Here is a 114,413-nt window from a genome sequence, read left to right as displayed (position 1 = left end):
TGATCGATGATCAAGTGCAGAACGGGAATGAGATGGATTACTTTCAGCAATTTGAGTTAAAGGCCACTGAGGATGGTCAGCATGTTGTGCATAGCCAAGAAGAACCTAAATGGAGCCAGGAGACACTTCTGAAGGTGCCCAATGATTGCTGCATCACTAAAACCATCTGGGTGATCGACAACGAAGACTACCAAACGATGCTTTTTCCAGAAGACTATTAAAAAGGGGAGTTTTGAAATGAAAAACCAATACACCAATCAATCAAAACAACATACAGATGATGAATTAGCTAATACAGCAGCCAAACGTGTGGACATTGTGAAAATTCAGATGGTGAAAGACAAATCCTTACTGTACAAGTACCGTGCCATCAGCTGCCCGAACGATGCCTACCAATTGATGCGCCAGTTTTTGGGGGATGTCGATCGGGAATACCTGATCGTGCTGTGTTTGAATACTAAAAATGAGCCTACAAACATTAATTGCTGTCACATCGGTAGCATCAACTCATCCATTGCGCATCCACGCGAAATATTTAAGACTGCTATACTCTCCAATTCAGCCCGCATCATGGTTGGTCACACGCACCCAAGCGGGAACCCTGAACCATCTGAAGCGGATCTTGTGATGACAGCAAGATTGACTGAAGCAGGTGAAATCTTGGGCATCGATGTGCTGGACCACATCATATTAGGCGATGATGATTTCGTTTCACTTAAAACGGGCGGATACATGTAAAAAGTGGTCGGGGATAAAAATTCCGATAGATACAATCTGGTTTTTTTAAAGACACTGTGTGCCGTTTTGGGGTCCAGCGTGTCTGATGGCAAGCAAAAAGGAGGATAACGAATGGACAAATTACAGTATGTAATGGATCTGATGCACAGGGATTTCGGTTGTTCCACAAACAGTGCTGACTACGCTACTGAAAGCATTTTGCTGTTCAGAAATGAGCTGGATAGGAATCTTTTGCCGGATTTTTTCGATGAAATCAATATCGAAAAGGAAGTTCTCGTACATTACTACGCCGTCGACGAATATATTGTATACATCATTACTGATGCAACTAACAGAGAATGGAAGCTACTGGGTGTGCTCAAAGACAATAAGCTTACTTTTCATAAAGCGTTTGTTTAAAGGAGGAGAAGACGACGGGCTTTCCGCTTTTTTTTACCTTCCAATTAACCTACGGAACTAAGACGCTAATCCTGTAAGAAAGGGTTAGCATCTTAGTTTTTTAAGCTTATCGCGTTCGTAACTTAAGAAATTTGCTATTCCTTACGGGTCTGTCATAGTCTTTTAGAATAGTTACAAAATGAGGAATAATCTGCAGTGGGAACAAGCCATTTACGCAAAATTGTTAATGCTGTCAACGAAGTCTATCCAGTGTTTGCGTATAGAGTTCAATAACCTCTTTACGACTAATTTGACTTTTCTTATCTTTGTACCAAAAAACAGATTGAATCGTGATGCCCATAATAATCTGTCCTTTATAACTTAGTTGCAGAGGCAGTTCCTTGTCAGTGTCCTCTTTTTTTACGTAATTGTTTAACATACTCTTTCCGTATTCCCGTACACTTTCAAGTTCAAAGATGCTGTTCCCATTCGTTTGAATACTGAAAATGAGGTGTAAGAGATTGTCGAATTGATCCAAAAGCTGCTCGAAAACAACAATGAAAAAATCAACACCTTCATCGTTTGACTTTTGAATGGCAAAATCAAATATTTTATTCATCTTGTGTTTAATGAAAAAAGTTATGAAGTCATATTTATCCAAGAAATGCTTGTAGAAAGTGGGGCGACGAATCATGGCAGCATCACATATTTCGGTTACGGATATACTCTCAAATTCTTTTTCTAGTAGTAAGCGTTCAAATGCTTCAACTAGGGCTTTATACGTCTTTTGAACCCTTAAATCTAATTGCTCCATCCTGGGTTTCCTCCTTAAGGAAAACTATCAATTATCAAAAGAATGTAAGTTAAGTATCAAATACCAATTATATGTATCTTGTTCTGCTTTTCGATATTAGTATAATAGAAATTGTAACAAATGTAAATAAAGAAACGAATGTAATTTATCTTACATAAGCAAATTAAAAGAAAGGCAGTGACACTATGTCAGTTATCGAAGTAAGACACGTAACCAAAGATTATGGGCATGGACGGGGAATATTCGATGTTTCCTTTGAGATAGCAGAAGGAGAAGTCTTTGGCTTTCTTGGGCCTAACGGTGCCGGGAAGACCACTACTATCCGCCACTTGATGGGATTTTCCAAGCCTCAAGAAGGGGAACTATATATCAATGGTAAAGACTGTTGGAAATCAGCAGCTATCATTAAACATGATGTTGGGTACTTACCTGGAGAGTTGGCCTTTCCGAAGGGGATGACCGGAGAGGGCTTTATCAAATTCATGGCTGAAGAAAGACAAATCAGCGATATGTCCCGAACAGATTATCTGAAGGAAATGTTTGAATTGGATTCAGCAATGGAAATTGAAGCAATGAGTCTTGGCTCTAAACGAAAGCTGGCATTAGTGACAGCCTTCATGCATAATCCCAAGGTATTAATTCTGGATGAGCCAACCTCAGGATTGGACCCGGTCATGCAAGAACGTTTCATTCAATTTATTTTGGAAGAAAAAAAAGAAGGAAAGACCATTCTGCTCTCTAGCCACATCTTCAGTGAAGTGGATGCAACGTGTGACCGGATTGCCATCATCAAGGATGGAGTGGTTGTCTCAACTATTGAAGCAGCCAAACTTAAACATAATACAAACAAAACTTTCAAAATAGAGTTTGCGACAGAAAAAGATTACCAACAGTTCCTAGCCCGAACGAAATTTAAAATTCCGGTCGAACGGCCCGATCAGAATCAAGTTAAGTTAAATCTGACAGATGAGACGATGCAACGGTTGTTTACTGAACTAAGTGAAGTAAGTATTCGTTTTATCTCAGAAATTAAATTTACACTGGAAGATTACTTTATGGACTTCTATGATCGTAAGAAATCTATAGCAGCCGGAGAGGAGAACCTAGAACATGGCGTACATTGAAATTAAGCATCTGACAAAGGACTATGGAAAGAAACGCGGTATTTTCGATATGTCATTAGAAGTTGAAAAAGGTGAGATATATGGTTTTGTTGGTGTAAACGGTGCAGGCAAGACCACGACGATCCGACACATGATGGGCTTTTTAACACCGGATGAAGGAACGGTCACCATTAATGGGCTTGATGCGAACAAAAGTAGTGCAGAGGTAAAGCGCTATGTATCGTATATACCTGGTGAAATTAATTTTCCAGGTAATTCGACCGGAGAGGATTTTATCAAAAATCAGATTTATTTATCAGGTCGAGGTGATTGGGAATATGCAGAGAATGTTATTGACCAGCTCCAATTAGACGCGAAAGCGAATGTCCGAGCCATGAGCAAAGGAATGAAGCAGAAAACCGCTATCGTCTCAGCTTTTGCCTCTGATGCCGATATTTTGATAATGGACGAGCCAACGACAGGACTGGATCCTTTGATGCGGGATATCTTTATCGAGCTATTGAAAGAAGAAAAAGCCAAAGGGAAAACCATTTTTATGTCCAGTCATATTTTCCAAGAAGTGGAAGAGGTCTGTGACCGCGTCGCAATCATTCGTGATGGGATGATCATTGATGTGATTGATATGAAGGACATCCGCTATAACAAGATGAAAACTTATAAAATGGAGTTTAAATCGATTGAAGATTTCGAGCACTTCCGCAGTCTCGGTTATGACCTACATCGGGTTAAGGTGGACGACCTGCAATTAAACATCATGATTCATGATCAAGATATTAATCGTTTGATCCAAGATTTAAAGAATTTTAACTTAGTGTATTTCAAGGAAATTAAAGTCACATTCGAAGATTATGTCACGCAAGTGTTCAAGGGGGAAAAATAACATGTTCTCAAAACCAATTTTTAAGCAAAGTATTCAAGCCAATTGGAAGCTCTGGGTTATTATTACTTTCGTTGCAGCGATGATCCTATCGGCCTTTACGGTAACTTTTGATGCAGAAGGCTTTGCGGCAATCGCATCTGCTGCTGAAGGGACAAGATTTTCTAATATCTTATCAACGATGACAAGCTTATTGGGAAGTCTGGAAAACTTCTATAAACTGATTGCCGTTATCCTGGGAATTGTCTACGTCGTGTTCACCGCAAACAACCTGGTGGTTAATGAAGTGGATTCTGGCTCAATGGCCTATACCTTATCCACTCCGATTAAACGGTCCAGTGTTATTTTTACTAAATCGATCTTTTTGGTCCTTTCCATTGTTTTGATGTATGGAATCATTGGATCCACCGGTCTGGTTGCAGCCCAACTTAAGTATCAAAACGTCACCGGCTATACCATTACCGATGATGTGCGGGCAGCCGCTGAGGCATTGAATCAAGATGAGGGCTATATATCCGAGCGTATGTATCTAATTTTGGAAAACGATCATGCCATGCGGGAAGCAGCTGCAGTCAGAAATATGGATACCGAAGCCTATACGATCTATCTTGAGAGTGTCATCAATGACCGCTCCTATGAGGAAGCCGCAGCAGTCATCACCGATGAACGCTGGGATATCTACAAAGATGATGAAGACATGGAAGACGAAGATATTGAAATCACTGCGGAGGAATTGGCCGCCGACCCCACCATGCTTCTGTTAAGTAACGATGCCCTTGTTACTGGCGCAAAAGTAACAGGCTTGTCAGTGAATGAATACCAACAATTTATCAATAATGAAATAGTTTCACTTGAACAGGAAACTGAAGTCGCCGTTAAAGAGGAAAAAACACCAAATGAAGAGGGTACAGAAGCGACTGCACAACCGGCTACACAACCGACTGTCATGGTATCCGAAGATAATGCCGATATCTTAATGCAATTAGTGATTGAGTCTTCAGCGAAAGCTTTGAATATGGAGACTGATCAAGTTGCGGATAAGATTGCCTTGATTAAAGATCCAGTGGCACTAGAAGCGGCGATGGTAGCAACGGATTTAACCGAGCAACAAATCATTACAATGGCTAATAATGGCATGGTCAGCTCTGCCAAAGCGGTCGATGAAGCGTTGGAATTTGATGCTGAAGCGTATATTTGGTTAAGTGTCGGACTTTTGTTGTTGATATTGGCTCTTAGTTCGATTTCCTTTTTTGCATCAACGCTATTCAACCGTACAGGTTTAGCTTTAGCTATTGGTGGCGGAATTCCATTTACATTCTTTATTATTACCATGGTACAACAATTGATGGATACATCAGAAAATCTCGAGTATCTGACTATAACGACTCTATTTGATACTGAAGCAATTCTAACAGGTGGAGATTTTGGTTGGGGATTGGTGGCTTTAGGAGGCATTACCTTCGTCTTGTATGCAGCCTCTAATGTCATTTTTACCAAGAAAGATTTGCCACTATAGAAAGACTGGTCATGTACATAATTATGAAAATAAAATCAAGTTATTAAGTATGAGATTAAATGAATGCAGAGATATTTTGAGTATTCAGAGCATTATTCGTGAAGTGGTTCGGGGCTGCCTTTTGGAGCACGCCTGCGAAGCAAACATTCGTATATATCAGAGAGGCTGGGACGTTTGTCCCAGCCTCTTGGCTATTTAATGATTGTTATCCCAGTCATCGATTTATAGCAGTAGTCATAAAAAATACAAATTTCGGTAAAGTTTTGAGTAACAGATCATTTTTGTATTGGTATGAACTATTCAGGGATAAATAGATAGTTTTAAATATATTTTGCTAATATAGAAACAATAAAAAAGAGTGCTTTTATGATAATTGGTCAACTACTCACGTCGGAAGGAACAAGAGCGGGGTGGCGCTACTCCGAGAACATAAAAAAAGGCCCTAGAAAATGTAATGTGTCCGTACATTCTCTAGGAATTTTCACTTTATTTTTTTCTAACAGAACAACCGTGAACACGAAATAATTGTTCACCTAGATATTTGGGTCTTCTACGTTGGCCATTTACTTCTTTCCGACATAAATTCCATAACCAAAATATTTAAATGCAGCGAAAATATTGCGGGGCATACTAAGTGTCTTCCTGGCCCATCGCCTGCACTCCGGGCTTGTGAACAGCAATCTCACAAATCTGTACCAGGCACCAAAATACTCCCTGAGTTCCAGCCCCCTGAATTCGTAGCCCCACTGTTCCAAAGCCCGCACCTTATAGCTCTTCATTGTAACTTCTTTCAACCCCGTTCTTTTCCATATGCCATGCCATTCATCCGGAGTCAAGAAAACAGCTCCCAACACGTCGAAGATATACTTGGCCAAACTAGACGGGGGCGTCTTGATCCAAGAGCATTCATTGAATCCGACATAGCCCTGCGATTTCGTCACCCGCACTAGCTCACTTAAGGCACGTGACTTATCCTCAATGAAGGCCAGTACGGATTCCCCAATTACAGCATCGAAAGTGGATTCTTCAAAGGGCAGTTCCAGCGCATCCGCTATTTGAAACGCGACTTTCTCCTCTAGGCCTTCTTCAATCGCCCTTTCCCTCGCCTGTTCCACCATCTATCTGATTTCTGCTTTTTTTATATTTCGGGCTACCTTGAAAAAAATAGTCAACGATCTATACTTATATTAATAGACTAACCGATTTGGTCAATGGGAGGAAGTATGAATAATAAATTTTATCAGTTAGAATCACAAAAGCAGATGGATATAATTAATGCAGGCATTGAATATTTTGCAAGATTTGAATACAAAAAAGCATCTACAGAAGATATAGCGAAAAGCGCGGGGACACCCAATATATAAATTGAGTTAAATTGTATTCGTTTTTCCTCCTATAGGCGTATACTAAAGAAAACACTTGAGGAGTGGGGAACATGGAAACAGAACGCCAAATCCGTGAATTGGAAAAAGCGATGAATACGACAGACAACCGCCGGTTGTACGAGCGTTTCCTGGCAGTCAAGTTGGTTCTTGAAGGCCACACCCGGAAAGAAGCCGGGCACACCATCGGCCGCGACGAGCATACTGTCAGCCACTATGTGAAAAATTACTGCCATAATGGAATCCAAGGTTTAGTCTCCAAAAAACAAAGCGGACGACCTTCACGGCTGACAGATGAACAGGAAGCGGGACTGGTCCAAATCGTCGCCTACCACACTCCGGAGGAAGTAGGTTTCAAATCCCGTGCCAATTGGACATTGGCGATTGTGTGTGACCTGATTCTCCGGGAATGGAGTTATGGATATACGCAAAAAGGCGTGGCGGACCTCCTTCACCGGCTAGGACTAAGCTGGACCCGTCCGACGTATACCCTCAAAAAAGCGGATTCCAAGAAACAACAGGTATTTTTGGAAGAAACCTTCCCGAGCCTAAAAAAAAATTGCTGAATAGCGATATTGACCACCTCCTATTCGAGGACGAAACCATGATCCGGGATTACCAAGCCATTGGCTGCACCTGGTTTCTCCGCGGCCACCAGCGGAAAATCCCCACTTACGGACAACACAAAGGGGTGAAATTGATCGGCACCTTGGATTATGAAACCGGTCGGATCATTTGTACGGAAGAAGGGGCATACGACGCAGCGGCCTTCCTCCGTTTTTTGGAGCGGACGTTGCGGGAATACCCCACCGGAAAAATCGTGATGGTATTGGATAATGCCCGTATCCACCACGCCAAGCTGATCCAGCCTTTTCTTAAAGAAAACGCTGGATCAGCTTGGCACTCATCTTCCTCCCTCCCTACAGCCCTCAGTTGAACCTAATGGAAGGCGTATGGAAGTGGCTCAAGGAATCGGTCATCAACAATGTTTTTTTGACCACGTCCAGAAAATCAAACAGGCGGTCCGCGGTTTCTTAGCCGATGTAAACGAGCGTCCCCTTGAGGTGATTGACCGACTGTGCGTGCGGATGTAAAGTATTTAATTCAACCTATATATAATAATTTTAATTATAACATAAACTTCCGGTTGTTTATAAAGCGCTATCAGCATCAAGTAGAATTGGCTCTTACGCAAATTTGGTGGAGAGTACTTGAATCCTTTTCGCAGTATAATAAAAGTAATAAAAGTAATAAAAGTGAAAAGGGGGCGTTTGTGATGAAATTGGGATTATGGTCATCTCCCGAAGATGCTTTTTTGGAATTTGTTTATGCTAACGAAAGTGTGTCCCATAGGAAGATTTTATTATTGAATTGTACTTTGATGGAGTCATCTAATATAGAGAAGATTATAACGAAAAAAAACAAGCTATTCAAACGCACCATGCATTTTGATAGCTTGTTTTTTTCATGTCTCCTTTTATTCCATTATTGTGCCGACAGCATATACGCATCGGTTATCAGCGTGGCTTCGGTCATGTAGATGTCCATCAGTTTCCCTGCCCATACTTCGTATTCCTCGTAGACGCCGGAGCCACTCTTGAAGTAAACGTTGGCCATCTCGCCGACTCCATCATTTGAAATTTTCGCCAGTTCACCAATCTTATCGTTCGACAGTTGGGCCAACCCTTCCAGCCCACCCGTGTTGGAAGGGTATTCCGCGTTGTACTCCTCTGTCAAGCGGAGCGCGGCTTCCTGCATCAGGACCGTGTACTCATCCAAGATAGCCTGGTATTGCTCGTCGGGCGTCAGGGTAGCGATGGCCGGAGCGGCCGCCTCAACCGGTTTGGTCGATTCTACGGATTCTATGGATTCGGCAGCCTCGGCTGGCTTGGAAACTACTTGCTCCGTAGCTACGGCCGGGTTCGCAGTTTCCGGAGTGGCCTCATCCTCGCCTCCCATGGTGCTTAAGGTATACAAAAGAAACAGGATGACCCAGAACCATACCTTCTTGTAAAAGGGTTTCTTCAGCTTTGCCCACTTCACCTCGTTGCCTTGCTCGTCAAATAATCTCTTCTTTGCCATGTGTCTTGCTCCTTTCTCCTATTGTTCTCTATCATTATAACCAAGTGGTTCCTGTGAGCAGTATTCTCGTCCGCGGAGATAGCGGGTTCGCTACTCCGGAACTTTACAATCTCTGCGAAGCTTATGATAGTTTCTTTGTGATCCGTTTAAAAGCAAACCGCAATCTTTCGAAACTGGCGGAGAGCTTTATTCAGATTGACGACAACCATCCTTGGGATAAAAAAGAAGACGTTTATTCTTCAACATCCTACCAAGAAAAAAACGCCGTGTTTGAATCAAATTGACACGCGAAGCAAATGAGTTTCTAATCCGACATGAATACATCATCATCAACTACTCAAATAATATCTCTGCGAAAACAGTCTTTCGGACTTACTGCAAATGCGGCCCAATGGAAAATTTCATCATAGAGGCGAAGAATGGCTTCTATTTGGATAAGACCGATAGCTTCTCATTTTTAGAAATCCGCGCCCGCATGATGGGTTGCCTGTTGCTTACAAGATGGTTATCTTTATGCATACACTTTGTTTTACAAGCAGATTGCCCAACATACAGGTGGACACAATCCGATTGCACCTCTTTAAGGTCGCAGACAAACTAATTCGAACAGGACTTAGACTACTGCTGAAACTCAGCTCTTATAATGTCCATCTAGAACTGTTTTATAAAGTCCTTGGAAATATCCAGCAACTCTACTGGCAAATGAAATGGCCCGAATTTAAAATCGGATTTCTTTTCAAGGATTGATTGCGTCCAAATTTGGCTGAATGGCCATGCTTAAACTAAGCACTTAAGATTTCTAAAGCAGATGGAATGTGAAACGTAAAAAAAGTACTGATTTCATTAAAATTTTCAACAATGGATCATTTTTTGTATAGTTATTAATTATTCAGGTAGCTATAATAATTTTAATTATAACATAAATTTTCGATATTTATAAAGCGCTTTCACAAAAATGTGGTCATGTCCATGTACCATTGGGCTATTCTTTTTGGCAAAATCACAACAAGTTGATTAAATTCACCGGTGTTGAGATAATGAAGCGAAATGAACTTACTTCAACGTACTGATAAAAAAGATTGGGTAAAAGTTTGAGGGGGTGGTGGGCTATGTCTAACATAATCGAACAGGTAAGGCAGGAACTAATCAACAATTCAGACGAAACGACAAAGGAAAGTGGCAAAAGATTTTTTAAAGAAGAAGTAAGGTTCTATGGCGTAAAAACGATGACAGTCTCGAAAATTTCCAAAGAGGCATTTAAAAGCATCAAGAAGCTTTCCAAAAAAGAAATATTTGGTTTATGCGAACAACTGTGGATTTCCGGAATGATGGAGGAAGCTTTCATTGCCTGCAATTGGGCATATGCAATAAAAAAGCAGTACACTGAAGATGATTTTCCTCTGTTTGAAAAATGGGTAAATGAATATGTGACCAACTGGGCAACTTGTGATACTTTCTGTAACCACACTGTTGGAACATTTTTGGAAATGTATCCGTTGTATATAGAAAAATTAAAAGATTGGACGAGATCCCCAAATAGATGGCTTAGGCGGGCGTCAGCTGTATCGCTTATCATACCAGCCAAAAAGGATTTATTTAAAGATGATATATTTGAAATTGCCGACAGCTTATTGTTGGATAAGGATGATTTAGTGCAAAAAGGGTATGGCTGGATGCTGAAGTCTTTATGCACCAAATATGAAGATGAGGTATACCAGTATGTATTAAGCAAGCGGGACACAATGCCTAGAACTGCATTAAGGTATGCTATTGAAAAAATGCCAAAGCCAATGAAGCAAGAGGCCATGAAAAGAGAGAAGAAAAAGTGAGTAAGAGTCAGCATTCTCACTTTCAAAGCTTTTGTAATCTACATTTATGTGCTGCAAAAAGCAGGGGCTTTTTGAGGAGCAGAGTATCATTATAGTTCAGTTGGCGGTTCAATAATTAAGAGGTGAAATAAGATGGATAACCAATTCGATCCCAACAACAAAATCATTCAACTGCTTCTTCAGGGGATGGGCATGGAAGACAGCGGCAAACCTGAAGAGGCAAGCCTGCTGTTTTCTAAGGCCTGGAGTGAAGCGACAGCCGATTTTGAAAAATTCATTGCAGCTTATTATGTGGCCCGGCATCAAAAAAATGTATCAGACAAATTAAAATGGTTCGAAACCTCTTTGCAGTTTGCGCTAAAAGTGAATGACGAGGCGGTTAAGAGCGCTTTCCCATCGTTGTATTTGAACATCGCGAAATGCTATGAGGCGTTATCCGATCCGGACAAGGCAAAAAAGTATGTTGCATTATCGCATTCGTATAAGGGTACGCCTTCTGATCCAGGTCCTTTTTTTCATGGGACAAGAGCAGATCTGCAGGTCGGCGAGCTGCTGACAGCAAAAGGAGAATCGAATTACAAATCCGGACTTAAAATGAACCACATTTATTTCACGGCTGTGATCAGTGGGGCGGGACTTGCGGCCGCATTGGCGAAAGGTGATGGATCGGAACGGATTTATATTGTGGAGCCGACAGGGGATTTCGAAAATGACCCAAATGTTACAGACAAGAAATTTCCAGGGAATCTGACCCGTTCCTACCGTTCGCAAGCACCTTTAAAGATTGTCGGCGAAGCAACGGAGTGGTTGCGACAGACGCCTGAGGACCTTCGTCGGTGGCAAGAAAAATTGGCCGATAATAAAGGCGAAATCATTAATTGAGTACGCAACTTTTGCCGCGTAAATATGGAGCGTTTTCCGCCATGTCCTGATTTAGGGAGGGCCCCTGATAGTTTTTTGTGGGCAGAAATGTTAAAATCTGATTAGTAGTAAGTGTTTGTGCATGAAAATACGGGAGGGATTTTGGAATGGAAAACGAAAAGAACAAAAAAGATTTACGCATCAACAGCTTCGTTTATGATGGAGTCGTGAAATCGCCGAACCGTGCGATGTTGCGTGCGACAGGCATGCATGACGAAGACTTTAAAAAGCCGATGGTAGGGGTAATCAGCACTTGGGCTGAGAACACGCCTTGTAATATACATTTGAACGACTTGGCTGCAATCGCAAAAGACGGCATCAAGAAGCAACGCGGTTGGCCGATCCAGTTTACGACAGTGACCGTTTCAGATGGTATCGCCATGGGTACGCCGGGTATGAACTATTCATTGCCTTCGCGCGATCTGATTGCCGATTCGATCGAAGTTGCGGTGGGCGGCCAGAATCTGGACGCATTCATCAGCATCGGTGGCTGTGACAAGAATATGCCGGGCTCGGTCATCGCGATGGCAAATGCGAACATTCCATCCATTTTTGTTTATGGGGGTACAATCGCACCGGGGCAAGATGAAGATGGCAACGACATCGATCTCGTATCCGTTTTTGAAGCCATCGGAAAGTGGAACAACGGTGAAATGACGGAAGAAGAAGTTCGGGCAATCGAATGCAACGCCTGTCCTGGACCAGGGGCTTGCGGAGGGATGTATACAGCCAACACGATGGCATCGGCAATCGAAACGATGGGGCTGAGTTTGCCGGGATCATCGTCAAATCCTGCAGCAACCGGTGATAAATTGAAGGATGTTTTCGAAGCAGGCGAAGCCATCATCGGCTTGATCGAAAAAAATATCCGACCGCGCGACATCATCACGCGCAAAGCTCTGGAAAATGCCGTAGTGATCACGATGGCATTGGGCGGATCGACGAACGCCATTTTGCATCTGTTGGCGATCGCCCATGCCGCTGAGGTGGACTTTGCGATCGAAGACTTCAATGAAATCCAAAAACGGGTACCGCATTTGGCTGACCTGAAACCTTCGGGAAAATATGTCTTCCAAGATCTATACAATGTCGGCGGGGTGCCTGCCGTTCAAAAATACCTGCTTGACAACGGTTTGCTACACGGCGATTGTTTGACCGTAACCGGAAAGACACTGGCGGAAAATCTTGAAAATGTGGCACCTTTGGCAGAAGGCCAGGACGTGATCATGTCGCTTGAGAATCCGAAACGCAAAGATGGTCCGCTGATTGTCCTGAAAGGCAATCTTGCCCCGGATGGCGCTGTTGTAAAAGTTTCCGGACTGAAGCAACGACGCCATGAAGGACCTGCGAAGGTGTTCAACACCGAAGAAGCAGCCATCGAAGCGACCCTGAACGGAGAAATCGTGGACGGCGATGTGGTGGTTGTCCGCTTTGTCGGGCCGAAGGGTGGACCGGGAATGCCGGAAATGCTCTCCTTATCAAGCATCATTTCAGGAAAAGGCATCAAAGTATGTCTGATTACCGATGGTCGTTTTTCCGGCGGTTCCCACGGTTTCGTGGTGGGACATATCGCACCGGAGGCACAAGACGGTGGACCGATCGCGTTATTGGAAACGGATGATACGGTCATCATCGATCAGGATACGCGTGAGTTGACGATGAAAGTATCTGATGAAGAATTGGCTAAACGACGCGAAAAACTGGTGTTGCCGCCTTTGAAGTCGCGCGGTGTCCTGGGCAAATACGCACACATCGTATCCTCTGCATCGAAAGGTGCCGTAACCGACTTCTTCAACCGCAACCCATTTGAGGAAAAATAAAGGAGGGTGCCGAATAGTGGAAAAGGGCATCATGTATACGGGTCTGGCGAGCCAGTATAAGGAAGAACTGGAAGAAAAACTGATGAACGTTATGGATACCGAAATCGGTCTTGATATCGTCAATCTCGGATTGATTTATGGCATCGATTTAGATGATGAAGGGGTTTGCAACATCCGCCTAACATTCACGGGCGCCGGCTGTTCTTGCTCGGAGCATATTTTGAAGGGGGTCCATGAGCAGCTGGATCCGCTGGGGTTCATCACAGAGGTCAAAATCAAAATCGTCTGGAGTCCGGCCTGGGTTCTGGATCGCATCACCCGCTACGGCCGCATTTCGCTTGGAATCAATCCAGGCAGATAAGCAAAAGGATCGAAACAAAGTGTATCAAAAACACTTTGTTCCGATCCTTTTTTTGAATGAACGCAAGCATGGAAAAAATGAGGAATGAAAGGAGATATGCTACAATTTAAGTAAGCATATACAACGATCAGAACCAAATGAAGTTGAACAGATTTCCAGGAACAAAAGTGAACACTTTCAAGCACAGCAAAAAATATGCCAGGCAAAGGAGTAAGGGTCATGCTAAAACTTATGAGAAGAGTTCCCGGAGGAACTTTATTGATCCCGATGTTTTTAAGTGCGCTGTTGAACACGGCTTTTCCGGAAGGGCTTTATGTAGGTTCGATTAGCCAAGCTTTTTTCTCCGCTCAGGGAACCAACTATATTGTAGGATTTTTATGTTTTGTCTCAGCTATGGGTTTGGATGTTAAAAGCTTGGCTCAAATAATGAAAAAACAAGGCATGTTACTGGTGATCAAATTTATGATAGCGTATGTCTTGGGATTCCTGATGATCAAGTATTTGGGTGGGGGAACGATTCTCGGACTTTCGTCTTTGGCGATCATTGTCGTTCTTACCAGTACAAATCCAGCGTTGTATATGGCTCTGGTTAAAGACTTGTCAGAAAAAGACGATGCATTGGCATTTGGTTTAGCGGGTGTGTTTTGTGTGCCTGCTGTCCCTCTGTTGGTTTATTCCTTATCAAGCGGTACTGATATAGTCTGGACGCCGATTATCTCAGTTGTGATTCCTCTGTTGGCGGGGATGATCATCGGGAATTTGGATCATGAATTCAGAGATTTTTGCTTGCCGGCTATCGGCATCATCATGCCCTTTTTTGGATGGGTTTTAGGAGACAGCATCAATCTGTTTCAGGCGGCAAAAGCTGGGCTGGCGGGGATTATCTTAAGCGTCCTATTTTATATCATCCTCTTGCCGACTTTATATTTTACGGAAACGAAGCTGTTGAAAGCGAATGGACTATCCGCGATTGCGTTGACCTCTGTAGCCGGCGTGTCTTTAGCGGCCCCAAGTGTTATTGCACAAGCCTACCCTGAACTTGAACCGATTGTACCCTTGGTCGTATCTCAAATCGCGATGGCAGTGGTAATCACAAGTGTTCTGACACCGATGATCGCAAATAAAATTGCAAAGAAAAAGAATCTCGTCAAGCATTAGAAAGGGGCAGGAAGCATGAATAAATACTATGAAAGAGCCTATGCGCTGGAAGAGCAACTTGTAAAGGACAGAAGGACACTTCACCAAAACCCAGAAATAGGCATGGAGTTGCCCAATACAAGAGCCTACGTCAGGAACAGATTGGAAGAGATCGGGTTGGAAGTCAAAGAAGTGGGGAAGATGGGGCTGAGTGCCGTCATAGAAGGGGAGAAACCTGGCAAAACGATTCTTCTTCGTGCTGACATGGATGCCCTTCCGATGAAGGAAATGAATGAGCTGGAGTACAAAGCGACGAACAATATGGCGCACACGTGCGGACATGATTTGCACACCGCTATGCTGGTGACTGCTGCACAAATATTGCTTGAAAATAAAGCGGACATTCACGGTAGGGTCAAGCTTATGTTCCAACCAGGCGAGGAGATATTTGCTGGAGCGAAAGATATGATTGAAGCCGGCATTTTAGAAAATCCCAAGCCGGATGTGGCGTTTGCTATGCATACGGGATTAAATCAAGGTGTCGGAAGTTTTGAGTATTATAAGGGACATACAAGCACCTCTTGTGACAATTTTAAGATCACAATTACGGGAAAGGGTGCCCACGGAGCGTATCCACATACTTCCATAGACCCTATCAATGCAGGCGTGATCATTTATCAAGAGTTTGGTGAACTGATCTCAAGAGAAGTGAGTCCGTTGTCTGTAGCTACCTTAACATTCGGAATGTTCTCGGGAGGATCGAACAGCAACATCATTCCTGAAGTTGTAGAGATGCAAGGAACATTACGCACCTACGATGATGAAGTGCGGGAGTATGTAAAAGGGAGAATAACGGATATTCTGGCGGGAATAGAGAAAACGACAAGGACAAAAATAGACTTTGAAATATTTGCGAGTGTGCCATCTTTATACAATGATCCTGACTTGACCGAAGAAATTGCGGAAATTTTGGAAACCGGGAATCCTGCCTTTAAAGGCTATCCGGATTTGAGGATCATGGCTTCTGAAGATATGGCTGTTGTGTCCAGGCATTTGCCGACAACCTATATCATGCTTAATTGTAAAGTTGAAGGAAATAACTTCTCGCACCATAATCCGGGTGTGTTATTTGATGAAGCGGCTCTTCCGATCGGAGCGAGTTCTTTTGCGACTGTGGCTATCGAGTGGTTAAAAAAGCACAGTGACTAACGATGCTGTCAGTAACTTAAGGCTAGTGACAAATATGCGGCAGGAGGAATAATGCTCAGCGTGGTGGCCAAAAATGTCGAATAGGTGAGGTGGATTCGATAGTTTGACACCAGATTGGACCGAAATTGTCGAATGCTGAGAAACTTTCGACAATTTGACATCCTGCTGGATCGAAATTGTCGAATATCTGAGGAACATTCAACAATTTGGCCCCGCAGTCAAAAAAAAGCGAGAATGCATCAGGCATCCTCGCTTTTTTTACAGTTGTCAACTTGCTTAAGTGAATGGCATCGCTTGGTATCAAAAATGAAACAAGCGATCGATAGGTCATGTTTTTTTACCGGAGAACGGGCGCCATCAAAACTTTGCCTGTTCCACGATAGACATTGACCAAACCTTCGCCGGATGCGGCTGAACCCAGAAGTGTCTGGCCTGATCTTGATACTGTAAATTCCAGGCTGCCGGACCAAGCAATCGCCATATTCCCATCAATCTTCAATTCATCATTTTCCAATTCTATTTCTATCAGTTCTTCTCTCGGTACATACGATTCAAGTGCGACAATCCCGCCGCCAGAAAGACCCAGGTTAAAAAGACCTTCTCCGCCCATCGCAGCAGAAGAAAGGTTGGACTTCATAACTGCTTTGTGGTTCAATTCCGAATCGCAAGCCAAAAACAATCCGTCCTCGATCACGATTGAGCCATTCCAGTCATCGACATCGATCAGTAAAATATGCTTGTAAGTTGGCTCCAATACGAGTTTTCCCGTTCCGGTGTACTCGGGCTTGATTGCCGATTCATTCGTGACTTTCCCTCGAAGCGCTTTTCCCAAAAAATCGCCCACGCCTTTAAGCCCGGTTGTAGCACTGACATTTCCCACCATCCACTGCATCGCTCCTGACTGAACGTTGATGTCGGAAAGGCTGACATCGCAAACCAGCTGTCTTCTTCTGACGTTCATTTCAGAAGCGTAGTAGGCAGCTTGAGCCGTCAGATGATCGACACTCAAATCTTTCAAGTATTCCACTACCTTAAATGCGCCCATCTCTTCGACAATTTTCACATCATTGTTATCTTCGAAATTTTTTATTCTGAACATATCCATTTTCCTTCTTTCTTTTGCAGAGGCAACAGCTGTGTCTGGTCAATAAAGGCTTATTCAAATTTGGTGTATCATTGTCTATCATTATAACACTATTTTGATTGTCGACCAATATTTAGATGGAAACGGCAACCGGATGGAAGAGAAACGCTTGTGTTGTCAACCGTAGAAGCAGAAAAGTCCTGACTCTCAGAGCCAAGACTTTTCATTTATTATTGCGGATAAAAGGTGATTGGTGTCACCGGTACGATTTAATATTCCAATGCCTTCAATTCTTCGATCGTAACGTCTTGCTCAACATAGCCATCAACCATGAACCCACTTAAAATTGAAAACTCTTTATAAAGGATGTCATATGCTGCTATTTCAGTATTGAAATTTTCTTCGTTCAATTGCTGGATCAATTCTTTCGTTTTGGCTTGGGTGTCGCTGTCAAGTTCCCAGCTATCCGGTCTCAGGCGGCCAACTTCGTCATACTCAGCCTTGGTACCATAAACCATATCGCGATAAATGCGGTCGATGTGCATGATCGGTGTTTCGTGGGTGCCTTTTTCGGTCATGACTTTGTAGAGACCGATACAATAAACAGGGAAGAACGGAATCACGGAGCTGGCTTTAGTGGTCACGGCAGTAGCTACCACAATCTGGGCTTTTCCGTTGATGTCAGCCAATAATCCATTGATGGTCTTCGCTTTTTCATCACAATCTGCTTTGGCAAGACCAAGGGTACCGCCACCGTAGTAAGGACGGTTCAGCTCTGTTCCCAAATAAGAATAATTGGTCGTCAGAACCCCGTCAGCCAATACATCTGCTTCCTTCAGTGCTTCCATCCATAGCTGCCAGTCTTCGCCACCCATGACTTTTACGGTGCCGGCGATTTCTTCCTCTGTTGCAGGTTCCAGCGTTTCGATGTAGAAATCCTGATTTTGCATATTGATGTTCGGACCGACCACTGGCTCACCAAGCGATTTGATTGCGGATGTGTACGTCTCTCCGGTATCGGGATCGGTTCTTCGGCCGCTTGCCAGGCTATAGACGACCAGGTCCACTTTGCCGCCAAACTCGTTCTTGATGTATGCGATGACTTCTTGCTTGCTTTCGTGGCTGAAGGCGTCCTGCACAAAGTTCTTGGCGATCAGGCCTTCTTTTTCGGCAGCCTCACGGAACGCGATATTGTTGTACCAGCCGGCTGTGCCGAGATTCCGTTCATTCTTCGGTCCTTTTTCGAAAGAAACGCCAATCGTATCTGCTCCCGCACCGAAAGCCAGGCTGATTCGGGTAGCTAAACCGTAGCTTGATGACGCACCAATGATCAAGACCTTTTTCGGACCTGCAAAGGTCCCTTTGTTTTTGACATAGTCGATTTCATTCAATACTTCCTGCTTGCATCCAAGCGGGTTTACACCAAGGGCCACATTACCCCGTATATTTTGTTTAAATTCCAACATGTTTGATTTTCCTCCATTAAAATGTCATAAGAATATAATACCAGAAAATGCTACTCAAGAATAAATTATCTGCCGAAATTTTGGGAATAAGTTAGCGACTTGTGTTTAGCAGTTAATCGCAAAAATATTAGAACCACTAAATTTAGTTAGTGGTTCTAATATTTTACTTACTGCACAAGTCCCCCCTCAAGTTACCCCTCAAGTTATATATATATTATGTTCGGGGAAATACCACTTATTGAAATTAGAGATATATTCAAAGTACATGTACCAAAAAAACAAGATAATGTAGGGAAAACAAACGATGTGAGCGAGGAATTGCCTGTTAAGGTTTCATTGAGTGAAAATCAAAAAATTGTATTAGAAAGTTTGAATACAGCAATGTCTGCAAGAGAACTGATGGAAATTTTGAATTTATCAGATATTAGTCATTTTAGAAGGAATATATTGAATCCATTGCTTTTAGAAGGGCTTATTGTTCGAACGAAGCCTGATAAACCAAAAAGTTCTAAGCAAAAATACATTAAAGCCAATTTTAGGTAAGATGTTGTTAAACAAAAGAAGGAATACACAAAAAAACTGACCTTGCACAAATCACTATCGGAAAATAAAAAAAGCCGGACACCAGCGAAAAATCTCATGGCATCCGGCTTTTTAGGTTACCAAATTCATCAAGCCTATGGTTTCACCATTCTTTGGGCTCATAGTTTAACTCTTGGAATAACTGCGCTTTTTCTTTTTTTGACAGGTAGCGCCATTGTCCCACTGGAAGGTTGTCCAACTGGATATTCATGATGCGGATTCTTTGCAATCGGTAGACGTTGTATCCCAATTCTTCGCACATGCGGCGGATTTGACGGTTGAGTCCTTGGGTTAATATGATTTTAAAATCATATTTTGATAGCTGTTCCACTTTGCAAGGCAGGGTGATCGTATCCAATATTTTGACCCCTTCTGACATCTGCTTCAAGAATTCAGGCGTGATCGGGCGGTCTACGGAAACAACGTATTCCTTCTCATGCTGGTTCTCAGAACGTAAGATTTCATTGACGATATCGCCGTCATTCGTTAGCAGGATCAAGCCCTCTGAATCTTTATCGAGGCGCCCGATATGGAAAACCCGGAAAGGGTGGTTGACCAAATCGACAATATTCCCCTTGACGCCTTTTTCGGTCGTGCTCGTGATGCCGACCGGTTTGTTCAAGGCAATGTAGACATTGTTACGGGCTACGAAAAGTTGGTTACCGTTTACGCGGACATCATCCCCCGGCTCGACTTGGCTGCCGATTGTTGCCCGCTTTCCATTGATCGTTACGCGCCCCTCAGTAATCAGCTTGTCGGCCCCTCGTCGGGAGGCTGTGCCTGCCTCACTTATAAATTTATTGATACGCATGTGGACACTTCCTTCATCCAAAATTTTTTAGATTTTGCGCCTATCGTCAATCGTAGTAAACGGCATCCAGGAACAGTCCATGGGAAGGAACGGTCATCCCAGCCTCGCTGCGGATTCCGCTCTTGAAGATGGCGTCAATGTATTCCGGTTCCATCGTCCCGGCTCCGATTTCGAGGATCGTCCCCATCATGATCCGCACCATGTTGTAGAGGAAGCCTTCCCCTGTGAACGAAAAGTGCAGCAGATTGCCTTCCTGCTGGATCGTGATGTCATTGATGATCCGGACCGTCGATTTTTTCGATTTCTTAAGTGAAGAGAACCCGAGGAAATCATGCTTCCCGACAAGCTTTTGGCAAGCCTCGTTCATTCTATCGACATCAAGCTGGCCAGGGTAATGGTAGCTGTAATGGCGCTCAAATGCGGAAGGCACGACATTGTTCCAGACATGGTAGCTGTATGTCTTTCCGGCTGCATGATAGCGGGCATGGAACCTTTCCGGAACTTCTTCCAGCTCTTTGACGACAATGTCGCGCGGAAGATAACGGATCAGATGATCCTGCATCGCCTTCAAATCCATTTTGGATGTCGTCTTGAAATTGGCGACTTGCCCCCGTGCGTGGGTGCCGGCATCGGTGCGGCCCGAGCCGATGATTTCGATCTCTTCTCCTGTCATTGCTGACAGGATATTCTCTATTTTACCTTGAATGGTTTTGTCCGAATCCCCGAGCCTTTGCCAGCCTAGGTATCTGCCGCCATCATACTCGATCGTCATTTTTATATTTCTCATTTTATCTCCCTTAAACATCGGATTCTGGGCATCGTTGCATGCCGTGTACTCCTGTATTATACCGAATATGATCCCGAATTGGCGTTTTTTCGTGGAATATTTAGATTTTTCAATCATATCCTATTAGCACGGCTTTTTTATCAGTCCAATATTTTTGTTCCGTATTGTTAACGTTTTTACTATTAACGACAGAACTAGTTTAAACTAAAATCAGTGACAGTCGCTTTTTTCATTGAATCAATTTTTTGTTGCTGTGTGAATTCAAAATATTAGAAAAAAGGAGGTAGGCAAGGAGCAAACGTCCATTTTCAATAGGATGGTACTATCTTCTCCGACTACGCTTTGCGTAAAAACGGAGGTCTCCTTACCGAAACGGAATATAATCTGAGCGATACAGGAGACCTGCTGCCTCAGATCACAGAGTAAGGTGAGCCTTCGATGTAATCTGCAATATGAAATCTGGAGTTGGATTGTTATGATCACCTTCTATTCAGCAGCCTAAATTCTGTTTAAAATTTTCCGAGAATCCAGTAAGAAAACCTTGTAAAAGAAAAGCAAGCAACCTGCGAAAAGGCATCGCACGTTGCTTGCTTTTCATTCTGATTTACGTTTCTGCGTAAAAATTTCTCCAAGAGAAATACCTAAAGTTACCCAAACACCAATGTTTCCTAAACCTATACCCGAAGCGGATTTCCCGCCTAAAGCGGTCAGCAAGAGCATTACGAAGAACAAATAGATTATTGACAGTATCTGCCCATTTATATTGTCTGTATTTTTGGGACGGCGGAATCGTTTTGATAGAATATATAAAAGGTACAAACTTAAGATGATCCATAAATTTAACTTTATGGGAATTAAATTAAATAGGAACGAATCAGGAAAATAGTCATTAATCATCAAAAGTGTTAAAGAAAAATAAAAAATGAAATCAATGCATTTCCAAAAATTCATAATATATTACCTCCTATCCCTACTTCCTATTTGTTTACATATTTAGTGTAAACTAGTTATACTGTTAATAGTATAAATGTTAATAATACGGAACAAAAAGGTGGGGTGTTGATGCAAATCGGAGAAGTACTAGGTGAGATTCGGAAGAACAAGAATCTGAAATCGAAAGAAGTTTACAAAGGTATACTGAGCAGGCCTGCCATATCGCGATTTGAAAAAGGTCACAGCGATACGACTGCCGAGAAATTTCTTCAGATCCTTGAGAATTTAAATCTGTCTTTGGAGGAATTCCATTTCCTGTATGATGGAAACAAAGCGAATACGGATACTATGATGATCAGCGCTTATTCAGAAGCCTACTACGCAAAGGATATACCAAGGTTGGCGGCTTTAGAGGAAGCGTCCAGAAATCATTTTGATGAAACTTCCCAAATCAAATATTTGCACCATGCGAGCATTATCCATCTGCTGAGGTGTAACCTCAGCGAGCTGCCATTCCCGCATAAAGAGTTGGCGGTCATAAAAAACTACCTTTTTCATTGTGAGACATGGCATTATTATGAATTGGTTTTGTTCACCAACGCCTTGGATTTCTTTCCGGAGGATGCAGTGGATGCTGTGTACGCTAGAGCCAAGGAGAAGATGACAGAGTTCAATCAGATGAAACGGTATAAAAACGAACTATTCTCCCTCATTTCAAATATCCTGGTGTTGCAACTGGAGAAAAATAATCTGGAGAAGAGCTTGTTCTACTATGATGATTTGGAAAAGACTGTTTCTACATCGGACAACAGGATGTATGAACATGCCATGTTGCTTTTCTTCAAGGAGTTGATCGGCATCATGCAGCAACAGGAGGATACCCAAAAGCTGACGGATATCATTCAGACATTCAAGCTTCTGGATATGGAGCGCGTGGCTAAACAGTGCGCGGGCTTACTGGAAACTGTAAGAAATAATAATGCGTGATCTGCATAGGCTCCGATTGAGGGGCACATGCAGATCACGCATTTTTCCATTCATTCATAACGTCCAAGCAACCATAGGCAATTTGTGCACTTCAGCTAAATCTATCCGATTTTTCTTATGATATTGTAATCTTATAAAATGGTAGCGCTTTATGGTGAGGCGTGGGCAGATTATTTAGTGAATACCAACATATAAGCCTAGATATCATTAGTGAACATTAAAGGAGGAATCATTCATGTCGGAAGAAAAATTGATCAAAGTGACTCCGGATGAGTTGCATGTATTGATCAAAAACAAACTCCAAGCAGCGGGTTTGCTGGAAGTCCAAGCTGCCGAGACCGCGAACCATTTGGTTTATGCGGATTTATGCGGTGTCCATTCCCACGGCGCCGTCCGGGTGGAGTATTATTCAGAACGTATCAATAAAGGCGGCATCACTCTAGAGCCTGAAATCAGATTCGAAAAAACCGGGGAAAGCTCCGGCGTATTCCATGGGGACAATGCACAAGGACAGTACGTGGCGAATTTAGCCTTGGAACCAGCCATCCAAATGGCGAAAGAATCCGGTGTGGCGGTAGTTGGCGTGTCGAGATGCGGGCATACGGGTACCTTATCCTACTATTTGCGCAAAATCGCCGAAGCAGGTTTAGCCGGCATAGCGATGACGCAGTCCGACCCGATGGCAGTGCCTTTTGGCGGTGCAGAAGTCTACTACGGGACCAATCCAATCGGTTTTGGTGCGCCAAGTGCAACCGATACGCCGCTGATTTTTGATATGGCGACCACCGTGCAAGCCTGGGGAAAAATATTGGATGCGCGCTCAAAAGGCCGTGAAATTCCAGCAGATTGGGCTGTTGATGAAAATGGAAAAGCAACAACCGATCCGCATGCGGTGAGGGGATTGATGCCCATCGCCGGTCCTAAAGGTTATGGACTGATGATGATGGTCGACATTTTTTCGGGTGTCCTGATGAACTTGCCTTTCGGAAAACACGTCAGTTCCATGTACCATGACCTGCATACCGGCCGCAATCTGGGACAACTCTACATTATCCTCGATCCAGCCCGTTTCGGGGATGCTGATACTTTCAGACAACAAATCAGCCAAACGATGGAAGAATTGAACGCCATCAAACCAACAGAAGGCTTTTCAAATGTCCGTTACCCTGGTCAAGGATCCAACGAGCGCTATGAGAGAAACAAGTCTCAAGGCGTGGAAATTCCGGAATCAATCATCGATTACTTGAAATCCGATCTGATCCATAACAACAGCTATGAAGGGTTAAGCGCCTTTGCAAATTGAGTTTTGCTTATAAAATAACATTTTTGCGCAAATATAAATCGCATGAAAGCAACGTTTGATTGTTGCGTTTCATGCGATTTTTTTCGTGTTAAGTATTGAATTTTTATTCAGTAGAACTCGATGTACACTTCATAGCCATGGGAGTTCAAAACGGAAGTGAAAAATGACTGAGCGTTCGCGTCTGCTTCTTCCAATAACCCCTGACTGACTTTTTCTTCTTCAAGTTGTTTTTTATGGGTGTTGATTTCGTCAATAACGGTCTGAGTGGGGTAGTCAGAAAAGATAGTTCCTTTGACGTCTTCGACAGTCATATGTTCAGTCTCGATGACATTATCCAGAATTTGGGATTTTGAGAGTTTGACCGACACTTTATTGGATGCTTCATCAATGTCTAGTTCCATTTTTGCTAGATCGGTCCCAGCCTTCAGATAGCCGGAATATTCAATGAGCCGGATGGCCTCTGCATATTTGAAATCAGGCAGGTCAAAAAAAGAAAAATTTTTGTCTGTCCGGCTGATGATCACATTGCTGTACTCATACTTCAATGTTGTCAATTCCGACATTTCCACCAATTGCTCCCGCAGTAGAGCCGTTTCGGAGGATTTGTTCGTTGTGGTTTCGAATAAGGGACTGGCATCAATTAAGGGAGGAACAACTATTGTAGCTATTATGACAGAAACAATCCATAAAAATACGTGTACTAGTTTTTTCTTCATGAAATTCTCCTCATTTCTACTAAACGGATAGGGAAGGCTCTTGAATTTAAAGTGATAATAAAATTCAAACATCATTTTCTGATTGGGTTTATTATCAATATTTTAACACAAATAAGACAGCCTAGGATATGATATCAGGCTGCCTTGAAAAAAGTATGGATATTTAAAACTATACTGGTTACATCGGGAAGCAGCTTCTATAGAAAAGTAATGATTTTAGAGTTGTTCAGCTTGCTATAGTTTCAATTTAATCTTGGTAGGCTTTGTCCGCTTCCGCCAACATCTGATAGACGGCTTCGTAACTTTCGCAGACATCATCCGGGACGGTGTAGTCATTCGAAACGGCGCGCAATTGGGTGAATTCTTCGTTCAAGTCGAGTTTTTCTGATCCGGCTGCTTGGGTCTTCTCGATGATTGCGTTGAACAGCCTGTGGACCTCATGGAATTCCGGGTGATTTTCTCCGTGGACGCGGGCTACGATCGGCACATATTGCTCTAGTGTTGGAAAGATGCTTTCCTTTACCTGGCTAAAGGTTGATTGATTGGACATACGGACTCCTGCTTTCTGAAGTTTGATGGTTTTATTATAGTATGGATTCACAAAAATAGACTTGATCTAAATCAACAATAACGATTATTTCAGCACCGCTTTTGTAGGGGGATCAGGCAGCACTATTTCGCCGTTTCAACCTAAATTCCGTAAAAGCTGACGTCCATGAGCAGAATTACTCTCATGCCGAAGTGATTTATTCGGGAAAAGTCTCAAAACGGGGTGCTCGACAAAATCACCTGATCAGCAAATTCCCACTTTTTCTGAAATTCCCCATTTTATTGATAGAATCAGCTATAAAGGTTGATATGAAAAGGTTTTTGACCTGTTGTTCCTGCCGGTAAGTGACAAACAATGTGAGCTTGTTCACAAAGCAGAAACCGCACGAATAAGGGGATGCAGTGTAAGAAAGCTATCGTTATAGTGTCTGTTCCGCAAGCGGAGAAGCTTTTCTGAAAGGTGCCGTTTATTTTCGGAAAATACCAACAGTATGTAACATATAGTCCCATCAGTTGTGAGTATCGGAATGACTATCTTCTTTTTTGACTATATAATTTGCTCCATAGTCAAGAACAAATCAGAAATATTCAAGCAAAGGAGATCAATTAAATGGAAATCAATATGGCGGACACGACTTTCATGTTCCTCGCAACGGTAATGGTCTTGCTGATGACCCCAGCTTTATCTTTATTTTACGGAGGGATGGTCAGGGCAAAAAATGTTCTGAGCACATCCATGCATAGTTATGCAGCTATTGTAGTTGTGGTTATATAATGGATACTTTTAGGTTATTCCTTGTCATTCGGAGGAGATAATTCAATCATCGGCGACTTTTCATTTGCGTTTCTTAAAAATGTTGGTTTCGCCCCTGTAGATTATGCTCCGACAATCCCACATCAGTTATTCATGATGTTCCAATTGGCTTTTGCAATCATTTCCGGAAGCGTTGCGGAAAGAATGAAATTCCCGGCGTACCTTGCCTTCGTGTTGCTCTGGTCAACCTTGGTCTATGACCCGATTGCGCATTGGGTATGGGGCAATGGCGGTTGGATTCGTGAAATGGGCGTTCTCGACTTCGCAGGCGGAACGGTTATTCATGTCAGCACTTGTGGCTGCGATTTTTTTCGAAAAAAGAACTAACAAAGACTCTGTCCGACCGCATAACATCCCGATGACGATGATTGGTGCCGGCTTGTTGCTGTTCGGCTGGTTCGGCTTCAATGCTGGCAGTGCGCTCAGCATGAACGGCATTGCGATGAATGCCTTCATCACAACGACTGTATCCGGAGCTGCGGCGGGATTCACCTGGCTCATGTGCGAATGGGTCCTGCACAAAAGACCGACTGCATTAGGCTTGGTCAGCGGAATCATCGCCGGGCTTGGCTCGATTACGCAAAGTGCCGGTTATGTCAGCCCCTTCTCAGCGCTGCTTATCGGGTTCGTCGGTGGGATCCTGTGTTTCTTCGCTGTCACTGAATTGAAAAAAAGATTCGGCTATGATGATGCACTCGATGCTTTTGGCTGTCATGGAGTCGGCGGAATTTGGGGTGGAATCTCAGCCGGGATTTTCGCGACATCCACAATCAATCCGGATATAACAGGCGGCTTGGTTGACGGAAATGCTGGATTGCTGATAGCTGAAATCGTCAGCATCCTTGCGGTCACTGCCTATTCAGCCGTCGTTTCTTTTGTCATTCATTCCTTGCACGGCGAAACGGCTTATGGTTCGGTCAGCGCTGCAGGTCTTGCAGTTGGTGCGCATGAACCTGTTGCCATTCCGGCCAGCCCATCCATTTCCCCGAAAAGCAGTTTGGTGCAGAAGTAGTCGCCATGGATGAAGCCGTTGTCGTGGAAAGTCACGCGACAGCAACTCTGGGCAACAAGGCGCATAAAACTGACAAAATGACCAAAGTGAAAATCTTGATCAATGAAAGCAAATTCGATCATCTGAAAAAAGCTTTGAATGGCATCGGCGTCACCGGCATGACGGTCGTGAATGTGTTCGGTTACGGTGTGCAAAAAGGGCATACAACTTATTATCGCGGCGTAGAAACCGATGCGGATCAGCTGCCTAAAGACCGGGTGGAAGTCGTGATCAGCAAAGTGCCGCTCCAAAAAGTGATTGAAGCTGCCAGAAAAGCTTTTTATACAGGGAATATCGGCGACGGGAAAATATTTATCTATGATATTGAAAATGTCATCCGCGTGAGCACCGGCGAAGAAGGCGCAAAAGCATTGGCGTACAATGGCGATGCAGAATTACTGCGTGCGACTTCCTGATTGAAGTGCCATAAAAGAATAAAGCTTTCAAAGTCAGGTCGTCTCGAAAAGAGGCGGCCTTCACTGTTCTCCGGACAAGCCGATGTGGTCGGAGCAAACGGCCTAAAACAGTAAGGCAACACCAATGGAGCGCTTACTCCCGGAGTTGATGATTAAAGTGTTGTTGTACAGAGAAGATGGTCAACAGGCACCGAATAAATTCCTGCTTTGCATATTCAGCATGCGAATTTTGCTATCAAACGTGTTCGGTTTTAGATATTATCCGATGATGTATCTTGGGTGTTAAACTATGTTTTAGCAACAATGAGATAATTTTTTGGAACACAGAAAATGTTGGAGGGATATAGATGATAAAAAAGCGAACACTTATGGCACTTTCAATGGTAAGTTTATTGACTTTAGCTGGATGCGGGAATACGGGCGTTGCAACTGATGACAACAGTTCAGCAGCGCAGACGGAATCCGAGGAAACAAAAGAAGATATTACTATTGGAACCTCACCTGGTCCTTATAGTGAATTGTTCATGGATGGTATTGTACCTATTTTGGAAGATCAAGGATACACAGTAACAGAAACGGTATTTACGGAGGTGCGCCAAGTAGATGTCGCGTTGCAAGAAGGGGCTATCGATGTGAATGTCGACCAGCATTTGGCATACATGAATAACTTCAATAAAGAGGCGAATGCTGAATTGGTTGCAATCACACCAATACCTACTGTTCCGACAGGGATACATTCTGCCACGAAAGGCTCAATTGATGAGGTTGTAGATGGAGATATAATCGCTATTCCGGATGATGCCTCCAACACGGCGAGAGCGCTCTTGGTTCTGCAAAAGGCAGGCTGGATCAAGCTTGATGAGAGTATTGAACCAATGGCTTCCACTAAAGATAACATCATTGAAAATCCATATAATCTAGAAATAGTTGAGATGAGTTCGGCACAAATCCCAAGATCATTATCGGATGTAAGTTATGGGGTAATTCCTGGCAGTATTTTATATGCAGCTGGATTGAGTTCAAATGACAGCCTATTGAATGAAGACATTTTGCCGCAGTTGGTTCTGCATGCCATTGTGGACAGCGGTAACGAAGAAACTGATTGGGCAGAAGCTATTGTTGAAGCTTATCGCTCAGATGAATTCAAAGCGCATTTGAATGAGGTCAATACAGATAACTATTGGTTCATTCCAGATGAATTGAAATAAAGCTATATATTTTGAAAATTTAAGACTTCCAGAATGTAAAGCATAGCGAGACTAAACATAAACTACTAGGAGGAAATAGAAAATGGCAAAAGTAGAAAGTTTTGAATTGGACCACAATTTGGTGAAGGCGCCTTATGTAAGAGCGGCAGGGGTTGAGCATAACGAGAAGGGCAGCACAGTACAAAAATATGATTTACGCTTCTTGCAACCAAATGAAGATGCGTTACCGACTGCTGCATTGCATACGTTAGAACACTTATTGGCAACGTACTTGCGCGATGAACTTGAAGGCATTATTGATATTTCACCGATGGGCTGTCGCACCGGATTTTACATGATCCTTTGGGATGAGCATGAAACTGAAAAAGTAGCGGCAGCGTTAGAGAAAACTTTGCAACGCGTCCTGGAAACAGAGGATGTGCCGGCAGTTTCCCCTATCTCTTGTGGAAATTATAAAGACCACTCGTTATTTTCCGCGAAAGAATATGCGAAAATCGTCTTGGAGAAAGGTATCAGCCGCGACCCATTTGAGCGAAAAGGGATCTCAGAGTTTGCTTTACAGCAGTAAAGAAATGTTTAGAGATTGAATGCATCTTGAGGAGGATTCTGCGTGATTTCGATAGATCTGTCAGGAAAAGTGGCTTTGGTTACGGGAGGGAAAACCGGAATAGGAGAAGGAATCGTCAGGCGCTTTCTGGAAGCCGGTGCTACCGTCGTTTCGGGCGATTTGGGGAACGAAAAGGAATTTGAAATTGTGTCTAATAGTTTGGCCGTTGCGCAATTGGATGTAGCGGATGAGAATTCTGTCGATCGTTGGATCAAGAATAGTCTGGAACACTTTTCAACTGTGGATATTTTAGTGAACTGCGCCGGAACTTCCACGATGGATTATGTTGTGAACAGCTCTGTTTCCGATTGGGAGAAGGTGATGGCGGTCAACGCAAAAGGGGTATTCCTCACTTCCAGACGAGTTGGGAAAATCATGCAGGAAGCTAAAAAAGGCGGCCGCATCATTCAAATTTCTTCCCAAGCGGGCAAAAATGGCTACACGGCAATGGGTGCCTACGTGGCTTCAAAACATGCTGTCCTTGGATTAACGAAAACCATGGCTAAAGAATTGGCGAGAGACAAAATCCTTGTGAATGCCGTCTGCCCGGGAATCGTGGAAACGGATATGAAGCACCGTGAAAGGGTCAAAGGTGGATTGATCAGGGGTATGACTGCCGATGAAATATATGCTGAAGATTGCTCGCAAGTACCGCTAGGGCGTACAGCACAGCCAGAAGATGTAGCGAATGTCGTTTTGTTCCTTGCGAGTCCCTTAGCCAGCTATATGACCGGCCAGGCTATCAACGTTACAGGCGGCATGACGATGAATTGAAAAGAAAAGGAGAGATATATTTGAATAATAAATGGAAAAGTTTACTGACGGCAGCGTCGCTGTTGACATTATTGGCGGGATGCGGCAGCACGGCGGATTCCGCCACGGGATCCTCAACAGAGGAGGCTGCTGCATCTGGATCCAAGGTAATCACGATCGGGTCGCAGTCATCGGATGCACAGATATGGGAATACATCGCAGAGTCTGAAGCCGCTCAAAAAGCAGGGCTAACGCTTGAGGTAAAGGACATTGATGGAGGTCCTCAACTGAACACGGCAACTGTCGATGAGGAAGTGGATGTGAATGCCTTCCAATCATGGGCTTATCTGCAATCCTTTAACGAGCAAACAGGAGCAGAATTAACGGCATTTGCGACTACTTATCTCGAACCGATGGGCGTCTATTCTGAAAAACACACGACTCTTGAAGAAATTCCTGATGGAGCCGTTGTTGCCATTGCGGACAACCCTTCAAATGCCTCGCGGGGGCTATTGTTATTGCAGGCAGCCGGTTTGCTGACGCTGACGGATGACTTTGACGCTTTGGGGACCACCGCTGATATTGTGGGAAATCCGAAAAATCTTGAGTTTGTGGAAATTGATGACACCACCGGACCACGTGTTTTGGCGGATGTCGATCTTGCTTTAATCAGTAATTCCGTTGCTCTCGAAGGCGGATTGAACGTATTGGAAGATTCATTATATTACGAGGAAGTCAGCGAGGACACCAAAAACAACATCAATATTCTGGTGACGCAAAAAGAAAATGCTGATGATTCTGATATTTTGAAATTGGCTGAGCTGTACCACAGTGAAGAAGTACAGGATTATATCGCGGAGGAGTTTGGCGGCACTAAAGTAGCCGTCCAAAAAGAAATTTCTTATTTGGAAGAATAGCATTCATAAAATGTTAGTGTTTTTCTTCTTTTTACAGAATAACATCGGGAAAAGCTAATTTTTTTCCATTCAAGAGTCAGCACCTATTGAAGGTGATGGCTCTTTTATTAATATGTAGGATAAAAAATAAAGTTCATCAAATACAAAGAAGAAATCAACTTTTCTTCAAAAAAAGAACCGAAGAAAAGTTGATTTCTTTTGACCGTTTTATTCAACAGCTATTGAAAAAACGTTAATCAGTGATAACCCAGTACTGCGAGCCATCGCTATTACGATCCATAAATCCATATTCGATAAAATAGCGACGCACGGTCACATAATCATCGTGAGCCGTTTTAATGATGTCGTTGACTTCCTTCTCAGAATATTTCTTAGTTTGATCAAAACGCTTCAAAATATGCTGCAGCACCATAATTTTGCGTTTTTCCTTGCTTGGAAAAATATCCACTGCCCCATCTAATCCGTTTTTAAAATAGGTTTGCAGTACTTTTTCCCGTTCATTTTCTTTAATGCCATAGCGTGAATCCACTATTATTTCCTCCTTGTGAATAGGGCTATCTTTCATGGGTACTCTGCCGCTGTCCAGGTTGGCCATCAGAGCAAGAAAAATTTTTGCCTGCCTTTCCTTTTCCTTCAGCTTGAATCGATGTTGCCGGATGGTCGAGATACTTCCCGATGAAGACCGCTCCAATATTTCCTTGTCGGACAGCCCTTTATGGAATAGCTGCAGCATTTCCCTTTGAATGTCAGATAATCCTGTATATTTTTTGTCTAATTGAATCAGTGTTTCGAAAACGGACCCATGCGATTGCTGTATGTGTAGGAGCATAGCCTTTTCCGCTTCATAAAGCACCTCTCCCATAGGGTAGATAATGCCCTGTTGGTAGGTTTGGCGGCAAAATAAGCAGGCGTAGCTTTTAGCATGCTGATCAAATCGATAACCGTTCTGTAATTCTGCTAGAGTGCTGTTGTCAATCATAAAACCCCATCCTCCTCCCTTTTTGTTATGTAAACGATTATACAATTCATCATCATAATTGTAAACAAAAACTAAAAACGTTTATAAAAAGGTTTCATGAGATGCGATTGATCATTTGGTGAGCACTTATTTCAAAGACTGCATAATTTTTTGTAATATCCTATATTTCTGGGATAATAAGGATGACGGAATGTTCTCTTTTTAGAAGGGGAGGAATAAGCTGATGGAATCCAAGATGCCCCCGAAGCTCAATAAACAATGGCTGAATTTTGCTGTGACAATTGCAATTTTTCTGATTGTGCTGAATTTTTTCGTTTTTCCCGGTCTTCAGGAAAATCCGGTAACGGAAGTGGATTATAAGACGTTTGTTACAATGCTTGAAGAAGGCAGTGTCGAGTCGGTTCTGGTGGAGGAAAACCGGATAGAATTCACAGCGCTGGACGATGAAGGTGAAGAGAGCACCTTCATCACCGGCAGAATGGAGGATCCACAGCTTACTGAACGACTGCTGCTTACTGAAGCAAAGTTTGAAAAAGAGATTGTTGAAGAAAGTTCGCCGATTGTTGATTTTTTCCTGATCTGGATGCTGCCATTGGCGTTATTGTATGTCTTCTGGGGATTCATGATGCGCAGGCTGCAGGGAAGAGTCGGAGGGCTCGGCGGCAGCGAAATGAAATTCGGCAAAAGCAATGTCATGGTTTATGCTGCATCTGAAACAGGAAAAACATTTGCGGACGTAGCAGGCCAGGACGAAGCGAAAGAAGCACTTTGGGAAGTGATCGATTTTCTGCACAATCCCCAAAAATACCGGGAAATCGGGGCGAAGATGCCAAAAGGGATTCTGCTTGTCGGACCTCCGGGGACCGGTAAAACGCTGCTTGCAAAAGCGGTCGCGGGAGAAGCCGGGGTTCCCTTCTTCTCTATTTCGGGATCAGAATTCATGGAGATGTTCGTCGGCGTGGGAGCTGCGAGGGTGCGGGATCTGTTCAATCAAGCGCAGGCAAAAGCCCCTTGCATCGTCTTCATTGATGAAATCGATACGATCGGCAAGAGCCGGAATGTGGCGGGCTTTACCGGAAATGATGAGCGGGACCAGACGCTCAACCAATTATTGAATGAGATGGATGGTTTTTCCTCGGAAAAAGGTGTGGTGATCCTGGCGGCAACGAACAAACCTGAAGTTCTGGACAAAGCGCTGCTGAGGCCCGGCCGGTTTGATCGGCGCATTCCGCTTGAGTTGCCGGATATTGCCGGGAGGCAAGCGATTCTGGAGGTTCATGCAAAATCCGTCAAAATGGATGGAGATGTCGATCTGAAGGAGATCGCCAGGGATACACCCGGCAGCTCCGGCGCCGATCTTGCCAATCTGATAAATGAAGGCGCTCTCCATGCCATAAAAGAAGAGCGCAGCAAGATCAATCAATCCGATTTGGAGTATGCGTTGGAAATCATATTGGCCGGATACCAGCGGAAAAATGCGATCCTCTCGAAAGAAGACAAATTGGCGATAGCGTACCATGAAATCGGCCATGCGATCGTTGCCGCAAAACAGACCGATTCCGCACCAGTCAATAAAATCAGCATCATCCCAAGGACATCCGGGGTCCTCGGCTATACGATGCAGTCGGAAGAGACAGACCAGATTCTTATGAGCCGGGAAAAGTTCCTGAACAAGATCGTCACCTACATGGGCGGACGATCTGCCGAGGAAGTCATTTTAAATACAATCACGTCCGGGGCGGAAAATGACATAGAGGCTTCAACGGCTATTGCACGGGCCATGGTCACGCGCTACGGTATGAGTGAAAAATTCGATATGATGGCCTTGGAAACGATCAATAATCCTTATCTGGGAACGGATGTAACCTCGCTCGTGTCGAATGAAACCTCCGCGAAAATTGATGATGAGGTTTTGCGCATCATCAAATTCGCCCATGAAAAAGCCAAGGAAATCATCCGGGGAAATTTACCGAAAATGCATGAACTTGCAAAATATCTGCTCGAAAAAGAAACCATGACCGGGGAGGAATTCATGGAAATGCTGATGCAAGAAGTGTGATTGATCTATGTTTGAAGCTGGTGCGCGCGTGGCTGTGAGTTGGAGCAGAAAAGGAGGACACTCATGAAAAAGAATATAGGTTTACTCATGATGATCATTTTGGGCGTGGCACTGCTGACTGGTTGTCGCTCATCAGAAACCGTGTCTATAGGTATGGTCAAACAGAGCGGGGACTGGATATACTACACAGACAATAACGAAGAAGCCCTGTATAAAATGAAAACTGACTGGACCGGAAAGACCAAGGTCGCTGATAATTTTGGGAGCGGCTATATGGTAATTCAGGGGGATACCATCTATTCCTCTGGCATGAATGGCGGTGTCAGCAAGATTCAAACAGATGGTACAGGGGCGGCTAATGTTGTGGATGTCGGCAAAGAAAGCTCGTACGGGTTCGAAGTGTCGGGAGACTGGATCTACTACAGCACTAAACCGGGAAGCATCTATAAGACAAAAACGGATGGCACTGAAAAGACCAAGATAGCTGACATCAGCTCTTTTGAGGGCGATATGAAGGTGTCAGGTGACAGCATCTATTATGTGGATGGAACAAGTTTATTCAAAATGAAGACTGACGGCACTGAGGTTATGAAACTATCAGAAAACGTAGTCATATACGCAGTCGAAGGAGACTGGATCTATTACGGCGAGAAAAATGAAAAAGGGGAATATGAGAACGTAAACAGGATGAGAACAGATGGTACCGCGCATACAAAGCTTGCGGAGGGTGTTTTTACAGCTATAGACGGTGATTCGCTCTATTACAGTAAAGACGGTTGGCTCTACAGGGCAAATCTGGATGGGACTGCAGCAGCCAAAATGAATAAAGTGAAAATGTGGAATATCTTGGACATTTACGGCGAATACATTTACTACGGCGAATATTCAGGGGCTGCTTACAGGGTCAACCTCGACGGCAGCAACAAGAAGCAGTTTGAATAGATATTCAGCGGCTATACTCTGTTGTTTCTGATAATTTCACAGGAATGACCCAAAAGAGTAAAGAGGATTGACTGAGCGGAAAACCTATAGTGACGGGTTTTCCGCTTTGACACTGACATTTCTTGTAGTTCGGAAATGAGGGAGAGGAAAATGCGGGTTTGTTTGCAATGGATGCGTAGATTGGCTGTCTCTGTGTTTTTTTCAGGGATGTTCCTTTTCGGCATGCTATCGCCAAATACCGTTGCAGTGGAATCACAAAATGCAACGCAAGAGAATTTCATTTATACAGTCAAAGCGGGCGATACCTTGTACAGAATTGCTCTCGAATACGGTGTGACCGTGCGGCAGCTTGTGGAGTTGAATGATATTGCCCAGCCGAGACTAATCCGGTTGGGTCAAAAAATCGTCATTCCGACAGCATCCGCTGTTGTTGCGGACTCCTCGCAATCACTCGGGATGAAGTATACGGTTGTATCAGGGGATACGCTCTCCGAAATCGCGCTCCGGTATGGCGTGACAGTTGATCAACTTGTAAAAACCAATCAAATCAATGATCCTAATCTGATTTACATCGGTCAGATGCTGACGCTTCCGCTTTCCTCAAGTTTTACACAACAGGAAATCCTTTCCGCGGGCGGGGGCTATGCGGTAGGACTGAAAAGGTATGGCACGGTCGTTGCTGCAGGCTGGAATGAAGCCGGGCAAGGTGATGTCGGAAATTGGACGGATATTGTTTCTGTATCAGCGGGAGCCTATCACACGGTAGGCCTGAAATCGGATGGTACAGTGTTGGCAACTGGGAGTAACCTCAGCGGAGAAAGCGCCGTTTCGGATTGGAAAGACATTGTGGCTATATCAGCCGGAATCGGCCATACGGTGGGCTTGAAGTCAGACGGAACGGTGATCGCAACCGGAAACAACGAAAATGGGGAAGGCAATGTCCAGGAGTGGACAGACATCGTTGCCGTATCCGCGGGAAATGGCTATACATTGGGGTTGAAATCGGATGGGAATATTGTCTCTACGGGAAGAAATGATCGCAACCAAATTGCGGTCTCCGGCTGGACGGATATCGTGGCTCTTTCTGCAGGGGATTCGCATGCTGTCGGTTTGAAGATGGATGGGACCGTCATTGTTGCGGGAGAAAACAGCTATGGAAAAGGGGACGTATCGGGATGGACGGATATCATCGCCGTAGCAGCAGGAGCTCATCATACAGTGGGCTTGAAGTCGGACGGCACGGTCGTTGCAACAGGATACAACCAAGAAGGGCAATGCGATGTGTCCGGTTGGAAGGATATGATAGCCATTTCCGCAGGCGGGAATACATTCGGACTGAGAAAAGACGGCACTGTCGCAGTGGCGGGAGAAAACGTTTGGAACCAGTATGATGTTTTGGAATGGACGAACATCGGGCATCATTAGATAAGGTTAAGTAGGCGGAGAAAAATTGAAATATACATTTTTGCCAAAAATAAAAATGGGCAAAGTTTCGGTAGGATCTTTCGTCACTTTATTATGCTTTTTGATCAGCGGCTTCATGTTGCTGTTTATGAGCGAGGGGTTCATTTCGTAAAATAAGCCAAAAGTGGTATATCAGAAAGTAAGCCGCAAACACATCCATTTGATGATGTGTTTGCGGCTTTTCTTATTGATAAATGATGAGCTTTTCTGCGATTTATGGCATAATGAAAATCATAAGTACCAAAAATAGCGTCAGGAAGATTCAGAAGGGAGCACCCATGAAAAATACGAAAATATTTGGAATGTCGTTTGCCAGCGTTTATCCGTTGTATATCAAGAAAGCCGAGAAAAAGGGCCGCACGAAAGAAGAAGTCGATGAAATCATTTTCTGGCTGACCGGATATGATGAGGCGACTCTGCAGCAACAGTTGGAAAACAAAGTTGATTTCGAAACTTTTTTTGCACAGGCACCCCAGTTGAACCCTAAAGTTTCGCTTATCACAGGTGTCATTTGCGGATACCGCGTCGAAGAGATCGAAGACAAGCTCATGCAAAAAATCCGTTACTTGGATAAACTCGTCGATGAGCTGGCTAAGGGGAAGGCCATGGAGAAGATACTGAGGAAATAGGTTACACGTGCAAGAAAAACATAAAATAATCAAGCAAATGGAGGAAATAGAATGGAGAATAGAATGGAATTCAAAAACGTTACAGTAATCAAGGAAGCAAATGTTTATTTTGATGGGAAAGTTACCAGCAGAACGGTTTTGTTCGAAAGCGGAGAGAAAAAGACACTTGGCTTCATGTTGGCAGGCGAGTACGAATTCAACACTGATGCAGAGGAAATAATGGAAGTCCTGGGTGGCGATATGTCGGTTATGTTGCCGGGTGAAGCGGAATACACGCTTTACAGCAAAGGCCAAAGCTATGTTGTTCCGGCAAACTCATCCTTCAAGATGATTGTCGAGAAATATGTGGACTATTGCTGTTCATACAAAAACGACTGAATCTGAAGTGCAAGTTTTTTAATAACTGCGCAACAGTGAAGGCAAATCAATTGATTTCAACAAAATAAACCAGCCGGAAAACGGAGTTCGTCTATCGAACTTCCGTTTTCCGGCTGTTTTTTTATAGTGTATAGACAGCGTTTGTTTCGGCTATCCGTTTTCAGCTATTAGACATATTCAACGATTCCGCGTTTGAGAAGCTCTTTCCTCAAAGCTTCATTTTCAGACCGCAGTCGTTTCACATCTGCTCTCAAAACAGAATCCTGTTTACGGATTGTATTTATGACTAACATCACTAAGATAAAAATCAGCACTATTGAAATGATAAATTGGATTGTTTGCATTATCTGAACCCTTCTTTCCGGATTGTTTTTTTCTACATTCACAGAATATCAGGTCATTATGTAGCTCATATGAAGACGCCCAATCTCTATCTAATCTACACATTCATTCGGTATATTAAGACTATCAATTTTTAGTTATTTTACTTTGAGGAGGAAACAAAAGTGAGCATGACTCATTACATGTCTTTATTAGCTTCAAATCAGCCCTGGAATCTGATCATCTTTATGGCAATCCCTGTAATCTGCGCGGAGACGCTGACGATTTCAGAATTTTTCATTATTTTTGACAGGGTAAAATCGGGTGGTTTGAGGACTTTGAACAAAATCGTCGGTATCTTTGCCGGCTTCTATTTCACGGGAATATTCTTCTACCTGTTGTTTAACGCAGTGATTCCATTGACCACCACAAATGGTTGGCACACGTGGGTCGACGTTGTGGCAGTGGGCTTCTATTTGAGCGGCGTACTGTTCCTATTGCCGATCGCACTCATGGAAATTGGTGTCCTGTTCCGGAATAAAACCGATGAAGAAAAAATGAAAATCCACTTTATGCTGGTCGGCGGCTTCCTTGTCGTTGCCCATATTGCCATGATTTTCGGCATGGTGAATCCTGAAATCATCGACAGCATGGCCGTAATGCCTGGTATGACGAATTAGTCATAACCCTGTTAATTTGTATCCAAATACAAGTATATACAACAAAAAATCCGCAATCAGCTGTTAAGTGATTGCGGATTTTAAAAAATGTATTCGATTATCTGATCGACTTTAGCGATATCCTGAACAGGCAATCTATCAGCAAATTCGATTTTTCTGGCGTGAAAATCCAAAGATTTGAGTTGGGAAATGACGATTTGACCTGTGACAACCATTTCTTTCGGCAACGTATATCGAGTAGGAATGTTTTTTATTGTCGAAGTGATGGGGCAAATAACCGCAAACAAGGTGGAACGATTAAATTCGTATCTTGAGACAACCAGTCCCGGCCGACGTTTCTTGATTTCATTTCCTGAAGATGGGTCAAAATTTACCCAGACGATATCGCCTTTCTTGGGGATGTACCTATCGGAAGCGTTCATCAGAATAGTTCTCTCCCTTCAGGAGATAAATTATTCCACTCATCTTTTTCGTAAAAAGCTCCAGCTTCGGACAAAACAAAGGGATCATCAATTTTTGGAACCAATGTGATTGTCCCATCTGGTGAATAGATTACGATATATTCTTTATTGGGTTCCAATTTTTCGCCATTGTGAAACGGCAGAGTTACAACTACGGAACTTCCTTGTAGCCTGGATTTTGTAATTAGCATTTTTCTCACCTCTTATGAATAATTATACTCGATAACACTCAGTCACGCAAAGTGCACTTCGGATGATACGATGATATTTTAGAGATGATTTTCGGAATGGTGAATCCTGTAATCATCGACAGCATCGCCTTTCTTGTCAGGAAAAGTACCTTGGATTTTTCAATTCTATAGGATATGGAGTATGATTATGGTGAAGAAGCTGGTTTGTCCATGCAAAAGGCTGTCCACAATAGGAGGTTTGAGTGATGACAGAACATACCCATGCCCATAGCTATCCGGACGGTCTGGGTGGCGTAAAAGGAAAAAATTTGCTCATAACCATGGTCCTGAAGATTGTGCTGACAATTGCCGAAGTTTTGGGCGGCTGGTTTTCCGGCAGCTTATCGCTACTTTCCGATGCACTCCACAATCTTAACGACGTATTGTCCATCGTCATCAGTTGGTTTGCCGTCAAGATGGCAGCAAAAGAACACGATAAGAAAAACACCTTCGGCTACAGAAGAGCCACCATCATAGCCGCGGTCATCAATGCCACCCTACTGATCATCATGTCCCTTTTCCTTTTCAGGGAAGCTTATTTTAAATTCATTCAGCCTGAAAAAATAAACGCACTGTTGGTCATCATAATCGCCTCCATCGGGATCGTCCTCAATGCAGTGGCTGTATACCTGCTGCATAAGAGTTCAGAAGCTGACTTGAATATGCGAGCGGTGTACCTGCATCTTCTGAGCGATGCCTTGTCCTCTGTCGGGGTAATGGTCGGCGGAGTTGTCATCTATTACTTCGATGCCTACTGGATTGATCCTTTGTTGACGGTGCTGATTGGTTTGTATATCCTCAAGGAAAGCTATGAAATATTGAAAGAGTCGGCGAACATCCTGATGCAGGGAACACCGAAAACGGTGGACATCGATGAAATCGCGGAGGAACTTGAAAAGATGGATGCGATAAAAAACATCCATCATGTCCACATTTGGGCATTGGACGAGTATACGCTCTTTTTTGAAGCCCATGTAAATCTGCAAAATGACATTTTGGTCAGTGAACTATCCGAAGTCTATGAGAAGTTGGAACAGGTATTGAAAGGGCGCTTCGGTGTGACCCACTTGACGATTCAGTTCGAATATAATTGTTGCGAGGATGTGGGCAGGGTACTCGATAAAGAATAAACAAGAACAAAGGAAAGCGGTGGGGGATATGACGAAAGTCGAGCAGCACAGGGAAATATGCGAAAGGCTGAATCAGCTGTATGCGGCAAAAAATAAAGACTACGGGGATAGTTTTGGCGACAGCTTCCAGGAGTACGGGCTGATAATGCCGGCCGTCCGATTGGATGATAAACTGCACCGTTTCAAACAACTGATTAAGCAAGAGGCCGAAGTGAAAGACGAGAGTATCACAGACACGCTGATGGATTTGGCGAATTACGCAATCATGACCATCATCGAAATCGAGAACAAAGCATAATACTGAGCACAATAGTATCAATTACCTCAACAAAAAAAGATAGGCGAGACCAAAGCTTGGATGCTTTGGTTTCGTCTATCTTTTTAAATCGTTATGCTGTTGATGAAGCGGGCAATCCTTGGCTCGGTTGTGCTTTCGAAGAAGTCCTTGGTCGGACCGTCGAAGCCGACTTTGCCGTCCTCCAGGAAGAGCATGCGGTCCGCTGCTTCCCGGGCGAAGTCAAGGTTGTGCGTCACGATGATCATGGACAGCTTCTCGGAAGCGAGTTCCTTCAAAACGCGCAGCACTTCCGCTTCCAACTCGGGATCGAGGGCGGAGGTGGGTTCATCAAAAAGGACGAAATCCGGTTCCATTGCCAAGGCGCGCGCGATGGCCACGCGTTGCTGTTGGCCGCCCGATAGTTGGTCCGGGTAATGGTCCAGTTTGTCGGCCAAGCCCACTTTGGTCAACAGGTTTTTGGCTCTGGCCGTCGCTTCTGTTTTCGAAAGTTTCAGAACCGTGATCGGGCCTTCGATAACATTTTCCAATACCGACAGATGCGGGAAGAGGTTGAAGCTCTGGAACACCATCGCCGTTTCTTTGCGGATTGCCATCATCGTTTCTTTTGATATTTTGGAGCTGAAATCGACCTCGAGATTGCCATTCTTCAAGATGCCGCTTTCGGGCACTTCCAACAGGTTCAAGGTGCGGAGCAGGGTGGACTTGCCCGAACCGGATGGGCCGACGATGACGGTCGTTTCACCGGTTTTGAAAGTCAACGAGATGTCCTTGAGGGCATGAAAGTCACCGTAGGATTTTTGGATATTTTTGATTTCGATCATGTCGTCACGCCTTTTTCAGATATTTGGAAGTTCTGATTTCCAATTTGCCTTGGATCCAAGTCAATACTGTACTGATAAGTAGATAAATCACAGCCACTTCCATATACAGAATCAGCGGTTCATAGGTAACGGAAGCGAACTGCTGCCCGACCATCGTCATTTCGATGATCGTGATGCTGGATGCCAACGAGGTCGATTTCACCAAAGAGATGAAGTCATTCATGACAGCCGGCAAGGCAATCCGGATGGTCTGCGGGAAGATGATCCTTTTCAGGACCTGTCCGTGCGTCATGCCCAAGGAGTCGGCCGCTTCCCATTGCCCTCTCGGGATGGACAGGATCGCGCCGCGGATGGATTCGGCCGAATAGGCGCCGCTGTTCAAGGCAAAAGTCAGGATAGCGGCGGTCCACGCATCCAAGGTGATGTTCAGCTTCGGCAAACCGAAGAAGACGATGAACAATTGGATCAAAAGCGGGGTTCCGCGGAATACCCAAACGTAGAACCAAGCCAGCCCTTTTAATATCTTGCTTTTCGAAATCCGCATGACTGCAGTAAGGACAGCCAGAACAAGTGACAAGGCAAATGAAATCAGCGCCAAGGGGATGGTGACGGTAAATCCTGCTTCCAGAATTGGCCATAGGGCGTTTTCGATTATGGATAATGTGTGTTGCAAAATTTACTCACCGTTCCTTTTTATATTAAAAATTAAAAAACTATTCAACGTCCAAAAGGGCACCGCCGCAAGTGGTTCACGAGATACCAAATTGTACCATGCATCCAACAATGATGGCTAGCTTCAAGGGTTAGCCATCCATAAATCAGATAAATCGTACCGATTGCGCCCCTTAGAGCGCACTCGGTACGATTTTCTGAATGTGGGTCTGAACGAGCCCGTTCAGCTTTTCTTAGTTATTGGCGCCGACGCTGATGTCTTCACCTAGGTATTTTTCGAAGATTGCTTTGAAAGTGCCGTCTTCTGTGCGGGCTGCGATGATTTCGTTCAGTTTAGTCTGGAATTCTGTGTTTTCTTTTTGCAGGATTATGCCGACTTCGTCATTTGTAGGCAGTTTTTCGTCGATCAGTCTCAAAGTGGAATCTGGATATTCCTCAAAGTAAGTCAAGAAAGTGATGTAATCATTGATTGTTCCGTCCGCGCGGCCTGAAGTGATTAATTCAACTGCTTGATTGAAGCCGTCGACAGGTACGATTTCAGCGCCAAGGTCACGAGCGTTCTGTGCGTAATTACTTGTAGTGGATTGGGCTGATTTTTTGCCGCTGTAGTCTTCCAAAGTTTGGATGTCAGAGTCTGCGCTGACAGCAAGTTGGCCGTAGGACTCGAAATAAGCATCGGTGAAGTCATAAGCTTCTTGTCGTTCTTCGGTAACGCCGACGTTGTTGATGACGATATCGTATTTATTGACGTCCAATCCGGCAATCAGGGAATCCCATTTCGTTTCGACGAAGACAGCTTCCACGCCCAAATCTTCAGCGATGACTTCTGCGATTTCCACTTCGAAACCGACCAAGTCGCCTGTTTCTGTGTCATGGTAGCTGAATGGCGGGTAAGTGCCTTCCACCCCGATGCGCAATTGTTTGTTTTCTTCGATCGTCTTTAAGACGTTTCCCGCCGTAGCGGTGCTGGTTGCTGTAGAGGCACTGTCCGAACTTGAATCAGTTGTTGTTGCGCCGCAAGCCGCCAAAACCAAACCTGCTGTACCCACGAATAAGATTTTTGATAATAGTTTCTTCATTTATATTCACTCCTGTTTTTGTTTTTTTTGATATGTTGTCGGTCCTTCGACCGGAAAAAAACTCCCCCACGCGGTTGATGCTAGTGATGAAAGCCTGCAAACCGACACTTTCTTACTTTTTGTCGCTCGAAGGCATGAGGAAATCTTATCACCAGTGCATGTAAGAAGCAAACAGTTATAATCGAACAAGGTTGATAGGTAAAAACGATCACCTATAGCTTCAAAAAGATCCGGATTTTATGATTGCAGAAAATCTTATAGAGGATAAGTTTGACCGCTGATAAGAAGCTTATCGGTCCCCAGGTGAATCGTGTATAATATAGGAAACAACAAGAGATTCGCTGACCAAGAGAGCGAATGGAACCAGGGGGAATTTGTATGACAGATGCATTGAAAAGATTGATCCAGGCAGCACAGCAACCGGAGGAAGCGGACCTGATTATCCAGAACGGAACAGTGGTGGATGTGTTTTCGCTGGAGACCTTTGAAGCGGACGTTGCGATCAAGGACGGGCACATCGTCGGCATCGGTACCTATCCGAACGGGAAGCAAGTGGTGGATGCTTCAGGCAAGTATGTCATGCCGGGCTTTATCGACGGGCATATCCATATCGAATCGACCATGGTTACGCCGTCGGAATTTTCGCGTGCCCTCATCAAACACGGCGTGACGACCGTTGTGACCGATCCGCATGAAATCGCAAACGTCGCAGGAACAATCGGGATTGAATTTATGTTGGAGGACGCCGCCAATGCCGACATGGACATCCTGATGAAGCTGCCTTCGTGTGTGCCGGCAACACCCTTCGAACAGAACGGCGCGACGCTGACCGCAGATGATCTCCGGCCTTATTTGACCCATCTGACCGTCATCGGCTTGGCTGAAGTGATGGATTATCCATCCGTTTTGAATGCAAATCCGGATATGCTTGAGAAAATCCGCATGACGATCGAAGCGGGAATGATGGTTGATGGCCATGCGGCTGGTTTGCCGGATACTGCGTTGAATGTGTACAGCACAGCCGGGATCCGCAACGATCATGAGGCGGTGACTGCGGAAGAGGCGATTGCGCGGGTACGCAGGGGCATCCATGTATTGGTGCGTGAAGGCTCGGCTGCGAAAGATCTGTTGGCGCTGCTGCCGGCCATCAACGAAAGGAACAGTCGCCGTTTTTCATTCTGTACGGACGATAAGCATCTGGACGAACTGGCGGAAGAAGGAACCGTCAATTATGCCGCTCAGCTGGCCATCCAACAGGGATTGGACCCGCTTATCGCCATCCAGATGGCTACGCTCAATAATGCGGTATGCCATGGAATCGAGGATAAAGGCGCTATTGCACCCGGATATCTTGCGGATATCCTGATCACGGACAGCCTGGAGACACTGCGCCCGGAAACGATCATCAAAGACGGCCGCTTGCTGAACCTGGATGTTTTAAGAAATGTCCGTGCAGTTGTGCCGCAGGCCGTCCGCTCCTCTCTTCATTTGAAGAAAGTGACTAAAGACGATTTGCAGATCCCGCTTCAGAAAGACCAGAAAGCTTGGGTCATCGGAGTTGTGCCGGGCCGGATCATTACCGAGAAAATCGCAGCGGATGTGAAGACAGAAGATGGCTTCTTTGTTGCGGATCCAGAAAATGATCAAGTGAAGATGGTGGTGTGCGAACGCCATCACCAAACCGGCAGCATCGGTGCTGGCATCGTCAGCGGACTCGGTCTGAAACGGGGCGCCATCGCCTCGACTGTAGCCCATGATTCGCATAATCTGGTCGTTGCCGGTACGAATGATGAAGATATGCTGCTGGCGATCGAAGAGGCGGAACGCATGCAAGGCGGACTCGTCATCGTGGATGGCGGCAAGGTGCTGGCGTCAGTCCCGCTGCGGGTCGGTGGCATCATGTCGGAAAAACCTTACGAAGAAGTAATCAAGGAATTGCATCAGTTGCACGAGCAGTTGGCTACGTTGGCGGAGGAATCGCAGAACATTTTCATGATCCTTTCGTTCCTGTGCTTGCCGGTCATTCCGCGTCTGAAACTTACAGATAAAGGCTTGTTTGATGTGGATTCCTTCCAGCATATCGAAGTCGGGATTCCGATGTAAAACCATTCATTTCACTGTGATCCGGAAAGGCGGTGGTTCTTTATGGCGATTTCATTCGGTGAATTCATTCAGTTGCTGCTGACGAGCCCGGCTATTGCGGTGACGGTGGCCTTGACGCTGGGAGTGGTTTTGGTGAACGGGTGGACGGATGCGCCGAATGCCATCGCCACCTGCGTCTCGACAAGAAGCATGACGCCTCGGAACGCCATCTTGATGGCGGCTGTGTTCAATTTTTTAGGCGTTTTTGCGATGACAGCGATCAATGCGAAAGTTGCCCAGACGATGGCGAAGATGGTTGATTTTGGCGGGAATACGGATGACGCGGTTGTGGCGCTGTGTGCGGCTCTCTTCGCAATTGTGGTATGGGCCACTGCGGCCTGGTATTTTGGCATTCCGACAAGCGAGAGCCATGCCTTGATCGCTGGGGTTTCGGGGGCTGCAATCGCGTTGCAGGGCGGCATCAGCGGTATCAATGGGGCGGAATGGATCAAGGTGCTGTACGGCTTGGTACTTTCCACCGTTCTTGGGTTGTCTCTGGGCTTCCTTGTCGTGAAACTGGTCGGCGCGTTGTTCAGGGACATTGAGCGGCAAAGCACGACAACCTTCTTCCGCAACAGCCAGATAGTCGGTGCGGCGGCGATGGCCTTCATGCATGGGGCCCAGGACGGCCAGAAGTTCATCGGGATTTTCCTGTTGGGTATCGCGTTGTCGCAAGGAAATGCCGCGACCGATTTCGCGATTCCGGTCTGGTTGATGTTGCTGTGTTCCACAGTTATGGCTTTGGGAACAGCGATCGGCGGCGGGAAGATCATCAAGACTGTCGGGGTCAACATGGTGAGATTGGAGACTTATCAAGGCTTCAGTGCTGATTTTGCCGGGGCCTTGAGCCTCTTGACGGCATCGCTCTTGGGGCTGCCGGTGAGCACGACCCACACGAAGACAACGGCTATCATGGGAGTGGGCGCGGGTAGGCATCTGTCGAGCGTAAACTGGCTGACGGTCAAGGAAATGGTTTATACGTGGGTGTTGACGTTTCCAGGTTGCGGTCTTGTCGGTTATCTGATGGCAAAGCTGTTCATTGGGATATTCTAGGGGGAGCCGGTTATGTTCAAAAAGAAGACGGAAAAGTTGGATTATTTCGATGAGTTCATCAAGCTTGCCGAATGGGGTGTCCAATCGGCGGAATTTCTGAAGCAGGTGCTGGCGGATTATCCGGTCGCTGATCTAAGTCAAAAATTGGACGAGATGCATGAAATCGAACACAATGCCGACCTCGCGAAATACAGGCTGATGCGCTATATGTACAACGATCTGTTGCCGCCTTTCGACAGGCAGGATGTGATTGCGCTGGTAACCAGTCTGGACCATGCCATCGACATGATAGAGGATGTCATGATCCATATTGAGATCTATCAACCGCAGAACATCACCCCGGAAATCAACCAATTCCTGGATCTGGTCGAAAAATCAGCCGAAGAACTGCTTACGGCGGTAAGGCTATTAAGAACCTATAAGAAATCGCAAAAAGAGATCCATGCAGTCATCGACCTGATCAATGCCTGTGAAAAAGAAGGCGATCTGCTGTATATCCAATCCATGCGCGATCTCTATCAGAACGATGTGGATGCGGTCAGCACCGTCATCCTAAGCAAAATCTATAAATCCCTGGAGGATTGTTGCGACGCCTTCAAGGACGTGACCAAATTCGTGGAAGAGATTGCGTTGAAGTACGCTTGATCTGTGGTGGTTGTCCGATAATGTGGAAGAATCGGACAAGTGTAGTGAGTTAGTCTTGCTGGTTGTCTGATAAGACGGAGGAATCGGACAAGTAGAGTGAGATTGTCTTTCTGGTTGTCCGATAATGTGGAAGAATCGGACAAGCGGAGTGAGATTGTCTTTCTGGTTGTCCGATAATGCGGAAGAATCGGACAAGTGGAGTGAGATTGTCTTTCTGGTTGTCCGATAATGTGGAAGAATCGGACAAGTAGAGTGAGATTGTCTTGCTGGTTGTCCGATAATGTGGAAGAATCGGACAAGCGGAGTCAGTTGGCATTGGTGGTTGTCCGATAACGTGGAGAAATCGGACAATCAGAGAGAGAGTTAGTAACGGGATTCCCCGCCATAACGGTTTTGAAAGGTTATTTCTGAGCGTAAAATCAAGTCCCATACAGAAATAAAGGGGCGGCATCAAAACTAGAAAGTATTATTCTAGTTTTGATGCTGCCCTATTTAGCTATATGATCCAAAAGATGTCATCAACTATAATCTATTGCCTATGCACCTAAATTATTGGTCCAAGGATGGATCCGTTTATTCAGTGGGACAAGAAATATTTTCATCCTTATCTCTGGCATGCATACTTACGCCGTTCATCTGATGGGCGTCTCCAGCGTGATGACGAAGATGAGTGGCATGGCTACGTACATACTGACCGTGATTTTCAAAAGTCACCGTATCCATCATCGCTGCTTCTACGGGAGTTGCAACAGCAAAGGTGGTCAATGCAGTAAAAGAAATCAGGCCAATCATCAAATATTTTTTCTTCATGGTAAGTTCTTCCTTCCTATGTATAAACTGGCTATGTTTTACGAGACTGTTTCCGTGTTGCTGATCGGACAAAAGAAATGATCTGCAACGCGGGATCGCTTGATCCTTCTTAAGGATACCAAGGAAGTGTGTAGAACAGATGTAGATGACAAAAATAGATTAAGCCAATTGGAAATCAGTTGAATTTTGCGCAATGCTATGACATAATATGTTTGAAAATTAAATAACTTCTTTATCAAGAGAGATCGAGGGACTGGCCCGATGACATCTCAGCAACCGACCCCTGCGCGAACGCAGCGGCACGGTGCTAAATCCTGCAGAGCAATCTGAGAGATAAGAAGAGCAAAGCGACATTCCCGACTCTTCTTGTTTAAAGAAGGGTTTTTTGTTTTCAAAAAAAACAATCTGGAGGGAAAGACGATGACAATGACAAAAGAACAATTCGAACATTGCGAAAGAATGGAAGCTGCAGGCGGCCCAAAAAGCCAAGCCGAGGCTATGCTCTATCATCAGTACAAACAGCAAAAGGCTGCCATTGCAGAAGCGCTTAAGATGGGTAAGGAGAACTATCAAACGGAACTGCTGGCCAAAGTAGTGGAAGTACATCGGCTTGAGGAAGAAATCGCCAAGTTGCAGCAGCACCTTTACCTGGAGCGGGTACAAGTGGATAAGATGATGGAACTGATGGACCAGTTTTAACGAAGCAATTGGGAGGAGGAATGGATTTGGAACTGAAGATGAAACGCATCTACGAAGCCCCCGCGGAAGCTGATGGCTTCCGGATCCTGGTTGATCGGCTGTGGCCGCGGGGTGTGAAAAAGGAAGCCGCGCAACTGGATGCATGGCTGAAAGACAGCGCGCCTTCGCCGGATTTGCGCAAATGGTTCGACCACGATCCCGAAAAATTCACCGCCTTCAAAGAACGCTATGAAGAGGAAATGTTGACGAACCCGCCGACAGCTGCTGCTGTAGCGGAGATCCTGAAACAGTTGGAAGCGACCGATGTCACATTGGTCTATGCCGCGCGGGATCCGGAAATCAATCATGTCGTCGTGTTATGGGATTTTGTGGAGAGCCAGTGGAAATAAGCGATCATAGAATGCGAGAGAAGACGCGCTTGGCCAAGGGCGTCTTCTTTCGGTTGGGGGTGCTGCCTCAGTTGGCTTTCGGAGAAGCGTCAGCGTCTGTTCAGTCGACAAAAGTGAGTTGTCTTGAGCTTCAGTAGCAATGGTCGTGTGGAATAGTCGACGCACCCCCATCAGGTCTCGTTCCTATTCCCGAACCGCTTCCGGTATTTCAAAGGTGACAGCCGGTAGCTGCGCCGAAATTGTTCCACAAAGTAACTGATCTGGTTGTAGCCGACCGCTTCGCTGATTGCGCTGATCGATAGGTCGGTGCCGATGATCAGGTTTTTGGCCAGGAAGAGCCGGTGCTTCGCGACGTATCTCATCGGGGATGTCTGGGTATATTTTTGGAACAGCGCTGTGCAGCGGTTTTTATTAATCAAGGCATGATTGGCCAAATCGGCGACCGTGATTTGGTGCTGGTAATTTTCTTCGACATATGCCAACAGGCGGTGGAATAGCTTTCTTTCCTCGAAATCGGCTGCTTTTCCGGATCCCCTGAGCGCGTAGAGCGTCTCCTCCAGACTATCCGAAAGCAGATTGATGACGGAGAAATAAGGGATGGTATGGTCGCTTGCCGCTAGAATTCGTTGCAGACGCGCCGTTTTCTCCGGAGACAGAGCCAACAGGTGGTAGCTGAAGGCTTCGTTTTCCAAAAGTGGCAGAATGTAGTCCTGAAGCACTTTTTGATGGAAGAAATCCGGCTCAAAATTGACGCAGATGGCCGCGGCATCTCCTGATATAGTCCGGGAACGGTGCAGCTGCCCGCGGTTGATGATCAGGAGCGTATCGCCCGATAACGGAAACGCATCCTCATTCACCGTGAATTCCAAAGTACCTGAATGGACCCAGACGGCCTGCAGTTCCTGATGCCAATGCAGCGGAATCGTATCTTGGCGCAGATGCTGAAAATGCTGGCGAAGCAGCGTCAGATTGAAGTCTTGGGAAGGGAAACGGACGTCCTCTTCCAGCTGATTCCTGAAATGGATCGGCATTGTTTTTCCGTCCACTTGGCTTGGGACGATGCGGTAGCTGCCGCTATCGGAATCTCTCGTTGCTGTCATCTGTACAGCTCCTTTCTCTGTCCGGCCCGTATTGTTTTCTGATACTATAATAGCAATTTTAATCCGAATCTGGCAAATCCGGCAATAAAATATACACAAATCTGATAAAAATAAGTAGCCCAGCGATAGAATCGGATCTTCCACCCGCCTATAATGAACGAATACAATGGATAATCATCGGAATGGGAGCGGACGGTATGAGTGATAAAGTGAAAGGAGTATTATTGGCGGCGGGTGGAGGCAGCTTGTGGGGGATTTCAGGGATTTTGGCGCAACTGCTTTTCGCTGTTTATACGGTCTCTTCAGAATGGCTGGTGAGCACGCGCCTTTTGATGGCAGGAATCTTGATCCTTTTCTACAGCCGTGCCGTAAAGCGGGAGGATATTTTCGGGATTTTTCGTGAAAGCGGGGATGTCATCCGCCTGCTGTTGTTCGCGGTGTTCGGCATGGTCTCCTGCCAGTATTTGTTTTTCAAGGCAATCGAAGTGAGCAGCGCGTCCTTGGCGGCCATCCTTCAATTCACAGCGCCGATTTTTGTCTATCTATATATGTTGATAAAAAAAGAGAAGCGCTTCAATCCGGCTGAAGGCGGACTGGTGCTGGCAACTTTTGCGGGAGTACTGCTGATCGTGACCAAAGGCGAATTCAGCCGAATCGCGGTTTTGCCGCTTGGACTTGTACTGGGAATCGGCTCTGCGATCGGCGTGGCCTTTTACACACTGCAACCGCGGCTGATCCTGAAGAAATACGGATCCTCGGTGGTTGTTGGCTGGGGCATGTTCATTGGTGGCGTGCTGTTCCAGTTCATCCATCCTTTTTGGGCTCCCGGATTCGCGATGACAGCGCAGAGCGTTCTGTTGACCGGCGCAATCATCCTCTTCGGAACGGCCGTCGCTTTCCTGGCGTATCTGGAAAGCGTAAAATACATCGAAGCCTCCTTGGCGAGCGTCATGACTGCACTGGAGCCACTGCTGGCGGCGATTCTTTCGGTACTCGTCTTCGGAACCGCATCCGGCTTTGTTGAATGGCTGGGCATTGCGATCGTCTTGGAATCCGTATTGCTGTTGTCGAATTTCAGTCGGTTCAAAGAAAAAATCCCTTCCCGAGAATGCGGCAAGGAAATTTTGTGAAAACAGAGCAAGCAGCCTGCGCTAAGGAGTCGCAGGCTGCTTGCTTTATATTTTAATGTCTATTTTTGTTCCAACACCACGCGGTAATAATCATCGTCACCCTTGAATATCAGTTTGATTTGCAGTTCCCTTTCAGAAAGTTCCGGATCGACAAAAGTATTCGTCTCGTCGGATACCTTTTCTTTTATTGCGTCAAGAGAATCGTAATAGGCTACAATGAAGGGCTCATGCTCCGCATCAAAATCCGCGAGTTGTTCCAAAAATGCAGTTTCGTTATCAATAACTTCAGTGCTGATGATTTCTGCGCTTTCACTGACTGATGTTTGAGTGACTTCGGTTTGGGTAGTTTCGTTTGATTCATTCGAACAGGCCATAAGCAATAATGCAACCGGAAGAGCTAAGTAGGCTTTCATTTTCAAGTTGATTCCTCCCATTTTCGAATTGTTTCAATATTAAGTATAAACTAGTTATACTGAGAATAGAAATAATGTTAATAATAAGAAACAAAAAAAGCGGGAGTAATTTTAGCGCTTCTTAGCGGTTATCGCTTGACTTAACCTTAACTTTAAGGAGTATGCTCTTTCTACAAGAGCGAGAATGCTGCTTTTGAATTAAAAGCATAATGGAGGAAAAATAGATGGTACTAGCGAGAGCAAGAGCAGTCGACGGGCCGGACAAACCGTTCCGATTTGCTGAAATCAAGAGACGGGAATTGGATAAGCAGGACGTTCTGATCGAAATCAAGTTTGCGGGTATTTGTCATTCGGATATCCATACAGCCCATGGTGAATGGGGACATGTGCACTATCCGCTCGTGCCTGGGCATGAAATCGCGGGATTGGTCACAGCGGTCGGTCCTGGTGTGACGAAGCATCAAATCGGGGATCGCGTCGGTGTCGGCTGCATGGTCGATTCCTGCGGAGAATGTGAAAATTGTTTGCGCGGCGAGGAGCAGTACTGCCTCAAAGGCAATGTTCCGACCTATGCCGGCGTCGACAAATACGGCGAACCGACACAGGGCGGCTACTCCACGCATATCGTCGTGACCGAAGATTTTGTTGTGCGCATTCCGGACAACATCGGACTGGATGCCGCAGCGCCGCTGTTGTGCGCCGGCATCACTACTTACTCGCCATTGAACCGCTGGCAGGCCGGCCCCGGCAAGAAAGTCGCCGTGATCGGACTGGGGGGATTGGGGCACATGGGCGTCAAAATCGCGCATGCGATGGGGGCTGAAGTCACCGTCCTTTCGCAAACGTTGAGCAAAAAAGAAGACGGTCTGAAGTTCGGAGCGCAGCATTATTACGCTACCAAGGATCCGGAAACATTCAAGGAATTGGCCGGCACTTTTGACCTGATCATCAATACGGTGAGCGCCGCTATCAACCTGGACGCTTACTTGGGCTTGTTGAAGCTCGATGGTACGCTGGTGAACGTCGGGGCTCCTGGAGAACCGCTGTCAGTGAATGTGATGTCCTTGATCGGTCATCGCCGTTCCTTCGCCGGTTCCATGATCGGCGGCATCCGCGAAACACAGGAAATGTTGGACTTCTGCGCCGAACACGGCATCGTTCCGAATATCGAAGTCATTTCAGCCGACCAGATCGACGAGGCCTATGAACGCGTATTGGCTTCCGACGTCAGATACCGTTTCGTGATCGACACCAGCACAATTTGATGAAAAATTAGTTCTCTGATGTTCAATATTTTTGGGCGCAAGGGTATATGGAAGCTACAGAATAAATAGGTTTGTGCAAACAGGCTAAAAAAGAATGAAAAAGAATGCAAAGTTTATGGCGACTTTGCATTCTTTTGCGTTATACTTTTTGCAAAACCTAATATTTTCAGAGAACTATCATCAGGGGGGACACATTGAATGGAATTCATTTCTATAGTTGAAATAATCGGAACGATCGCCTTTGCGATGTCAGGGGCATTGACCGCGATCGAGAAGGATCTTGATTATTACGGGATCGGGATATTTGCGATCACGACTTCGGTAGGCGGCGGGATCGTCAGGGATCTGCTGATTGATCGCCCTTTGCCGGCATCATTGGAAAACCCGCTCTATGCACTCATCAGCTTGCTTTCCGCCGGCTTTGTCATTCTTTTCTATACGCACATCAACAAATTGGCGAAGAAACTGCAATTTTTTGATGCGATCGGTCTTGGGGCATTTACTGCTATCGGAGCAGAGGTGGCTGTGCGGCTGGGCTTTCAACAGTGGTACGTGGTGGTGACGTTGGCGGTATTGACCGGAACCGGTGGCGGACTTATCAGGGATGTGTTCGCTCGGGAGATTCCTTATATATTCCGCAAAGAGGTGTATGCGATGGCGTCCATCCTTGGGGCCATCCTGTACATTATCGTGTTTCGCTTAGCCGGAAGTCAAATGGCGTTATACAGCTGTTTTTTTGCAACCACTTTGATCAGGCTCTACTGTATGGAGAATGACGTTCATCTGCTGAAAGTCGGGAAGGTCACACTTGAATAGTCATCCGTTCCAAAGCTGCGTGCATTATTTGATACAATTACCCAAATATTTTTTTACCTGGAAATAAGCTAAATGAATGTTAAACCGCAATGAAGGGCTTGACAATGCCTAACATTGCGGTTTTTTGTGTTAAATGAATCAAATTCCGCACGGGGTGAAAGCGCTCCAAAAACGCTTGACACTTCTTTGTTGTGGGGTTATAATTCATTTAGTTAATATTTAGTAAAAATAACAAGTAAACGTTTACCGGAAAACAAAAAGGAGCGGATGAAGATGGAATTGACAGGATTGAAGCAAAAATTTGAGGAATTATTCGGCAAAGAGGATTACACAGCATTTTTCGCACCGGGGCGCATCAATCTGATCGGCGAGCACACGGATTACAACGGCGGGAATGTTTTTCCTTGCGCCATCACACTGGGAACTTACGCTATTGCGGCAAAAAATGATCTGAAGCAAGTCCGTCTTTACTCGGAAAACTTTCCGGAAGCCGGCGTCATCAGCTTCGACTTGGCCGATCTTGAACACAAAAAAGCGGACAGCTGGGCCAACTACCCGAAAGGCATGCTGCGTTATCTGAAGGAAGCCGGGCATGCCATCCCTGAAGGCATGGATATGGTCATCTTCGGAAATATCCCGAATGGCTCGGGTCTGTCTTCTTCCGCGTCCCTTGAGTTGTTGATGGGCGTTGTTTTGGATAACCTGTTCGACCTGAATGCGGATCGGTTGGAGCTCATCAAAACCGGCAAGCGCGTGGAGAACGAGTTCATCGGCGTCAACAGCGGCATCATGGATCAATTCGCTGTAGGAATGGGCGAGGAGAACAAAGCGATCTTGCTGGACTGCAACACACTTGAATATGAAATGGTTCCCGTAGAATTGGGCAATCATGCTATCGTTATCATGAATACGAAAAAACGCCGCGAATTGGTCGACTCCAAGTACAACGAACGCCGCAGCGAATGCGAAGAAGCGTTGGCGAAGCTGCAGACGGTCGTATCGATCGGCAGCCTGGGTGAACTCGATGAAGAATTCTTCGAAAATGCGAAAGCAGTTTTGGAGAGCGATGTCCTGTATCGCCGCGCGCGTCATGCTGTCACAGAAAACCAGCGTACCCTGAAAGCCAAAGCGGCCTTGCAGGCAGGCGAATTGGAAGCATTCGGACAGTTGATGAACCAGTCGCATATTTCTTTGCGGGATGACTACGAAGTGACCGGGATCGAATTGGACACATTGGTTCAGGCTGCATGGAATCAACCTGGTGTCTTGGGGGCGCGTATGACTGGAGCAGGATTCGGTGGCTGCGCAATCGCCATCGTCGAAAAAGAGGCTATTCCGGCCTTCATCGAAAATGTCGGTAAAACCTATGAAGCAGCGATCGGTTATCCGGCAGAATTCTACATCGCCGAAATCAGCGATGGCGCAAAACGGTTATAAGGAGCGGTTGGCATGACGATAAATGAGACAGAGTATGCGATCGACCAAGCTGTTGTCGATTTCGTGGAAACGGGCATCATAAAAGGCGAAACGGATGCGATGGACAGGATTGCGCTGCGGAATCTGCTGTTGGTCATGATCGGAAAGGAAGACTTGGATACGCAACTTGTGCCATCGCAAAGTTTGCCGGATCGTTTGGATCTGCTGGATCGCTTGGTGGATTGGGCGGTCGCAAACGGAAAAATCGAGGACTACCAATACACGCGGGAGACGCTGGAGGCGCAGATCATGTCTTTGATCACGCCGATGCCTTCCGTCATCAACAAGCATTTCTGGGAAGTCTATGCAGAAAATCCGGAAACCGCAACTGACTATTTCTACGAGCTCAGCCAGAACAATGATTACATCAAAACCCGCAGCATCGCCAAAAATATCGCGTTTCAACACCGGACCGATTACGGTGAACTGGAAATCACAATAAACTTGTCCAAACCGGAAAAGGATCCGAAGCAGATCGCATTGGCGAAAAACGTGCCTGCTTCCGCTTATCCAGCTTGCCAGCTCTGCATGGAAAATGAAGGCTATTCCGGGCGCATCGACCATCCGGCCCGCGCCAACCACCGCATCGTCAGGATGCCATTAAACGGCGAGAAGTGGGGTCTGCAATATTCGCCTTATGCTTACTATGAGGAACACTGCATCTTTTTGGCCGAGGAGCACAAGCCGATGAAATTGGACAAGCATACTTTCGATAAGCTACTTGGGATCATCACGCAATTCCCGCACTATTTCGTCGGATCGAATGCGGACCTGCCGATTGTCGGTGGCTCGATCTTGTCGCATGACCATTATCAAGGCGGCCGGCATACCTTCGCGATGGCAGAAGCACCGGTCGAACGGCCATTTGAAATGAACCGATTCGCTTCGATTCAGGCAGGCATCGTCAAGTGGCCGATGTCCGTCATCCGGCTTGCCGGTAAGGATGCCCATGAATTGGCGGAGGCGGCGACCTTTATCCTGGATGCATGGCGAGGCTATTCGGATGAAGCGGCCGAAATCCTGCATGTCACGGAGGGTATTCCGCATAATACGATCACGCCGATTGCGCGCATGAAGGACGGTTTGTTCGAACTGGATCTGGTTCTGCGGAACAACCGGACTTCGCCGGAGTTCCCGGACGGCATTTTCCATCCACATCCGGACGTGCAGAACATCAAAAAAGAGAACATTGGCTTGATCGAAGTTATGGGGCTAGCCATTTTGCCTCCGCGTTTGAAGGATGAGTTGATTGAAATAGAAAATTATCTTAACGGAGAAACAGCTGAGATTGCTCCTTACCATCAGGAATGGGTGGCAGGCTTGGTGGACAAAAAGGACCGGACTGGCGCTGATGCGGCGGAAGTGGTGCAGGAAGCTGTAGGCGAAGCCTTTTTGCGGGTGCTGGAGGATGCTGGTGTGTTCAAACGCACCCCTGAAGGCCAGCAAGCGTTCCTTCGTTTCGTCGGACAGTTGCGTTGAACTTTTGAATGAAAGTGGAGGGGATAAAATGTCAGTATTAGTGACTGGAGGCGCCGGCTATATCGGCAGCCATACCGTAGTGGAATTATTGAAAGCCGGCCAGGAAGTGGTCATCGTCGACAATTACTCCAACAGCAAACCGGAAGTGTTGAACCGGATCAAAACGATCACCGGAAAAGCACCGACTTTCTATGAAGTGGATGTTCTGGACCGCGAAGCCTTGGACGCAGTCTTTTCAAAAGAGGATATCGACTCCGTCATCCATTTTGCTGGCTACAAAGCGGTGGGCGAATCCGTGGCGAAACCGATCGAATATTACCACAACAACATCACTAGCTCCTTGGTTTTGTGCGATGTGATGCGCAGCCATGGCGTGAAGAAGATCGTCTTCAGCTCATCGGCTACGGTCTACGGCATGAACAACGTGTCGCCGTTGACGGAGGACTTGCCGACGAGCGCAACGAACCCTTACGGCTATACGAAAGTGATGATCGAACAGATCCTGCAGGACGTGGCATTCGCCGATTCCGAGTGGAGCATCGCGTTGCTGCGCTACTTTAACCCAATCGGCGCGCATGAATCCGGTTTGATCGGCGAAGACCCGACCGGAATTCCGAACAACCTGATGCCGTACATCACGCAAGTGGCGGTCGGTAAATTGCCGCGCCTGAGCGTCTTCGGGGACGACTACGACACAACGGACGGCACAGGCGTCCGTGACTACATCCACGTCGTCGACTTGGCGCTGGGCCATATCAAGGCTTTGGACAAAATCAAGGAAACGGAAGGCGTCGGCATCTACAACCTAGGTACCGGCGTTGGCTACAGCGTACTGGACTTGGTGCATAACTTTGAGGAAGCGAATAGCGTCGAGATCCCTTACGTAATCGTCGACAGACGCCCTGGAGACGTAGCGACCTGTTATGCGGACGCTACCAAAGCCAAGGAAGAACTGGGTTGGACCGCCCAGAAGACATTGGCGGACATGTGCCGCGATTCCTGGAATTGGCAAAAGAATAATCCGAACGGCTACGAATGAAAAATTGTTAGTATGAAAAAGTGAAGGACAGCCCCCATTTTTCCGGGGCTGTCCTTCACTTTTTCAGTTAGTTCGGTAATAGAGGGTGTGAGCGCCTGGACGTTGTCCGATAAGTGCGAAGAATCGGACAAGCAGGCAGCATTAGCACTTGGCGTTGTCCGATAACCGGAAAGAATCGGACAACCAGACAACATATGCCCTTGTGGTTGTCCGATAAGTGCGAAGAATCGGACAAGCAGGCAGCATTAGCACTTGGCGTTGTCCGATAATCGGAAAGAATCGGACAACCAGACAACATATGCCCTTGTGGTTGTCCGATAACCACGAAGAATCGGACAACCAGCAATCGTAAATTATTTTTTTCGCACTTCCGATGGCAGACAGTGGAATCTGTTCTTATAGCACGTATAGAAATAGGTCTTGTTCGAAAAGCCGACTTCGGTCAGGATCGTCTGGATCGGAATTTCGGTGGATTCGATGAGCAGGTTGGCCTTCAGTAGCCGCTTTTCGTTCAGCAATTCCGTGAACGTCTGGCCGCTGCGCTTCTTGATCATGTTGCTCAAGTAGTTTTTGTTGAAGTTCAGCCGTTTGGATGCAGCGTCCAAGGTCAGCGTTGTGAACTCGGCATCGATCAGCTGAAGGACCTCGTAAAAGGGGTCCTTTTTGCTGAACGTTTCGCTGTACTCGTGCGGCAGGGAACGCGCCAATTCGTAAAGCAGAATCGGCAGGTAGCTGCTGATGATCTTTCCGGAAAAGACCTTCGGGAAGAAATATTCGTCGGCCATATTGTTGATGATCTGCTTGATGTGCTCATTCTGTTCGTTGCGGAACAGGATGAAATTGGCGGCGTTCGTGTCAAGCGGGTTGTTCGTCAGCAAAATTTTGTAGAGGATGCTGTCGTTGTGGTTCATGTTCATCAGCCAGTTGATCGAGATGCTTTTGTTGTTGAAGAGGATGTTCAAAAGCAGATCGTCCTTGCCGAGCGCTTCGATGGAATGCGCGCTGCCGGTGTCCATCAGCAGGATGTCGCCTTCCTTCAACAAGTAAGGGACGCCGTTGATGATCTGGCGGCATTCGCCCTTCACGATGTAGTTGAGTTCGAGGAATTGGTGCGAGTGCTCCGGGTAGGCGGCGTAGCGGTTGTGTTTGCTGATGTAGATGTCCTTGTTTTCGAAAAACAGATGTTCCTTGATTTTTGGCGCCCGGGTCGCCTCCCCCTCCAGTTCCGGCAGATCGGGCACAAATTTATGCCGCTTTTTCTGTTCCTTTTCGATGACAGATTCCTGCGATAACAGCGCAATCAGATCCATTCGAACACCTCCTGTATATTTGGTACTCACAACTCATTCAGTGACATTGTAGCATAAATCCAGAAGTTGTTTAATAGTAATGTAAACAATTACAAGGCGGAGGTGTGAAACAAGTAAATGAAGTACTATACGATGATAGATATCGGAGCCTCCAGCGGGCGGATCATGCTGGCGGAAATAGATAATAAACAATTGGCGTTGCAGGAAGTGCACCGTTTCAAAAATGGCTTCAGCCGCATCGACGGGTCCGACAGATGGGATATCGAAACCATTTTCGAAGAAATCCTGACTGGGTTATCCAAACTGAAGGCACTCGGCGTGACGGAATGCCATCTCGGGATCGATACATGGGCGGTCGACTACTGCCTGATCGGAATGGACGGCCAATTGCTGCAGCTGCCGATCAGTTACCGAGACGAACGCACGAAAGATACGATGGAAAAAGTGGCGCAAGAGATCGACAAAGAGACAATCTACGCCAAAACGGGCATCCAATTCCTGAACTTCAATACTTTGTACCAACTGTATGAAGAGGACAAGGACTTGTTGGCCAGGACGGACAAAATTTTGATGATACCGGATTATCTGGCGTACCGCTTGACCGGGGAAATGGTCGGTGAAGTGACGAATGTGTCCTCTTCGCAGATGCTCAATCTCGAAACCGGCGAGTTCGACAAGGACTTGCTTGAACTTGTCGGCATCCCGAGAGAGAAGTTCCCGGAACTGGTTGTGCCAGGAACGAAAATCGGCGATGTGAAGGCTGATCTGACGGAAACTTATGACCTGCCCAAAATCGAAGTGATCGCTGCGGCGACACACGATACAGCATCCGCCATCGTCGGCGTGCCGGCGCTGGGAGGGAAATGGGCCTACCTCAGCAGCGGAACCTGGTCATTGATCGGTGTCGAAAACGACTCACCGATCAATGACCGTCCCGCCTACGAAGCGAACTTCACGAATGAGTGGGGCGCTTACGGCACCTATCGTTTCCTGAAGAACATCACGGGCATGTGGTTCGTGCAGGAAATCGCGCGCAACCTGGATTACCGCCACTCCTACGGCGAAATGGCGCAGATGGCCTATGCAGTAGAACCATTCCTGCAGTATGTCGATCTGAACGATCCGCGCTTCCTCAATCCGGCAAATATGATTGAGGAAATCCAAGCCTATTGCCGCGAAAGGGGCGAAATCGTTCCGGAAACGACCGGCGAATTGGTGATGTGCGTGTACAGCAATCTGGCCTTGGCCTACGCGCATGAACTGAAGAAAGTCGAAGCACTAACGCAGGAAACGATTGACGTGCTGCACATCGTCGGCGGCGGAGCGAATGTTAAATTGCTGAATCAGCTGACTGCCGATGTCACCGGGAAGCTGGTCGTTGCCGGTCCTACCGAAGGCACCGCAATCGGAAACCTGCTCGTGCAGATGATTGCGGCTGGAGAATTTGCTGACCTGGCGGAAGCCAGAAAATGGCTGAGAAGTCAGATTCATGTGGAAGAATACCCACCAAACCCGATCGCAGACCGGGAGCACCTAAAAAAATACGAAGAAAAGATTGGAGTATAGACAAATGACTAAACCTATTGAAGAAGCATACGCTTTAGCGAAACAAAAATACGCCGCCATCGGTGTGGATACGGATGCAGTACTTGAAAAGTTGAGCCAAATCAAGGTTTCCTTGCAATGCTGGCAAGGGGACGACGTATTGGGATTCATGTTCCCTGATCAAGCCTTGACCGGCGGGATTTCTGTCAGCGGCAACTACCCAGGCAAAGCAACAACGCCAGCGCAATTGCGTGCCGATTTGGATAAAGCCTTGAGCCTGATCCCTGGTAATCATAAAGTGAATTTGCATGCCATCTACGTGGATACGGACGAAAAAATCGACTTGGATCAGATCGAACCGAAGCACTACGAAAAATGGGTGCAATGGGCAAAAGAAAAAGGTCTTGGCCTGGATTTCAATCCTACTTGTTTCTCTCATCCGAAATCAACTGATGGTACGTTGTCCAGTAATGATCCTGAAACACAAGCATTTTGGATCGAACACGTAAAACGCAGCCGCAAAGTGGCCGCTTACTTCGGCGAAGAACTGAACCAAACTTGCGTGAATAACATCTGGATCCCGGATGGCTACAAAGACAACCCGATCGACAAAATGTCGCCGCGTGTACGCCTACGTGATGCTTTGGATCAATGTTTGGAAGAAAAATTCGATGATGCGTACATGCTGGACGCAGTCGAAGGCAAACTCTTCGGCATCGGTGCAGAAAGCTTCACGACCGGTTCCAACGATTTCTACCTGTCCTACGCTTTGACAAGGGATATCCTGTGGACAATCGATGCGGGACATTTCCATCCAACCGAGGATGTATCCGATAAATTCACGGCCTTCCTGCCTTTCGGTAAAGGCTTGATGCTGCACGTGAGCCGTCCGATCCGTTGGGATTCCGATCACGTGGTCATCCTTGATGAAGCGACTACCCGCATCGGCGAAACATTGGTGCGCAACGACTTGTTGGACAAAACTTTCATCGGCATGGACTTCTTCGATGCAACAATCAACCGTGTCGCAGCCATGGTCATCGGCGCGCGCAGCACGTTGAAATCATTGTTGTTGGGTATGTTGAGCCCAATCGAAACATTGAAGGATGCCGAAAGCACAGGCGACTTCACAACCCGTTTGGCTGTTACGGAAGAAATGAAATCTTATCCATTCGGGGCTGTCTGGGAATTCTATTGCCAACAACAAAATGTACCGGCTGGTACGGAATGGCTGACTGAAGTAAAAGACTACGAACAAAAAATTCTTACGGAACGCAAATAAGGGGGAAATCATAAAAATGAAAAACATTTTAGAAGCACCATTTATCAAAGAAGTTATGCTGTTGACGGACGTCATGTACAAATTCGGCTGGCACGAAAGAAACAGCGGCAACTTGTCCTACTTGCTGAAAGAAGAGGAAATTACGGAATATTTGGATCTGAACGAAGTGAAACGCAATATTCCGATCGCTTTCGACGGCAAAGCATTGGCTGGGAAATATTTCCTAGTCACAGGAACAGGGAAATTCTTCAAAAACGTCATCCATGATCCGGCTGATGTCTTGGGTATCCTGAAAGTAACTGCGGAAGGCAACAGTGTAGACCTGTTATGGGGCTACGAAAACGGAGCGGCTCCTACAAGCGAATTGCCTGCTCATTTGATGTCACACATTTCGCGCTTGTCGGTCGATCCTGAAAACCGTGTCGTTTACCACTGCCACGCCACCAACCTGTTGGCGATGTCCTTCTCTTGCGAGTTGGATGAAAGAAGCTTCACGCGCATCCTTTGGAAAATGTGCACCGAGTCATTGGTCGTGTTCCCAGAAGGTGTGGGCATCTTGCCTTGGCTGATGCCTGGAACGAACGAAATCGGCGAAGCGACTGCTGAAAAAATGAAGGAATACCGTCTGATCGTATGGCCGCACCACGGTTTGTACGCAGCCGGAAAAGATTTGGAAGAGTGTTTCGGTTTGGTCGAAACGGCTGAAAAATCAGCGACTGTCTACACACTTGTTCAATCGCAAGGCGGCATCAGACAGGAAATCACTGACGAACAACTGAGCAATCTTGGCAAACGTTTCTCGGTAACCCCAAGAGCGGGCTACTTGAACATCTAATTATATCAAAAGGGGATAATTGAAAATGGCAACTTTTTATGTACCGGCAATAAACCTGATCGGAATAGGCTGCATCAAGGAATTGGGCAGCAATGTGAAGGAACTTGGCTACAAGAAAGCTTTGTTCGTAACGGATAACTTTTTGGCCAAAAGCGAAATGATCGACGTTGTTTTGGCAGAGTTGGACAATGCGGCAATCGACTATGTGATCTATGCGGATGTCGATCCGAACCCGACATGCAAAAACGTCAATGAAGGCGTGGCGATGGCACAAGCAGAAAACTGCGACTTCATCATTTCCTTCGGTGGCGGCTCTCCGCAGGATGCAGCGAGCGCCATCAGCATCATCCTGACGAACGGCGGCAAACCGCAGGACTACGAAGGTTTGCACAAATCCGCTAAAGCCGGCTTGCCGGTTGTGGCGATCAACACGACTGCCGGAACATCCGCTGAAATCACGATCAACTACGTCATCACCGATGAAGACCGCAAAGTGAAGATGGTTATGGTCGACAAAAACAGCTTGGCGAAGATTTCCGTGAACGATCCTGAATTGATGTTGACGATGCCGAAATCATTGACAGCCGCAACTGGGATGGACGCGTTGACACATGCGATCGAATCGATGGTAACACCGGGCGCATACGCTGTGACGGAAGTATTGGCAGCCGGAGCAATCGAATTGATCCGCGAATACTTGCCGAAAGCTGTCGAAAACGGAACGGACTTGGATGCGCGCGATAAAATGGTCAATGCCATTTTCTTGGGCGGAATGGCCTTCAACAATGCCGGCCTGGGCTATGTGCATTCGATGGCTCACCAATTGGGTGCCGTCTACCACTTGCCGCACGGCGTCTGCTGCGCAATGCTGTTGCCAATCGTGGAAGCCGAAAATGCCAAATTCGCGCCTGAACGTTTCCGCAAAGTAGCGAAAGCTTTAGGATTGGCAGTGACAGCTGACGTATCCGATCAAGCCTGCGCGGATTACACGGTCGAAGAAATCAAACGCTTGTCCAAAGTCGTCGGTATTCCAACATCATTGAATGAGCTGGGTATCAAGGAAGAGGAATTCGATTATGACTACCTGTCCAAAAATGCCATGATCGATGCCTGCGCACCAGGAAACCCATTCACTCCAACATTGGAAGAAACGATTGCGATGTACAAAAAATTGTTCCAATAATCCAAACCTGAGCTAAAAAAACAACTTTTCAAAAAAATGCAGATAATCCGAATTTGTCCAAAAATAAGGTTATCCAAACTAAAACCCTGCCCGCAAACTGGGCACTCGAAAAAACGAGTGCCTCAGTTTGCGGGCAGGGTTTCTTGGTTTTACAGATCCGGGGCATCAGTCTTCCAGAAACAGATTCAGCTGCTGGCAGGCATAATAGATGCCATCCCGCCACACTTCCCTGGTGACAAAATCGGCTTTTTCTTTCAGCTGATCGATGGCATTACCCATGGCAACGGCGGTTCCCACCGCATCGAACATTTCCAGATCATTTTGCTCATCCCCAAAAGCTAAGGAGGATTCCACAGGCAAATCCAGAATGTTCAGGAGCTGCTGGATCCCGCTGGCTTTCGATATGCCATGGGGCAGGATATCCAAGGTTCGCGGTGTGGATTTGACGACTTTCAATTCCGTCAACCAACTGCTGATGCCCTCGACGTCAGCGCTGTCGACCAGTATCTGCAGCACTTTCGACGGGTATTCTCCAGGCTTGAGGAAGCGGATACCAACGCCACGGTCCAAGAGATTCTTCCGATCAGCGGAACTGAAGATTCCGTGAACAGTGTCGTAGAATACATCAATCCCGCGCTGGTTGAAGCTGGTGTAGATTTCCTCCACCACATCTTGTTCGATCCAATTCTGGTAGATGCTCTTGCCATTCAGGGTGATTTCCTGTCCATTGGAGGTGATCATGCTGTCGATGCCGAGAATGGAAGCCAAATCCAATACAGCTTCCTTGTGACGCCCGGAAGCGATCACAGGAATGATTCCTGCCTGCCGGATCTTATGGATGGCGTCTTTTGTGGATTCGGGTATGCCATCATTCATGTTGACTTTGTGATTGCTGGAATCGATCAAGGTGCCATCGATATCAAAAAAAGCGATCTGATACTTTGTCATAACCATTCTCCTTTGCCTGAATCTTATTATTCATAGGCAGTATGTGTACTTTTATTATAGGCTGATTTTCGATTTTGAAAAGGTTTTCGTTGGAGATGGGAAAAAAGTACCATTGATTTCGTGCGAAAACAAGCTTATTCCGGACATAATGTTCAACCCAGATAATTTTCTGGTGCATCCAGCATTCGGATCTGTTTGTGAACGGAGGCTTCGCCGGAGTTTGGAGCACATATAGTATTAATCTATAACTGCGTATATTTATTAAGTGTTATCCTATATCCGTTTTCCATGGCATACTGGAGCAACCTTCTGATAGAAGCTGATCAGCAACTATCGGGACAGTGGTAAGACATCATGTTCGCAGTTTTCCCTGATGACTGGGAAGGGACTTGAAATAGCAGGAACCAAAAAAATGAAATGGAGGAATTCAAAATGAACAGTTCACTAATCGGTTTTCCAAGAGTAGGCAAAGGGCGCGAATTGAAGTTCGCATCCGAAAAATATTTCAGAAAAGAAATTTCAGTAGAAGAGTTGGAGAAAGTCGCAAAGGGTCTTAAGATAATGCACTGGAATCTGCAGCAAGCAGCCGGCATCAGCCACATCCCTTCGAATGATTTTTCATATTACGACAACTTGTTGGATCTGACGGTCTTGTTGAACGCGTTGCCCAATGGTTACAGACAGCTGGGCTTGAATGAGCGCGACACTTATTTTGCGGCTGCGCGCGGCTACCAGGGCGAAGCGGGCGACGTCAAAGCGTTGGCGATGAAAAAATGGTTCAACACCAATTACCATTATTTGGTTCCGGAACTGTTCGACGATACCGAAATTAAATTGGTGGGCGATAAGCCTTTTGCTGAGTACGAAGAAGCCAAAGAAATCGGCGTGCTGACGAAACCGGTCCTCATCGGCGGATTCACTTTCCTGAAACTGGCCAAATACAAGGGCTCCAAAACAATAAATGATTTTGCCGACCAAGTGGCAAATGCCTATATCGCAATACTCAATAGGTTCAATGAGCAAGGTGTAGCGTGGGTGCAGTTTGATGAACCGAGTCTGGTAACCGATCTGTCCGAAGAAGATGTCGCGCTGTTCACTGCCATATACGAAAAAGTCTTGGCGCATAAAGGCAACGTAAAAGTATTGCTGCAGACATACTTCGGGGATATCAGGGACAGCTACGAAGAAGTGATCGGGCTCGACTTTGATGGCATCGGCCTTGACTTCATCGAAGGCAAACAAACCGTGGAACTTTTGGAAAGACATGTTTTTCCGGCTGATAAAACTTTGTTTGCCGGCGTTCTGAACGGAAAAAATATCTGGAAGAGCGACTACAAAAAGGTCATCGACTTGGTCAATGGGCTGGAAAAGTACAGCAACGACATCGTCATCAGCACTTCCTGCTCGTTGCTGCATGTTCCTTACACGTTGGAAAGTGAGACGAGCTTGCCGGCAGATGTATCCCGCTATTTCGCATTTGCGAAGGAGAAACTGCAGGAAATCAAGGAACTGACGGAATTGATCGGCACTTCCGGATACGAAGAGCAAGAAGCTTATCTTGCGAATCTACAAGTCTTTTCAGCGGACCGGGTATACGAAGACAAGCACGTGCAAGCGTCCGTGGCAAGCTTGACCGAAAGAGATTTTGTCAGAAACTTTCCGAGAAAAAAACGGAGAGCGATCCAAAAGGAGAAACTGCAACTGGGTCTGTTGCCGACAACGACGATCGGTTCCTTCCCGCAGACGAGGGAAGTCAAGCAGAACCGCAGCAAATACCGCAAAGGCGACATCGGCAGAGCCGAATACGATGAAAACATCAAAGGCTTCATCAAAGAATGCATCGATCTGCAGGAGGAACTGGGGCTGGATGTGCTGGTCCACGGTGAATCTGAGCGCAACGACATGGTTGAATTCTTCGGCGAAAACCTGGCGGGATACGTATTTACCGAAAAAGCCTGGGTACAGTCCTACGGAACAAGATGCGTCAAGCCACCGATCATCTTCGGTGATATCCGCCGCGAAAACCCGATCACTGTGTTCTATTCGGAATATGCGCAGAGTCTTTCCGACAAACCGGTCAAAGGAATGCTCACTGGTCCAGTGACAATCTTGAATTGGTCGTTCCCGCGTGAGGACATTTCGCTGAGGGAGATGGCTTTCCAGATCGGTCTGGCGATCCGCGAAGAGGTTCAGGACTTGGAAGCGGCGGGCATCAAGATCATCCAAATCGATGAAGCGGCTTTGAAAGAGAAGTTGCCGATCCGCAGGGAAGAATGGGCCAGCGAGTACCTTGATTGGGCGATTCCGGCATTCCGCCTTTGCCACAGCGGCGTGCGGCCGGAGACGCAGGTGCATACGCATATGTGCTACAGCGAATTCGAGGAGATCGTACAGGATATCGATAACATGGATGCGGACGTCATTTCATTCGAAGCTTCCCGTTCCAAACTGACGATCATCGATGCCTTGAAGGCGAACCAATTCGAAACGGAAGTCGGACCTGGTGTTTACGACATCCACTCACCGCGCGTACCGAGTGTCGAAGAGATGGTAGCGGTATTGAAGAACGCGTTGACGAAGATAGACGAAGAAAACCTATGGATCAATCCGGACTGCGGACTGAAAACCAGAGGCATCAAAGAAACGAGAGAAAGCCTGGCCAATCTTGTGGCGGCGGCGAAAATCATCAAAGACGCAGTTTCGGTCTAAAAAAAGAGGTGAAGGCTGATGAAAATAGAATCCAAATTCCAAAAGAAAAAACCGGTGCTTTCCTTCGAAATTTTTCCGCCGAAGCGCGATAAAGCGATCCAGAACATCGATGAGACACTGGCGATCCTGAGCGAACTGAACCCTGATTTCATCAGCGTCACTTTTGGCGCCGGCGGAAGCCATACGAATAACCAAACCGTTGAATTGGCGAAACGCATCAAACATCAATATGGGATCGATCCGCTGGTGCATTTGACTTGCCTGAATCATTCGAAATTCGAAATCTGTGAATTGTTGGAGGAATTGAGGGCTGCTGACATCGACAGCATCCTTGCCTTGCGCGGGGATGCAAACCCGGCAGTGGAGGCAAAAGAGGACTTCCGGTATGCCAGCGATCTGGTCAAATTCATCAGGCAATACGGTGATTTTTCCATCAGCGGCGCTTGTTATCCGGAATGCCACACGGAATCGAAAAACAAAGTCGAGGATATCGCCCATCTGAAAGAGAAGGTGGATAGCGGGGTGCAGCACCTGATTTCCCAGCTTTTTTTCGACAACAATGCCTTCTATTCCTTTCAAGAACATATCCAAATCGCTGGCATGCACGTGCCGGTCGAGGCGGGCATCATGCCGGTCATCAATAAAGCCCAGATCGAAAGGATGGTTACGCTCTGCGGTGCCTCCTTGCCGGAAAAGTTTTCCAGAGTGATGCACAAATACGAAGACAACAAAGAGGCGCTTTTCGATGCCGGCATGGCATATGCGATCAACCAGATTGTCGATCTGCTGGCACATGACGTCGACGGCATCCATATCTACACGATGAACAATCCGATCGTTGCTAAAAGAATCTGCGATGGCATCAAGAATCTGATTTGATAAAATATACGCCAAAAGTACCGTTTTCCTTTAGTGAGGGAGGAAAACGGTACTTTTGCTTATATTGGAAATGCTAAAGAAATAAGTATTTCTAAAGGTTCTGAATGCGATACAAAGTAAAGAAGACTCTTGTGAACGGCAAAAGAATTTTTCCGTTCTTTTCGACTGGATATGCCTCAACGACTTTTTCTAGATAGTCATTACAGAATTCGGCTTGTAATGCTTCGTCTGGAAGCATATTCAGGAAAGGCCTCAGCGCGGTCCCCTTGTACCATTCCACGATACCTTCATGCGAATCCAAAATGGTGATATAGTCTGTCTGCCATGCCTTAAGACTCTCTGATAGCGGCGAAATGATGGCATAAAAATGAGGGAATGCGAAATGTTTAGGGTATTCGGGTGGCGCTTGAAAGTATGCGGACCATTTTTCATTTTTTGTCAGGTTCAGAATTTCAGCAAAAATTGGTAAATGTTTGACATATGGAACCTGAATTGCGATGGCGCCGCCTTCATTCAGCATATCAAACAATTTTGGGATCAATACCTCGTGACCGGGCATCCACTGAAGTGCCGCATTGGAAAAAATGATATCGAATTTTCCGAATGAGGATAAATCAGCGTTGGAATCCATTAATACCCAATCAATATCGGGATCAGTGGTTTGTGCTTTCTCTATCATTGCTGCCGAATTATCAAGACCGATTATTTCAGCTTCGGGCCATCTATCCTTCAAAATTTTTGTGCTGTTCCCTGGGCCGCAGCCAATGTCGATTATTCTTTTCGGGGAATCTACCTCAATGCGGTTAACGAGGTCTATGGAGGGCTGCGTTCGATCATCCTTGAATTTCAAATATTGATTTGGTTGCCAATCAGACATATGCTACACTCCTCACTTGAAATGAAATATGAAAGAAGGCGGAGCCTTCCTCGTATTCATTGTAAATTATGCCAACATAAGTTACAAAGCTAATTGGTGAGTGTAATGGTCTTTTGGTGTTCTTACAGCAGAGATGACGCTTCATTTTTTTCCACGCAACTTCGGCGAAGCAACGCTCGCAATAGTAAAATCAGAAACAAAAGAGAGCTCCCGTCGTTTCCGGCGGGAGCTCTCTTGTCGATCAATTACTTTGCGTATTTTTTTTGGTTTGTACACGCGGTCTTTGTGCGGCTTTTTGGCCGCCTCTTGGACCTTGCTGGTTTTTAACGCGAGTTCCGTTATTGCGAGCGGCAACCGGTTTTTTCGGCTGTGGTGCAGCTGCCTTAGTGCCTTCTTTCAACAGAAACGGCTGATCTGTTACGACCGGAACTTTTCTCTGGATAAGTTTTTCGATGTCTCGCAACAAGGATGCTTCTGTTTCATCACAGAAGGAGATGGCTTTTCCGCCGCGTCCTGCGCGTCCCGTCCGTCCGATACGGTGAACATAGGTTTCCGGAACTTCAGGCAGATCAAACAAGATGACATGCGAAAGCTCAGGCACATCGATACCACGGGCTGCGATATCTGTCGCTACAAGAACGCTGGTTTTTTTGGTCTTGAAGTTTTCCAAAGCACGCTGACGCGCAGTCTGGGATTTGTTGCCGTGGATCGCTTCAGCTGAAAGTCCAGCTTGCAAAAGCTTTTTGACGATCTTGTTGGCGCCGTGCTTCGTTCTTGAGAAGACAAGCGAGCGTTCCACTGTATCTTCCTTCAACAGGTGGATAAGCAAGTCAGTTTTGTCGGTCTTGGCTACAGGATAAACGCTTTGGTGGATGATTTCCACAGTCGAGGAAACCGGAGTGACTTCCACTTTAACCGGATTTGACAAAATGGTCCCCGCAAGTTTTTCGATCTCAGTCGGCATAGTCGCTGAAAAGAACATGCTTTGGCGTTTCTTAGGCAATTCACGGATGATGCGGCGTACATCATGCAGCATCCCCATATCCAACATCATGTCGGCTTCGTCCAGGACAAAGAAATCTACCTGGTTCAGTTTGATGTATCCTTGTCCGATAAGGTCCAACAGTCTGCCTGGCGTCGCCACAAGGATATCTGTTCCGCGTTTCAGCGCGGTTGTCTGAGGATTCTGGGAAACACCGCCAAAAATGACTTGGATCTTCAATGGAAGGTATTTTGCGTAAATTTGGAAGCTTTCGCCGATCTGTAGGGCAAGTTCACGGGTAGGGGCAAGGATCAGGGCTTTGATGTTACCTTTTCCAGCTGTTCCTGCTTCTGTTAGGTTCTGCAGAATCGGTAGGGCAAAAGCAGCGGTCTTACCGGTACCAGTTTGGGCGCAACCCAACAAATCCTTATTGTTCATCAGATGCGGAATGGCATCTTCTTGGATGGGCGTAGCTTTCGTGTAGCCTGCCTCTTTCAGTGCGCGCAGCAGGTTTTGATTCAATTCTAGTTCTTTAAATAACAAATGGTTCTCCTTCAGCATGTTCTACATGCATTTGATTTTAGTGGGTTTGTTTCGGGTCAGGTCAGTTTGGGAAAGAGAGTTGGACTCCCGTTTGCCAAATTCCTCTCCGCGAAACGTTATATAGGTTCTCAGAGCAACAGCGTGACTGGCCTACTATATCACAAATGGAAGCAAAAGTCATAGCATTCCGCTTTTGGGTGGAATAATGAGTGGGTTAACAAGGCGAGGAAGCGTTGAGGCATCCGAAATAGCCCGCAAAAAAAACCGCACCGAAATGGATTCGTTCATCCATTTCGGTGCGGTCTTGTTTTTGTTGTAATTTGTTCTTCGAACATCGTGCAGTCAATTCATGACTGACTAGTCCTGGATTTCATCCAATTTCTTCAGATGCTTTTCGGCAATCTTTTTCACTTTGTCGACGCGGTTCGTGTATTTTTCGATATCGCTGAGGTAATCGGTCGTCATCCAAGCCGTCACGATTTCAAGCGCCAATGCCGAACCAATGATTTTTCCGCCAAGGCAGAGTACATTCGTGTCGGAGTGTGAACGCGCCAGTTTCGCGCAGAAAGGATCCTGGCAAACCGCTGCATAGACGCCGTAGATTTTGTTAGCGATCATGGCACTGCCGTAACCGACGCCATCCACAAAGATACCGCGGTCGGCTTTTCCTTCCGCCACAGCCAGTGAGGCAGGGTAAACATAATCGGACAGGTCACAAGGCTCTTCGTTGTAAGGTCCAAAGTCGAGCACTTCATGGCCTTCCTTTTCGAGTAAAGCTTTGACTTCTTCTTTCAATGCGAAGCCGGCATGGTCGCTGGAAACGGCAATTTTCATCTAAATCCCTCCATTATCTGTCATTAATCAAAAGTATAAGCCAAATGGCGAGAGTAGTACAGACTGAGTTTACAGATCAAAACAGAACAAACCTGTGATTTGAACAGTAGCCACTTTGATTCTGCCATTGTTCGGGATGCCTCAATTATGTAAGATGAAGATGTAAACTAGGATTCTTCGAATGGAGTAGACAAATGGGCGAAATAAAAGGACTGGTATTTGATTTGGACGGTGTCATCACTGATACAGCTGAACGGCATTACTTGGCATGGAAAAGGATAGCGCATCGATTGGGCATCGCGATCGACCGCGAATGGAACGAACGCCTCAAAGGCATTAGCAGAACGGAATATTTGGAACTTATTTTGGCTGAGAATCCGACACTTCTCCTTGATTCGGAAGAAAAAGCACAGCTTTTGAAAGAAAAAAATGCGCATTACTTGGAGTTGATCGCGGAAATCACAGCAGCGGACATCCTGCCGGGTATTCCGGAACTCCTGGAAGAGGCAAAGAATGCAGGCTACCGCATGGCGATCGCCTCCGCCAGCAAAAATGCGCCGCTCATTCTGGAAAGACTGGGTCTATCGGCTATGTTCGATGCCGTCGTCGATCCGGAATCGCTGAAACAGAACAAACCGCATCCAGAGATTTTTGAAAAGGCTGCTCAGGCTTTGGGTCTGGAAACACAAGAATGCATCGGTTTCGAAGACTCATTGGCTGGTATTGAAGGGATCAAAAGGGCGGGTATGCCCGCTGTAGCCATCGCCATCCCTATCTTTGCTGAGTGGCTTCCAGATATCGAAGTGGCGGCTACAAAAGATTTGAAATTGGAAGAAATTGTACGCAAAGTGACTACGATGAAGGAGCGTGTTGAAGGATGATCGATTTGAAGGGGAATCCTTTTTATCTGAAGGATGAGCAAATAGCATGGGTAAACCGGATGTTGGCAAGCTTGACGTTGGATGAAAAAGTGGGGCAGCTGTTCTGCCCAATCGGCATGTCCACGGACGAAAAGGCACTGTTTGACTTGGCTGTGAACAAAAAAATTGGAGGCTTGCTGTTCCGTCCCGGAAAAGGCAAAGAAGTGCAGCAGGCCCACCGCTATCTGCAACAACAGGCTAAGGTTCCGATGCTGATCGCAGCCAACCTGGAAGCGGGCGGTACGGGAAGCGCTATTGACGGTACGCGCATTGGCAATCCGATGTTGTTGGCGGCTGGTCAGGATGCCGAATTTGGGCACCATCTTGGTGAAGTATGCGCCAAAGAAGGTTCGGCGGTAGGCGTGAACTGGGCCTTCGCGCCGGTCGTGGATATCGACTACAATTTTCATAATCCGATCACGAATGTGCGCACGTACGGCAGTGATCCCGAAACCGTCCTCAACTATGCAAAAGGCTTTGTTGAAGCCGTGCAGCAAAACGGAGTAGCGGCTTCGATCAAGCATTTTCCCGGGGATGGCATCGATTTCCGTGATCAGCATCTGGTGACGACAGTCAACACTTTGCTGCTTGAAGAATGGCGGAGTACCTATGGTAAAGTCTATTCGGGCCTCATCGAAGCAGGCTCATTATCGGTGATGATCGGCCATATCGCTTTGCCGGCGGTCCAGAAATCAGAAGAAGATGCTTTTCTGCCGGCCACCTTATCTCCTGTTATCATGCAGGAACTGTTGCGCGAGGAACTCGGATTCAATGGCGTCATCACAAGTGATGCGACGCCGATGGTCGGTTTTTGCGCGGCGATGGAGCGGCGTTTGGCCGTTCCGACAGCAATCGCTGCCGGTTGTGATATCTTCCTGTTCAACAAAGACTTGGAGGAGGATATCCGCTTCATGAAGGAAGGGATTGAAAATGGCATCCTGAAGTTGGAACGCATCGATGAAGCCGTCACCCGCATTCTGGCGATGAAAGCAGCATTGAAGTTGCCTGAAAAACAGGCGGATGCATTGTTGGTTCCGGCAAAGGAAGAACTGGCCGTCCTGCAGGCGGAACAACACGTCCAATGGGCTACTGAAGCCGCCGACAAAGGCATCACCCTCGTCAAAGATACAGCCGGTAACCTACCGCTACGGCCGGACGCGACGCCTCGTCTGTTACTGCAACTGCTCGGGCCTTACGAGGAATCGAATACCCAAATCTTTTCCAAGGTGCTGCCGCTGTTGGAGAAGGAAGGCTTCCAGGTGACGTTGTATCAGCCGGAAGATTTCACGACCGGATTCGAATCCGTTTCCCAGTTCCGTTCCAAATATGATGCTGTCCTCTATCTGGCCAATGTCGAAAACCGCAGTAATGCTACAACGACAAGAATCAATTGGTATACGTTCTTCGGCCAGGGGAACAATATCCCGTGGTTCGTCGATGAAGTGCCGACCGTATTTGCGAGTCTGGGGAATCCGTACCATCTCATGGATGTTCCAATGGTGAAGACCTACATCAATACCTACGACAATCACCAAGCAGTCATCGAAGCGCTTGTAGCTAAAATTCTTGGCAAGAGCGATTTCAAGGGCGTGAGTCCGATTGATCCTTATTGTGGGTTGATGGATGCACGCAGATAGATTTTATGCACCCAACCCGATGAGTCCGGTTGGGTTTTTCTGTATAATGGTGGAGGAGACAATGAGAGAGGGTGAGCCGCAAAATGTTTGAACTGGACCGTATTTTAAAGGAAGAAACCAAAGTTGAAAAAGAGCAACGGAAATCCGGGTTTAATGTGACGGATCCGGACATTCTCGATGAATTAATTTTGAGTGGGAATAAGTTCCGCTTGAATGGCAATTTCCTACTGAGTGAGGAAATGTTCTTCAAAAAAGGGGACGTCCATATCCGTAAGCACAACCGCTATTCGGATATGCCCTTGCACCACCATCAGTTTTTGGAATTGAACTATATGTATTCCGGTTCCTGCACCCAAGAAGTGAGCGGTGAAAAAATTGTCCTCAATGAAGGTGACATCATCATGCTGGACCGGGGCAGTTCGCATTCCTTCCAGGCGTTGGGCGAAAACGACATCCTCATCAATGTTCTGTTGAAAGTGGAGACGATCAATACCAAAATACTTCAGCAACTCGTGCGCAAACGCGGAGTATTGACTGAATTTCTGGTATTGGCAAGCCAACGCATCCACGAAGAAGACCAGTTTTTGGTATTCCGGACGGGAGAAAATGCAAAAGTACAAACTTTCATGCATTACATCCTGGAGGAATATTACGGCGAAGTTGAACCGAATATCGAAGTAATCCACCTCTATCTTCCATTGCTGTTTATGGAACTGGCGCGCACGTTCGAAGAAGAGACGAAAGAGAAGCAACGCCACCAGAATCAGGTCGTCACGGAAGCGTTGGCGATCATCGAAAAAGATTACCGCATGCTTTCTTTGGAAATGCTGGCGCAACAATTGGGATTCAACAAAAATTATCTGGGGAATCTGATCAAAAAAGAGACGGGTGACACTTTCAAGCAATTGCTGCAGCGCCAACGCATGCTGCACGCGCGCCATCTTCTGGTCTTTTCAAATTATTCGATGGAGGAAATATCCGAGGAAATCGGTTACTTGGACACGAGCTATTTCTTCCGCTCATTTAAAAAAATGCATGGCAAGACGCCGGGGCAGATCCGCGAGGAAGCGTGGCAGAGGGACCTGTAGTTTGACCACTTTGTTCTGTTTGCACGACATTGTAAGCCTTTGCCGAAAGCGGTTTAATAAGAGAGTAAACAAAACAGAACAAAGGAGAGAATAATTATGGCAACTGAAACAAGAATTTTGGATCAAACAGACGAAAACAAGCTGCCGATTAGCGAGAAGTTGACGTTCGGCTTCGGGAATCTGGCGGCCAACCTGATGCTGACAACGGCCAGTTCCTTCATCACTTATTACTATACCGATGTGGTCGGGTTGAGCGCAGTCATCGTCGGCAACATCCTCTTGTGGGCACGACTTTTTGATGGCGCTTCCGACTTGGCAATGGGTGCGATCGTCGACAAGACCCGTTCGAAACACGGAAAGGCCAGACCTTGGATTTTATGGATGGCGATCCCTTATGCATTGGCAATGATACTCTTATTCACTTCTCCGGATTTCCTGGGATCGACTGGCAAAGCCGTCTATGCTTTCGTGACTTATGTGATTGCTTTGGCTGGTGTATACACAGCGACGATGGTTCCCTATAACGCAATGATCGGTACTACGACATCGAACCCAGTCGATCGCGGCAACCTATCGACATCACGCACCTTAGCTGGATTCGTGGGGGCGATGGGAGTGACTGCAGCGGTTTTGCCGATCGTAAACTTCTTCGGTGGCGATAAACAGGCTTGGACATGGATGGCCGCTCTATTCGGGGGTATCTCGACAGTGCTGTTGCTGATTCTGTTCAAAAATTCTAAGGAACGCGTCATCGAGTCTGCTGTTGCTGTCGAAAAGGTTCCTTTGAAAAAGAATCTTAAGGCGCTGTTGCAGAATAAATACTGGGTCATCATGATTCTATATATGCTAATCAGTTTAATCAGCTCTGGTTTGGGTGGCATCAACATTTTTTATGCCCAATGGATTTTGGGAGATCCTGCAAAAGTGGCAGTAATCGGTATTCTTTCTTTTATGCCGATTGCGGTAGGTGCAGTGTTTATGCCTGTTCTGTTGAGCAAATTCAGCAAAAAAACGATCACCTTGATCGGAGGCATCGTAATGATGATAGGTCTGCTGATCATCGCGGTGTTCCCGGAAAACTTTACGATGATTATGGTCGGTTTGATCATCCGCGGACTCGGTATCGCGCCGGGAGCTGTCGCAGGCTTCGCTATGTTGGGTGACGTTGCAGATTACGGTGAATGGAAAACGGGCATCCGCAGCGAAGGTTTGATTTTCTCGGCAGGAACTTTTGCCGAAAAAGTCGGCTCCGGAGTGGGCGGGCTGATTCTGGGTGTCGTTTTAGGACTTGGCGGCTATGTGTCGCAAGGGGCAAGGCAATCAACAGAAGCTTTATTCGCGATCAAGGCAATCTTCGCCTATCTGCCACTCGCTTTCACAGCAATCTGCATTTTGTTGATTCTGTTCTATGACTTGGACAAAAAACTTCCTGAAATTGCGGAAGACTTGAAAGCGAAACGAGTGAACGGATAATGTTACAGGCTGGGACAAAAACCCAGCCTGAAATTATATATCCGAATATTATTTGCGCAAACGTGCGGCAAAAGGCAGGCCCTGGTTCCACTTCACGAAAAATGCTCAGATGGTCTGCGACAATCTTGCGCTTATTCGCTCCAGTGGTCCGGGCCTAAATGCCTTTTGTCCCACTCTCATTTTTTAAGACAGGAGCACACACAATGAATATATATAATCTGAAAACCAATTACCTAATGAATCCTATCGGCTTTTTGATGGACACGGTGGCTTTATCGTGGATAATCGAGGCGCCGTTTGAGGAGGAATTGCAGGGAATCCGTGTCCTCATCGCACTGGATGAGAACTTTGAAGAGGTCATCCATGACAGCAGGATGCAAGCCGATTTGGATTCGCTGTGCTATCAGCCGGAAATCAAGCTGCAGCCGCGCACGCGCTACTTCTGGAAAGTGATTGCGAAGAATGTTAGTGGAGACGAGTCTTCTTCCGAAATCCACTACTTCGAGACGGCGAAGGAAGAGGAACTGTGGACCGGAAAATGGATCGAACCTGCCCGACAATTGCAAAGGATGCCGCTTGCGCGCAAACTGTTCCGCCTGCCTGCAAAACCTATCCGTAAGGCACGCGTTTATGCGACAGGACTGGGTATTTATGAACTGTATCTGAACGGAGAAAAAATCGGTGACGAATATTTGGCTCCCGGCTTCCATTCTTATGATTTTTGGCAGCAATACCAGACGTACGATGTCACAGAAGCCCTTCAAGCAGGTGGAAATGCGATCGGCTTCATGCTGGGGGACGGCTGGTTCAAAGGCCGCTTCGGATTCGACGGTGGATATGAAGATCTGTACGGGGATCAGTTCCGCCTGATCGCGGAATGCATCGTTACTTATGAGGACGGAACGGAAGAAATCATCGCCAGCGATGATACGTGGGAAGTCGCTGAGGGGCCGCTCGTCTCCAGTAGCATATACGACGGGGAAGTGTATGACGCGAACCTGGAAATCGACGGTTGGAACAAATACAGCGAATCAGAATCAGCTGTTTGCTGGGAACGGATGCAACTGAGCGATACGGATACCGAAGAACTTCAGGCACGGTTGAGTGTTCCGGTTAAAATCGTGGATGCCTTCGTGCCAGAACTGATTATTACCCCTGCAGGAGAGCAAGTATTGGACTTCAAACAGAACATGACCGGATGGATCACGTTCTCCGCGGATGTGCCGGATGGAACCGTCATCACCTATGAAGTCGGCGAAGTGCTGCAGGAAGACAACTTCTACCGCGATAATCTACGCACGGCGGAAGCGAAATTCACCTACATCAGCAATGGTAAAGCGGCCGAAGTGCGTCCGTACTTTACATTTTACGGCTTCCGCTACGCCAAAATAACCGGTGTCGATCTCCTGGAACAGGATCTAGGCTTCAAAGGATACGTGCTCCAGAGCGAACTGGAAGAGACGAGCGGCATGATCACAGCCAATCCGGATGTGAACCAATTGCTGAAGAATGCGCTTTGGGGGCAAAAAGGTAATTTCCTGGATGTGCCGACGGATTGTCCTCAAAGGGATGAGCGCATGGGCTGGACTGGTGATGCGCAGATTTTTGCCCGCACAGCGAGCTATAATATGTACACTCCGGCTTTCTACAAAAAATTCATGCACGATCTCCGTTTGGAGCAAAAAGCGCTCAATGGATCCGTTCCATTTGTTGTTCCACAGATCAAGCCGGAAGGAGATGCCGGATTCGTTACCGGATCCGGCGCAGCCGCCTGGTCGGATGCGGCGACAGTCATTCCCTGGGTGCTTTACGAACAATACGGCGATCGTTCGTTGCTGAAGGAACACTATCCGACCATGAAAGATTGGGTGGACTATATCGTTCGCGAAGATACGAAATCCGGAGACAAACGCCTCTGGACAAGCGGGTTCCAGTTCGGCGATTGGTTGGCGTTGGACGGGGATAATCCGCACTCACCGATGGGCGGCACCGACACTGCTCTGGTTGCATCCGTGTACTACTATCATTCGGCTTCCTTGCTGGCACGAGCCGCGGAGGTTTTGGGCAATACGCATGATGCGTTGGCGTACACCCAATTGGCCTTGGAAGTGAAACAAGCCATCCAAAATGAATACCTGACTACTACGGGACGCTTGGCGGTAACGACCCAGACAGCCTACATCCTCTTCCACTATTTCGATCTTTGCCCAGAACCATTCAAAGAGCGGATGACGAAAGACTTCTATGACAAAGTCATTTCCAGCGGCGTCCACCTTCAGACCGGGTTCGTCGGGACACCGTATTTTGCGGAAGCTTTGAGTAAGAACGGCATGAACGAACTGGCGTATGGTTTATTGCTGAATGAGGACTATCCGAGCTGGTTGTTTGCGGTGAAAATGGGTGCGACCACCATTTGGGAACGCTGGAATTCAATTTTGCCGGACGGGAAAATCTCCGGGACGGACATGAACTCCTTGAACCACTATGCTTATGGCTCGATCGTGGAGTGGCTGTACCGTTGCGTGCTGGGCATCCAGGCGGACAGCAACCAGCCAGGATACAAACACTTCTTCTTGGCACCGCAACCGAGTGCGCAGTTGGGCAAAGCGGAAGGGTACTATCAATCGGTGTCCGGACGCATCGAAAGCGCGTGGGAAATTTTAGCGGACGGACAATTGGATTTCGCTTTCCGCGTGCCTTTCGGGACGATCGCAACCATCACCCTGCCGGATCTGACGCTTGAAGAAGCACAGAAAACAGAGTGGCTGCAGTCTGCGGTCGCTTTAGAGGATAGCGCAAAAGTCACAGTCAAAGCAGGTGAATACCGCGTCACGTACATGCCGACACGGAACTATTGCCCTGAAGTCACAACCGAGATGTCCTACCGGGAACTATTGGAATATACACCAGCCCGAAAAGTAATCTTCGAACAATTGCCTATGATGCGCAACAATGATGTGGCCTTGCAGTATCTGGATAAGCCGATGGAAAACTTCAAGGACCTGCCGATTGTTTCCAATTTTGTCAGCGAACAAGTCCTGGAGCAGATGAATGCATCGTTTACCTGATGGAGATAATGACTTAAGAATGAGGCGGCATCCGTCGCGAAAACTGCGACCTGTTCTATATTCAATATGTGGACGGTGAAGTCACAACCGAAATCGTCGACAAAGACTGCGGGCCTTCCAATATCATGGTGGTGAACGAAGCAGATCGTGACATTATCGTTGCCGCGAACCACACCGGTAATGAAGCGGCGGTCTATATAGTGGAAGATTGATGCGACGGTGAATGGTAATCTGACGTGAGTTCAGGTCACCTGATCTTTCTCCTCCGATGAACGGAGGCTTCGTCGGAGTTCGGCCAACATTATTAGTTTTGATCTCCGGGGAGGCGAACTTCGCAGGCGTTGCAGTCGGATCTGAAGCGTGTCCTCCGGCAGGCAGCTGCCTCGCCGGAGTTGGAGGCCCGACAAGAGCGCGTTTCTCAGACTAACGGTCACGGCTATTTTTTTCACTAATACCATACAATCAAAAAAAGAATGTCCGGCCTTGAAACTCAAGGTAGGACATTCTTTTTTGCAATTATTGGTGAAGTCCCTCATAAAACTCATCAGCAACGGGTTCCAACCATTCCGGTATTCCTGCGGTGATGGCGATGTGTTCGAACCAGCTGTCCTTGGCGGCACCGTGCCAGTGCTTCACACCGTCATGGGTCACGATGACATCCCCTGGCTTTAGTGATTGGGCAGGCTTGCCGTCTTCTTGATACCAACCCTCTCCGCCGGTGACCAACAGAATTTGGTAACCGTCGTGATGGATATGCCAGTTATTGCGGCAACCGGGTTCAAAGGTCACATTGCCGACGCCGACAGCCACTTCGGGATCAGCCACCAGTGCATTAAAATAACTTTGGCCGATAAAATACTGCGCGTAAGCTGTGTTTTCATCTCCAATCGGGAAAATGACGCCTTTTTTTACTTCTTCGTTTTTTGCCATATTTTTTTCCTCCTGAAAATTAATCTGTGTAAATTTCTTTGGCGATGTTGAAAGCGGACCATGCTTTCGGCCAACCGACATAGAACGCGAGCTGCGTGATGATTTCCACAAGTTCCTCTTTGGTCACGCCATTTCCCTTGGCTTTGTTCAAGTGAAACGGAAGCTGTTCAAAGTTTCCGCCTGTAATCAACGCTGTGATGGTGACGATAGAACGATCGCGCGATGCGAATTCCTTTTCCCGTGACCAGACTTGCCCGAACAGAACATCGTCATTCAATTCAGCAAATTTTGGTGCAAAATCACCCAATAAATCTCTTCCTGCCGTTACTTTTGCCATAAAATCATCTCCTTAGGAATGTTAGTTTCAGCATACTCCTTAGAGTGCACTTTAAGTCAAGCGCGAGCTCAGGATTCTTTTCTTTTCTCAAAATATTCTGCTGTTGTATCTTTGGAAAAAGCAGATGGGAGCAGATGGAATTTGGCAGAGTGCTCAGCGTATTAGATGATTGGTTATCCAAAAGTAGGATATAATGTAGATATTGAGGAGTGGATATATGTTTACATTGGGAAGAAGTATGGATTTTAGTTATAAGACAAATCAAATGATAGTACTAGCATCAGTAGTAGTGGCTGCTATAGGATGGTGGTTGACCGGAAATGCTTTATCGGGGGTTTATATAGGCTTTAGCGTATTTTTAACGTGGGCACTCGTCAGAGAACTGGATCCAAACCATGAGTATGCGGCATTTTTGGCTGCTGCCTTTTCGCTTGTAAATTTATTTTATTATCAAAATACTCAGCTTTTGGTCGTTGTTTGGATTCTGTTGCTGATGAGAATCTTAAATGGAATTACCGGAAAAGCGCTGACAACGTTTGATATATTTTCAGTCTTGGGACTTACTGCCTACCTATCATTCGATAACGGAAATAGCATCTATTTGCTGATATTTGTTTTAGCTATGGGATTTAGCCTGAAAACGGGAGAAAAAATGAGAGCAGCAGGGATAGCTAGTGTGATCAGTGCAGGGCTTGTTGCAGTAGATTGGTTTTTTATGAACAAGTTATCCCTCGGGAGCTTAGCTTATTCAAATGCTGTAACGCTACTTGTAGTTTCTGTAGTTGGTCTATCGCTTATATTATTTTGGTTTTTGTCAAAAGCTGAAACCAAAGATGATAAAGGCAACAGCGTAAACAGATCCAAACTGTCAGCAAGCCAAGTTTTGTATAGTGCGGCGTTTCTGTTGCTGTTTTTCTTTGGGGGTGTATCGTTGAATAATTTAGTTATCTACTTGTCGGCTGCATCAGGTGCACTCCTGTATTTTATCGGAAATAAGATTCTGAGAAAAATGCGTACAAATTAATAAAATAGAAATTCGGACTTCATTTAAGACCTTCGATTCGATTGCTTGTCATATATTAGTGTATAATGAGATTATTATAGCTTAGTGATGGAACGAGCTGAATTTTTTTGTTTTTTTAGATGGTAGGATGCATAAAAATTTGAAAGAGGTGGCCTATGGATAAGAAAAGAATTGTCATTTATACGCTATTATTTATAGCAACATTAGCGATAGCGACACAAGGATTCACGAATACTGGTTTGGACGGACTGCTTGTCCCGTTACTTTTTACCTTTGCCTATTTTACGATCATCTTTATTATCGCAACAATCATTAAAAACAATTCCATTGTCGATATTGGTTGGGGGATGGGATTTGTTGTAGGGAGCTGGCTTACACTGCTTGTGACTGAAAATCCCACCGTTTTATCGTATGCCATTGTTGGATTTATTACGGTGTGGGGACTTAGATTATCTTTGCGCTTATTGAAAAGAAATTACGGGAAGCCTGAAGATTTCAGGTACGCACAGTGGCGGAAAGAGTGGGGCGATAAAGTAGTCATCACCGCCTTTTTCAGAGTGTTTGTGGTTCAGGGTATCATCAACTTTATCGTTGGATCTGCCAGCTATGTGGTCATCAAATACAACGAATTCAGTTTTGATTCAGCTCACCGCTATTTTGTTTATGCCGCACTTTTCATTGCGTTGGTAGGATTGTTCTTTGAAGTAGTCGGGGATGAGCAATTAAGACAACACATCAACAAAAAAACACGCACACTTCTGCAAACCGGCTTATGGTCAATCACACGTCATCCAAACTATCTCGGTGAAATCCTGATTTGGATCGGATTGTATGCAAGTGGTATTACGCTGTTCTTCACGGATTCCATCAACCCTTATTATTATCTGTTATTAATCATCTCGCCTATTTTAATGAGTACGGTATTAATCAAAATATCAACGCCATTACTGGAGAAAAATATGGAGAAATATGATGGATGGGAAGAATACACCAAAAGAGTCCCAATGATTTTCCCTTTCACTAAAAAATAGTGCTATAGTATCCGTAATAAATGGATGTGGGATTGCATGTCCTATTCAATCGGAGAGTTTTCGAAAATGATCGGTCTACCTGTGTCGACGCTGCGCTACTATGAAAATGAAGGGCTGTTGAAACCGGATCGCGATGAGAATAACCTGCGCGTCTAAACCGATTAGGATTTGAAATGGGTAACTTTTCTTCTGCATCTGAAAGGCACAGGCATGTCGATGGCGGAACTGAAGCAGTACACCATTTGGCGTGCCGAAGGGGATGCGACGATGCTGGAACGGATGGAACTATTGGAGAAGCGGCGCCGCTTGTTGGAAAAAGATATCCAAGCATTGATGCACAATCTTGAAGTAATCGAAAATAAAATCGATTTCTACGAGGAGCGCCTTCAAGGGAAAAAAGAGGACTTCAGCTCCCAGCCGGAAGCAGAAAAAGAAAAAAGTACGAAATAAACCCGCCAATTGGTGGGTTTATTTTTATCCCTTGACTTAATGTCAAGGTTAAGGTGTACGCTCTGTATGTATCAGAGAGGGGTAATGAATGATGGAACATCTTAATCAACAGCTATTCACCGGGGAAAGGGCTCTATTCAAAGGAAAAGACCTGCAGATCAGCCATTCTGTCTTTGCGGACGGGGAGTCCCCTTTGAAGGAAAGCAGCAACATCGGACTCGACAACACAATCTTCCGCTGGAAATATCCATTGTGGTATGCGCGGAACATCCAGGCAAACAACATCACTTTAGTGGAAACTGCGCGTTCCGGGATTTGGTATACGCAGGGCATCACCATCACCAACAGCATGATCCAAGCGCCCAAGATATTCAGACGAGCTGCCGATATCAAGTTGGAACGAGTGGAAATGCCAAATGCCCAAGAAACGTTATGGAACTGCAATGATATTACCTTGAAACAAGTAAACGCTGTGGGCGATTATTTTGCGATGAACAGCGAAAATATCCGTATTGAGCATTTTACGCTATCGGGGAATTATGCCTTTGACGGTGCCAAAAATATCGAGATTTCGCATGCCAAGTTGCTTTCAAAAGATGCTTTCTGGAATTGCGAGAATGTGGTCGTCAGGGATTCGACGATCATCGGTGAATATTTGGGATGGAATTCAAAGAACATCACCTTCATCGACTGCATCATCGAGAGCAACCAGGGCATGTGCTACATGGAAAACGTGAAGATGGAGAATTGCCTGCTCATCAACACGGATCTGGCGTTCGAATATTCGACGGTCGACGTTCAAGCGAACGGCCGCATCGACAGTGTCAAGAATCCGATCAGCGGCACGATAACCGCTCCAGCAATCGGCGAACTGATTCTGGATGATCCGGAAATCGCCGCCGAAAACACCAAATACCAGCTTGCGGAGGAACCGGAATATGCCATTTGACTTTGATCGGATCATCGACAGACGGAACACCAACTCTTATAAGTGGGATGTCAAAGCGGATGAGTTGCCGATGTGGGTGGCGGACATGGACTTCGGAACGGCGCCTGCTGTTGTTGACGCCATCGAAAAGCGTCTGCGGCAAGGCGCTTTCGGCTATAATACCGTCCCTGACAGTTTCCGGGAGAGCATCATCCGTTGGTGGCAGAGGCGGCACCGGTTCGCGATGGAAAAAGAATGGATTCTCTATTGCACAGGCGTCGTTCCTGCCATCTCCTCAATCGTCAGGAAAATGACGGGAATAGGTGATGACATCGTTGTCCTTGCGCCTGTCTACAACATCTTTTACAATTCCATCCTGAACAACGGTCGGAAAGTATTGGCAAGCGAATTGCGCTATGAAGACGAAAGCTATGCCATCGATTATGCGGATCTGGAGGAAAAACTGTCCCGCGAAACGACTTCGCTGTTCATTTTCTGCAACCCGCATAATCCGGTCGGCAAAGTCTGGGATCGGCCGACGTTGGAACGGATCGCCGAACTGTGCATCAAGCATGATGTGCTGGTCGTGAGCGACGAAATCCATTGCGACCTGACGCACATCGGCCACGCGTATATCCCTCTTGCCTCCATTTCCGAGGAAATTGCTGACCGGACAATCACTTGCATCGCGCCGACAAAAGCTTTCAACATCGCCGGACTGCAGACAGCGGCGATCGTCATCCCGAATCCTGAAATCAGAAAACAAGTGGACAGAGGGATCAACACGGATGAAGTGGCGGAACCGAATACTTTCGCGATCCAAGCGGCTGAAGCGGCTTTCGACGAAGGGGAAGAATGGCTGGAGGAGCTGTGGGAATACTTGGAGCAGAACAGGCAATTTTTGATCGCTTCTTTGAAGGAACTTGTTCCTGAAATCCAGGTGGTCGAGGCTGAAGCTACTTATCTGGCCTGGATCGATTGCGCGGCGATTACAGAAGATACGAAACAACTGTGCGCCTACATCCGAGCGAATACCGGACTGTACCTGTCCGAGGGAAATATCTTCGGCGGCAACGGTTCGCGTTTTGTCCGCTGGAATTATGCCTGCCCGAAGGCACTCCTGGAGGACGGCATCAAACGTTTCGCCGAAGGAATCGCGTCGTACAAAATGGAATATCCGCTATAAGGGGAAACGCTGCAAGGCCGCACTATTGATGCGGAAATGCAGCGTTTTTCTGTTTTGGGCTCCCGCTTGTCGGATGGGGATACTTGTGTCATCATGGAAGTGTAAACGCCTTCGATGGCGAAATAATCAGCAAACGGAGCACAGTAATTATGGAATTAAGGGTCATGCATTATTTTTTGACGATTGTTTATGAGGAAAACATCACCAGCGCAGCCGAAAAACTGCACATCACGCAACCGACATTGTCCAGGCAAATGATGCAGTTGGAGGAAGAACTGGGCGTCCAGTTGTTCAGACGCGGAAAAAGGAAAATCGCTTTGACGAGCGAGGGGTTGCTCCTGAAGCGAAGGGCGGAAGAAATTATTGATTTGACCAATCAGACCGAGAAAGAGCTGAAGCAGCAGAAGCCGCTCATGAACGGCGAAATTGCGATCGGCGCTGGCGAAACGCAATTCATGCGGATGTTGGCTGAACATATCAAGCGATTCAGTCTGGATTATCCGCAGGTCACCTACAAGTTTCATAGTGCGGATGCCAACGAAATCAAGGACCGGGCCAATAAAGGACTGCTTGATATCTGTTTGTTGACGGAACCGGTGGACGTCGAAAAGTTCGATTTCCTCCGGATTCCGCAAAAAGAAAGATGGGGCGTCCTTATGAGAAAAGACAGTCCCTTGGCGCAAAAAACGGAAATCAATCCGGATGACCTCCTGCCTTATCCGATTTTGGTAGCGGGCAGGTCGATTGTCCGCAATGAGTTGGCGAACTGGTTCGGTGATGCGTACGATCGAATGAACATCATCGGCAGCTACAATCTGATCTACAATGCAGCCATCATGGTGGAGGCAGATCTGGGATATGCGCTTTGTCTTGAAAAGCTTATTCCGGAAAGCGAGGACAGTCCGCTCTGCTTTAAACTGCTGGATCCAGTTTTGGAAACGGGCGTTGTGATTGCTTGGAAAAAATACCAGACTTTCCCCCCTGTCGTCGCGAAGTTCATCGAAGAATTGAAACATGCTTTGCAGGCATGATTCATGATACGAAACAACTATTGGCGTTGGCGCTCAAACAGCGTTAAGATAAGCACTATAAGATAGTCTGCAGTTGTCCGGATGAACCGGAACAGAAGGAGGAAATAAAATGGCAACACACAAACAAGCCGTTCCACCACCTACCGTATTCTTTGGAGAAGAAGCCTTTCAACCGATCGACCACACGGAAGTCCGCTGGCTGGGCAGCGGCGGGATGTTCGTGAACACCCGCGGCACCTGCATCATGATGGATCCGATGCTGAAGGACTTTGATATGCCGCTTCTGATCGACATGCCGATTGCGCCTGAGGAAGTACCACATCTGGATGCTGTGCTGATTACGCACTGCGACAATGACCATTACAGTGTGCCGTCGCTGCACGCGATGGAGCATGTCTCCAAGGCATTCCACGGGCCGCATTATGTGGCCGAACTGATGCAGGCGGAAGGGTTTCCGGCAAACGGGCATGACATCGGCGACAGCTTCGAAGTCGGTCCGGCCAAAATAACGCTGACGCCAGCGGACCATGCCTGGCAGAATGAAAAAGCCAAATACAACTACCGGGTATTCCGGTTGGAGGATTACTGCGGCTTTTGGATCGAGACACCGGATGGGATCATCTGGGCACCGGGAGATTCCCGGTTGATGAAGGAGCACCTGGAAATGCCGCAGCCGGATGCGATCCTCTTTGACTTTTCCGACAACGAGTGGCATATCGGATTGGAAGGGGCCATCCAAATGGCGAACACCTATCCAGAAGCGCATCTGATTCTTTGCCATTGGGGAACGGTTGATGCGCCGGATCTGAATGTGTTCAACGCTGATCCGCAATCCTTGTACGAGCGGGTGGTTAATCCGGAAAGGATACATGCTTATGCTCCAGGGCAGCCATTCAGTCTGAAAAAATCCTAAATGATGGGAGATTTGCGGATGAAACGATTATATTTGGTCCGTCACGGTGAAACCTTGTTCAATATCCAAGGAAAGATTCAGGGCTGGAGCGACTCGCCTTTGACGCAACGGGGCATCAAACAGGCTCAGGCCGTGCGGGATTATTTCGAATCGGAACGCATCAGCTTCGATCATGCCTACAGTTCCACATCGGAAAGGGCGAGCGATACGCTGGAACTGATCACCGGCATGCCCTATGCACGTCTGAAAGGCTTGAAAGAGGTCAATTACGGCTTCTTTGAAGGGGAGCGGGAGATGCTCAAACCGAAGGAGCCGCAGGAAATCGTGTCTTTCTTTGTGCCGTTCGGCGGGGAAAATACGAATGATGTAGCGGAACGGGTGGCGAAGACGTTGACGGAAGTGATGGAGCTGGAAGATCATACGAACGTTTTGGCGGTTTCGCACAGTGGGGCCTGCTACAACTTTTTGAAGCTTTGGCAAGACCCGGCGGAGGAGTTGGCGAAAGGTTTCCCGAACGGGAGCATCTTCGTTTACGGATACAAAGAGAAGGTATTCCAATTGGAGGAAGTCGTCAGGCCGGGTTTATAGCGCAATAAGACTGTACGTTTAAGAGGAACGGAGGAAAAAAGATGGAGTATGTAAAATTCGGCAACACAGGGATGGATGTATCACGGATCTGTTTGGGCTGCATGAGCTTCGGGGATCCGGATACGTGGCTGCATAAATGGGCGCTGAAGGAGGAAGAAAGCAGACCAATCATCAAGCGCGCCTTAGAGTTGGGCATCAATTTCTTTGATACAGCGAACGTCTATTCATTGGGGAAAAGCGAAGAAATCCTGGGACGTGCCATCAAAGACTTTGCGAAGCGTGACGAGGTGGTCGTCGCGACGAAGGTCCACGGCCAGATGCATGAGGGCCCAAACGGTTCCGGGCTGTCCCGAAAGTCCATCCTGAGCGAAATCGACAACAGCCTGAAACGCCTGGATATGGATTATGTGGACCTCTACATCATCCACCGTTGGGACTACAACACGCCGATCGAGGAAACGATGGAAGCTCTGCACGATGTGGTGAAATCCGGGAAGGCCCGTTATATCGGAGCTTCCGCGATGTATGCCTGGCAGTTCCAAAAAGCTTTGCACGTAGCGGAAAAGAACGGCTGGACGCGTTTCGTGTCGATGCAAAACCATCTGAACCTGCTTTACCGCGAAGAGGAGCGGGAAATGCTGCCGCTTTGCCGGGAAGAAAAAATCGCCGTGACCCCTTATAGTCCAATGGCTTCAGGCCGATTGACGCGCGACTGGTCGGAGACGTCCAAGCGGATGGAAACGGACAATGTGGCGCGTTCGAAGTACGATGCCACTGCCGATAAGGACCGGATCATCGTCGAACGGTTGGCGCAAGTAGCCGCTGACCGGGGCGTTTCGCGAGTCGAAATCGCCTTGGCTTGGCTCCTGCAGAAGGAACCGGTCGTAGCTCCCATCATCGGGGCGACCAAGCTGGAGCATCTGGAAAAACCGGTGGATGCTGTGTCGGTCAAGCTGACCGATGCCGAAGTCGCGTTCTTGGAAGAGCCCTATGTTCCGCATTTGATTGTCGGGCATAGCTGAGGCATTCCGGCAGGCTGAAAAATCATTCTTGAGACTGATTTATTTACTTAAGATAAGCAGTATACTTTGTTCACGATAACCAGACAGAGCCAGCTCACAAAGCTGGGTGCTAAGAATGGTTGTCCAAATCAATTCGCAAAGGAAAATGCATAATGAAAGTAAAAAAGAAAATCAGTCTGACACCGTTCAGTAAAGTCAAGTCACTTATACTCTCCCTGTTCGATTCCAAAGTCGACGGCAAGAAAAAATGGCTGGTGTTGGGGATCATTCTTTACATCATCAGTCCGATCGACATTATCCCGGATTTTGTGCCGATGGCTGGTTACGCGGACGATGTGCTGTTGCCGATCCTGTTTTTGGTCGCTGAAAAATTATTGAGCGACGGAGCGATTGAAGAGAACGAACGTCCAATCAAAGAAGCAAAAAAAATATAATGCCTGTATTTTCTGGCCCCGTTCCTCGCCTAAATGGCAAAGGAGCGGGGCTTTTTCGCGGTTTGTACCTTGAGCACCCGGTTGGACGTGGCTGCTGCATTCCTTTAGAATGATTTTATGGATTCAATATAAGTTATTCTGAAGGCGAGGAAAAAAATAGATGAATGAAATGATCGAGCGCATCCTGGCGCACCGCACGGTAAGGGATTTTGAAGAACGACCTTTGAACCCGGAACAGATAGAAACGATTGTCCGCAGCGCCCAAGCGGCTTCGACTTCGAGTTTTGTGCAGGCCTATTCCATCATCGGAGTCACGGATCCTGACAAAAAACGTGAATTGGCGAAAATCGCGCGTAACCAGCATTTCGTTGCCGAGAACGGCCATTTCTTCGTATTTTGCGCCGACTTGCATCGCCACGATGTGATCGGAAAGATGGAAGGGAAGGATGTTGCAGCCTCGCTTGAGAGCACCGAGAAATTCATGGTAAGCGTGGTTGATGCATCCCTGGCTGCCCAGAATGCTGCTTTGGCGGCTGAAGCGATGGGGCTCGGGATCTGTTACGTAGGGGGATTACGGAATGACCTCGAAAAAGTCAGCGAACTCCTGAAGATTCCCGATAAAGTGATTCCGCTCTTCGGAATAGCGGTTGGTTATCCATCCAGCGTCAACGACCAGAAGCCGCGCCTGCCTTTCGAACATGTTTATCATGAAAATGAGTATCAACAAAACAATGCAGTCTACAAAGCCCAACTGAAGCAGTACAACGAAGAGATCCAAGAGTACTATCGGGCGCGGACCGAAGGCGAACGCTGCGACACTTGGACCGGCCAGATGGCAGAGATGCTCTCTCATCCGCAACGCATGTACATGCATGATTTCGTCGAAAAGCAAGGGATGAACAAGCACTGACTGTTTTGAGCTTTGCAGGAGTTAATTCCGCATTTTGAAACACTCAACTGGAATTTAGTTTTTCAAATAACATAGATCCATAGATTATCAGAAATAAATAATTTTCCTTGCATCGAACGGATATTCGTGTTATAGTTACCTTTCAACGTCCAAGAACATATGCAACTGATATGTATGGAACCATGGCTTTTCTCTATTCTGCAGCGGATGCTGCAGGCAAACGGAACCAAAAATAAGCGAAGTTAAATTTATTATGTAGCGCCACCTTATGGGGCCTCACAACATGAATTTCCAAGATTTAGATTTGATAGTGAAAAAGCCGCGATTCCTGTACAGGAATACCTTTTTCTTTCTTATGATAATAAGTAGAGACGGAAAGGTACTCGATTGAGTGCCTTTTTGATTTCTCTAAATACAGAAAAAAAGGATATATGAGGAGGTTGAAAGATAGTAGCGTACGCATATGGTTACGCTAAAGAAGGAGCAAGAAATATATGAAGAACATCGTCTATACGAATTCGCAGAACGTGACTATTGAAATATCATGGGAAGCGTATTACAAAGAGATCGACATGCGTAAACAAGAGCGTTTGAAGAAAAAACAAGCGCAAACAAGCGGCAAATAAGGTCTAAACAGCCCCTATGAACGGAGAGCTGCAAATTAAAAAGCTTGGAATCCCTGACTCACATTTGATGAGTCATCGGCTTCCGGGCTTTTTTGCTTGTTTCCGTTTCAAGGAGGAATTGGGTTCTGTATCAAAATGTTGCGTTCGGTTCAGACAATAACTTTCAGATATTCCTATCGATTTCGTGGTATCATCATTGGAAGATGCCTTACTAGAGGCGCGGTGAAAAATATCAGATAGAAGAAGGATAACAACAATGGATCAAAAGAAATCAGCGGTTTATCAAGAAATATTGTTTTACGGGATTGCGGCAATCCTGATGGGCATACTCGTGGGGGCTTTGGATGCTTTGTTTGGCGAAGTCCTCATTCTGATTACGCAGTTCCGCGGGCAGCACATCGCATTATTGTTGCCGTTCCTCGCAGTCGCCGGCTTGGCGATCGTCTATATCTACCAAAAATTCGGTAAAAACAGCAGCAAGGGAATGGGTTTAATCTTCTCTGCGGGGAACAGGCAGGATGAAGAGATACCGAAACGACTGATTCCGCTAGTCATCGGCGGCACTTGGCTGACCCACCTATTCGGCGGCAGTGCCGGCCGGGAGGGGGTAGCCGTGCAGATCGGAGCGACCGTCGGCTATACTTTCGGCAAGAAGCTACCTTTCCAAGATTCGAAAAAAATCCTGTTGGTTGCCGGGATGGCTGCCGGTTTCGCGGGCTTGTTCCAGACACCGATGGCGGCTACCTTTTTCGCCTTGGAGGTGCTGATGGTCGGCAGGATCGAATACCGCGCGCTTTTCCCCGCAGCGCTGAGCGCCTTTGTGGCTTCCTATACCTCGCATTTCCTCGGATTGGAAAAATTTTCGGTGGACTTGAATGTGGCGGTCCCGGTTGATTTGCTTTTCGCGGGAAAGGTTGTCCTCTTGGGCATCGTCTTCGGAGCTGTCGGCGGCTTGTTCGCCAAACTGCTGAAGAACACGAAAGTCTGGATGGCGCAAAAGATAGCTGATCCATACAGAAGAATTTTTGTGGTGGGCGTGCTGCTGACCATCGCGATGTTTGCGTTGCATATGGGACGCTACTCGGGCTTGGGCACCAATCTCATCAGCGCCAGTTTCGATGAGGGCACGATCTACGGTTATGACTGGGTGCTGAAGCTGGTGCTGACGATCGTGACTCTGGCGGCGGGATTCCAAGGCGGGGAAGTCACGCCGTTGTTCTCAATCGGCGCAAGTTTGGGCTATTGGCTGGCGCCAGTGTTCGGCTTGCCACCGGAATTTGTAGCTGCCTTGGGATACGCAAGTGTTTTCGCATCCGCGACGAACACCTTCATCGCACCCGTCTTCATTGGCGTCGAGGTCTTCGGCTATGACACCTTGCCGTATTTCTTTGCAATCGTGTCGGTCGCCTACGTGTTCAACAGCGGGTATTCCATCTATGCGCAGGAAAAAGCCAAGAGCGATTATTTGCAATAGTTTTTCTCAGTAAATAAGGATAATATATACTTTCGAAGCGGGCTGTCTCTAAACTGAGGCAGCCTATTTTTGTTTGTATTGGCTACGAATGGGTTTGCCGGTATGGTAATCCAGGCATCCGGCGACTGCGGAGGGCAAAATTGCCGAATGCTACAAAAACATTCGACAAATTGACCCCAACGAAGAGCAGAATTGCCGAATGTTCAAAAACATTCGACAAATTGAATCTGGCGAAAGGCAAAATTGCCGAATACAGGTACTATATTCGGCAATCCGGGTATCCGGTCGGCGCAATCGACTACAATCAAATGAGGTTACTCGATTCCCACGCACAACTTCGATCCTGAAAAATTCAGATGATCCGCTAAAATTAGCTTTTCGCATACGACGAAATTATAATGGTTTATGAAGGAACATTCTTAAGTATCATCCGGATCAGAAGCGACAAAATTCCAAATAGAACGGAGAATAAGCATGGGCATCGGAGCATTTTCCCTCAGTCTGACGGTCAAGGACATACATGCATCAAAGGCATTTTACGAAAAATTGGGCTTCAGCACATTCGGCGGGGACATCGATCAGAACTGGCTGATCATGAAGAACGAGGACTGCATCATCGGGCTATTCCAGGGCATGTTCGAGAAAAACATGCTGACGTTCAATCCCGGTTGGAACAGCAATGCGGAAGAAGTGAATCCGTTCAAGGATGTCCGCCAGTTACAGGAAGAATTGCGGGAAAAAGGCATCGCTTTTGTTTCGGAAGCCGATCCGGAATCAGAAGGGCCGGCCAGTTTCATCATTGAGGATCCCGACGGCAATCCGATCCTCGTCGATCAGCACAGATAACTTTCCTTTTGCTGGAATTCCGTTTCCAATTGCATATTACATGAGCCATCCGCAGCAACTGTTTTGCGAAAAATAGGAGATCAATCATGGGAAGAATCATTCATTTTGAAATCCATGTGGACGATATGGAACGGGCTAAGCTTTTCTACGGAGATGTTTTCGGGTGGACATTCGAAGATTGGACCGCTTTTACGGGTACACCCTATTTCGGGGCGATCACAGGGGACACGAGCGAACCGGGCATCAACGGCGCTTTGATGCAACGCCAAAGTGCTCCGCCTGAGGTAAATCAAGGGTTGAACGCTTTTGTGTGCACGATGGGGACCGAAGATTACGATGCGACCGAAGCGCTGATCCTGGAGCATGGCGGCAAAGTCGCGATGCCCAAGAATGCGTTGACCGGGATGGCTTGGCAGGGGTATTATTTCGATACGGAAGGGAATCTGTTCGGGATCCATCAACCGGACCTGAATGCAAAATAGCAGCCTCGGAACAGGTTGAGGATTATCAAATAGCATAATAAAAACGGAAGGCTGCCTCTTTATGGACAGTCTTTTCGTGTTGCAGGCACAGGGATATCAAATGATGTTGGATATCCCCGAAGAATCGTACAAGCAGAGCATGTCTTGGTTGCTGGATGTCCGATAATGCGGAAGAATCGGACATCCAGAGGACTATTACAAAAAAGGAAGGCTCTGTCTCATCCCGAGACAGAGCCTTCCTTTTCAATTCATTATCTTCCAGCGATATTCATCTTTTTCAAAATTGCCGACAGCGGCAAGGAAATGGCAATTCCGACCGCGTTCTGGACGAGGTTTCCGGGAATCGAAGCGAACGGTGTGATGGCATTGCCGTAAAGGATCCATTCGCACAGATAATAACCGACCAGCATGATGGGAACCGAAAGCAGCGTGGCCAAAAGGTTCATCGCAAAGCTGTCCCCTTGGCGGCCTTTCGACCAGGCCAATTTACCGACCAGATAGCCTTGCAAGCCGCGGGTAACCAACGTGAAGGGGGCCCACAGAACCCAGCCAGCCATGAGATCGAAGATGGCCATGCCGACCGCTCCGGCGATGGCACCTTTTTTCGGCCCGAACAGGATGGAAGCGAGGAAGAGCATCGCAGTGCCGAGGTGGATCAAGCCACCATTTGCCCCGATCGGCAATTTGATGTTCAGGAAGACTGTAGCGACGAATACGAGCGCAATCAGGATCGCCGTCAGAACTAAATCATAAGTGCGTGTGTTTGAATAACCTTGTGCTTTTTGCATAGTGAAACCTCCTAATTGTTTTCTTTATAGCTTCCGATGAATAGCTGGGCCAAGTCGCCTTTTCCGACGAAGCCCAAATCGCGGAGACCGTTGTCTACGATGGCCAAAACATAAACCAATTTGTCGATGAAGGCATTTTCGCCCATATGGCCGATGCGCAGGATCACATCTGCATATTGTGCCAATGAAGTTGCGACCAACAAATCGTAGTTTTCGCTGAGGTGCTCCTGCAGGCGCAAAGCACCAATCTCTTCCGGTATCCGGATGGCGGTGACGGTATTGGAACGGTCGGAATCCAGGAACAGGGCCAAGCCGTACGCTTGGGCGGCTTCGCGCACTGCGGTAGCAATCCTATCATGGCGTGCGTAGACCGCCTCGATGCCTTCCTCCAGGATGTTGTCCAAAGCGGCATCGAGCGCTGCGACATCGCCCGCAGAAGTCGTGTAAGGCAAGTATTCTTTTTCCGCGTAGCCTTTGAAGACCTGCAGATTAGCATAGAAGGAAGCGATAGGCGTTTTGCGATTGTCCATCGCTTTTTGGGCGTCTGCGCTGACCGAGACGATGGCCAGTCCGACCGGCGCCGAAATGGCTTTTTGTGTTCCGCCGCAGCAAATGTCGATCCGGTTTGCGTCGACGTTTATCGGCTCACCGACCATGCCGGCGACGGAATCTACCACCGTCAGAATGCCATATTCCTTCAGTAAAGGACATAACTCAGCCACGTTGTTCAGTACCGATGTCGGTGTGTCGCAATGGACCAGGGTGGCATATTTGAAGTCGGAATCCTTTTCCAGATAGGCGCGTACCGCTTCGGTAGGGATGCCGCTGTGGTGGTCGAAACTCAGGACGACCGGCACGCCGCCATAGATGCTGACGAAATCCTTGAAGCCTTCGCCATAGATGCCGTTGTCCAGTACGAGCACGCGATCGCCGGGTTCTGTCAGACTCGCACAAGCTGCCTCAAGAGCCAGTATCCCTTCGCCGGCAAGCAACAGGACTTCATTTGTGGTACCCATGACTTGCCCCGTTTTTTGGCTGACCTCACGGTAATAGCGGACGAATGTTTTGTCAAAGTCGCTGTTGTTGGTTCTTTTTGCGCGGGCCAAACGCACATTTTCGCGTACCTCGGTCGGACCCGGGGCGTAATTCGGTTTGTATCTCATCAGGAAGTCCTCCTTGTCATTTCGTATATTGCTGATAAGTTTAGCAAATGAAAAGGGCTATGAAACCGTCCAATCCGACATAAAATGAGGGATCCAATTTGGTCCGGAATGGCTTCTTGCATGCATTTTGCTAATGTGAACGCATCCAATTTCGGATTACGTAAGTTTTCCCGCAAATATCTTCCTTTTTTTCGGGGATTGGCGGACTCCCGGAAGCATATACTGTGGGAAAGGACAGGCACACAGGCCTGTCGATCAGCTTAAAGTAAACGCTGCGAAACCAAGTACAGTGAGGAGCACTCCGATGCAAGGCATTAGCGAGATTCAAAAAGACCTATCATCCTATACATTGAAGAACCTTGCCATATTCGCAATGTTTTTCGATCATATCTTTGCGGTATTTGTGCCGCAGGACAGCCTCGAAGGTGTGGCGCTGCGGATAGCGGGGCGGATTGCCGCCCCGATCATGTGCTATATGATTGCGGAAGGCTATCATTACACATCCAATCTGAAAAAATATATCGTGAGGTTAGTGATGTTTGCCGCCGTTTCGCATTTTCCGTATGTCTGGTATTTCGGCCTCCCGTGGTGGCAGGCAACGAGCGTCATCTGGGGATTGGCGTTGGGATTGGTGGCATTGGCGGCGGCCAAACGAGAGGACTGGTCGCTTCTGTTAAAAGCAACAATCGTTTTGGCCTGCGGTCTGCTGGCGGTACCGGCTGATTGGAATTATGTAGCGGTCTTGTGGATTCTGTTTTTCGGATTGTTCAGGGGACAAACCGAAAAACAGCTGCTGAGCTTTGCGGTCATAGGGATTCTGTTCCACATCATCCCTTCGATCAGTGAAATCGGTTGGACGCAATCCTACCAAATCGGCATTTTTCTGGCTGTGCCGCTGCTGTTGTTCTACAAAGGCCGTCAAGGGAAGAAATCCAATGTGATGAAATGGGGCTTCTATGCTTTCTATCCGTTCCATCTATTGCTGTTGGAACTAGTAAAAATGATCGTATCCGCGTAATGGAGGTCTGAATATAAATGAGAATCAACAAAAATTGGCGCTGCGCTTTCATCGGCATCCTGACGGGTGCGGTGCTGTCCGCTTGCTCCGGCTCGGATGAACAGACGGAAACAGAGGAGTCGGAGAGCGCTACGACAAGTTCGGCTGTCGAAGCGGTGGATTCAGCAGAGACGGCCTCGAGTGAAACATCGAATGAAGAGGAAACAGCTGTAGTCCAGCCGGAAAATCCGGAACCGTTGACGTATGAAGGGGATCTGGAGCTTCCTGTCAACGGGGCGACAGGCTATGCTTCAGTCCGGATGGATCTGAAGGCGACTGCGGATGCCGGATCCGAAACGATTTCGGAATTGGAGGCGGGCACCGCTTTTGAGGTGCTGGAGGAGGTTGGCGATTGGTGGTATGTCCGGACCGCTACTGAATCGGGATGGGTGCAGCATCTTTATTGTTTCATCAATCTTCCGGATGTAATCCCCTCCATCATCTACGACAATACCAACACGTACGCATCCAAGTTCGTTTCTTCCGGAAAAACGATCCCAGGCATAACCGGGGAGGCGCTTTACGACGGGAAAGCATACAATATGCGGCTGGGAAAAGTGTCCGATATCGTGCCGGTGCTTTACAGTATGTCGAAGAAAATCCATTTGGCGCAGCAAGCAGCTTTGGAGGAGGGGAATACTTTGGTCATCTATGAGGGGTACCGTCCATTTTTTGCCCAAAAGCTGACAGTGGATGCTTTGACAACCTTGGCTGCGGCCGATTCGGAAGTGATGGCGGGGATCAATACTTACCCTTGGAACACGAACTGGTTCATTGCGACAAGCGTTTCGAATCACCAAATGGGCTATGCCATCGATGTCACATTGGCGAAAATAACCGAACAGCAGGAAATCGTCATCGGCGACTATGCTGCGACCGCTATAACGGGCTACACGGAGTACACGATGCCGACCACTATCCATGAATTGAGCATGGCCTCGGCTACATTCACCGGACCGGTCAAATCCAGTTCCCCGACCGCCTGGCTCCAAGCCACCTTGGCAGATACGATGAATGAGGCAGCCATCCTCCTGCAGCGCTACTGCACGGACGCCGGTCTTACTCCACTGGCTTCGGAATGGTGGCATTTCAATGATTTGGATGCGCGTTTTTCCACTGAGGGGAACAGCAGCAAAGGCGAATACCTTTTGGATGCAACCATGAGCGAGGCACCGGAAGCGGCAGAATGATGGACAGGCAATTGAAAAAATAAAAAAAGAGGCACGATCGAATTTCTCGATTGTGCCTCTTTACTGTTTTGTGCTGAAACTTGATGGTCCCTACTGGGATTGAACCAGCGACCCCTACCATGTCAAGGTAGTGCTCTCCCGCTGAGCTAAGGAACCGTTAAACAGATGAATCACCTGCTCGTATATTTGATTATAACATATTTGCGTGAGAAGTGAAGAGGGGAAATTAAAAAAATGAGGAACGAATAAGGCATGCATTCCATCAGACAACAAGGTATACTGGAAAAGGATAATTGAAAAGGAAAATTTGGAGGCATAATATGGACAACAATGATATATTGATCCGCTTGCGCTATGCGCTGGACATCAAGGATGCAGATATGGTGGAAGTGTTCCGCTTGGGCGGACTTGAATTGACGAAGGAAGCAGTACAAAAGATGTTGCTGAAATCGAAAAAAGATGAAGCAACGGATACTGCCGGGGCTACAGCCCCATCGGAAGACGATCAACTGGCTTGCGACAATGCGACACTGGAATCGTTCTTGAACGGACTAATCACTTCCCAACGCGGCAAAGCGCAAGCGAAGCCCGGCGAAACGGAACTAAAGCCGGAATTTGTGCTGAACAACGGGAACGTCAACAATCTGCTGCTGAAGAAAGTCAAGATCGCGCTGACTTTGACAAACGAAGACATGCTTGAAATCCTGGAATCGGCTGGAGTCACCGTGTCAAAAAGCGAACTGAGCGCGGTCCTGCGCAAAGAAGGGCACCGCAATTACAAGCCTTGCGGCGACCGCTATGCACGGAATTTCCTGAAAGGATTGGCGCTGCGCTACCGCGGATAAGCTGTATTTTAGCCCGCCAGTCGCTTTTGGCGGGCTATTCCGGTCCCTCAAAATCCTGCATTAAAAACAAAAACATGATTCCCCGCAAAGGAGAATCATGTTTTTTGTCATTTCGAGTACAGCAGGAAAGCTTTCGGAACCGGCGCGCTGAAGCGGACGAGCTCACCGGTCGCAGGATGGATGAAAGCGAGTGTGGTAGCGTGCAGCCCCAAACGCTTCATCGGATTGCTGTAGGCACCGTATTTCTTATCTCCGGCAACCGGATGGCCCAAGGATTCCATTTGGACGCGGATCTGATTCTTCCGGCCGGTCTCCAATTGCACCTCCAAGAGCGAATATTCCTTGTTTGCGCGAATCTTGCGGTAATGGGTCACGGCATGCTGGCCGCCGTTGTCTTTCGGACTGGAATGGACCTTCATGGCTTTGCTCTCGGTCAGCCACGAGGAAATCGTGCCTGCATCCTTCTTGATTTCGCCCTCGACCAGAGCGGTATAGATGCGTTCTTTGACGATTTCTTTCCAATTATTTTGCAGCTTTTCTTTCAGCTCTTCGGATTTTGCGAACAGCATGACGCCGGAGGTATCACGGTCCAGACGATGTACGACAAAAATTCGGTTCGCTTTATTGTCTTCTTTAACATATTGGCTCAATTGGCGGTAAGCGGTCGGTTCCTTTGGATCGTCCGTTGCCATCGACAACAGGCCGGCATCCTTATTGATCACGATGATCGATTCATCTTCAAACAGGATCTTGAGGCCTGAAAGGGACGTTTTTTTGATGGCTTCTTTATTCGCCAAAATGCCGACAATCTGTCCGGGTTCCAGGGGGTGGTTGTGTTTGGTGATGGCCTTGCCGTCGACAGTCACTTGTCCGCGGGTAAGAATCGATTTGACCGAATTGCGGCTTTGCTTGCTGAGGATCTGCAGCAAAAATGGCAACAATTCGCTTGGTTCGGTCACGGGATATTGCGTAACCCCTTTGGTGGACGGGCTTTTTTGGGGTCCTATCGCCTTGTCCTGGCGATTGCGTTTATTAGTGATGGGTTTCTTTTGGTTTGTTTTTTTCATCTGATTCGCTCCTGACTCTGTTCGCCGCTTGATTGTAGCGGTTGTCTCTTCTGAAGTATAACAGAAAACCGGGCATCCATCCCGCATAATCAGGACAAAAACGCAGCAAGTGGCATATAATTAAAACAGAAGAACCAAAAGGAAGCGAGGGAGCAGGCATGGACCATATCAGCATCATCGGCGCCAAGGAAGGCAATCTGAAGAACATCACAGTGGACTTTCCCAGGAACAAATGGATCGTCCTCACAGGGGTATCCGGTTCCGGGAAAACGACGCTGGCGATGGATGTGCTCTATCAGGAATGCCAGCGCCAATATCTGGAGGCAATCGGCTACCAAGGGATCCGTAAACCGAACATCGATGCGATCCGCAATGTGTCTCCCGCTATCCAAATCCAGCAGCAAGCCTACAATAAAAATCCGCGTTCGACTGTGGGAACGGTTACGGACATCTATACCGATCTGCGGATGCTGTTTGAGAAATTGAGCACGAGGGACTGCCCGGCTTGCGGGAAGGAATTCAGTTCGGCAGAGTGCCGCGAGGAAACCGAAAAGACCGCCGATGAGCTCAAGGTGTTCCAGTATTGTCCTCACTGTAATCACCGGATGGAGAAGCTGACCCGCACCCATTTTTCCTACAACACCAGAGAAGGTGCCTGCGCAACTTGCCAGGGCATGGGGGAAGTGCTGACGATCGATGAGAAGCGGGTGCTCCGTGAAGAACTGGCGCTTGAAGAGGGAGCGGTCGTTTTTTGGGAAAAACGCTACAGGGATTACCAGCTGGAGTCGCTGGTTGCCGCTAGTGACCATTACGGGATCCCGCTAAAAATAAACACGCCGGTGAAGGACTTTACGCCGACGCAGCGCGTGCTGTTGCTGCATGGGGCCGAAAGTGAAGAGATGCATCAGTTGTTCCCGGATGTGCAGGCGCCCCGGACGATTGCCGAAGGCCGCTATGAAGGGGTCCTGCCGAACCTTTGGCGCAGAATTGCGGACAAAAAAGGGGCTTCCAAATTCCAGGAAGCCTACTTTGAATCGGTTATTTGCCCGGAATGCCATGGCGAACGACTGAACGAGCTGAGCAGGAGCGTGACTGTGAAAGGAACGCGCTTGCCGGAACTGTCCAGTTCATCATTGACTGGTCTTATGGATTGGCTCAGCAAGCTCGAAGAAAATCTGAAACATTCGGAACAACTGTTGGTGGGTGTCTATGTCACAGATTTGAAGACCAAACTGAAACGGATCCTGAAATTGGGATTGGGCTACCTGTCGCTCGACAGGCAGACGATGACGCTGTCGGGAGGTGAAGCGCAACGTCTGCGGTTGGCAGCTGTCCTTGATTCGGATCTCACGGGGGTCATCTACATCCTGGATGAACCGACAATCAGCCTGCATCCAAAAGATACAGAAGGGCTCCTGACGGTCCTGCGGTCGCTGAGGGATAAAGGCAATACGGTCCTCGTCATCGAACATGATACAGCTGTCATGGCGGCTGCGGACTACCTGATTGATATCGGTCCGGGAGCCGGGAAATACGGGGGCGAAGTCATCGGCTCGGGAACGCTGCAGCAAATCAAGGAACAAGCGACATCCGTCACCGGTGCCTACCTGAACAGCAAGTCGGAACCGCGCAAATTTTTCCGCAAAGGATCCGGTGATTTCATCGAGGTGAGCCAAGCGGACAAGCATAACCTCCGGAATCTGACAGTCCGTTTCCCTATCGGCTGTCTCATCTGTGTCACCGGCGTATCGGGGTCCGGAAAATCGACGCTCGTGTTCGATGTGCTGGCGAAAGGGGATACGGACCAGCCGGAGAAACCGAATCAGGTGAACGGAACCGGCTCATTCGACCGGATCGTCATTGTGGAACAGGCACCCCTCACCCGGATGAAGCGTTCGAATGTTGCGACCTATTCGGATGCCTATACGGAAATCCGGAAAATCTTCGGCCAACAGCAGACTGCCATCGAAAAGGGAATAACCGCCAATCACTTTTCCTTCAATGTGAAAGGGGGACGCTGCGATAATTGTGAAGGCTTGGGGGTCGTCACAAATAACCTGTTGTTTTTTGAAGATCAGGAAGTTCCTTGCCCTGTATGTTCGGGCAAACGCTTCAAGGACGAGGTCCTGTCCGTGACCTATCGCGGCCATTCTATCACCGCAGTGCTGGGATTGTCGGTTGAGGAAGGCGCAGAACTGTTTGCGGATTCCCCAAAAATCAGTGCCATCCTGAATCTTCTGCAGGATGTCGGTCTCGGCTACCTCGAGCTCGGCCAGACAACTACGACTTTGTCCGGAGGTGAAGCGCAACGGCTCAAATTGGCAGTGGAACTCCTCGCAAATCGGGGGAAAAAGAATCTCTATCTGATCGATGAACCGACTACCGGTCTGCATCCGCTCGATGTGGAAAAGTTCCTGAAGTTGTTGGATCGGATGGTTGAGTCCGGCAGCACGGTGGTCGTTGTGGAACACAATCAGCAGATCATCGGAGCGGCTGATTGGATCATCGACCTTGGTCCAGGAGGCGGGGATGCCGGCGGTAGGATCATTGCGGAAGGAACGCCATCGGACATCCGGAAAGACAAAAATTCGGTGACGGGAAAGTTCATTTAAGGCCAAACAAGTTAAAATGATTGACAGACGCCGGGAAAATCGCTATCTTATTAGAAAGCGATGAGGAAAAGAAGGGGAGGCAGAACCATGCAGAAGATGATGTGTTGTATGTGCGGATGTAAGAAACATGCAGGAATATTCTTATCATCTTTTGATCTCCACAACCGAGTGAGTTTGGTCGCTCTGTAAAGGGGATCAGGGGGCAGATTATGCATCCGCATCCAAGTGAAGCGCTGAAATGATGATGAATACTCGTGCATGTGTGTTTTGTTGACGCGCATGCACTTTTTTTGTGGAATTGATGGTAACCCATCGGAAAATAGAGTGAGGTGGCAAAAATATGAATCTGCAGCAATTGCGATATGTCATAACAGTGGCGAAATACGGCACTTTTCGGGAGGCCGCAAGGCAATTATATATGGCGCAGTCCAGTCTGTCGTCAAGCATCAAAGATCTGGAGGAAGAATATGGCATCCAGATCTTCGAGCGTTCCAAAAAAGGTATCGAGATAACCAAAGAGGGGGCTATGCTCCTGGAGTTCGCCGATCAGATCGTGGCCCAAGCGGACCAGTTGGATTATCGATACCTGTCTGCAACCGAAAACAGGAGACTGTTTTCGGTTTCGAGCCAGCACTATGATTTTGCCTCGGAAGGCTTTGCCCGACTGGTTTCGGAAAAAAAAGAAGAATCACTGAATTTCCGTTTCCTGGAGACGAGTACCTCGAAAGTGATGGAGGACGTGCGGGATGCCGTCAGTGAAGTCGGCTTCATCTATCTGAACGATTTCAACGGGAAGGTCATCAAACAGTATCTCGAAGCATTCGACCTGAAATTCGATCCGCTGATCGCGTTCCAACCGCATGTATTCCTCAGCGAGTTCCATCCGTTGGCGAAGAAGGAGAGAATAACGCAGGAGGAACTCCATCCGTACCCCGTCATTTCCTTCGATCAAAGCAAAAACAGCACGCTACAGCTGATGGAGGAATCGATCCAGGTCGACCAGAATGTCCAACGGATCAGCGCAAGCGACCGCGCGACCGTGTTGAATCTGTTGTCTGTGACGAATGGCTACTTGGTCGGTTCAGGTCTCCTGAAATCGAACACGCAGGACCACATTGTCGTGGTGCCGATGGATGTCGATCAAAAAAATACGATCGGCTTCATCTATTCAAAAGTGCGGCCGCTCAGCGCGATCTCCAAGCGTTACATGGAAATCGTTAGGGAATTGTTGGAGGGAGACCAACGCATCGAGCTGACTGATCATGTGGACTGAAGCTTGGGATCATGGGTTGTCCGATTCTACGCGGATATCGGACAAGGAGCAGAGCATTAGCGTTCGGGTTGTCCGATACTGTGCGGATATCGGACAATGAGTGAAGCATTAGCGCTCGGGTTGTCCGATTCTATGCGGATATCGGACAACGAAGAAAACATTTTTCCGCCATGAACAAAATGAACGCATCGACCACAACGAAGCACAAATACCAAGCACCAAACCTCAAACAAACAGGAGGCAGTCCCGCAAGCGGGATAACCTCCTGTTTGTTCATTCCGCGAACAATGTGTCGACTTCCACCCGCAGCACCCGGTCGATGCTCGGGTTGCCATGGTCGCGATAAGCATACGCCCCAGATTCGAAGAGTATGTAGAGGTGCTTTCCATCCACGACGACCTGTTCCATGTAAGAAGGCATCGTGATTTCGGTATTCGCATTTTTATCCGTGAAGTCCTCATTCTCCTTAAGACGATCAAAGGAAAGTAGGGTTGAGTCATGTTTTCTGCCAGAAGAGCGTGACAGCATTAGTTTTTCCTGATAAAAAGCCAGTCCTTGGATCTCTTTGCCTATCTTATCGACATCGTCAGGAGAAGCTTCTTCCGTACTTTTTCCGGTATCGAGCGCATGGACTTCCTCTCCTTTATCGTTTGCTGTTGTGGAAATCAGGTAGCGGTGCATGACACTCGTCTCTTCGTCATCGAAATGCGCCACGTAGAGGTCATCGCCGTGGACCGTGATGGTTGAAGCCCGTTTGATTTCAGGCAGTTCGATGCTGTCCGTATAGGCAATCGGTTCAGCGGAATCCGTGAAGTCATAGGCTTCAATGTCCTTCAAAGACAGAGTGATGACCTGCGCGGTGTCGCCTTTTTCCGAGCTGACCCAGAGCAGCTCATGGTTGTTGTCGTAGGCGAGGCCACCTGCATGAGGGATGCCGTCCAGGACAATTTCCTTGATGAAGGATCCACTCTTCTTGTCCAGCACATAGATGACGGAATTGTGTTCTTTGGTCTGGCAATAAGCCGATATGAACAGGTAATCTTTGTTGACGGCCAACCCTTGCGGCGTCATCGTTGTGCAGATTTCTTCCTCTTCGTGTTCATGATGGAGCGTCAGAGTGGCATCCATTCCCGGGATGATGAAGATGTTCTCTTCCGGATCGATGCCATCCTCTTCAAAGGCCGCTCGGTACAGTTCGGGATAGTCGGACAGTCCCTCCATTAGTTCATCCAATGAGCCGAGGCTGGCTTCTGTGTTCGTTTCTTCAGCAAAAGCCACCCGTTCGATCTTGCCGTTCTTTGTGAGCAGGCCGAGCGTGACCACCCCCGTCATGATGATGCCGATCAGTGCGAGGCTGATGACTTTCTTTCTCTTTTTTTTTTCCACAGTATCACTTCCCGAGTTGAATATTTAAATGAGCCGTTCAGCTTTTCTAATATATTACTACAGGAGTGGGTAAGCGACTAACGAAAAGCTTCAGGCCACGCTTATTCCTGATAGGATTTGAGTACTTCCTGAAGCGGGATTTTAGCGATTTTCCGCCTGCTTATGTAGGTGCCGGCGAAGAAGATGAGGATCAAGATCACCAATGTCTGCAGCAGAAAAATAGGTCTGTACTGTAGCGGTAGGATGACGCCGTATTCCTCCGTGAAAAACCTCATCATCAGGTTCAGTATACCCAAAGCGATGGGGATGCTGATCAGATAGGAAATCAAGGCGTAAAAGAAATAGCTGTTCAGGATCATCGCATTGACTTCCCGGCGTCTGTAGCCCATCACTTTGAGCAGCGAAATCACATAGTAATTTTTTTCAACCGTGAAGGAAGTGAGCACAAACAGGATGCTCGCGGCGATGATTGCGGATCCGCCGATCATGACGTTCGAGATGAACTGCGTATAGTTGGACATCGCCTTCGATTGTTCGATGAGTCCGGACTTGCTGATGATTGTGCTGTAGTAGGCATCGGATGGCTTTTTGAGCGAATAGATGCCGCTGTACAGGCGCGAAGTGCTGTTTTCTGACAATATATTGCTGAGCTTTTCGATGTTCAGGTACACCTTGTCGGAAATGTATTCATCAGTCACGCCTTTGACAAGGAAGGGGAAAGTGTCGTCGTTAACTTCCAGGCGGATAATATCGCCTTCTTCGAGTCCGAGCTTGATGCTGAGCCGTTTCGTGATCACGGCGCCGTTCTGGATGTTTACGGTTATGTCATTGCCTTCATCATCATACAGGCTGTAAAGTTTGTTGCGTGAAGACAGCCCTTGCAGCGATACAACGCTGTCGTCCAGCGAGGCGAATGGATAGATGAGGAATTTTTCATCGCCGGGCCGGGTTTCGGGCAGCCTTTCTGTGACGTCGAGATAGGCCTCATACTCGTAGTCGACCTTATTCAGGTAGTCGACCGTCATCCGATCGACCATGCCGCCCATCATGAAGGAAAAACTCATCAGGATTGTCGAGAACATGATGCCCAGAAAGAAAATGAAGAAACTGCCGGTGCTCTTGATCGCGTGCAGGTATTTGAATTTTGTGCTGCCTTTCGCCTTCGAAAGGACCCGGCTGAGGTACCTGCCGATCCGGTTGATCGACTTGCCCTCATGCGGCTTCAGCAGTTCCAGGGCATTCTCGCCGAGGATCCGGTAGATGATGATCCCGGAAACCAAGGAGAAGAACAGGAGCGGCACCAGGATCGCGGTAGCGAAGACGGTGAAACTCTGGGCGATCTTGACTTGGGGCAGGAGATAGAAATCCAGGTACAATTTCTTCAACGGCTCGGAATAGAGCGATCCGATGAAGTAGCCCAGGATCAACATAAGGGCGGCGAAGACCATCATCGCGACGAAGTAGGGCCGGGCTATTTCCGAACGGCGGTAGCCGAGCGCTTTGAGGATGCCAATCTGGCCTCTTTCGGCATGGAGCAGGTTGTAGATCAGGATCGATACGATGATGACGGCGATGGCCGCGATGAAGACACTGAGTCCCAAAGCCATGACTTTTCCTTGGGTCAGTTCGTCATAGATGGCACCGCTCCTCATGCTGGTCTGCGTATCCGTAATCTGGCTGACGAAAGGCAGCGCATCTTTGTCGTAGGCGGTGTCTATGGTTTCCTCGGTCAGGGTCATGCCAGCCAAACGGAAACTCTCCTTGTCGTCGAAGTTCTCGTATTCTTTATCGGACATGAGCAGCAGTGTCTGCAGCCCGGTATCCAAGTTGAAGGTTTCATCGAACATGGGAAGGGTGTAATCCGGGAAAAGCACAAAGCCCGTTACGCGGTAGCTTTTGTTTTTGATGATAAGGGCGTCCCCGATGTTGAGGCCGTTCTTGTCGGCATAGACCTTGGTGACGGCGACTTCGTTGTCGGCCGAGGGTTTGCGTCCTTCCTCCATATAGGAAAGATTGATTGTTTCGCCATCCTTCACGAGGAGCGCTTTATGCGACTGTCCTTGGTAGGTGTAGGAGGTGTTTTTGTATTCCCTCAGTTCGAGGCTGACATCGCGATAGCTCGCTTCAAACTCGGCGATCCGGTTTTCCATGAGCTTGTAGAAAGTGGATGGCTCGACTTTCTTGATGTCGCTGAGCGAGTAGAAACCTCTGGCCAGCAGAGCCGCCGCGATGGGGTAGGCTGCTTCTTCCAACGTGACCCGGTTCAGCATCTCAACAGCAAAGTCCTCCTGGTTGTAATCCGACAGGTAGGCTTCCGTCGGTTCTTCGATGCCGCTCAAACCGTAGAACATCATGGTGTAGGTGGCGGAGCTAAGGATGATGATGAAGCCGATGGCAACCAGCTGCATCCATTTTTTCCGCAAGGTTTTGATGACATTTTTCAGCAGCATGATCCGCACTTCCCCCTATCCCCAAGAGATGTCCTGGGCATTTTTTTTGACTTCGTTGAGGGTGACTTCCGTTATTTGACCGGAGTTCATCTTGATGACTTTATCCGCCATTTCGGCAATCCCCAGGTTATGGGTGATGACGATGACGGTTTTGTTGTAGTCTTCGTTCAGATTCTGCAACAGCTGCAGAATTTTTTTCGAATTTTCTTCATCCAACGAGCCAGTGGGTTCATCGCAGAAGATGATGTCGGGATTCTTGGCCAGGCTCCTGACGATCGAAACCCGCTGCTGTTCTCCTCCGGAGAGCTGGCTGGGATATTTGTTGCGGGCTTTTTCCAGACCGACCTTTTCGAGTAGTTCGGCTATGTCGAGCGGGGCGGTGCCGATGTCCGAGCCAATCTGAATGTTCTCGTAGACGTTCAGATTCTGCAGCAGGTTGTATTGCTGAAAGATGAAGCCCAGATGTTTCCTTCTGAAGGCGGTCATCTCCTCTTCGTCCAGGTTTGTCAGCGTCTCCCCCTTGAAGGTGATCTCCCCCGAAGTGACGGTGTCCAAGCCGCTGATGACGTTCAGCAGGGTGCTCTTGCCGCTGCCGCTGGGGCCGAGTATGACGACAAACTCCCCTTCTTCGATGGTGAGGTTGACGTCCTTCAGGGCGTAGGTTTCCACGTCACCGGTTTTGTAAGTTTTCGTCACGTTGGTCATCGTTATCATCGCATCCACCTTCTTTTGAAATCGCTTCAATCAGTTCAAGTATATTTGTGTCGGGATTTTTTGTCAAAAAATTGAGGATAGCAGATTTTTTGCTGAGAGGAGATGTATTCCCAAAAAAGAAAATACCAAAACGGAATTGTATGCGCTGACAATATCTTCACAGAAGTATCGGCCGATATGGTAAAATTGAGATACCGAAACGATGGAATCAACTGGAATATCCGGAAATTGCGCGAGGGGGTCTTCTTTATGGGGAAATTGAAAGCTATCATATTCAAATCAAAAAAATCGATCATTGTCACGGCGGTCCTTCTGCTGACTTTGTTGGTGGGCGGGGGTACTGCCTACTGGTGGTATCAGAATGCCCAGGTCCAGGAAGTGTCGGTGCATACGGCCTGGAAAGGGCAATTGGCTAAGTATGTGCCGATAACCGGCGACATCGAAGCCAGCAGCCGGAGCAGCCTTTTTCCCTCGCCCACAGCCAAGATTGTCGAAGTGTTGGCGGAGGAAGGGCAGGCAGTCAAGAAAGGCGATGTGCTGGCGAGGATCGATGCGACCGAGTACCGCACCCAATTGGATAAGCAGGCCATCAATCTTGCGAATGCAGAGGCGACGCTTGCCTATCTTTCCGGGAGCAGCGCTGAAATGGACAAGGCATCCTCCCAGAATGCGGTGAGCCAAGCGGGGATTGCGCTGGAAACTGCCCAATCCAATTACAGTGCGGCGCAAGGGAATCTGGATGACATCAATACGCTCAATGCGAATGCCATCAGCCAGGCGAACTTAGCCTTGGAGAACGCCCAGTCGAATTATGCCGCCGCCGTATCGAATCTGTCGGGGCGGGGGACGCTCTACGACAATGCGGTGAGCCAGGCTCAAATAGCTCTGGAGAGCGCCCAAGCGAACGCTGCCGCTTTAGCGGATAAACTGCATAACGTCGAAATAGCCAACGCGAATGCGGTCGGTCAAGCCCAACTGACTTTGGAAAATGCGAAGGCGCATTACTGGATCGCAAAAAAGAATTTTGATGATCTGGATAATGCCCTGAAGGAAGCCCAATGTGCATTGGAGACTGCGAAAACAACCTATGAGAGTGCGAAACTGAATCTGGACATCGTCAAAGCTCTGTATGATGCCGATCCGATCTTATATGCCTTTGACTATCAGTTGGCGCAGCAGGTTGTCGCCGCTGCCGAAACGGCGGTAGGGAATGCCGAATTGACTTTGGACAGCGCTGAAATGAGCTATCAAGCCGGCTATAATACGGCGAAATTGGCGGTGATCGATGCTGAAACGGCTGTCAGCAGCGCCGAAATTGCGCTTTCGAATGCCGAAAATGCAGCCGATGCCGAATATGCTGCAGCAGAAAAGGCGGTTTCGGACAGCGAGTCAGCTGTGAGCAATGCGGAAATTGCGCTTTCGAACGCCGAAAGCGCGGGGTCTATTGAATATGCAGCAGCTGAAAAAGCCGTCAGCGACAGCGAAGCCGCTGTCCGTAACGCGGAAATCAGCGTTTCAAATGCCAGAAGCGGCGCTGCCGTAAAGTATGAGGCGGCAATCAAAGCGATTAGTGATGGCGAAAAAGCCGTCCGGAGCGCTGGAATCGCTCTTTCGAATCTGAACACCTCGGCAACCTTTTCGTGCGCAACAGCGGAGGAAAGGATCTCCAATCAGGCGGACCAGATTGCTCTCCTGAAGACGGACATCGTCTATTTGAACAAAAAAATCGAGGAGTGCGATCTGAAGGCCAATGTCGACGGCATCGTGACGAAGATGGATGTTGTGGCGAACGAATACCCTCAGGTCGGGGATGCCATCATCGTTGACGGGGCGACCGAATACGTGATCAGTTTGGCTGTCAGTCAGTTTGACAGCGTCAATATGCGGGTAGGCCAGAAGGCGACCGTCAAGGTGAAAGGGGTAGCTGCGGAATACGAAGGAGTCGTCTCGGAAATCGGCCAATCGGCGGAGAAATCCGCGACATCCGCAGACCAGGATGCGAAAGTCACTGTGAAAATCACGATCACCGATCCCGACGAAAACATCAAGGCAGGCTATGAAGCCGATGCGGAAATCATCACGGTCGAAATGCTCGATGCTCTGCGCGTGAACTATGAGGCTGTCCAAATCGAAGCGGAATCCGGAAAAGCGTATGTATACGTGGTGGACAGCAGCAACCGAGTCGAAAAAAGGTACATCGAAACCGGGCTGGAAACCGAATATGACATCGAAATATTGGATGGTCTGGTGGAAGGGGAGCGATACGTCGCAGATCCGAACAAGGATCTTGTGGATGGCGTCAAGGTCAAGGACAGCGGCGACGCCGAGTGATTGAACTGCGGGAAAGAAAGATAGAGGAGAGAAGTGAGCGGTGATGGAAAAAGGAGTAGGGCGGTGGCTTGTATCCATTTTTTTGGTGATTCTTTGTTCGGGCTGCAGCACCCCGCCAATTTCGGTGGGGAGTCAGGATGAAAGTTCCTTGATAAGCGAAAGCGAGCAGACATCCATCTCTTCATCAGCCGGTATTTCCCAAGGCGAAAAGGCAGATTCGGCAACACCGATTTTCATTACGGTAAACGAGACTGCGACTATCTTTCTGGAAGGCTATCCCATCGATACGCTTCCGTGGGACATGGAGGGCCAGGAGACAATCGGACAATCGGAAGATTACATCGGGCGCATCGTAACCGTTGTCAGGAAGACAAATGATGGAACGTACGCTTATGTGTGGATAGCGGAATTGGGATTCGGCTGGATCGAAAGCTCAGCGCTCAAAGAAGCGGACTTCCAGCCAACAGATTATTCGGATTACATCACGCTGGGCGGTTCCCCGATCACCAGCCTGCCCGGGGACAGCGAGGATGCTGATGTAATCGGCGATACCTCGGACCGGATCGGGGAAAGGGTGCTGCTTGTCTATGAATCGGCCGATGGGGAATATGTCTATGCTAAGACGCTGATCAATGAAGGCATCGGCTGGCTGGAAAAAGAGGCATTGGGCTTGACCGGCGAGGAGCAAGTAGGCATGATCGCAGCTGAAGATTATACAGTCGATACACTTGTGTGGGGAACACCGGGAAGTGAGACTGTGGCCTTAACGAGCGAACAGATCGGAGCGTATGTCACAGTCAAGGGCTCACTGTCGGACGGCAGCTATACCTTGCTCTTCAAGGACGGAAATGCCTGGGGCTGGGTCGATACGCGCGCCATCGAAATCCGTGATGATATCATGATTGCGGAAGCTACCGACTATATCACTGCTGGCCAATACCCGATTTTCAGTCAGCCGCCAGGGACAACGGAAGCGGTCCAATTGGGCACTACGAAGGACGTCCTTGGCGCGAGTGCAACTATCCTCTTTGAAACAATGGATAGTTCGAGCGTTTATGCCGCTTATCTTGGGTGGATCGACAGGCAAGCTTTCGGCTTCGAAAACGGCGAATACATCGGCGTCATTAAGGCCGGAAGCTACTCGGTCGATACCCTTCCCTGGGGTACGCCGGACTATGAAACAATCGGTTACTCCGATAGCTATGCAGGCAAGGAATTGTTGGTCAAGGGAACCACCCAGAACGGACTCTATTCCTTGCTCTGGATGCAAGGAAGCCCATTGGGATGGGTGGACAGCCGAGCTATAAAGCCGTTCGATGTTGTTCCCGTATCTTACTCCGCCGTCATTTCTGATGGCGGCTATTCCATCGACAGTCTGCCCTGGGTCGAATTCGGAGCAAAGGAACTCGGCTCCACAGCAGAATATTTGGGGGAGGCTGTTTCGATCAGCAGGGAAACTGTCGACGGAGCATACCTTTATGCCGAATGGAATGGGGAAGGAGTGGGCTGGATCGATCATCGGGCCTTCGGGAAGTGAATCCCTATCCACGAGTATGGAGTTAGCGTATAATGGAAGACGGAATCAGGCAAAGCGCAATCGGCCTGATGATGAACCATCAATAATAATCAGAAAGAGGATTTTCTCATGTCGAAGTTAGGTTTGCAGCTCAGCCCGGCAGACAGCGAAAGCAAATGTTGGGTGGCGGAAATTACCGGCGCGGACGAGGTATACATTTTAAAGAGGGACTTCATCCCTGAGGAACCCGAAGGCGGATGGATCCTCTATGATGGCTGGTACCAACTGAATGGGGCGGTGCCCGGCGTCACGGAATTCAAAAAAGAATATATCCGCATCAAGGACGGAAAAGTCAGAAGGAACCTTCCATTCCGGGAACTCGTCGAAAGCCTGGATGAAATAAAAGCAGGTGAAGGCCCCCGCGTCGAAAGGATGCGCAAGGAAATCATCGCCATTTTGGATGAAATCAAAGAAGCTGCCTACTGTGAGCCCGTAGTAGAAGGCATCGAAAAGCAAAAGGAAGAACTGGATATGGCGGATGAGCCGGATCAGATCAAAAATGCGCTCTACATGCTGAAAAAACAAAAGCAATCCTATATCCAGCAGTACCGAAAGATGTTTAACTTATAAGAATCGGGATTATTCGGAATGAAAACAATAAAAATGCATGAAAACAATCATGTTTCCGGTATAATCTTATTTAAATGAAAAGAATGAAAGGCGGTGGAAGCATGATCAGAAAAGCAACGCCAGCGGATCTGCCTGCAATCATGGAAATCATCAATGAGGCGAAAGTCACCCTAAAGGCGTCCGGCATCGATCAATGGCAAAAAGGGTATCCGAATGAAGCAGTCATTCTTCAGGATATCAATGGAGGATACAGCTATGTATACCTGCGGGACGGCGTTCCGGGGGCAACTTTTGCGTTTTTTTACGGTGAGGACCCTACCTATAAAGTGATCACCGAGGGCCAATGGCTGACGGATAATCCTTACAGTGTCATCCATCGCATCACTATCAAAGACGCATTCCGTGGCCAGGGCGTTCTTGGGGAAATCGTCGAATGGGCTGCGGATGAATCGCGTAAAAAAGGCTATTCCAGCATGCGCATCGATACGCATCCGGACAACAAAAGCATGCAGCGTGCCTTGCAGAAATCCGGGTATACGTACTGCGGTCACATCCTGACGAGCATCAGCGATATGCGTTGGGCATATGAAAAAGTTCTCTAAAATAATTGTGGATATGCGAAAAGGATTGCGCCCGGACCTAGCGGTGCAATCCTTTTCGCATGGAATCAAGCATCTGATCGATAAAACCGAAGGAGCGAAGCAAAGGATGAATCTGCAACTAAAAAATTTACCGTTGAACGAGGAACTGATCCAGACCGTACTCCGTTGGGAAAATGACCCGGCTATTTCACCGTTCATCACCCCGCACTATGATGAAGAAAGCGAATTGCCTTTGGTGACGGAAGAGGGCGTCCGCGAAAGCCTCAGCAATCCGGACAAGCGCAATTATTTCATCTGCGTGGATGACAAGCCGGTCGGAATCGCGTCGATTATCCGCGACTTTCCGGCCCTGTTGAAGAATGACGGAAAAACAGCTTGGCTGGGCATCTATATCGGAGAGCCGGATTGGCGCAGTAAGGGCATCGGCAAAACGGTCATGGCCCTGTATGAAGAAGAATGCCGGAGTCTCGGCTATCAGCGCATAGAACTGGGAGTCTTTTCCCACAATGCCGGCGCAATCAGATTGTACGAAAGATCCGGCTTCACACAAATAGGCGTCATCCCTCACTTCACCTATTCCCAAGGGCAATGGCGCGACGATATCCGGATGGAGAAAATCATCCTTACCAATTTAGGATAAAAACCATGCGGAAATCTATTGAAGGGAGGAACACAGTGGATGAAAAAAGGATT

The 114,413-nt window shown here is 47.3% G+C and carries 112 protein-coding genes, 1 tRNA gene, 3 pseudogenes and 1 riboswitch (1 of these 117 only partly in view); of the genes and pseudogenes, 82 read left to right on the top strand and 34 right to left on the bottom strand.

Features of this window, described 5'->3' with window-relative positions; all coding sequences use genetic code 11:
- The 3 genes from ACKPBX_RS06160 to ACKPBX_RS06150 all read left to right on the top strand — a co-directional run.
- Positions 1–221: the 3' portion of a DUF960 domain-containing protein gene (locus ACKPBX_RS06160; RefSeq protein WP_319996311.1), read on the top strand. The gene continues 85 nt to the left of window position 1, outside the view; the window shows 221 of its 306 coding nt (coding positions 86–306); the start codon falls outside the window, past its left edge; the stop codon is at positions 219–221.
- 16 nt (positions 222–237) lie between these two features.
- On the top strand, positions 238–738 hold the full coding sequence (locus ACKPBX_RS06155) for a JAB domain-containing protein (RefSeq protein WP_319996310.1): 501 nt from the start codon (positions 238–240) through the stop codon (positions 736–738).
- Between the two features lie 111 nt (positions 739–849).
- On the top strand, positions 850–1,137 hold the full coding sequence (locus ACKPBX_RS06150; protein WP_319996309.1) for a hypothetical protein: 288 nt from the start codon (positions 850–852) through the stop codon (positions 1,135–1,137).
- A gap of 232 nt (positions 1,138–1,369) precedes the next feature.
- Here ACKPBX_RS06150 and ACKPBX_RS06145 read toward each other — a convergent pair whose 3' ends face one another.
- Entirely contained in the window at positions 1,370–1,930 is a 561-nt protein-coding gene (locus ACKPBX_RS06145; RefSeq protein WP_068560325.1) for a TetR/AcrR family transcriptional regulator, read from the bottom strand.
- A 185-nt stretch (positions 1,931–2,115) separates the two neighbouring features.
- Here ACKPBX_RS06145 and ACKPBX_RS06140 point away from each other — a divergent pair, with 185 nt between their 5' ends.
- From ACKPBX_RS06140 to ACKPBX_RS06130, 3 genes are read left to right on the top strand one after another with little or no spacing between them, the layout of a single operon-like run.
- Positions 2,116–3,054: an ABC transporter ATP-binding protein gene (locus ACKPBX_RS06140; protein WP_319996308.1), complete on the top strand. Its 939-nt coding sequence runs from the start codon at positions 2,116–2,118 to the stop codon at positions 3,052–3,054.
- Positions 3,041–3,934, top strand: a complete 894-nt coding sequence (locus ACKPBX_RS06135) for an ABC transporter ATP-binding protein (RefSeq protein ID WP_068560331.1) — start codon at positions 3,041–3,043, stop codon at positions 3,932–3,934. The genes ACKPBX_RS06140 and ACKPBX_RS06135 overlap by 14 nt, the downstream gene beginning before the upstream one ends.
- Before the next feature lies 1 nt (position 3,935).
- Complete coding sequence (locus ACKPBX_RS06130) at positions 3,936–5,447, top strand: ABC transporter permease (RefSeq protein ID WP_068621762.1); 1,512 nt, start codon at positions 3,936–3,938, stop codon at positions 5,445–5,447.
- Positions 5,448–6,010: 563 nt separating this feature from the next.
- On the opposite strand, the gene ACKPBX_RS06125 is transcribed toward ACKPBX_RS06130, so the two are convergent.
- A complete protein-coding gene (locus ACKPBX_RS06125) occupies positions 6,011–6,565 on the bottom strand; it encodes a methyltransferase domain-containing protein (RefSeq protein WP_319996307.1) in 555 nt (184 codons plus the stop codon).
- Between the two features lie 105 nt (positions 6,566–6,670).
- Between ACKPBX_RS06125 and ACKPBX_RS06120 the strand changes: the two genes are divergently transcribed.
- Together ACKPBX_RS06120 and ACKPBX_RS06115 are read left to right on the top strand one after the other, a co-directional pair.
- Positions 6,671–6,811 (top strand): TetR/AcrR family transcriptional regulator, encoded by a 141-nt coding sequence (locus ACKPBX_RS06120; RefSeq protein WP_319996306.1) that lies wholly within the window; start codon positions 6,671–6,673, stop codon positions 6,809–6,811.
- A gap of 71 nt (positions 6,812–6,882) precedes the next feature.
- Positions 6,883–7,923: pseudogene (locus ACKPBX_RS06115) on the top strand (IS630 family transposase).
- Positions 7,924–8,314: 391 nt separating this feature from the next.
- On the opposite strand, the gene ACKPBX_RS06110 reads toward ACKPBX_RS06115, so the two are convergent.
- Complete coding sequence (locus tag ACKPBX_RS06110) at positions 8,315–8,911, bottom strand: hypothetical protein (RefSeq protein ID WP_147413855.1); 597 nt, start codon at positions 8,909–8,911, stop codon at positions 8,315–8,317.
- Between the two features lie 32 nt (positions 8,912–8,943).
- Here ACKPBX_RS06110 and ACKPBX_RS13820 point away from each other — a divergent pair.
- The 7 genes and pseudogenes from ACKPBX_RS13820 to ACKPBX_RS06065 form a co-directional block, all read left to right on the top strand.
- Positions 8,944–9,658 (top strand): annotated as a pseudogene (locus tag ACKPBX_RS13820) (transposase); the annotation flags it as partial.
- A 362-nt stretch (positions 9,659–10,020) separates the two neighbouring features.
- On the top strand, positions 10,021–10,740 hold the full coding sequence (locus tag ACKPBX_RS06090) for a DNA alkylation repair protein (protein ID WP_119093355.1): 720 nt from the start codon (positions 10,021–10,023) through the stop codon (positions 10,738–10,740).
- 534 nt (positions 10,741–11,274) lie between these two features.
- Positions 11,275–11,622, top strand: a complete 348-nt coding sequence (locus ACKPBX_RS06085; protein WP_407702588.1) for an NAD(+)--rifampin ADP-ribosyltransferase — start codon at positions 11,275–11,277, stop codon at positions 11,620–11,622.
- A 146-nt stretch (positions 11,623–11,768) separates the two neighbouring features.
- Positions 11,769–13,481: a dihydroxy-acid dehydratase gene (ilvD, locus tag ACKPBX_RS06080; protein ID WP_068560376.1), complete on the top strand. Its 1,713-nt coding sequence runs from the start codon at positions 11,769–11,771 to the stop codon at positions 13,479–13,481.
- A gap of 16 nt (positions 13,482–13,497) precedes the next feature.
- Positions 13,498–13,842, top strand: coding sequence for a metal-sulfur cluster assembly factor (locus tag ACKPBX_RS06075; RefSeq protein ID WP_232309288.1), 345 nt, complete (start codon positions 13,498–13,500; stop codon positions 13,840–13,842).
- A 219-nt stretch (positions 13,843–14,061) separates the two neighbouring features.
- Entirely contained in the window at positions 14,062–15,000 is a 939-nt protein-coding gene (locus ACKPBX_RS06070) for a 2-keto-3-deoxygluconate permease (protein ID WP_068560380.1), read from the top strand.
- A gap of 15 nt (positions 15,001–15,015) precedes the next feature.
- Positions 15,016–16,188, top strand: coding sequence for a M20 metallopeptidase family protein (locus tag ACKPBX_RS06065; protein WP_319996304.1), 1,173 nt, complete (start codon positions 15,016–15,018; stop codon positions 16,186–16,188).
- A gap of 337 nt (positions 16,189–16,525) precedes the next feature.
- On the opposite strand, the gene ACKPBX_RS06060 is transcribed toward ACKPBX_RS06065, so the two are convergent.
- Both ACKPBX_RS06060 and fabV read right to left on the bottom strand, forming a co-directional pair.
- Positions 16,526–17,287, bottom strand: coding sequence for an AIM24 family protein (locus tag ACKPBX_RS06060; RefSeq protein ID WP_319996303.1), 762 nt, complete (start codon positions 17,285–17,287; stop codon positions 16,526–16,528).
- 254 nt (positions 17,288–17,541) lie between these two features.
- On the bottom strand, positions 17,542–18,738 hold the full coding sequence (fabV, locus tag ACKPBX_RS06055; RefSeq protein WP_319996302.1) for an enoyl-ACP reductase FabV: 1,197 nt from the start codon (positions 18,736–18,738) through the stop codon (positions 17,542–17,544).
- A 216-nt stretch (positions 18,739–18,954) separates the two neighbouring features.
- Here fabV and ACKPBX_RS06050 point away from each other — a divergent pair, with 216 nt between their 5' ends.
- Positions 18,955–19,281 (top strand): Fic family protein, encoded by a 327-nt coding sequence (locus ACKPBX_RS06050; RefSeq protein WP_319996301.1) that lies wholly within the window; start codon positions 18,955–18,957, stop codon positions 19,279–19,281.
- A 142-nt stretch (positions 19,282–19,423) separates the two neighbouring features.
- Here ACKPBX_RS06050 and rluF read toward each other — a convergent pair whose 3' ends face one another.
- The 3 genes from rluF to ACKPBX_RS06035 form a co-directional block, all read right to left on the bottom strand.
- Positions 19,424–20,131: a 23S rRNA pseudouridine(2604) synthase RluF gene (gene rluF, locus ACKPBX_RS06045; RefSeq protein WP_068562304.1), complete on the bottom strand. Its 708-nt coding sequence runs from the start codon at positions 20,129–20,131 to the stop codon at positions 19,424–19,426.
- 46 nt (positions 20,132–20,177) lie between these two features.
- Entirely contained in the window at positions 20,178–20,918 is a 741-nt protein-coding gene (truA, locus tag ACKPBX_RS06040; RefSeq protein WP_319996300.1) for a tRNA pseudouridine(38-40) synthase TruA, read from the bottom strand.
- Positions 20,919–21,512: 594 nt separating this feature from the next.
- On the bottom strand, positions 21,513–21,869 hold the full coding sequence (locus tag ACKPBX_RS06035; protein ID WP_119093294.1) for a hypothetical protein: 357 nt from the start codon (positions 21,867–21,869) through the stop codon (positions 21,513–21,515).
- A gap of 111 nt (positions 21,870–21,980) precedes the next feature.
- Between ACKPBX_RS06035 and ACKPBX_RS06030 the strand changes: the two genes are divergently transcribed.
- Positions 21,981–22,838 carry a helix-turn-helix domain-containing protein gene (locus ACKPBX_RS06030; protein ID WP_319996299.1) on the top strand — a complete coding sequence of 286 codons (858 nt, stop codon included), beginning with the start codon at positions 21,981–21,983 and terminating at the stop codon, positions 22,836–22,838.
- Between the two features lie 235 nt (positions 22,839–23,073).
- Entirely contained in the window at positions 23,074–24,141 is a 1,068-nt protein-coding gene (gene allD, locus ACKPBX_RS06025; RefSeq protein ID WP_319996298.1) for an ureidoglycolate dehydrogenase, read from the top strand.
- A 107-nt stretch (positions 24,142–24,248) separates the two neighbouring features.
- Here allD and ACKPBX_RS06020 read toward each other — a convergent pair whose 3' ends face one another.
- The gene (locus ACKPBX_RS06020) at positions 24,249–24,857 is read right to left on the bottom strand and encodes a DUF4230 domain-containing protein (RefSeq protein ID WP_319996297.1); all 609 of its coding nucleotides are present in this window, start codon (positions 24,855–24,857) and stop codon (positions 24,249–24,251) included.
- Positions 24,858–25,104: 247 nt separating this feature from the next.
- Positions 25,105–25,407, bottom strand: a complete 303-nt coding sequence (locus ACKPBX_RS06015; RefSeq protein WP_319996296.1) for an iron-sulfur cluster repair di-iron protein, ric — start codon at positions 25,405–25,407, stop codon at positions 25,105–25,107.
- A gap of 609 nt (positions 25,408–26,016) precedes the next feature.
- On the opposite strand from ACKPBX_RS06015, the pseudogene ACKPBX_RS06010 reads away from it, so the two are divergent.
- From ACKPBX_RS06010 to ACKPBX_RS05985, 6 genes and pseudogenes are all read left to right on the top strand, one after another.
- Positions 26,017–27,232: pseudogene (locus ACKPBX_RS06010) on the top strand (ammonium transporter).
- A gap of 5 nt (positions 27,233–27,237) precedes the next feature.
- Positions 27,238–27,687 carry a P-II family nitrogen regulator gene (locus ACKPBX_RS06005; protein WP_319996295.1) on the top strand — a complete coding sequence of 150 codons (450 nt, stop codon included), beginning with the start codon at positions 27,238–27,240 and terminating at the stop codon, positions 27,685–27,687.
- Between the two features lie 347 nt (positions 27,688–28,034).
- Complete coding sequence (locus ACKPBX_RS06000; protein WP_086628923.1) at positions 28,035–28,895, top strand: MetQ/NlpA family ABC transporter substrate-binding protein; 861 nt, start codon at positions 28,035–28,037, stop codon at positions 28,893–28,895.
- An 82-nt stretch (positions 28,896–28,977) separates the two neighbouring features.
- A complete protein-coding gene (locus ACKPBX_RS05995; RefSeq protein WP_319996294.1) occupies positions 28,978–29,463 on the top strand; it encodes an S-ribosylhomocysteine lyase in 486 nt (161 codons plus the stop codon).
- A gap of 42 nt (positions 29,464–29,505) precedes the next feature.
- The gene (locus ACKPBX_RS05990) at positions 29,506–30,276 is read left to right on the top strand and encodes an SDR family NAD(P)-dependent oxidoreductase (RefSeq protein ID WP_086628921.1); all 771 of its coding nucleotides are present in this window, start codon (positions 29,506–29,508) and stop codon (positions 30,274–30,276) included.
- A gap of 20 nt (positions 30,277–30,296) precedes the next feature.
- Positions 30,297–31,172, top strand: a complete 876-nt coding sequence (locus ACKPBX_RS05985; protein WP_319996293.1) for a MetQ/NlpA family ABC transporter substrate-binding protein — start codon at positions 30,297–30,299, stop codon at positions 31,170–31,172.
- 232 nt (positions 31,173–31,404) lie between these two features.
- On the opposite strand, the gene ACKPBX_RS05980 is transcribed toward ACKPBX_RS05985, so the two are convergent.
- Positions 31,405–32,151, bottom strand: coding sequence for a DUF2087 domain-containing protein (locus ACKPBX_RS05980; protein WP_319996292.1), 747 nt, complete (start codon positions 32,149–32,151; stop codon positions 31,405–31,407).
- A gap of 223 nt (positions 32,152–32,374) precedes the next feature.
- On the opposite strand from ACKPBX_RS05980, the gene ftsH reads away from it, so the two are divergent.
- From ftsH to ppnP, 5 genes are all read left to right on the top strand, one after another.
- Positions 32,375–34,210 carry an ATP-dependent zinc metalloprotease FtsH gene (gene ftsH, locus ACKPBX_RS05975; protein WP_319996291.1) on the top strand — a complete coding sequence of 612 codons (1,836 nt, stop codon included), beginning with the start codon at positions 32,375–32,377 and terminating at the stop codon, positions 34,208–34,210.
- A gap of 63 nt (positions 34,211–34,273) precedes the next feature.
- Positions 34,274–35,152 carry a DUF5050 domain-containing protein gene (locus ACKPBX_RS05970; protein WP_140185542.1) on the top strand — a complete coding sequence of 293 codons (879 nt, stop codon included), beginning with the start codon at positions 34,274–34,276 and terminating at the stop codon, positions 35,150–35,152.
- Between the two features lie 150 nt (positions 35,153–35,302).
- Complete coding sequence (locus tag ACKPBX_RS05965) at positions 35,303–36,577, top strand: LysM peptidoglycan-binding domain-containing protein (RefSeq protein WP_319996290.1); 1,275 nt, start codon at positions 35,303–35,305, stop codon at positions 36,575–36,577.
- A gap of 317 nt (positions 36,578–36,894) precedes the next feature.
- A complete protein-coding gene (locus tag ACKPBX_RS05960) occupies positions 36,895–37,245 on the top strand; it encodes a DUF2200 domain-containing protein (RefSeq protein WP_086989144.1) in 351 nt (116 codons plus the stop codon).
- Between the two features lie 51 nt (positions 37,246–37,296).
- On the top strand, positions 37,297–37,623 hold the full coding sequence (ppnP, locus tag ACKPBX_RS05955; protein WP_319996289.1) for a pyrimidine/purine nucleoside phosphorylase: 327 nt from the start codon (positions 37,297–37,299) through the stop codon (positions 37,621–37,623).
- Between the two features lie 167 nt (positions 37,624–37,790).
- Here the strand turns inward: ppnP and ACKPBX_RS05950 are convergent, their stop codons facing one another.
- Positions 37,791–37,967 (bottom strand): hypothetical protein, encoded by a 177-nt coding sequence (locus ACKPBX_RS05950; protein ID WP_319996288.1) that lies wholly within the window; start codon positions 37,965–37,967, stop codon positions 37,791–37,793.
- A 168-nt stretch (positions 37,968–38,135) separates the two neighbouring features.
- Here ACKPBX_RS05950 and ACKPBX_RS05945 point away from each other — a divergent pair, with 168 nt between their 5' ends.
- Complete coding sequence (locus tag ACKPBX_RS05945) at positions 38,136–38,624, top strand: DUF6803 family protein (protein ID WP_319996413.1); 489 nt, start codon at positions 38,136–38,138, stop codon at positions 38,622–38,624.
- 80 nt (positions 38,625–38,704) lie between these two features.
- On the opposite strand, the gene ACKPBX_RS05940 is transcribed toward ACKPBX_RS05945, so the two are convergent.
- Entirely contained in the window at positions 38,705–39,046 is a 342-nt protein-coding gene (locus ACKPBX_RS05940) for a type II toxin-antitoxin system PemK/MazF family toxin (RefSeq protein ID WP_068562293.1), read from the bottom strand.
- Entirely contained in the window at positions 39,046–39,276 is a 231-nt protein-coding gene (mazE, locus tag ACKPBX_RS05935) for a type II toxin-antitoxin system PemI/MazE family antitoxin (protein WP_086628912.1), read from the bottom strand. The genes ACKPBX_RS05940 and mazE overlap by 1 nt, the downstream gene beginning before the upstream one ends.
- Before the next feature lie 245 nt (positions 39,277–39,521).
- On the opposite strand from mazE, the gene ACKPBX_RS05930 reads away from it, so the two are divergent.
- Positions 39,522–40,445, top strand: a complete 924-nt coding sequence (locus ACKPBX_RS05930) for a cation diffusion facilitator family transporter (RefSeq protein WP_319996287.1) — start codon at positions 39,522–39,524, stop codon at positions 40,443–40,445.
- A gap of 28 nt (positions 40,446–40,473) precedes the next feature.
- The gene (locus tag ACKPBX_RS05925; RefSeq protein WP_086628910.1) at positions 40,474–40,743 is read left to right on the top strand and encodes a nucleotide modification associated domain-containing protein; all 270 of its coding nucleotides are present in this window, start codon (positions 40,474–40,476) and stop codon (positions 40,741–40,743) included.
- A gap of 83 nt (positions 40,744–40,826) precedes the next feature.
- Here ACKPBX_RS05925 and ACKPBX_RS05920 read toward each other — a convergent pair whose 3' ends face one another.
- The 3 genes from ACKPBX_RS05920 to ACKPBX_RS05910 all read right to left on the bottom strand — a co-directional run bounded on the left by ACKPBX_RS05920 (position 40,827) and on the right by ACKPBX_RS05910 (position 43,315).
- Positions 40,827–41,564 (bottom strand): amino acid ABC transporter ATP-binding protein, encoded by a 738-nt coding sequence (locus ACKPBX_RS05920; RefSeq protein ID WP_086628909.1) that lies wholly within the window; start codon positions 41,562–41,564, stop codon positions 40,827–40,829.
- 4 nt (positions 41,565–41,568) lie between these two features.
- The gene (locus ACKPBX_RS05915; protein WP_106449872.1) at positions 41,569–42,237 is read right to left on the bottom strand and encodes an amino acid ABC transporter permease; all 669 of its coding nucleotides are present in this window, start codon (positions 42,235–42,237) and stop codon (positions 41,569–41,571) included.
- A 232-nt stretch (positions 42,238–42,469) separates the two neighbouring features.
- Complete coding sequence (locus ACKPBX_RS05910; RefSeq protein WP_086628908.1) at positions 42,470–43,315, bottom strand: transporter substrate-binding domain-containing protein; 846 nt, start codon at positions 43,313–43,315, stop codon at positions 42,470–42,472.
- Between the two features lie 378 nt (positions 43,316–43,693).
- Between ACKPBX_RS05910 and ade the strand changes: the two genes are divergently transcribed.
- The 3 genes from ade to ACKPBX_RS05895 are packed head-to-tail and all read left to right on the top strand — an operon-like array spanning position 43,694 to position 47,155.
- Positions 43,694–45,418: an adenine deaminase gene (gene ade, locus ACKPBX_RS05905; RefSeq protein ID WP_319996286.1), complete on the top strand. Its 1,725-nt coding sequence runs from the start codon at positions 43,694–43,696 to the stop codon at positions 45,416–45,418.
- Positions 45,419–45,460: 42 nt separating this feature from the next.
- Positions 45,461–46,510 carry an inorganic phosphate transporter gene (locus ACKPBX_RS05900; RefSeq protein ID WP_319996285.1) on the top strand — a complete coding sequence of 350 codons (1,050 nt, stop codon included), beginning with the start codon at positions 45,461–45,463 and terminating at the stop codon, positions 46,508–46,510.
- Between the two features lie 12 nt (positions 46,511–46,522).
- Entirely contained in the window at positions 46,523–47,155 is a 633-nt protein-coding gene (locus ACKPBX_RS05895) for a DUF47 domain-containing protein (RefSeq protein ID WP_319996284.1), read from the top strand.
- Between the two features lie 573 nt (positions 47,156–47,728).
- On the opposite strand, the gene ACKPBX_RS05890 is transcribed toward ACKPBX_RS05895, so the two are convergent.
- Entirely contained in the window at positions 47,729–47,965 is a 237-nt protein-coding gene (locus tag ACKPBX_RS05890) for a hypothetical protein (RefSeq protein ID WP_086628904.1), read from the bottom strand.
- A 229-nt stretch (positions 47,966–48,194) separates the two neighbouring features.
- A riboswitch (SAM riboswitch) is annotated at positions 48,195–48,305 on the top strand.
- 80 nt (positions 48,306–48,385) lie between these two features.
- Between ACKPBX_RS05890 and ACKPBX_RS05885 the strand changes: the two genes are divergently transcribed.
- Positions 48,386–48,664 carry a hypothetical protein gene (locus ACKPBX_RS05885; protein WP_068562284.1) on the top strand — a complete coding sequence of 93 codons (279 nt, stop codon included), beginning with the start codon at positions 48,386–48,388 and terminating at the stop codon, positions 48,662–48,664.
- Between the two features lie 26 nt (positions 48,665–48,690).
- Positions 48,691–49,053, top strand: coding sequence for a DUF488 domain-containing protein (locus tag ACKPBX_RS05880; protein ID WP_232309386.1), 363 nt, complete (start codon positions 48,691–48,693; stop codon positions 49,051–49,053).
- A gap of 170 nt (positions 49,054–49,223) precedes the next feature.
- Here ACKPBX_RS05880 and ACKPBX_RS05875 read toward each other — a convergent pair whose 3' ends face one another.
- Positions 49,224–50,153: an AraC family transcriptional regulator gene (locus ACKPBX_RS05875; RefSeq protein ID WP_319996283.1), complete on the bottom strand. Its 930-nt coding sequence runs from the start codon at positions 50,151–50,153 to the stop codon at positions 49,224–49,226.
- A 197-nt stretch (positions 50,154–50,350) separates the two neighbouring features.
- Between ACKPBX_RS05875 and ACKPBX_RS05870 the strand changes: the two genes are divergently transcribed.
- Positions 50,351–51,283: a DMT family transporter gene (locus ACKPBX_RS05870; protein ID WP_319996282.1), complete on the top strand. Its 933-nt coding sequence runs from the start codon at positions 50,351–50,353 to the stop codon at positions 51,281–51,283.
- A gap of 59 nt (positions 51,284–51,342) precedes the next feature.
- Here the strand turns inward: ACKPBX_RS05870 and ACKPBX_RS05865 are convergent, their stop codons facing one another.
- A complete protein-coding gene (locus ACKPBX_RS05865) occupies positions 51,343–51,702 on the bottom strand; it encodes a hypothetical protein (protein WP_086628901.1) in 360 nt (119 codons plus the stop codon).
- Between the two features lie 218 nt (positions 51,703–51,920).
- On the opposite strand from ACKPBX_RS05865, the gene ACKPBX_RS05860 reads away from it, so the two are divergent.
- From ACKPBX_RS05860 to galE, 5 genes are all read left to right on the top strand, one after another.
- Positions 51,921–52,961, top strand: a complete 1,041-nt coding sequence (locus ACKPBX_RS05860) for an NAD(P)-dependent alcohol dehydrogenase (protein WP_319996281.1) — start codon at positions 51,921–51,923, stop codon at positions 52,959–52,961.
- Positions 52,962–53,159: 198 nt separating this feature from the next.
- A complete protein-coding gene (locus ACKPBX_RS05855) occupies positions 53,160–53,777 on the top strand; it encodes a trimeric intracellular cation channel family protein (protein ID WP_319996280.1) in 618 nt (205 codons plus the stop codon).
- A 273-nt stretch (positions 53,778–54,050) separates the two neighbouring features.
- On the top strand, positions 54,051–55,214 hold the full coding sequence (locus tag ACKPBX_RS05850) for a galactokinase (RefSeq protein WP_319996279.1): 1,164 nt from the start codon (positions 54,051–54,053) through the stop codon (positions 55,212–55,214).
- Between the two features lie 12 nt (positions 55,215–55,226).
- A complete protein-coding gene (galT, locus tag ACKPBX_RS05845) occupies positions 55,227–56,732 on the top strand; it encodes a UDP-glucose--hexose-1-phosphate uridylyltransferase (RefSeq protein ID WP_319996278.1) in 1,506 nt (501 codons plus the stop codon).
- Positions 56,733–56,760: 28 nt separating this feature from the next.
- Positions 56,761–57,771 (top strand): UDP-glucose 4-epimerase GalE, encoded by a 1,011-nt coding sequence (galE, locus tag ACKPBX_RS05840; protein WP_319996277.1) that lies wholly within the window; start codon positions 56,761–56,763, stop codon positions 57,769–57,771.
- A 353-nt stretch (positions 57,772–58,124) separates the two neighbouring features.
- Here galE and ACKPBX_RS05835 read toward each other — a convergent pair whose 3' ends face one another.
- A complete protein-coding gene (locus ACKPBX_RS05835; protein WP_319996276.1) occupies positions 58,125–59,081 on the bottom strand; it encodes a helix-turn-helix domain-containing protein in 957 nt (318 codons plus the stop codon).
- Between the two features lie 117 nt (positions 59,082–59,198).
- On the opposite strand from ACKPBX_RS05835, the gene rhaB reads away from it, so the two are divergent.
- From rhaB to ACKPBX_RS05815, 4 genes are read left to right on the top strand one after another with little or no spacing between them, the layout of a single operon-like run.
- The gene (rhaB, locus tag ACKPBX_RS05830) at positions 59,199–60,647 is read left to right on the top strand and encodes a rhamnulokinase (RefSeq protein WP_319996275.1); all 1,449 of its coding nucleotides are present in this window, start codon (positions 59,199–59,201) and stop codon (positions 60,645–60,647) included.
- Between the two features lie 4 nt (positions 60,648–60,651).
- Positions 60,652–61,908, top strand: a complete 1,257-nt coding sequence (locus ACKPBX_RS05825) for an L-rhamnose isomerase (RefSeq protein ID WP_319996274.1) — start codon at positions 60,652–60,654, stop codon at positions 61,906–61,908.
- 10 nt (positions 61,909–61,918) lie between these two features.
- Positions 61,919–62,743, top strand: a complete 825-nt coding sequence (rhaD, locus tag ACKPBX_RS05820; RefSeq protein ID WP_211306196.1) for a rhamnulose-1-phosphate aldolase — start codon at positions 61,919–61,921, stop codon at positions 62,741–62,743.
- A gap of 25 nt (positions 62,744–62,768) precedes the next feature.
- Positions 62,769–63,926 (top strand): iron-containing alcohol dehydrogenase, encoded by a 1,158-nt coding sequence (locus tag ACKPBX_RS05815; protein WP_068562272.1) that lies wholly within the window; start codon positions 62,769–62,771, stop codon positions 63,924–63,926.
- Between the two features lie 165 nt (positions 63,927–64,091).
- On the opposite strand, the gene ACKPBX_RS05810 is transcribed toward ACKPBX_RS05815, so the two are convergent.
- Entirely contained in the window at positions 64,092–64,874 is a 783-nt protein-coding gene (locus tag ACKPBX_RS05810; RefSeq protein WP_319996273.1) for a Cof-type HAD-IIB family hydrolase, read from the bottom strand.
- Positions 64,875–65,306: 432 nt separating this feature from the next.
- On the opposite strand from ACKPBX_RS05810, the gene metE reads away from it, so the two are divergent.
- Positions 65,307–67,583: a 5-methyltetrahydropteroyltriglutamate--homocysteine S-methyltransferase gene (gene metE, locus ACKPBX_RS05805; protein WP_319996272.1), complete on the top strand. Its 2,277-nt coding sequence runs from the start codon at positions 65,307–65,309 to the stop codon at positions 67,581–67,583.
- A gap of 18 nt (positions 67,584–67,601) precedes the next feature.
- A complete protein-coding gene (metF, locus tag ACKPBX_RS05800; protein WP_319996271.1) occupies positions 67,602–68,462 on the top strand; it encodes a methylenetetrahydrofolate reductase [NAD(P)H] in 861 nt (286 codons plus the stop codon).
- 91 nt (positions 68,463–68,553) lie between these two features.
- On the opposite strand, the gene ACKPBX_RS05795 is transcribed toward metF, so the two are convergent.
- The 3 genes from ACKPBX_RS05795 to ACKPBX_RS05785 all read right to left on the bottom strand — a co-directional run bounded on the left by ACKPBX_RS05795 (position 68,554) and on the right by ACKPBX_RS05785 (position 71,698).
- Positions 68,554–69,339 (bottom strand): methyltransferase domain-containing protein, encoded by a 786-nt coding sequence (locus tag ACKPBX_RS05795; protein WP_319996270.1) that lies wholly within the window; start codon positions 69,337–69,339, stop codon positions 68,554–68,556.
- 241 nt (positions 69,340–69,580) lie between these two features.
- The gene (locus ACKPBX_RS05790; protein ID WP_319996269.1) at positions 69,581–70,864 is read right to left on the bottom strand and encodes a DEAD/DEAH box helicase; all 1,284 of its coding nucleotides are present in this window, start codon (positions 70,862–70,864) and stop codon (positions 69,581–69,583) included.
- A gap of 357 nt (positions 70,865–71,221) precedes the next feature.
- Complete coding sequence (locus tag ACKPBX_RS05785; protein WP_086941985.1) at positions 71,222–71,698, bottom strand: RpiB/LacA/LacB family sugar-phosphate isomerase; 477 nt, start codon at positions 71,696–71,698, stop codon at positions 71,222–71,224.
- A gap of 194 nt (positions 71,699–71,892) precedes the next feature.
- Here ACKPBX_RS05785 and pgmB point away from each other — a divergent pair, with 194 nt between their 5' ends.
- The 6 genes from pgmB to ACKPBX_RS05755 all read left to right on the top strand — a co-directional run bounded on the left by pgmB (position 71,893) and on the right by ACKPBX_RS05755 (position 80,096).
- Positions 71,893–72,579, top strand: coding sequence for a beta-phosphoglucomutase (pgmB, locus tag ACKPBX_RS05780; RefSeq protein ID WP_319996268.1), 687 nt, complete (start codon positions 71,893–71,895; stop codon positions 72,577–72,579).
- Entirely contained in the window at positions 72,576–74,255 is a 1,680-nt protein-coding gene (locus tag ACKPBX_RS05775; RefSeq protein WP_319996267.1) for a glycoside hydrolase family 3 protein, read from the top strand. The genes pgmB and ACKPBX_RS05775 overlap by 4 nt, the downstream gene beginning before the upstream one ends.
- Positions 74,256–74,338: 83 nt before the next feature.
- Entirely contained in the window at positions 74,339–75,343 is a 1,005-nt protein-coding gene (locus tag ACKPBX_RS05770) for an AraC family transcriptional regulator (RefSeq protein WP_119092221.1), read from the top strand.
- Positions 75,344–75,439: 96 nt separating this feature from the next.
- Positions 75,440–76,816, top strand: a complete 1,377-nt coding sequence (locus ACKPBX_RS05765) for an MFS transporter (protein WP_319996266.1) — start codon at positions 75,440–75,442, stop codon at positions 76,814–76,816.
- 203 nt (positions 76,817–77,019) lie between these two features.
- Positions 77,020–79,884 (top strand): alpha-L-rhamnosidase, encoded by a 2,865-nt coding sequence (locus ACKPBX_RS05760; RefSeq protein WP_319996265.1) that lies wholly within the window; start codon positions 77,020–77,022, stop codon positions 79,882–79,884.
- A gap of 68 nt (positions 79,885–79,952) precedes the next feature.
- Positions 79,953–80,096 (top strand): hypothetical protein, encoded by a 144-nt coding sequence (locus ACKPBX_RS05755; protein ID WP_319996264.1) that lies wholly within the window; start codon positions 79,953–79,955, stop codon positions 80,094–80,096.
- Positions 80,097–80,400: 304 nt separating this feature from the next.
- Here ACKPBX_RS05755 and ACKPBX_RS05750 read toward each other — a convergent pair whose 3' ends face one another.
- Both ACKPBX_RS05750 and ACKPBX_RS05745 read right to left on the bottom strand, forming a co-directional pair.
- The gene (locus tag ACKPBX_RS05750; RefSeq protein WP_319996263.1) at positions 80,401–80,814 is read right to left on the bottom strand and encodes a cupin domain-containing protein; all 414 of its coding nucleotides are present in this window, start codon (positions 80,812–80,814) and stop codon (positions 80,401–80,403) included.
- A gap of 19 nt (positions 80,815–80,833) precedes the next feature.
- Complete coding sequence (locus ACKPBX_RS05745) at positions 80,834–81,151, bottom strand: carboxymuconolactone decarboxylase family protein (protein WP_319996262.1); 318 nt, start codon at positions 81,149–81,151, stop codon at positions 80,834–80,836.
- A gap of 217 nt (positions 81,152–81,368) precedes the next feature.
- On the opposite strand from ACKPBX_RS05745, the gene ACKPBX_RS05740 reads away from it, so the two are divergent.
- From ACKPBX_RS05740 to ACKPBX_RS05660, 17 genes are all read left to right on the top strand, one after another.
- Complete coding sequence (locus ACKPBX_RS05740) at positions 81,369–82,175, top strand: hypothetical protein (RefSeq protein ID WP_319996261.1); 807 nt, start codon at positions 81,369–81,371, stop codon at positions 82,173–82,175.
- A gap of 155 nt (positions 82,176–82,330) precedes the next feature.
- Positions 82,331–83,206 carry a DUF1295 domain-containing protein gene (locus ACKPBX_RS05735; RefSeq protein WP_319996260.1) on the top strand — a complete coding sequence of 292 codons (876 nt, stop codon included), beginning with the start codon at positions 82,331–82,333 and terminating at the stop codon, positions 83,204–83,206.
- A gap of 36 nt (positions 83,207–83,242) precedes the next feature.
- Entirely contained in the window at positions 83,243–83,362 is a 120-nt protein-coding gene (locus ACKPBX_RS05730) for a MerR family DNA-binding transcriptional regulator (RefSeq protein WP_319996259.1), read from the top strand.
- Positions 83,363–83,416: 54 nt separating this feature from the next.
- Complete coding sequence (locus ACKPBX_RS05725) at positions 83,417–83,656, top strand: MerR family transcriptional regulator (RefSeq protein WP_319996258.1); 240 nt, start codon at positions 83,417–83,419, stop codon at positions 83,654–83,656.
- A 91-nt stretch (positions 83,657–83,747) separates the two neighbouring features.
- Entirely contained in the window at positions 83,748–84,605 is an 858-nt protein-coding gene (locus ACKPBX_RS05720; protein ID WP_319996412.1) for a DUF3737 family protein, read from the top strand.
- Positions 84,595–85,770: a MalY/PatB family protein gene (locus tag ACKPBX_RS05715; RefSeq protein ID WP_319996257.1), complete on the top strand. Its 1,176-nt coding sequence runs from the start codon at positions 84,595–84,597 to the stop codon at positions 85,768–85,770. The genes ACKPBX_RS05720 and ACKPBX_RS05715 overlap by 11 nt, the downstream gene beginning before the upstream one ends.
- 149 nt (positions 85,771–85,919) lie before the next feature.
- Complete coding sequence (locus ACKPBX_RS05710) at positions 85,920–86,801, top strand: LysR family transcriptional regulator (protein WP_319996256.1); 882 nt, start codon at positions 85,920–85,922, stop codon at positions 86,799–86,801.
- Between the two features lie 109 nt (positions 86,802–86,910).
- Positions 86,911–87,714 carry an MBL fold metallo-hydrolase gene (locus ACKPBX_RS05705; RefSeq protein ID WP_119092231.1) on the top strand — a complete coding sequence of 268 codons (804 nt, stop codon included), beginning with the start codon at positions 86,911–86,913 and terminating at the stop codon, positions 87,712–87,714.
- Between the two features lie 18 nt (positions 87,715–87,732).
- On the top strand, positions 87,733–88,302 hold the full coding sequence (locus tag ACKPBX_RS05700; protein WP_319996255.1) for a histidine phosphatase family protein: 570 nt from the start codon (positions 87,733–87,735) through the stop codon (positions 88,300–88,302).
- Between the two features lie 41 nt (positions 88,303–88,343).
- A complete protein-coding gene (locus tag ACKPBX_RS05695; protein ID WP_319996254.1) occupies positions 88,344–89,324 on the top strand; it encodes an aldo/keto reductase in 981 nt (326 codons plus the stop codon).
- Between the two features lie 152 nt (positions 89,325–89,476).
- Entirely contained in the window at positions 89,477–89,758 is a 282-nt protein-coding gene (locus ACKPBX_RS05690) for a DUF1232 domain-containing protein (RefSeq protein ID WP_086942008.1), read from the top strand.
- A gap of 160 nt (positions 89,759–89,918) precedes the next feature.
- A complete protein-coding gene (gene nfsA / locus ACKPBX_RS05685; protein ID WP_319996253.1) occupies positions 89,919–90,668 on the top strand; it encodes an oxygen-insensitive NADPH nitroreductase in 750 nt (249 codons plus the stop codon).
- 494 nt (positions 90,669–91,162) lie between these two features.
- Positions 91,163–91,294 carry a hypothetical protein gene (locus ACKPBX_RS05680; protein ID WP_255356057.1) on the top strand — a complete coding sequence of 44 codons (132 nt, stop codon included), beginning with the start codon at positions 91,163–91,165 and terminating at the stop codon, positions 91,292–91,294.
- A gap of 256 nt (positions 91,295–91,550) precedes the next feature.
- Positions 91,551–92,768: a chloride channel protein gene (locus ACKPBX_RS05675; protein WP_319996252.1), complete on the top strand. Its 1,218-nt coding sequence runs from the start codon at positions 91,551–91,553 to the stop codon at positions 92,766–92,768.
- A 140-nt stretch (positions 92,769–92,908) separates the two neighbouring features.
- Positions 92,909–93,115, top strand: coding sequence for a hypothetical protein (locus ACKPBX_RS05670; RefSeq protein ID WP_319996251.1), 207 nt, complete (start codon positions 92,909–92,911; stop codon positions 93,113–93,115).
- A gap of 127 nt (positions 93,116–93,242) precedes the next feature.
- Positions 93,243–93,614 (top strand): VOC family protein, encoded by a 372-nt coding sequence (locus tag ACKPBX_RS05665; protein ID WP_319996250.1) that lies wholly within the window; start codon positions 93,243–93,245, stop codon positions 93,612–93,614.
- An 86-nt stretch (positions 93,615–93,700) separates the two neighbouring features.
- A complete protein-coding gene (locus tag ACKPBX_RS05660; RefSeq protein WP_319996249.1) occupies positions 93,701–94,096 on the top strand; it encodes a VOC family protein in 396 nt (131 codons plus the stop codon).
- Positions 94,097–94,347: 251 nt separating this feature from the next.
- Here ACKPBX_RS05660 and ACKPBX_RS05655 read toward each other — a convergent pair whose 3' ends face one another.
- Positions 94,348–94,884: an ECF transporter S component gene (locus tag ACKPBX_RS05655; protein ID WP_319996248.1), complete on the bottom strand. Its 537-nt coding sequence runs from the start codon at positions 94,882–94,884 to the stop codon at positions 94,348–94,350.
- 11 nt (positions 94,885–94,895) lie between these two features.
- Entirely contained in the window at positions 94,896–96,047 is a 1,152-nt protein-coding gene (locus ACKPBX_RS05650; RefSeq protein WP_319996247.1) for a pyridoxal-phosphate-dependent aminotransferase family protein, read from the bottom strand.
- A gap of 304 nt (positions 96,048–96,351) precedes the next feature.
- On the opposite strand from ACKPBX_RS05650, the gene ACKPBX_RS05645 reads away from it, so the two are divergent.
- Positions 96,352–97,065: a TraX family protein gene (locus ACKPBX_RS05645; protein ID WP_319996246.1), complete on the top strand. Its 714-nt coding sequence runs from the start codon at positions 96,352–96,354 to the stop codon at positions 97,063–97,065.
- Positions 97,066–97,082: 17 nt separating this feature from the next.
- Positions 97,083–98,294, top strand: a complete 1,212-nt coding sequence (locus tag ACKPBX_RS05640) for an SH3 domain-containing protein (RefSeq protein ID WP_319996245.1) — start codon at positions 97,083–97,085, stop codon at positions 98,292–98,294.
- Positions 98,295–98,378: 84 nt separating this feature from the next.
- Here the strand turns inward: ACKPBX_RS05640 and ACKPBX_RS05635 are convergent.
- Positions 98,379–98,450, bottom strand: a tRNA-Val gene (locus ACKPBX_RS05635).
- Positions 98,451–98,614: 164 nt separating this feature from the next.
- On the opposite strand from ACKPBX_RS05635, the gene ACKPBX_RS05630 reads away from it, so the two are divergent.
- On the top strand, positions 98,615–99,139 hold the full coding sequence (locus tag ACKPBX_RS05630; protein ID WP_119092242.1) for a YehS family protein: 525 nt from the start codon (positions 98,615–98,617) through the stop codon (positions 99,137–99,139).
- Positions 99,140–99,246: 107 nt separating this feature from the next.
- Here ACKPBX_RS05630 and ACKPBX_RS05625 read toward each other — a convergent pair whose 3' ends face one another.
- The gene (locus ACKPBX_RS05625; RefSeq protein ID WP_319996244.1) at positions 99,247–100,206 is read right to left on the bottom strand and encodes an RluA family pseudouridine synthase; all 960 of its coding nucleotides are present in this window, start codon (positions 100,204–100,206) and stop codon (positions 99,247–99,249) included.
- A 158-nt stretch (positions 100,207–100,364) separates the two neighbouring features.
- Here ACKPBX_RS05625 and ACKPBX_RS05620 point away from each other — a divergent pair, with 158 nt between their 5' ends.
- Positions 100,365–102,818, top strand: coding sequence for an ATP-binding cassette domain-containing protein (locus ACKPBX_RS05620; protein WP_319996243.1), 2,454 nt, complete (start codon positions 100,365–100,367; stop codon positions 102,816–102,818).
- A gap of 340 nt (positions 102,819–103,158) precedes the next feature.
- Positions 103,159–104,091, top strand: coding sequence for a LysR family transcriptional regulator (locus tag ACKPBX_RS05615; protein ID WP_086626706.1), 933 nt, complete (start codon positions 103,159–103,161; stop codon positions 104,089–104,091).
- Between the two features lie 273 nt (positions 104,092–104,364).
- Here ACKPBX_RS05615 and ACKPBX_RS05610 read toward each other — a convergent pair whose 3' ends face one another.
- The 3 genes from ACKPBX_RS05610 to ACKPBX_RS05600 all read right to left on the bottom strand — a co-directional run bounded on the left by ACKPBX_RS05610 (position 104,365) and on the right by ACKPBX_RS05600 (position 108,641).
- Positions 104,365–105,477: a YncE family protein gene (locus ACKPBX_RS05610; RefSeq protein ID WP_319996242.1), complete on the bottom strand. Its 1,113-nt coding sequence runs from the start codon at positions 105,475–105,477 to the stop codon at positions 104,365–104,367.
- 101 nt (positions 105,478–105,578) lie between these two features.
- Positions 105,579–107,927 (bottom strand): ABC transporter permease, encoded by a 2,349-nt coding sequence (locus ACKPBX_RS05605; RefSeq protein ID WP_319996241.1) that lies wholly within the window; start codon positions 107,925–107,927, stop codon positions 105,579–105,581.
- A gap of 15 nt (positions 107,928–107,942) precedes the next feature.
- On the bottom strand, positions 107,943–108,641 hold the full coding sequence (locus ACKPBX_RS05600) for an ABC transporter ATP-binding protein (RefSeq protein WP_119092247.1): 699 nt from the start codon (positions 108,639–108,641) through the stop codon (positions 107,943–107,945).
- A gap of 249 nt (positions 108,642–108,890) precedes the next feature.
- Between ACKPBX_RS05600 and ACKPBX_RS05595 the strand changes: the two genes are divergently transcribed.
- From ACKPBX_RS05595 to ACKPBX_RS05575, 5 genes are all read left to right on the top strand, one after another.
- Positions 108,891–110,972 carry a permuted SH3 domain-containing protein gene (locus ACKPBX_RS05595; protein ID WP_319996240.1) on the top strand — a complete coding sequence of 694 codons (2,082 nt, stop codon included), beginning with the start codon at positions 108,891–108,893 and terminating at the stop codon, positions 110,970–110,972.
- A gap of 43 nt (positions 110,973–111,015) precedes the next feature.
- Positions 111,016–112,509 (top strand): SH3-like domain-containing protein, encoded by a 1,494-nt coding sequence (locus ACKPBX_RS05590; RefSeq protein WP_319996239.1) that lies wholly within the window; start codon positions 111,016–111,018, stop codon positions 112,507–112,509.
- A 108-nt stretch (positions 112,510–112,617) separates the two neighbouring features.
- Positions 112,618–113,118, top strand: coding sequence for a hypothetical protein (locus ACKPBX_RS05585; RefSeq protein ID WP_319996238.1), 501 nt, complete (start codon positions 112,618–112,620; stop codon positions 113,116–113,118).
- 101 nt (positions 113,119–113,219) lie between these two features.
- Positions 113,220–113,720, top strand: coding sequence for a GNAT family N-acetyltransferase (locus ACKPBX_RS05580; RefSeq protein ID WP_319996237.1), 501 nt, complete (start codon positions 113,220–113,222; stop codon positions 113,718–113,720).
- Positions 113,721–113,826: 106 nt separating this feature from the next.
- Positions 113,827–114,360, top strand: coding sequence for a GNAT family N-acetyltransferase (locus tag ACKPBX_RS05575; protein ID WP_319996236.1), 534 nt, complete (start codon positions 113,827–113,829; stop codon positions 114,358–114,360).
- Positions 114,361–114,413 lie beyond the last annotated feature (53 nt).

It is taken from the genome of Trichococcus shcherbakoviae, from assembly GCF_963666195.1.
In the GTDB taxonomy this organism is placed as follows: Bacteria; Bacillota; Bacilli; order Lactobacillales; family Aerococcaceae; genus Trichococcus; species Trichococcus shcherbakoviae.
Note: the sequence above shows the minus strand (reverse complement) of the source record. Positions and strands in the feature narration are given on the sequence as shown.

What these genes read in the sequence shown, in the direction of transcription:
- ACKPBX_RS06155 (WP_319996310.1), top strand. Translation starts at nt 238, where the DNA reads ATGAAAAACCAATACACCAATCAATCAAAACAACATACAGATGATGAA.
- ACKPBX_RS06150 (WP_319996309.1), top strand. Translation starts at nt 850, where the DNA reads ATGGACAAATTACAGTATGTAATGGATCTGATGCACAGGGATTTCGGT.
- ACKPBX_RS06145 (WP_068560325.1), bottom strand. Translation starts at nt 1,930, where the DNA reads ATGGAGCAATTAGATTTAAGGGTTCAAAAGACGTATAAAGCCCTAGTT.
- ACKPBX_RS06140 (WP_319996308.1), top strand. Translation starts at nt 2,116, where the DNA reads ATGTCAGTTATCGAAGTAAGACACGTAACCAAAGATTATGGGCATGGA.
- ACKPBX_RS06135 (WP_068560331.1), top strand. Translation starts at nt 3,041, where the DNA reads ATGGCGTACATTGAAATTAAGCATCTGACAAAGGACTATGGAAAGAAA.
- ACKPBX_RS06130 (WP_068621762.1), top strand. Translation starts at nt 3,936, where the DNA reads ATGTTCTCAAAACCAATTTTTAAGCAAAGTATTCAAGCCAATTGGAAG.
- ACKPBX_RS06125 (WP_319996307.1), bottom strand. Translation starts at nt 6,565, where the DNA reads ATGGTGGAACAGGCGAGGGAAAGGGCGATTGAAGAAGGCCTAGAGGAG.
- ACKPBX_RS06120 (WP_319996306.1), top strand. Translation starts at nt 6,671, where the DNA reads ATGAATAATAAATTTTATCAGTTAGAATCACAAAAGCAGATGGATATA.
- ACKPBX_RS06110 (WP_147413855.1), bottom strand. Translation starts at nt 8,911, where the DNA reads ATGGCAAAGAAGAGATTATTTGACGAGCAAGGCAACGAGGTGAAGTGG.
- ACKPBX_RS06090 (WP_119093355.1), top strand. Translation starts at nt 10,021, where the DNA reads ATGTCTAACATAATCGAACAGGTAAGGCAGGAACTAATCAACAATTCA.
- ilvD (WP_068560376.1), top strand. Translation starts at nt 11,769, where the DNA reads ATGGAAAACGAAAAGAACAAAAAAGATTTACGCATCAACAGCTTCGTT.
- ACKPBX_RS06070 (WP_068560380.1), top strand. Translation starts at nt 14,062, where the DNA reads ATGCTAAAACTTATGAGAAGAGTTCCCGGAGGAACTTTATTGATCCCG.
- ACKPBX_RS06065 (WP_319996304.1), top strand. Translation starts at nt 15,016, where the DNA reads ATGAATAAATACTATGAAAGAGCCTATGCGCTGGAAGAGCAACTTGTA.
- ACKPBX_RS06060 (WP_319996303.1), bottom strand. Translation starts at nt 17,287, where the DNA reads ATGTTCAGAATAAAAAATTTCGAAGATAACAATGATGTGAAAATTGTC.
- fabV (WP_319996302.1), bottom strand. Translation starts at nt 18,738, where the DNA reads ATGTTGGAATTTAAACAAAATATACGGGGTAATGTGGCCCTTGGTGTA.
- ACKPBX_RS06050 (WP_319996301.1), top strand. Translation starts at nt 18,955, where the DNA reads ATGTTCGGGGAAATACCACTTATTGAAATTAGAGATATATTCAAAGTA.
- rluF (WP_068562304.1), bottom strand. Translation starts at nt 20,131, where the DNA reads ATGCGTATCAATAAATTTATAAGTGAGGCAGGCACAGCCTCCCGACGA.
- truA (WP_319996300.1), bottom strand. Translation starts at nt 20,918, where the DNA reads ATGAGAAATATAAAAATGACGATCGAGTATGATGGCGGCAGATACCTA.
- ACKPBX_RS06035 (WP_119093294.1), bottom strand. Translation starts at nt 21,869, where the DNA reads ATGAATTTTTGGAAATGCATTGATTTCATTTTTTATTTTTCTTTAACA.
- ACKPBX_RS06030 (WP_319996299.1), top strand. Translation starts at nt 21,981, where the DNA reads ATGCAAATCGGAGAAGTACTAGGTGAGATTCGGAAGAACAAGAATCTG.
- allD (WP_319996298.1), top strand. Translation starts at nt 23,074, where the DNA reads ATGTCGGAAGAAAAATTGATCAAAGTGACTCCGGATGAGTTGCATGTA.
- ACKPBX_RS06020 (WP_319996297.1), bottom strand. Translation starts at nt 24,857, where the DNA reads ATGAAGAAAAAACTAGTACACGTATTTTTATGGATTGTTTCTGTCATA.
- ACKPBX_RS06015 (WP_319996296.1), bottom strand. Translation starts at nt 25,407, where the DNA reads ATGTCCAATCAATCAACCTTTAGCCAGGTAAAGGAAAGCATCTTTCCA.
- ACKPBX_RS06005 (WP_319996295.1), top strand. Translation starts at nt 27,238, where the DNA reads ATGGATGAAGCCGTTGTCGTGGAAAGTCACGCGACAGCAACTCTGGGC.
- ACKPBX_RS06000 (WP_086628923.1), top strand. Translation starts at nt 28,035, where the DNA reads ATGATAAAAAAGCGAACACTTATGGCACTTTCAATGGTAAGTTTATTG.
- ACKPBX_RS05995 (WP_319996294.1), top strand. Translation starts at nt 28,978, where the DNA reads ATGGCAAAAGTAGAAAGTTTTGAATTGGACCACAATTTGGTGAAGGCG.
- ACKPBX_RS05980 (WP_319996292.1), bottom strand. Translation starts at nt 32,151, where the DNA reads ATGATTGACAACAGCACTCTAGCAGAATTACAGAACGGTTATCGATTT.
- ftsH (WP_319996291.1), top strand. Translation starts at nt 32,375, where the DNA reads ATGGAATCCAAGATGCCCCCGAAGCTCAATAAACAATGGCTGAATTTT.
- ACKPBX_RS05970 (WP_140185542.1), top strand. Translation starts at nt 34,274, where the DNA reads ATGAAAAAGAATATAGGTTTACTCATGATGATCATTTTGGGCGTGGCA.
- ACKPBX_RS05965 (WP_319996290.1), top strand. Translation starts at nt 35,303, where the DNA reads ATGCGGGTTTGTTTGCAATGGATGCGTAGATTGGCTGTCTCTGTGTTT.
- ACKPBX_RS05960 (WP_086989144.1), top strand. Translation starts at nt 36,895, where the DNA reads ATGAAAAATACGAAAATATTTGGAATGTCGTTTGCCAGCGTTTATCCG.
- ppnP (WP_319996289.1), top strand. Translation starts at nt 37,297, where the DNA reads ATGGAGAATAGAATGGAATTCAAAAACGTTACAGTAATCAAGGAAGCA.
- ACKPBX_RS05950 (WP_319996288.1), bottom strand. Translation starts at nt 37,967, where the DNA reads ATGCAAACAATCCAATTTATCATTTCAATAGTGCTGATTTTTATCTTA.
- ACKPBX_RS05945 (WP_319996413.1), top strand. Translation starts at nt 38,136, where the DNA reads ATGACTCATTACATGTCTTTATTAGCTTCAAATCAGCCCTGGAATCTG.
- ACKPBX_RS05940 (WP_068562293.1), bottom strand. Translation starts at nt 39,046, where the DNA reads ATGAACGCTTCCGATAGGTACATCCCCAAGAAAGGCGATATCGTCTGG.
- mazE (WP_086628912.1), bottom strand. Translation starts at nt 39,276, where the DNA reads ATGCTAATTACAAAATCCAGGCTACAAGGAAGTTCCGTAGTTGTAACT.
- ACKPBX_RS05930 (WP_319996287.1), top strand. Translation starts at nt 39,522, where the DNA reads ATGACAGAACATACCCATGCCCATAGCTATCCGGACGGTCTGGGTGGC.
- ACKPBX_RS05925 (WP_086628910.1), top strand. Translation starts at nt 40,474, where the DNA reads ATGACGAAAGTCGAGCAGCACAGGGAAATATGCGAAAGGCTGAATCAG.
- ACKPBX_RS05920 (WP_086628909.1), bottom strand. Translation starts at nt 41,564, where the DNA reads ATGATCGAAATCAAAAATATCCAAAAATCCTACGGTGACTTTCATGCC.
- ACKPBX_RS05910 (WP_086628908.1), bottom strand. Translation starts at nt 43,315, where the DNA reads ATGAAGAAACTATTATCAAAAATCTTATTCGTGGGTACAGCAGGTTTG.
- ade (WP_319996286.1), top strand. Translation starts at nt 43,694, where the DNA reads ATGACAGATGCATTGAAAAGATTGATCCAGGCAGCACAGCAACCGGAG.
- ACKPBX_RS05900 (WP_319996285.1), top strand. Translation starts at nt 45,461, where the DNA reads ATGGCGATTTCATTCGGTGAATTCATTCAGTTGCTGCTGACGAGCCCG.
- ACKPBX_RS05895 (WP_319996284.1), top strand. Translation starts at nt 46,523, where the DNA reads ATGTTCAAAAAGAAGACGGAAAAGTTGGATTATTTCGATGAGTTCATC.
- ACKPBX_RS05890 (WP_086628904.1), bottom strand. Translation starts at nt 47,965, where the DNA reads ATGAAGAAAAAATATTTGATGATTGGCCTGATTTCTTTTACTGCATTG.
- ACKPBX_RS05885 (WP_068562284.1), top strand. Translation starts at nt 48,386, where the DNA reads ATGACAATGACAAAAGAACAATTCGAACATTGCGAAAGAATGGAAGCT.
- ACKPBX_RS05875 (WP_319996283.1), bottom strand. Translation starts at nt 50,153, where the DNA reads ATGACAGCAACGAGAGATTCCGATAGCGGCAGCTACCGCATCGTCCCA.
- ACKPBX_RS05870 (WP_319996282.1), top strand. Translation starts at nt 50,351, where the DNA reads ATGAGTGATAAAGTGAAAGGAGTATTATTGGCGGCGGGTGGAGGCAGC.
- ACKPBX_RS05860 (WP_319996281.1), top strand. Translation starts at nt 51,921, where the DNA reads ATGGTACTAGCGAGAGCAAGAGCAGTCGACGGGCCGGACAAACCGTTC.
- ACKPBX_RS05855 (WP_319996280.1), top strand. Translation starts at nt 53,160, where the DNA reads ATGGAATTCATTTCTATAGTTGAAATAATCGGAACGATCGCCTTTGCG.
- ACKPBX_RS05850 (WP_319996279.1), top strand. Translation starts at nt 54,051, where the DNA reads ATGGAATTGACAGGATTGAAGCAAAAATTTGAGGAATTATTCGGCAAA.
- galT (WP_319996278.1), top strand. Translation starts at nt 55,227, where the DNA reads ATGACGATAAATGAGACAGAGTATGCGATCGACCAAGCTGTTGTCGAT.
- galE (WP_319996277.1), top strand. Translation starts at nt 56,761, where the DNA reads ATGTCAGTATTAGTGACTGGAGGCGCCGGCTATATCGGCAGCCATACC.
- ACKPBX_RS05835 (WP_319996276.1), bottom strand. Translation starts at nt 59,081, where the DNA reads ATGGATCTGATTGCGCTGTTATCGCAGGAATCTGTCATCGAAAAGGAA.
- rhaB (WP_319996275.1), top strand. Translation starts at nt 59,199, where the DNA reads ATGAAGTACTATACGATGATAGATATCGGAGCCTCCAGCGGGCGGATC.
- ACKPBX_RS05825 (WP_319996274.1), top strand. Translation starts at nt 60,652, where the DNA reads ATGACTAAACCTATTGAAGAAGCATACGCTTTAGCGAAACAAAAATAC.
- ACKPBX_RS05815 (WP_068562272.1), top strand. Translation starts at nt 62,769, where the DNA reads ATGGCAACTTTTTATGTACCGGCAATAAACCTGATCGGAATAGGCTGC.
- ACKPBX_RS05810 (WP_319996273.1), bottom strand. Translation starts at nt 64,874, where the DNA reads ATGACAAAGTATCAGATCGCTTTTTTTGATATCGATGGCACCTTGATC.
- metE (WP_319996272.1), top strand. Translation starts at nt 65,307, where the DNA reads ATGAACAGTTCACTAATCGGTTTTCCAAGAGTAGGCAAAGGGCGCGAA.
- metF (WP_319996271.1), top strand. Translation starts at nt 67,602, where the DNA reads ATGAAAATAGAATCCAAATTCCAAAAGAAAAAACCGGTGCTTTCCTTC.
- ACKPBX_RS05795 (WP_319996270.1), bottom strand. Translation starts at nt 69,339, where the DNA reads ATGTCTGATTGGCAACCAAATCAATATTTGAAATTCAAGGATGATCGA.
- ACKPBX_RS05785 (WP_086941985.1), bottom strand. Translation starts at nt 71,698, where the DNA reads ATGAAAATTGCCGTTTCCAGCGACCATGCCGGCTTCGCATTGAAAGAA.
- pgmB (WP_319996268.1), top strand. Translation starts at nt 71,893, where the DNA reads ATGGGCGAAATAAAAGGACTGGTATTTGATTTGGACGGTGTCATCACT.
- ACKPBX_RS05775 (WP_319996267.1), top strand. Translation starts at nt 72,576, where the DNA reads ATGATCGATTTGAAGGGGAATCCTTTTTATCTGAAGGATGAGCAAATA.
- ACKPBX_RS05770 (WP_119092221.1), top strand. Translation starts at nt 74,339, where the DNA reads ATGTTTGAACTGGACCGTATTTTAAAGGAAGAAACCAAAGTTGAAAAA.
- ACKPBX_RS05765 (WP_319996266.1), top strand. Translation starts at nt 75,440, where the DNA reads ATGGCAACTGAAACAAGAATTTTGGATCAAACAGACGAAAACAAGCTG.
- ACKPBX_RS05760 (WP_319996265.1), top strand. Translation starts at nt 77,020, where the DNA reads ATGAATATATATAATCTGAAAACCAATTACCTAATGAATCCTATCGGC.
- ACKPBX_RS05750 (WP_319996263.1), bottom strand. Translation starts at nt 80,814, where the DNA reads ATGGCAAAAAACGAAGAAGTAAAAAAAGGCGTCATTTTCCCGATTGGA.
- ACKPBX_RS05745 (WP_319996262.1), bottom strand. Translation starts at nt 81,151, where the DNA reads ATGGCAAAAGTAACGGCAGGAAGAGATTTATTGGGTGATTTTGCACCA.
- ACKPBX_RS05740 (WP_319996261.1), top strand. Translation starts at nt 81,369, where the DNA reads ATGTTTACATTGGGAAGAAGTATGGATTTTAGTTATAAGACAAATCAA.
- ACKPBX_RS05735 (WP_319996260.1), top strand. Translation starts at nt 82,331, where the DNA reads ATGGATAAGAAAAGAATTGTCATTTATACGCTATTATTTATAGCAACA.
- ACKPBX_RS05730 (WP_319996259.1), top strand. Translation starts at nt 83,243, where the DNA reads ATGTCCTATTCAATCGGAGAGTTTTCGAAAATGATCGGTCTACCTGTG.
- ACKPBX_RS05725 (WP_319996258.1), top strand. Translation starts at nt 83,417, where the DNA reads ATGTCGATGGCGGAACTGAAGCAGTACACCATTTGGCGTGCCGAAGGG.
- ACKPBX_RS05720 (WP_319996412.1), top strand. Translation starts at nt 83,748, where the DNA reads ATGGAACATCTTAATCAACAGCTATTCACCGGGGAAAGGGCTCTATTC.
- ACKPBX_RS05715 (WP_319996257.1), top strand. Translation starts at nt 84,595, where the DNA reads ATGCCATTTGACTTTGATCGGATCATCGACAGACGGAACACCAACTCT.
- ACKPBX_RS05710 (WP_319996256.1), top strand. Translation starts at nt 85,920, where the DNA reads ATGGAATTAAGGGTCATGCATTATTTTTTGACGATTGTTTATGAGGAA.
- ACKPBX_RS05705 (WP_119092231.1), top strand. Translation starts at nt 86,911, where the DNA reads ATGGCAACACACAAACAAGCCGTTCCACCACCTACCGTATTCTTTGGA.
- ACKPBX_RS05700 (WP_319996255.1), top strand. Translation starts at nt 87,733, where the DNA reads ATGAAACGATTATATTTGGTCCGTCACGGTGAAACCTTGTTCAATATC.
- ACKPBX_RS05695 (WP_319996254.1), top strand. Translation starts at nt 88,344, where the DNA reads ATGGAGTATGTAAAATTCGGCAACACAGGGATGGATGTATCACGGATC.
- ACKPBX_RS05690 (WP_086942008.1), top strand. Translation starts at nt 89,477, where the DNA reads ATGAAAGTAAAAAAGAAAATCAGTCTGACACCGTTCAGTAAAGTCAAG.
- nfsA (WP_319996253.1), top strand. Translation starts at nt 89,919, where the DNA reads ATGAATGAAATGATCGAGCGCATCCTGGCGCACCGCACGGTAAGGGAT.
- ACKPBX_RS05680 (WP_255356057.1), top strand. Translation starts at nt 91,163, where the DNA reads ATGAAGAACATCGTCTATACGAATTCGCAGAACGTGACTATTGAAATA.
- ACKPBX_RS05675 (WP_319996252.1), top strand. Translation starts at nt 91,551, where the DNA reads ATGGATCAAAAGAAATCAGCGGTTTATCAAGAAATATTGTTTTACGGG.
- ACKPBX_RS05665 (WP_319996250.1), top strand. Translation starts at nt 93,243, where the DNA reads ATGGGCATCGGAGCATTTTCCCTCAGTCTGACGGTCAAGGACATACAT.
- ACKPBX_RS05660 (WP_319996249.1), top strand. Translation starts at nt 93,701, where the DNA reads ATGGGAAGAATCATTCATTTTGAAATCCATGTGGACGATATGGAACGG.
- ACKPBX_RS05655 (WP_319996248.1), bottom strand. Translation starts at nt 94,884, where the DNA reads ATGCAAAAAGCACAAGGTTATTCAAACACACGCACTTATGATTTAGTT.
- ACKPBX_RS05650 (WP_319996247.1), bottom strand. Translation starts at nt 96,047, where the DNA reads ATGAGATACAAACCGAATTACGCCCCGGGTCCGACCGAGGTACGCGAA.
- ACKPBX_RS05645 (WP_319996246.1), top strand. Translation starts at nt 96,352, where the DNA reads ATGCAAGGCATTAGCGAGATTCAAAAAGACCTATCATCCTATACATTG.
- ACKPBX_RS05640 (WP_319996245.1), top strand. Translation starts at nt 97,083, where the DNA reads ATGAGAATCAACAAAAATTGGCGCTGCGCTTTCATCGGCATCCTGACG.
- ACKPBX_RS05630 (WP_119092242.1), top strand. Translation starts at nt 98,615, where the DNA reads ATGGACAACAATGATATATTGATCCGCTTGCGCTATGCGCTGGACATC.
- ACKPBX_RS05625 (WP_319996244.1), bottom strand. Translation starts at nt 100,206, where the DNA reads ATGAAAAAAACAAACCAAAAGAAACCCATCACTAATAAACGCAATCGC.
- ACKPBX_RS05620 (WP_319996243.1), top strand. Translation starts at nt 100,365, where the DNA reads ATGGACCATATCAGCATCATCGGCGCCAAGGAAGGCAATCTGAAGAAC.
- ACKPBX_RS05615 (WP_086626706.1), top strand. Translation starts at nt 103,159, where the DNA reads ATGAATCTGCAGCAATTGCGATATGTCATAACAGTGGCGAAATACGGC.
- ACKPBX_RS05605 (WP_319996241.1), bottom strand. Translation starts at nt 107,927, where the DNA reads ATGCTGCTGAAAAATGTCATCAAAACCTTGCGGAAAAAATGGATGCAG.
- ACKPBX_RS05600 (WP_119092247.1), bottom strand. Translation starts at nt 108,641, where the DNA reads ATGATAACGATGACCAACGTGACGAAAACTTACAAAACCGGTGACGTG.
- ACKPBX_RS05595 (WP_319996240.1), top strand. Translation starts at nt 108,891, where the DNA reads ATGGGGAAATTGAAAGCTATCATATTCAAATCAAAAAAATCGATCATT.
- ACKPBX_RS05590 (WP_319996239.1), top strand. Translation starts at nt 111,016, where the DNA reads ATGGAAAAAGGAGTAGGGCGGTGGCTTGTATCCATTTTTTTGGTGATT.
- ACKPBX_RS05585 (WP_319996238.1), top strand. Translation starts at nt 112,618, where the DNA reads ATGTCGAAGTTAGGTTTGCAGCTCAGCCCGGCAGACAGCGAAAGCAAA.
- ACKPBX_RS05580 (WP_319996237.1), top strand. Translation starts at nt 113,220, where the DNA reads ATGATCAGAAAAGCAACGCCAGCGGATCTGCCTGCAATCATGGAAATC.
- ACKPBX_RS05575 (WP_319996236.1), top strand. Translation starts at nt 113,827, where the DNA reads ATGAATCTGCAACTAAAAAATTTACCGTTGAACGAGGAACTGATCCAG.